At 64.3% G+C, this 115,343-nt stretch carries 96 protein-coding genes and 1 tRNA gene (1 of these 97 running past the window's edge); 52 read left to right on the top strand and 45 right to left on the bottom strand.

The window, feature by feature from the left end; translation table 11 throughout:
* The 5 genes from FHP91_RS18715 to FHP91_RS18695 all read left to right on the top strand — a co-directional run.
* Positions 1–114 carry the 3' end of a two-component system sensor histidine kinase NtrB gene (locus FHP91_RS18715; protein WP_144311020.1) on the top strand. 1,440 nt of this gene lie to the left of the window's left edge, so only the last 114 of its 1,554 coding nucleotides appear in the window; its start codon lies beyond the left edge, outside the window; its stop codon occupies positions 112–114.
* Positions 111–1,490 carry a sigma-54-dependent transcriptional regulator gene (locus FHP91_RS18710; RefSeq protein ID WP_144311019.1) on the top strand — a complete coding sequence of 460 codons (1,380 nt, stop codon included), beginning with the start codon at positions 111–113 and terminating at the stop codon, positions 1,488–1,490. Before FHP91_RS18715 ends, FHP91_RS18710 begins: the two co-directional genes overlap by 4 nt.
* Positions 1,491–1,492: 2 nt before the next feature.
* Positions 1,493–2,035 (top strand): 1,6-anhydro-N-acetylmuramyl-L-alanine amidase AmpD, encoded by a 543-nt coding sequence (gene ampD / locus FHP91_RS18705; protein ID WP_144311018.1) that lies wholly within the window; start codon positions 1,493–1,495, stop codon positions 2,033–2,035.
* A 104-nt stretch (positions 2,036–2,139) separates the two neighbouring features.
* On the top strand, positions 2,140–2,643 hold the full coding sequence (gene lysM / locus FHP91_RS18700) for a peptidoglycan-binding protein LysM (protein WP_144311017.1): 504 nt from the start codon (positions 2,140–2,142) through the stop codon (positions 2,641–2,643).
* A gap of 408 nt (positions 2,644–3,051) precedes the next feature.
* Entirely contained in the window at positions 3,052–3,783 is a 732-nt protein-coding gene (locus FHP91_RS18695) for a transglycosylase SLT domain-containing protein (RefSeq protein ID WP_144311016.1), read from the top strand.
* Between the two features lie 44 nt (positions 3,784–3,827).
* Here FHP91_RS18695 and FHP91_RS18690 read toward each other — a convergent pair whose 3' ends face one another.
* Together FHP91_RS18690 and FHP91_RS18685 are read right to left on the bottom strand one after the other, a co-directional pair.
* Positions 3,828–4,997, bottom strand: coding sequence for a pyridoxal phosphate-dependent aminotransferase (locus FHP91_RS18690; protein ID WP_144311015.1), 1,170 nt, complete (start codon positions 4,995–4,997; stop codon positions 3,828–3,830).
* Between the two features lie 125 nt (positions 4,998–5,122).
* Positions 5,123–6,964, bottom strand: a complete 1,842-nt coding sequence (locus FHP91_RS18685) for a phosphoenolpyruvate carboxykinase (GTP) (protein WP_144311014.1) — start codon at positions 6,962–6,964, stop codon at positions 5,123–5,125.
* 394 nt (positions 6,965–7,358) lie between these two features.
* Here FHP91_RS18685 and FHP91_RS18680 point away from each other — a divergent pair, with 394 nt between their 5' ends.
* The 6 genes from FHP91_RS18680 to pbpG all read left to right on the top strand — a co-directional run bounded on the left by FHP91_RS18680 (position 7,359) and on the right by pbpG (position 13,926).
* Entirely contained in the window at positions 7,359–9,635 is a 2,277-nt protein-coding gene (locus FHP91_RS18680) for an NADP-dependent malic enzyme (protein ID WP_144311013.1), read from the top strand.
* Positions 9,636–9,793: 158 nt separating this feature from the next.
* Positions 9,794–10,399, top strand: coding sequence for a MarC family protein (locus FHP91_RS18675; protein WP_144311012.1), 606 nt, complete (start codon positions 9,794–9,796; stop codon positions 10,397–10,399).
* Positions 10,400–10,472: 73 nt separating this feature from the next.
* Positions 10,473–10,946, top strand: coding sequence for a phosphate-starvation-inducible PsiE family protein (locus FHP91_RS18670; RefSeq protein WP_144311011.1), 474 nt, complete (start codon positions 10,473–10,475; stop codon positions 10,944–10,946).
* A gap of 353 nt (positions 10,947–11,299) precedes the next feature.
* A complete protein-coding gene (locus tag FHP91_RS18665; RefSeq protein ID WP_144311010.1) occupies positions 11,300–11,695 on the top strand; it encodes a TerB family tellurite resistance protein in 396 nt (131 codons plus the stop codon).
* 91 nt (positions 11,696–11,786) lie between these two features.
* Entirely contained in the window at positions 11,787–12,917 is a 1,131-nt protein-coding gene (locus tag FHP91_RS18660; protein WP_144311009.1) for a patatin-like phospholipase family protein, read from the top strand.
* Between the two features lie 94 nt (positions 12,918–13,011).
* Entirely contained in the window at positions 13,012–13,926 is a 915-nt protein-coding gene (gene pbpG / locus FHP91_RS18655; protein ID WP_144311008.1) for a D-alanyl-D-alanine endopeptidase, read from the top strand.
* Positions 13,927–13,939: 13 nt separating this feature from the next.
* Here pbpG and FHP91_RS18650 read toward each other — a convergent pair whose 3' ends face one another.
* Positions 13,940–14,734: an IclR family transcriptional regulator gene (locus FHP91_RS18650; protein WP_144311007.1), complete on the bottom strand. Its 795-nt coding sequence runs from the start codon at positions 14,732–14,734 to the stop codon at positions 13,940–13,942.
* Positions 14,735–14,838: 104 nt separating this feature from the next.
* On the opposite strand from FHP91_RS18650, the gene FHP91_RS18645 reads away from it, so the two are divergent.
* From FHP91_RS18645 to FHP91_RS18590, 12 genes are all read left to right on the top strand, one after another.
* The gene (locus FHP91_RS18645) at positions 14,839–15,789 is read left to right on the top strand and encodes a D-2-hydroxyacid dehydrogenase (RefSeq protein ID WP_144311006.1); all 951 of its coding nucleotides are present in this window, start codon (positions 14,839–14,841) and stop codon (positions 15,787–15,789) included.
* 195 nt (positions 15,790–15,984) lie between these two features.
* Positions 15,985–16,482 carry a Na+/H+ antiporter subunit E gene (locus tag FHP91_RS18640; RefSeq protein WP_144311005.1) on the top strand — a complete coding sequence of 166 codons (498 nt, stop codon included), beginning with the start codon at positions 15,985–15,987 and terminating at the stop codon, positions 16,480–16,482.
* The gene (locus FHP91_RS18635) at positions 16,479–16,769 is read left to right on the top strand and encodes a monovalent cation/H+ antiporter complex subunit F (RefSeq protein WP_222105252.1); all 291 of its coding nucleotides are present in this window, start codon (positions 16,479–16,481) and stop codon (positions 16,767–16,769) included. Before FHP91_RS18640 ends, FHP91_RS18635 begins: the two co-directional genes overlap by 4 nt.
* 23 nt (positions 16,770–16,792) lie before the next feature.
* Positions 16,793–17,098: a monovalent cation/H(+) antiporter subunit G gene (gene mnhG, locus FHP91_RS18630; protein ID WP_144311004.1), complete on the top strand. Its 306-nt coding sequence runs from the start codon at positions 16,793–16,795 to the stop codon at positions 17,096–17,098.
* Positions 17,056–17,649, top strand: a complete 594-nt coding sequence (locus FHP91_RS18625) for a DUF4040 domain-containing protein (RefSeq protein WP_222105251.1) — start codon at positions 17,056–17,058, stop codon at positions 17,647–17,649. The genes mnhG and FHP91_RS18625 overlap by 43 nt, the downstream gene beginning before the upstream one ends.
* Entirely contained in the window at positions 17,646–18,083 is a 438-nt protein-coding gene (locus FHP91_RS18620; RefSeq protein WP_144311003.1) for a Na(+)/H(+) antiporter subunit B, read from the top strand. The genes FHP91_RS18625 and FHP91_RS18620 overlap by 4 nt, the downstream gene beginning before the upstream one ends.
* A complete protein-coding gene (locus tag FHP91_RS18615) occupies positions 18,080–18,466 on the top strand; it encodes a cation:proton antiporter subunit C (RefSeq protein WP_144311002.1) in 387 nt (128 codons plus the stop codon). Before FHP91_RS18620 ends, FHP91_RS18615 begins: the two co-directional genes overlap by 4 nt.
* A 3-nt stretch (positions 18,467–18,469) precedes the next feature.
* Positions 18,470–19,960, top strand: coding sequence for a monovalent cation/H+ antiporter subunit D family protein (locus FHP91_RS18610; protein ID WP_222105250.1), 1,491 nt, complete (start codon positions 18,470–18,472; stop codon positions 19,958–19,960).
* Entirely contained in the window at positions 19,957–21,441 is a 1,485-nt protein-coding gene (locus FHP91_RS18605) for a monovalent cation/H+ antiporter subunit D family protein (protein WP_144311001.1), read from the top strand. The genes FHP91_RS18610 and FHP91_RS18605 overlap by 4 nt, the downstream gene beginning before the upstream one ends.
* Entirely contained in the window at positions 21,441–21,674 is a 234-nt protein-coding gene (locus FHP91_RS18600) for a hypothetical protein (protein WP_144179233.1), read from the top strand. Before FHP91_RS18605 ends, FHP91_RS18600 begins: the two co-directional genes overlap by 1 nt.
* Entirely contained in the window at positions 21,664–23,349 is a 1,686-nt protein-coding gene (locus tag FHP91_RS18595; protein WP_144311000.1) for a Na(+)/H(+) antiporter subunit D, read from the top strand. Before FHP91_RS18600 ends, FHP91_RS18595 begins: the two co-directional genes overlap by 11 nt.
* 37 nt (positions 23,350–23,386) lie before the next feature.
* The gene (locus tag FHP91_RS18590) at positions 23,387–24,421 is read left to right on the top strand and encodes a pseudouridine synthase (RefSeq protein WP_246116372.1); all 1,035 of its coding nucleotides are present in this window, start codon (positions 23,387–23,389) and stop codon (positions 24,419–24,421) included.
* A 159-nt stretch (positions 24,422–24,580) separates the two neighbouring features.
* On the opposite strand, the gene FHP91_RS18585 is transcribed toward FHP91_RS18590, so the two are convergent.
* From FHP91_RS18585 to FHP91_RS18555, 7 genes are all read right to left on the bottom strand, one after another.
* Positions 24,581–25,780, bottom strand: coding sequence for an ABC transporter permease (locus FHP91_RS18585; RefSeq protein ID WP_144310999.1), 1,200 nt, complete (start codon positions 25,778–25,780; stop codon positions 24,581–24,583).
* Positions 25,781–25,816: 36 nt separating this feature from the next.
* On the bottom strand, positions 25,817–26,416 hold the full coding sequence (locus tag FHP91_RS18580) for a hypothetical protein (protein ID WP_144310998.1): 600 nt from the start codon (positions 26,414–26,416) through the stop codon (positions 25,817–25,819).
* Between the two features lie 5 nt (positions 26,417–26,421).
* Complete coding sequence (locus tag FHP91_RS18575; RefSeq protein ID WP_144311095.1) at positions 26,422–27,630, bottom strand: ABC transporter permease; 1,209 nt, start codon at positions 27,628–27,630, stop codon at positions 26,422–26,424.
* On the bottom strand, positions 27,630–28,319 hold the full coding sequence (locus FHP91_RS18570) for an ABC transporter ATP-binding protein (RefSeq protein ID WP_144310997.1): 690 nt from the start codon (positions 28,317–28,319) through the stop codon (positions 27,630–27,632). Before FHP91_RS18570 ends, FHP91_RS18575 begins: the two co-directional genes overlap by 1 nt.
* A gap of 6 nt (positions 28,320–28,325) precedes the next feature.
* The gene (locus tag FHP91_RS18565) at positions 28,326–29,477 is read right to left on the bottom strand and encodes an efflux RND transporter periplasmic adaptor subunit (protein WP_144310996.1); all 1,152 of its coding nucleotides are present in this window, start codon (positions 29,475–29,477) and stop codon (positions 28,326–28,328) included.
* 98 nt (positions 29,478–29,575) lie between these two features.
* A complete protein-coding gene (locus FHP91_RS18560) occupies positions 29,576–30,313 on the bottom strand; it encodes a hypothetical protein (RefSeq protein ID WP_144310995.1) in 738 nt (245 codons plus the stop codon).
* Between the two features lie 35 nt (positions 30,314–30,348).
* On the bottom strand, positions 30,349–32,076 hold the full coding sequence (locus FHP91_RS18555) for a glutamine--tRNA ligase/YqeY domain fusion protein (RefSeq protein ID WP_144310994.1): 1,728 nt from the start codon (positions 32,074–32,076) through the stop codon (positions 30,349–30,351).
* 209 nt (positions 32,077–32,285) lie between these two features.
* Between FHP91_RS18555 and FHP91_RS18550 the strand changes: the two genes are divergently transcribed.
* The 5 genes from FHP91_RS18550 to FHP91_RS18530 all read left to right on the top strand — a co-directional run bounded on the left by FHP91_RS18550 (position 32,286) and on the right by FHP91_RS18530 (position 41,819).
* Positions 32,286–34,277 (top strand): TonB-dependent receptor plug domain-containing protein, encoded by a 1,992-nt coding sequence (locus tag FHP91_RS18550; RefSeq protein ID WP_144310993.1) that lies wholly within the window; start codon positions 32,286–32,288, stop codon positions 34,275–34,277.
* 172 nt (positions 34,278–34,449) lie between these two features.
* Positions 34,450–36,360 carry a TonB-dependent receptor plug domain-containing protein gene (locus tag FHP91_RS18545; RefSeq protein WP_186301632.1) on the top strand — a complete coding sequence of 637 codons (1,911 nt, stop codon included), beginning with the start codon at positions 34,450–34,452 and terminating at the stop codon, positions 36,358–36,360.
* An 11-nt stretch (positions 36,361–36,371) separates the two neighbouring features.
* A complete protein-coding gene (locus tag FHP91_RS18540) occupies positions 36,372–36,908 on the top strand; it encodes a YfiR family protein (protein WP_186301631.1) in 537 nt (178 codons plus the stop codon).
* A gap of 1 nt (position 36,909) precedes the next feature.
* The gene (locus tag FHP91_RS18535; protein ID WP_144310990.1) at positions 36,910–39,681 is read left to right on the top strand and encodes a response regulator; all 2,772 of its coding nucleotides are present in this window, start codon (positions 36,910–36,912) and stop codon (positions 39,679–39,681) included.
* Positions 39,678–41,819: a putative bifunctional diguanylate cyclase/phosphodiesterase gene (locus tag FHP91_RS18530; protein WP_144310989.1), complete on the top strand. Its 2,142-nt coding sequence runs from the start codon at positions 39,678–39,680 to the stop codon at positions 41,817–41,819. The genes FHP91_RS18535 and FHP91_RS18530 overlap by 4 nt, the downstream gene beginning before the upstream one ends.
* A 12-nt stretch (positions 41,820–41,831) precedes the next feature.
* Here FHP91_RS18530 and FHP91_RS18525 read toward each other — a convergent pair whose 3' ends face one another.
* Both FHP91_RS18525 and FHP91_RS18520 read right to left on the bottom strand, forming a co-directional pair.
* Positions 41,832–42,539 carry a DUF3379 family protein gene (locus FHP91_RS18525; RefSeq protein ID WP_144179247.1) on the bottom strand — a complete coding sequence of 236 codons (708 nt, stop codon included), beginning with the start codon at positions 42,537–42,539 and terminating at the stop codon, positions 41,832–41,834.
* Complete coding sequence (locus FHP91_RS18520; RefSeq protein ID WP_144310988.1) at positions 42,536–43,051, bottom strand: sigma-70 family RNA polymerase sigma factor; 516 nt, start codon at positions 43,049–43,051, stop codon at positions 42,536–42,538. Before FHP91_RS18520 ends, FHP91_RS18525 begins: the two co-directional genes overlap by 4 nt.
* A 359-nt stretch (positions 43,052–43,410) precedes the next feature.
* Here FHP91_RS18520 and crcB point away from each other — a divergent pair, with 359 nt between their 5' ends.
* The 6 genes from crcB (at position 43,411) to gloA (ending at position 50,575) form a co-directional block, all read left to right on the top strand.
* A complete protein-coding gene (crcB, locus tag FHP91_RS18515; RefSeq protein ID WP_144310987.1) occupies positions 43,411–43,794 on the top strand; it encodes a fluoride efflux transporter CrcB in 384 nt (127 codons plus the stop codon).
* Between the two features lies 1 nt (position 43,795).
* Complete coding sequence (gene hrpA / locus FHP91_RS18510) at positions 43,796–47,827, top strand: ATP-dependent RNA helicase HrpA (RefSeq protein WP_144310986.1); 4,032 nt, start codon at positions 43,796–43,798, stop codon at positions 47,825–47,827.
* 74 nt (positions 47,828–47,901) lie between these two features.
* A complete protein-coding gene (locus tag FHP91_RS18505; protein ID WP_144310985.1) occupies positions 47,902–48,657 on the top strand; it encodes an EI24 domain-containing protein in 756 nt (251 codons plus the stop codon).
* 9 nt (positions 48,658–48,666) lie between these two features.
* On the top strand, positions 48,667–49,416 hold the full coding sequence (locus tag FHP91_RS18500) for a competence/damage-inducible protein A (RefSeq protein WP_144310984.1): 750 nt from the start codon (positions 48,667–48,669) through the stop codon (positions 49,414–49,416).
* Complete coding sequence (locus tag FHP91_RS18495) at positions 49,413–50,174, top strand: M48 family metallopeptidase (RefSeq protein ID WP_246116371.1); 762 nt, start codon at positions 49,413–49,415, stop codon at positions 50,172–50,174. The genes FHP91_RS18500 and FHP91_RS18495 overlap by 4 nt, the downstream gene beginning before the upstream one ends.
* A 17-nt stretch (positions 50,175–50,191) precedes the next feature.
* Positions 50,192–50,575 carry a lactoylglutathione lyase gene (gene gloA, locus FHP91_RS18490; protein WP_144310982.1) on the top strand — a complete coding sequence of 128 codons (384 nt, stop codon included), beginning with the start codon at positions 50,192–50,194 and terminating at the stop codon, positions 50,573–50,575.
* A gap of 10 nt (positions 50,576–50,585) precedes the next feature.
* On the opposite strand, the gene FHP91_RS18485 is transcribed toward gloA, so the two are convergent.
* The 8 genes from FHP91_RS18485 to rpsU form a co-directional block, all read right to left on the bottom strand.
* Complete coding sequence (locus tag FHP91_RS18485) at positions 50,586–53,636, bottom strand: response regulator (RefSeq protein ID WP_144310981.1); 3,051 nt, start codon at positions 53,634–53,636, stop codon at positions 50,586–50,588.
* A 15-nt stretch (positions 53,637–53,651) separates the two neighbouring features.
* Positions 53,652–54,701 carry an HD domain-containing phosphohydrolase gene (locus FHP91_RS18480; protein WP_144310980.1) on the bottom strand — a complete coding sequence of 350 codons (1,050 nt, stop codon included), beginning with the start codon at positions 54,699–54,701 and terminating at the stop codon, positions 53,652–53,654.
* A gap of 73 nt (positions 54,702–54,774) precedes the next feature.
* Entirely contained in the window at positions 54,775–57,171 is a 2,397-nt protein-coding gene (locus tag FHP91_RS18475) for a putative bifunctional diguanylate cyclase/phosphodiesterase (protein ID WP_144310979.1), read from the bottom strand.
* A gap of 159 nt (positions 57,172–57,330) precedes the next feature.
* Positions 57,331–57,407, bottom strand: a tRNA-Ile gene (locus FHP91_RS18470).
* A 35-nt stretch (positions 57,408–57,442) separates the two neighbouring features.
* A complete protein-coding gene (gene rpoD, locus FHP91_RS18465; protein ID WP_144310978.1) occupies positions 57,443–59,452 on the bottom strand; it encodes an RNA polymerase sigma factor RpoD in 2,010 nt (669 codons plus the stop codon).
* A gap of 47 nt (positions 59,453–59,499) precedes the next feature.
* A complete protein-coding gene (dnaG, locus tag FHP91_RS18460; RefSeq protein ID WP_144310977.1) occupies positions 59,500–61,317 on the bottom strand; it encodes a DNA primase in 1,818 nt (605 codons plus the stop codon).
* Positions 61,318–61,330: 13 nt separating this feature from the next.
* A complete protein-coding gene (locus tag FHP91_RS18455) occupies positions 61,331–61,777 on the bottom strand; it encodes a GatB/YqeY domain-containing protein (protein ID WP_144310976.1) in 447 nt (148 codons plus the stop codon).
* 87 nt (positions 61,778–61,864) lie between these two features.
* Complete coding sequence (gene rpsU, locus FHP91_RS18450; RefSeq protein WP_144179261.1) at positions 61,865–62,077, bottom strand: 30S ribosomal protein S21; 213 nt, start codon at positions 62,075–62,077, stop codon at positions 61,865–61,867.
* A 140-nt stretch (positions 62,078–62,217) separates the two neighbouring features.
* On the opposite strand from rpsU, the gene tsaD reads away from it, so the two are divergent.
* Complete coding sequence (gene tsaD, locus FHP91_RS18445; protein ID WP_144310975.1) at positions 62,218–63,231, top strand: tRNA (adenosine(37)-N6)-threonylcarbamoyltransferase complex transferase subunit TsaD; 1,014 nt, start codon at positions 62,218–62,220, stop codon at positions 63,229–63,231.
* Position 63,232: 1 nt separating this feature from the next.
* Here the strand turns inward: tsaD and plsY are convergent, their stop codons facing one another.
* Positions 63,233–63,847 (bottom strand): glycerol-3-phosphate 1-O-acyltransferase PlsY, encoded by a 615-nt coding sequence (gene plsY, locus FHP91_RS18440; protein ID WP_144310974.1) that lies wholly within the window; start codon positions 63,845–63,847, stop codon positions 63,233–63,235.
* A gap of 56 nt (positions 63,848–63,903) precedes the next feature.
* Between plsY and FHP91_RS18435 the strand changes: the two genes are divergently transcribed.
* Complete coding sequence (locus tag FHP91_RS18435; RefSeq protein ID WP_144179264.1) at positions 63,904–64,275, top strand: dihydroneopterin aldolase; 372 nt, start codon at positions 63,904–63,906, stop codon at positions 64,273–64,275.
* Between the two features lie 65 nt (positions 64,276–64,340).
* Here the strand turns inward: FHP91_RS18435 and FHP91_RS18430 are convergent, their stop codons facing one another.
* The 10 genes from FHP91_RS18430 to FHP91_RS18385 all read right to left on the bottom strand — a co-directional run bounded on the left by FHP91_RS18430 (position 64,341) and on the right by FHP91_RS18385 (position 73,722).
* Positions 64,341–64,709, bottom strand: a complete 369-nt coding sequence (locus FHP91_RS18430) for an H-NS histone family protein (protein ID WP_246116370.1) — start codon at positions 64,707–64,709, stop codon at positions 64,341–64,343.
* 218 nt (positions 64,710–64,927) lie between these two features.
* Positions 64,928–65,425 (bottom strand): aminoacyl-tRNA deacylase, encoded by a 498-nt coding sequence (locus tag FHP91_RS18425; RefSeq protein WP_144310973.1) that lies wholly within the window; start codon positions 65,423–65,425, stop codon positions 64,928–64,930.
* Between the two features lie 14 nt (positions 65,426–65,439).
* The gene (gene xerD, locus FHP91_RS18420; protein ID WP_144310972.1) at positions 65,440–66,372 is read right to left on the bottom strand and encodes a site-specific tyrosine recombinase XerD; all 933 of its coding nucleotides are present in this window, start codon (positions 66,370–66,372) and stop codon (positions 65,440–65,442) included.
* Positions 66,342–66,824, bottom strand: a complete 483-nt coding sequence (locus FHP91_RS18415) for a methylated-DNA--[protein]-cysteine S-methyltransferase (protein ID WP_144310971.1) — start codon at positions 66,822–66,824, stop codon at positions 66,342–66,344. Before FHP91_RS18415 ends, xerD begins: the two co-directional genes overlap by 31 nt.
* A gap of 155 nt (positions 66,825–66,979) precedes the next feature.
* Complete coding sequence (locus tag FHP91_RS18410; RefSeq protein WP_144310970.1) at positions 66,980–67,549, bottom strand: chalcone isomerase family protein; 570 nt, start codon at positions 67,547–67,549, stop codon at positions 66,980–66,982.
* A gap of 117 nt (positions 67,550–67,666) precedes the next feature.
* Entirely contained in the window at positions 67,667–68,944 is a 1,278-nt protein-coding gene (locus FHP91_RS18405; protein ID WP_144311093.1) for a glutamate-5-semialdehyde dehydrogenase, read from the bottom strand.
* An 82-nt stretch (positions 68,945–69,026) separates the two neighbouring features.
* On the bottom strand, positions 69,027–70,046 hold the full coding sequence (gene holA / locus FHP91_RS18400; protein WP_144310969.1) for a DNA polymerase III subunit delta: 1,020 nt from the start codon (positions 70,044–70,046) through the stop codon (positions 69,027–69,029).
* Positions 70,043–70,564 (bottom strand): LPS-assembly lipoprotein LptE, encoded by a 522-nt coding sequence (locus FHP91_RS18395; RefSeq protein ID WP_186301630.1) that lies wholly within the window; start codon positions 70,562–70,564, stop codon positions 70,043–70,045. Before FHP91_RS18395 ends, holA begins: the two co-directional genes overlap by 4 nt.
* Before the next feature lie 64 nt (positions 70,565–70,628).
* Complete coding sequence (gene leuS / locus FHP91_RS18390; RefSeq protein WP_144310967.1) at positions 70,629–73,247, bottom strand: leucine--tRNA ligase; 2,619 nt, start codon at positions 73,245–73,247, stop codon at positions 70,629–70,631.
* A gap of 151 nt (positions 73,248–73,398) precedes the next feature.
* Entirely contained in the window at positions 73,399–73,722 is a 324-nt protein-coding gene (locus FHP91_RS18385; protein WP_144310966.1) for a hypothetical protein, read from the bottom strand.
* Between the two features lie 283 nt (positions 73,723–74,005).
* Between FHP91_RS18385 and FHP91_RS18380 the strand changes: the two genes are divergently transcribed.
* Positions 74,006–76,213, top strand: coding sequence for a UvrD-helicase domain-containing protein (locus FHP91_RS18380; RefSeq protein WP_144310965.1), 2,208 nt, complete (start codon positions 74,006–74,008; stop codon positions 76,211–76,213).
* Positions 76,214–76,219: 6 nt separating this feature from the next.
* Here the strand turns inward: FHP91_RS18380 and FHP91_RS18375 are convergent, their stop codons facing one another.
* Entirely contained in the window at positions 76,220–77,023 is an 804-nt protein-coding gene (locus FHP91_RS18375; RefSeq protein ID WP_144310964.1) for a response regulator transcription factor, read from the bottom strand.
* A 179-nt stretch (positions 77,024–77,202) separates the two neighbouring features.
* Between FHP91_RS18375 and FHP91_RS18370 the strand changes: the two genes are divergently transcribed.
* Complete coding sequence (locus FHP91_RS18370) at positions 77,203–77,664, top strand: c-type cytochrome (protein WP_186301639.1); 462 nt, start codon at positions 77,203–77,205, stop codon at positions 77,662–77,664.
* A gap of 59 nt (positions 77,665–77,723) precedes the next feature.
* On the opposite strand, the gene FHP91_RS18365 is transcribed toward FHP91_RS18370, so the two are convergent.
* Entirely contained in the window at positions 77,724–78,425 is a 702-nt protein-coding gene (locus tag FHP91_RS18365; RefSeq protein ID WP_144310963.1) for a cytochrome b/b6 domain-containing protein, read from the bottom strand.
* A 66-nt stretch (positions 78,426–78,491) separates the two neighbouring features.
* Positions 78,492–79,271 (bottom strand): ParA family protein, encoded by a 780-nt coding sequence (locus FHP91_RS18360; protein ID WP_144310962.1) that lies wholly within the window; start codon positions 79,269–79,271, stop codon positions 78,492–78,494.
* Between the two features lie 306 nt (positions 79,272–79,577).
* Here FHP91_RS18360 and FHP91_RS18355 point away from each other — a divergent pair, with 306 nt between their 5' ends.
* The 7 genes from FHP91_RS18355 to FHP91_RS18325 all read left to right on the top strand — a co-directional run bounded on the left by FHP91_RS18355 (position 79,578) and on the right by FHP91_RS18325 (position 87,269).
* Positions 79,578–81,866: an NADP-dependent malic enzyme gene (locus FHP91_RS18355; protein ID WP_144310961.1), complete on the top strand. Its 2,289-nt coding sequence runs from the start codon at positions 79,578–79,580 to the stop codon at positions 81,864–81,866.
* Between the two features lie 152 nt (positions 81,867–82,018).
* Positions 82,019–83,194: a phospholipase A gene (locus FHP91_RS18350; protein WP_246116369.1), complete on the top strand. Its 1,176-nt coding sequence runs from the start codon at positions 82,019–82,021 to the stop codon at positions 83,192–83,194.
* Between the two features lie 16 nt (positions 83,195–83,210).
* Positions 83,211–84,188, top strand: coding sequence for a quinone oxidoreductase family protein (locus tag FHP91_RS18345; RefSeq protein ID WP_144310960.1), 978 nt, complete (start codon positions 83,211–83,213; stop codon positions 84,186–84,188).
* Positions 84,188–84,544: a hypothetical protein gene (locus FHP91_RS18340; protein WP_144310959.1), complete on the top strand. Its 357-nt coding sequence runs from the start codon at positions 84,188–84,190 to the stop codon at positions 84,542–84,544. Before FHP91_RS18345 ends, FHP91_RS18340 begins: the two co-directional genes overlap by 1 nt.
* 30 nt (positions 84,545–84,574) lie before the next feature.
* Complete coding sequence (locus tag FHP91_RS18335; protein WP_144310958.1) at positions 84,575–85,066, top strand: acyl-CoA thioesterase; 492 nt, start codon at positions 84,575–84,577, stop codon at positions 85,064–85,066.
* Between the two features lie 89 nt (positions 85,067–85,155).
* Positions 85,156–86,274 (top strand): rhomboid family intramembrane serine protease, encoded by a 1,119-nt coding sequence (locus FHP91_RS18330; protein WP_144310957.1) that lies wholly within the window; start codon positions 85,156–85,158, stop codon positions 86,272–86,274.
* A gap of 44 nt (positions 86,275–86,318) precedes the next feature.
* On the top strand, positions 86,319–87,269 hold the full coding sequence (locus tag FHP91_RS18325; RefSeq protein WP_144310956.1) for an AEC family transporter: 951 nt from the start codon (positions 86,319–86,321) through the stop codon (positions 87,267–87,269).
* 12 nt (positions 87,270–87,281) lie between these two features.
* Here FHP91_RS18325 and FHP91_RS18320 read toward each other — a convergent pair whose 3' ends face one another.
* Entirely contained in the window at positions 87,282–89,708 is a 2,427-nt protein-coding gene (locus tag FHP91_RS18320) for a two-component system response regulator (RefSeq protein ID WP_144310955.1), read from the bottom strand.
* Positions 89,705–91,501, bottom strand: a complete 1,797-nt coding sequence (locus tag FHP91_RS18315; protein WP_281281809.1) for a PAS domain-containing sensor histidine kinase — start codon at positions 91,499–91,501, stop codon at positions 89,705–89,707. Before FHP91_RS18315 ends, FHP91_RS18320 begins: the two co-directional genes overlap by 4 nt.
* A gap of 310 nt (positions 91,502–91,811) precedes the next feature.
* Here FHP91_RS18315 and dnaE point away from each other — a divergent pair, with 310 nt between their 5' ends.
* Positions 91,812–95,294 carry a DNA polymerase III subunit alpha gene (gene dnaE, locus FHP91_RS18310; RefSeq protein WP_144310953.1) on the top strand — a complete coding sequence of 1,161 codons (3,483 nt, stop codon included), beginning with the start codon at positions 91,812–91,814 and terminating at the stop codon, positions 95,292–95,294.
* Here dnaE and FHP91_RS18305 read toward each other — a convergent pair.
* On the bottom strand, positions 95,291–97,681 hold the full coding sequence (locus tag FHP91_RS18305) for a putative bifunctional diguanylate cyclase/phosphodiesterase (protein ID WP_186301628.1): 2,391 nt from the start codon (positions 97,679–97,681) through the stop codon (positions 95,291–95,293). The genes dnaE and FHP91_RS18305 overlap by 4 nt on opposite strands.
* A 133-nt stretch (positions 97,682–97,814) precedes the next feature.
* Entirely contained in the window at positions 97,815–98,414 is a 600-nt protein-coding gene (locus tag FHP91_RS18300; RefSeq protein WP_144179288.1) for a peroxiredoxin, read from the bottom strand.
* 219 nt (positions 98,415–98,633) lie between these two features.
* Between FHP91_RS18300 and FHP91_RS18295 the strand changes: the two genes are divergently transcribed.
* Complete coding sequence (locus tag FHP91_RS18295) at positions 98,634–99,722, top strand: efflux RND transporter periplasmic adaptor subunit (protein ID WP_186301627.1); 1,089 nt, start codon at positions 98,634–98,636, stop codon at positions 99,720–99,722.
* A complete protein-coding gene (locus tag FHP91_RS18290) occupies positions 99,722–102,865 on the top strand; it encodes an efflux RND transporter permease subunit (protein WP_144310950.1) in 3,144 nt (1,047 codons plus the stop codon). The genes FHP91_RS18295 and FHP91_RS18290 overlap by 1 nt, the downstream gene beginning before the upstream one ends.
* Here the strand turns inward: FHP91_RS18290 and FHP91_RS18285 are convergent.
* From FHP91_RS18285 to FHP91_RS18265, 5 genes are all read right to left on the bottom strand, one after another.
* Positions 102,819–104,522, bottom strand: coding sequence for a SulP family inorganic anion transporter (locus tag FHP91_RS18285; RefSeq protein WP_144310949.1), 1,704 nt, complete (start codon positions 104,520–104,522; stop codon positions 102,819–102,821). The genes FHP91_RS18290 and FHP91_RS18285 overlap by 47 nt on opposite strands.
* A gap of 20 nt (positions 104,523–104,542) precedes the next feature.
* Positions 104,543–104,833: an acylphosphatase gene (locus FHP91_RS18280; protein WP_144310948.1), complete on the bottom strand. Its 291-nt coding sequence runs from the start codon at positions 104,831–104,833 to the stop codon at positions 104,543–104,545.
* Positions 104,830–105,087 carry a hypothetical protein gene (locus FHP91_RS18275; RefSeq protein WP_144310947.1) on the bottom strand — a complete coding sequence of 86 codons (258 nt, stop codon included), beginning with the start codon at positions 105,085–105,087 and terminating at the stop codon, positions 104,830–104,832. The genes FHP91_RS18280 and FHP91_RS18275 overlap by 4 nt, the downstream gene beginning before the upstream one ends.
* Positions 105,088–105,090: 3 nt before the next feature.
* The gene (gene metG / locus FHP91_RS18270; protein ID WP_144310946.1) at positions 105,091–107,214 is read right to left on the bottom strand and encodes a methionine--tRNA ligase; all 2,124 of its coding nucleotides are present in this window, start codon (positions 107,212–107,214) and stop codon (positions 105,091–105,093) included.
* Between the two features lie 107 nt (positions 107,215–107,321).
* Complete coding sequence (locus tag FHP91_RS18265; protein ID WP_144310945.1) at positions 107,322–107,891, bottom strand: OmpA family protein; 570 nt, start codon at positions 107,889–107,891, stop codon at positions 107,322–107,324.
* A gap of 144 nt (positions 107,892–108,035) precedes the next feature.
* Between FHP91_RS18265 and apbC the strand changes: the two genes are divergently transcribed.
* The 3 genes from apbC (at position 108,036) to FHP91_RS18250 (ending at position 112,163) form a co-directional block, all read left to right on the top strand.
* Entirely contained in the window at positions 108,036–109,127 is a 1,092-nt protein-coding gene (apbC, locus tag FHP91_RS18260) for an iron-sulfur cluster carrier protein ApbC (RefSeq protein ID WP_144310944.1), read from the top strand.
* Positions 109,128–109,225: 98 nt separating this feature from the next.
* Positions 109,226–109,792, top strand: coding sequence for a dCTP deaminase (gene dcd, locus FHP91_RS18255; RefSeq protein WP_144310943.1), 567 nt, complete (start codon positions 109,226–109,228; stop codon positions 109,790–109,792).
* Between the two features lie 118 nt (positions 109,793–109,910).
* Positions 109,911–112,163 carry an arginine/lysine/ornithine decarboxylase gene (locus FHP91_RS18250; protein WP_144310942.1) on the top strand — a complete coding sequence of 751 codons (2,253 nt, stop codon included), beginning with the start codon at positions 109,911–109,913 and terminating at the stop codon, positions 112,161–112,163.
* 45 nt (positions 112,164–112,208) lie between these two features.
* Here FHP91_RS18250 and FHP91_RS18245 read toward each other — a convergent pair whose 3' ends face one another.
* Together FHP91_RS18245 and FHP91_RS18240 are read right to left on the bottom strand one after the other, a co-directional pair.
* Complete coding sequence (locus FHP91_RS18245; RefSeq protein WP_144310941.1) at positions 112,209–112,706, bottom strand: dihydrofolate reductase; 498 nt, start codon at positions 112,704–112,706, stop codon at positions 112,209–112,211.
* Complete coding sequence (locus FHP91_RS18240; protein ID WP_144311090.1) at positions 112,703–113,497, bottom strand: thymidylate synthase; 795 nt, start codon at positions 113,495–113,497, stop codon at positions 112,703–112,705. Before FHP91_RS18240 ends, FHP91_RS18245 begins: the two co-directional genes overlap by 4 nt.
* A 173-nt stretch (positions 113,498–113,670) precedes the next feature.
* On the opposite strand from FHP91_RS18240, the gene FHP91_RS18235 reads away from it, so the two are divergent.
* Positions 113,671–115,134, top strand: a complete 1,464-nt coding sequence (locus FHP91_RS18235; RefSeq protein ID WP_144310940.1) for a hypothetical protein — start codon at positions 113,671–113,673, stop codon at positions 115,132–115,134.
* Positions 115,135–115,343: the final 209 nt, after the last annotated feature.

Below are 115,343 nucleotides of genomic sequence, written 5' to 3'. Positions count from 1 at the left end.
GGCCTGGGGCTGTATATCGCGCGCGAACTGGCGGATGCCAACCGGGCCACGCTGTCCCTGCGCGATAGCGCGGCCGGCGCGCACTTCTGCCTCACCGGAATGAGCCAGCCATGAGCAAGACTGAACGACGCAACCGCCCACCCGGCCCCGATGTACTGGTGGTCGACGATGAGGAAGACATCCGCGAACTGTTGGAGATGACGCTCATCCGCATGGGCCTGGGTTCCCACTCGGCCGGCTCGGTGGCCGAGGCGCGCGAGCTGCTTGCCAAGAACAAATACCGCCTGTGCCTGACCGACATGCGCCTGCCCGACGGTGAGGGGCTGGAGCTGGTGCGCTACATCAACGAGCACTGTGCCGACCTGCCGGTGGCCGTCATCACCGCCTATGGCAGCATGGAAAACGCGGTCATCGCGCTCAAGGCCGGCGCCTTCGACTACCTGGCCAAACCGGTGTCGCTCGAGCAGTTGCGCGCGCTGATCAAGTCAGTGTTCCGCCTGCCCGACGCGGCCAACGAAGAAACCCGCAAGGACGCCAGCGCCTTTCTGATCGGCGAGTCGCAGGCCATGGAGCAGGCGCGTCAGCTGATTGAAAAGCTCGCCCGCAGCCAGGCGCCGGTGTATGTGTCGGGCGAATCCGGCAGCGGCAAGGAGCGCGCGGCGCGCGCCATTCATGGCCTGGGGCCGCGGGTGGCGGGGGCGTTTGTGGGGGTCAACTGCGGCGCGATCCCCGAAAACCTGATGGAGAGCGAGTTCTTCGGCTATCGCAAAGGCGCGTTTACCGGCGCCGACAGTGACCGCGATGGCTTCTTCCAGGCGGCCAATGGCGGCACCTTGTTTCTGGATGAGGTCGCCGATCTGCCGCTGTCGATGCAGGTCAAGCTGCTGCGCGTGATCCAGGAGAAGCGCGTTCGCCGGATTGGTGACACCATCGAGCAACCGGTGGATGTGCGCATCGTCAGCGCCACGCACCAGAACCTGCGCGTACTGGTCGAAGAAAACCGTTTCCGGCAGGATTTGTTTTACCGGCTGAATGTCATCGAACTCAAGATGCCGGCGCTGCGCGAGCGGCGCGAAGACATCGGCTCGCTGGCCGAGGCCTTGCTTGCCCGTCTGGCCGAAGAGGCCGGCATGCCCTTGCCGCGCTTGTCGACGCAAGCCGTCGAGGCGCTGCGGGCCTATAGCTTCCCCGGCAATGTGCGGGAGTTGGAAAACATCCTGGAGCGGGCGTTGGCGCTGTCATCCGGCGACATCATTCATGTTGAGGATCTGGCGCTGGAGCCGCTGATCGGCAACGAGCCCACGGCCGGCAACGGCCATGGCGACGCCATGCGCACCGGCTTGCAGGATTACCTCGACACCGCCGAACGCCAGGCCATTGTCGAAGCGCTGGCCGAAACCGAGGGCAATCGCACCGCCGCGGCGCGCTTGCTGAAAGTGACCTTCCGCTCTTTGCGCTATCGCATGGAGCGGCTGGGCATGAAGGATTGAGCATGCGACGGCTCGACGCCGCGGGCTGGCTCGATGGCGCGCGCTGGATCGCCTCACCCAATTTTGATCATCGCCCGGCCGGCCAGACGGCGCGGTTGCTGGTGGTGCATGCGATCAGCCTGCCGCCGGAACAGTTCGGCGGCGACGGCGTGGTCGCGCTGTTTGGCAACCGGCTGGACCCGGCGGCGCATCCCTACTTTGCGGATATTGCGCATCTGCGGGTGTCTGCGCACTTTTTCATTCGCCGTGACGGTGAGCTGATTCAGTGCGTGCCGACGCATGCGCGGGCCTGGCATGCGGGCGTCAGCGTCTGGCGCGACTGCGAACGCTGCAACGACTTTTCGATCGGCGTCGAACTCGAAGGCTCGGATACCCAGCCGTTCAGTGAGGCGCAGTACGCGCAACTCAACGCGCTGATCGACGACCTTGCCCGCCAGCACCCGATTGAAGACGTGCTTGGCCACAGCGACATCGCGCCAGGTCGCAAGACCGATCCGGGCCCGTGTTTCGACTGGTCGCGCGTGGTCATTCCGCTGCTGCGCTGAGTGTTACGTTTGTTGTCCCGGCGTGCACGGGTCATGTGGGTGCCGTATAAAGTGGCCTGAGCCGGGCAATGGCCGGAATCGATTGACCAACTGCAGGAGGTGTTATGGGACTGTTCAACTTCATCAAGGAAGCGGGCGAGAAGCTGTTTGGCACGGGTGAGGCGAAGGCCGCCCAAGAGGCTGCCGCCAAGGATCCGTCCGCCGACAAAGTGGCTGCGGCCAATGCCAAAGCGGCCGAGGCGATCGCCAACTATGTGCGTACGCTGAATCTGCCCATCGAAGGGCTGACGGTGGCCTTCGACGGCGCGGCCGGCGTGGTGTCGGTCGGTGGGACGACGCCCGACCAGGCCACGCGCGAGAAAGTGCTGCTCGCTGCCGGCAACGTGGCCGGTGTGGGCGAGGTGCAGGACACCATCGTGGTGACCAACCCGGAGCCGGAGGCCAAGTTCCACACCGTGGCGCGTGGCGACACCTTGTCGGCGATTGCCAAGACCTACTACGGCAGCGCCAACAAATACATGGTCATTTTTGAGGCCAACAAACCGATGCTGTCGCATCCGGACAAGATTTATCCGGGTCAGATGCTGCGGATTCCGGCGCAAGGCTGAGCGACAAAAAACCCTGCTATGTGCATGGTGAAAAGACGGAGCCTCGGCTCCGTTTTTTTTCGCCGCCCGAAGCCGCGCCGCTGCTGGCGCGCCGCCATATTTGTGGTATTTTTGCCACCGTTTTTAGCAGTTCAAAATTGACAAAATCCATATGAATCAATAGAGTGCGATTCGTGCTGCGTTGCAGCATATGCGTGGCGATCGCTCCCCGACCTGGTGGGATCGTCAAATCGAGTGAGTGCGTGATCTTACCGGTCACGCGGGACACCACTGGCGACCCGACTCTCCGAGGATTCGTTGCTCCGGCCGGCTGACAAGCCATCCGGACGGCCTGAATCCACGCTGTGCCGACGTTATTCTCATGACGACGGCACGGGTGAGCAGAGGCGGGCCTCTTGGAGGACCACCATGAAGAACGCAACGGTCATGAAGCGCGCCATTTTTCATAGCGGTGCATTTCTGAAGCATTTTGCCCACGGCAGTCTGATCGCCCTGGGTCTCCTGTCGGCAGCGGCTCTGGTGGCCTCTGTCATCGAACCTCAGTCAGCCGCCCGCGGCTTGCCGATCGTCAGTCTGGCGCAAGCCCATGCTGAAGCCGTGATGCCCCCGCGCCCCATGGTCGAGCTTGCTGATGAACCCGAAGCCCTGTTGCAGGCGCCGCCAGTCGTGGCCACGGCCGATGCCGAGTTGTCCCCCGAGCTGGAGCGCGTGCGTAGCTACGTGGCACGTCGTTACCGGGTGTCGCAAACGGCCTTGCTGCGCCCCTTGGTCCGTGCCGAGCAGTCGGCCGAAGAGCTGGGCCTGGATCCGCTGCTGATCGTGGCGGTGATGGCGATCGAGTCGAGCTTCAACCCGATGGCCGAAAGCACCGTGGGGGCGCAAGGCCTGATGCAGGTGATTCCGCGTTTCCATCAGGACAAGATCGGCCCGGACGCGACGCCCGAGTCTTTGTTTGACCCCGTGACCAATGTGCGGGTCGGGGCACTGGTGATCCAGGAAGGGCTGCGCCGCTACGGCTCGCTGCAGTCCGCCTTGCAGTACTACGGTGGCGCGCTGCGCGACGAGAACGCGCGATACGCCAAGAAGGTGTTGTCGATGCAGGCACGCCTTGCTGAGGTGGCGGCGAAGTCCGACGCCTGAGTATCAAGGCTTCAAGAAAAGGACGGCTGTTGCGCCGTCCTTTTTTACGCCAGTACGCGGCGGATCCGCTCGGCGGCTTCGGCCAGTCGGGACTGGCTGGTGGTGTAGGCGAAGCGCAGATGCTGGCGTGGGCGGTTGTCGCCAAAGTCGATGCCCGGCGTGGCGGCCACGCCGGCCTCTTCGATCAGCCGGCGGGCGAGGGTTTCGCTATCGTCGGTGAGCGCGCTGACATCGCTGTAGATATAGAAGGCCCCCTGCGGCTCGGACGCGACCTTGAAGCCGAGATCGCGCAGTGCCGGCAGCAGGGTGTTGCGCCGTTCGGCGAAGGCCTGGCGGCGTGATTCGAGGATGTCGAGACAGGCCGGGCTGAACGCGGCCAGCGCGGCTTGCTGGGCGATGGTTGAGGCGGAGATGAAGAAGTGCTGGGCGAGGCGTTCGATCTCGCGCGCATAGCCCTCGGGCGCGACCAGCCAGCCGAGTCGCCAGCCGGTCATCCCGAAATACTTGCTGAAGCTGTTGACCACGAACACGTCGTCCATGGTCTTTAGCGCGGTACTCGAATCCACACCGTAGGTGAGCCCCTGATAGATTTCGTCGACGATCAGCTGGCCGCCCCGCGCTCGCACGGACTGGCGCAGGGCGCCGATCTCGGGCTGGGTGAGCAGGGTGCCGGTCGGGTTGGCGGGCGAGGCAACAATCAGCCCGCGGGTGTTGGGCTGCCAGGCGGTTTCGACCGCGGCGACCGTGGGTTGGTAAGCGCTGTCGGCATTGACCGGCACCGCGCGGGCGACGCCCTCGAAAGCGCGCACCAGATGGCGGTTAGACGGATAGGTGGGGTCGGGCAGCAGCCAGCTGTCGCCCGGGTTGGTTGTCGCGGCCAGGGCGAGCATGAGCGCGCCCGAGGCGCCGGGGGTGACGACGATGCGCTCTGGGGCGACATCGGCACCGAAACGGTCCTGGTAGAAACGTGCGATCGCTTCGCGCAGCGGGGCGATGCCCAGCGCCGGCGTGTAATGCACATCGCCACGCGCCAGAAAGCGGGTGGCGGCTTCGACCACCGGCGGCGGGCTGGGGAAGTCCGGCTCGCCGATCTCCATGTGGATGATGTCGCGGCCCTGAGCTTCGAGTTCGCGGGCGCGGCGCAGCAGCTCCATCACATGGAAGGGGCGGATGTCGGTCATGCGGTCGGCGAGGGACAGAGTCGGGGCGGTCATGGAGGAGTTCCGGGGCGGGGTTTTGCCATCATAGGGCGCGCGGGGCGGCGTGAAAATGCAACAAGCGCCGACCGGCGGCGCTTGTTGGCAGTGCAGGCCGCCGGCGGGCGGCCGGGTGTCGCGGTTCAGACCGACAGGGCCAGTTCGAACAGTTCGCGCTTGAGCAGCATCTGGCGCGGCAGACGGTCCTGCAGCTTGTCGAACCACTCCTTGTGCGAGGCCAGTTCTTTCTTCCAGGCCTCGGCGTCGATGGTGGTCAGGGCTTCGAACTCGGCCTTGGTGACGTCGGCGTCAGTCCAGTCCATGTCTTCGAAGCGCGGCATCCAGCCCAGCGCGGTTTCCTTGGCGGCGATGTTGCCCTTGCAGCGATCGACGATCCACTTGAGCACACGCATGTTCTCGCCGAAGCCCGGCCACATGAACTCGCCCCTTTCGTTCATGCGGAACCAGTTGACGCAGAAGATCTTCGGCGTGTTCTCGACCACGTGGCCCATCTTCAGCCAGTGATTGAAGTAGTCGCCCATGTGGTAGCCGCAGAAGGGCAGCATGGCGAACGGATCGCGTCGCACCACGCCCTGCGCGCCAAAGGCGGCCGCGGTGGTTTCGGAGCCCAGGGTGGCAGCCATGTAGACGCCGAAGTTCCAGTTGAAGGCCTGGTACACCAGTGGCACGGTGGTAGCGCGACGACCGCCGAAGATGAAGGCCGAGATCGGCACGCCGGCGGGGTCTTCCCAGTTGTCGTCGATCGACGGGCACTGGTTGGCAGGAGCCGTGAAGCGCGAGTTCGGGTGGGCGGCCTTGCGACCGGTTTCCTTCGCCATCGCGGGCGTCCAGTCCTTGCCCTGCCAGTCGATCAGGTGGGCGGGGGCTTCCTTGCTCATGCCTTCCCACCACACGTCGCCGTCGTCGGTCAGCGCGACGTTGGTGAAGATGATGTTTTCCTTCAGCGTCGCCATGGCGTTGAAGTTGGTTTTCTCGGAGGTGCCGGGGGCCACGCCGAAGAAGCCGGCTTCCGGGTTGATGGCGTAGAACTTGCCATCCTTGCCCGGCTTGATCCAGGCAATGTCGTCGCCGACGGTGGTGATCTTCCAGCCGTCGAAGGACTTGGGCGGGATCAGCATGGCGAAGTTGGTCTTGCCGCAGGCCGACGGGAAGGCGGCAGCCACGTAGGTCTTTTCGCCTTCGGGTGATTCGACGCCGAGGATCAGCATGTGCTCGGCCAGCCAGCCTTCGTCACGTGCCATGGTTGAGGCGATGCGCAGAGCGAAGCACTTCTTGCCCAGCAGGGCGTTGCCGCCGTAGCCCGAGCCGTAGGACCAGATCTCGCGGGTCTCGGGGAAGTGCACGATGTATTTGGTGTCGGGGTTGCACGGCCAGCGGGCGTCTTTTTCGCCATGCGCCAGCGGGGCGCCGACCGAGTGCACGCAGGGCACGAACTCGCCGTCGGTGCCGAGCACGTCATACACGGCCTTGCCCATGCGCGTCATGGTGCGCATGTTGGTGACCACGTAGGGGCTGTCGGTGATCTCGATGCCGATATGGGCGATCGGCGAGCCCAGCGGGCCCATCGAGAAGGGCACTACGTACATGGTGCGGCCGCGCATGGCGCCCTTGAACAGGCCGTTCAGCGTGCCGCGCATGACGGCCGGATCTTCCCAGTTGTTGGTCGGGCCGGCGTCGCCCTTGTCGGCGGAGCAGATGAAGGTGCGGTCTTCGACCCGGGCCACGTCGGACGGGTCGGAGAAGGCGAGGTAGGAGTTTTTGCGCTTTTCCGGATTGAGCTTGATCAGCATGCCGGAGTCGACCATTTCAGCGCAGAGGCGGTCGTATTCTTCCTGCGTTCCGTCGCTCCACTCAACCCGGTCGGGTTCGGTCAGGGCGGCAATTTCAGCGACCCATTGTTTGAGCTTTTCTTGGCGGACGTAGTCCGGAGCGGCAGACAGAGCGGCCTCGGCGAATTGGTTCATGGCGCGGAATTCTCCAGGATTGCAGGTTGTAAACCGTAACGCCCGCCACCGGCATACAGCCGTGGCGAGCGGTCCTCTCGGAGTGCATCTGAACGAGCGTCGCGGCCGTTGGGCAATACAACGCGAGCGTCAGGTGCTACCCCTGAAGTGCGCGCTACAAGCGGTGGTGCGCACATGTGGAAACCACGAAGCGACAAGGCCGCTTCCGAAAGCCTATGATTATGCCACGTCAGCCCCCGACGAGAAAATCCTGGTGCGGGAAAAGTGCACATCAAGAAAGGATTTTGTTGATTTGGGGGTGGTAGCGACATGGAAATGAAAGCTTATTCCAATAATAGGGTGAAACCCTAGGGGCGGTGCCTACTGCCCCAATGACCAGGAGATGAGGATGCCCATGGACGATTCGATTCGCGAGGCCGCGCTGGACTACCACCGCTACCCGCGCCCGGGAAAGATTTCGGTCACGCCGACCAAGGCGCTGACCAACCAGCAGGATTTGTCGCTGGCCTATTCGCCGGGCGTGGCGGCGGCATGTGAGGCGATTGTCGAGTCGCCCGCCGAAGCGGCCAACCTGACTTCGCGCAGCAACCTGATCGGTGTGGTCACCAACGGCACGGCGGTGCTCGGTCTGGGCAATATTGGCCCGCTGGCGGCCAAGCCGGTGATGGAAGGCAAGGGCGTGCTGTTCAAAAAATTTGCCGATATCGATGTGTTCGATCTGGAAATCAACGAGCCCGACGCCGACAAGCTGATCGACATGATCGCCGCGCTGGAGCCGACCTTTGGCGGCATCAACCTCGAAGACATCAAGGCGCCGGAGTGCTTCTATATCGAGAAGAAGCTGCGCGAGCGGATGAACATTCCGGTCTTCCACGATGACCAGCACGGCACGGCGATTGTGGTGGGCGCGGCAGTGCTCAACGGTCTGCACCTGCAAGGCAAGGATCTGAAGACCGTCAAACTGGTGACTTCCGGCGCCGGTGCCGCGGCGCTGGCCTGCCTGGAACTGCTGGTGATGCTCGGCGTGCCGGTTGAAAACATCTGGGTGACCGACATCGAAGGCGTGGTCTACGAAGGCCGCACGACGCTGATGGACCCGATCAAGGCGCGCTACGCCAAGCCGACGGACGCCCGCACGCTGGGCGAGATCATCGAAGGGGCTGACGTATTCCTCGGCTTGTCGGCGGGCGGTGTGCTCAAACAGGACATGGTCAGGAAGATGGCGCCCAACCCGCTGGTGCTGGCCCTGGCCAACCCGCGGCCGGAGATCCTGCCCGAGGATGTCAAAGCGGTGCGCGATGACGCGATCATCGCCACCGGCCGGTCGGATTACCCGAACCAGGTCAACAACGTGCTGTGCTTTCCCTTCATCTTCCGCGGCGCGCTGGATGTCGGTGCGACGACGATTACCGATGAAATGAAGATGGCCGCCGTCAAGGCGATTGCCGAGCTGGCACGCGCCGAACAAAGCGACATCGTGGCCGCGGCGTATGGCGAGAAAGTGGCCGGCTTCGGTCGTGAGTACATCATTCCGCGCCCCTTCGACCCGCGCCTGATCGTGCTGATCGCGCCGGCGGTGGCTCGCGCGGCCATGGAGTCCGGCGTGGCGACGCGGCCGATCACCGACTGGGACGCCTACACCACGATGCTCAATGGCTTCGTGTGGCGTTCGGGCCTGATCATGAAGCCCGTGTTTGCCGCCGCCAAGCGCAACCCCAAGCGGATCATCTTCAGCGAAGGCGAATCCGAGCGCGTGCTGCGTGCGGTGCAGATCGTGGTCGACGAGGGCCTGGCGCGGCCGATCCTCATTGGCCGCCCGGCCGTCGTGGCCAACCATATCGAGCGTTTCGGCCTGCGCCTGCAGGCCGGCACGGATTTCGATCTGGTCAACCCGGACTCCGACCCGCGCTACGACAGCTTGTGGAAGCACTACCACGGGCTGATGGAGCGCAGCGGCGTGTCGGTGGAGTACGCCAAGCGCGAAGTGCGCCGTCGCTCGACCCTGATCGGCGCCTTGCTGCTCAAGTTCGGCGATGCCGATGGCCTGATCTGCGGCACCTACGGGATGCACCAGCTGCACCTCAAGTTCATTGACGATGTGCTCGGCCGCAAGCCCGGGGTCAGCAAGTGCTACACGCTGAACCTGATCAACCTGCCGGGGCGCACGGTGTTCATGGCCGACACCTATGTCACTTACGATCCGACGCCGGCGCAGCTGGTCGAGATGACCGTGATGGCGGCCGAGGAGATGCGCCGCTTCGGCGTCGAACCCAAGGTGGCGCTGCTGTCGCATTCGAGCTTCGGCTCGGACGACTCGCCGACCTCAGCCAAGATGCGCGAGGCGCTGCGCCTGCTGCACGAACAGCATCCCGACCTCGAGGTGGAGGGCGAAATGCACGGCGACGCGGCGCTCGACGCCACCACGCGCATGCAGGTCTTCCCGAATGCGCGCATGAAGGAAGACGCCAACCTGCTGATCTTCCCGACGCTGGACGCGGCCAACATCGCGTTCAATCTGCTCAAGACGGCCTCGGGCGAAGGCATGACGGTCGGACCGATCCTGCTGGGGGCGGCCAAGCCGGCGCATATCCTCACCCCGACGGCGACGGTGCGACGCATCGTCAACATGACCGCATTGACCGTTGTCGAGGCGATGGCCGAGCAGGCCTGATCGCCCTAACTGCCTGCTGGGCGAGGCTGCGGCGACGAGTGTGGTCTCGCATGACGAAGCCGTTTGGCGCATCCCTGGGTGTTTTTTGCCCGCGGGGCGCCAGGCGGTGCCGGCGCAGCACCCTGACGCAAGTTTGGTTTCTTCGATAAGGTTCAGTGATGCAGACGGTGCTTCAGGAGTTTGTCCTGTTCTGGGCCGTAGTCGACCCGATCGGTACCTTGCCGGTTTTTCTCTCGGCCACCGCCGGACTCGACGCCGCTAAGCGGCGTCGCGTGGCTGTGCGAGCGGTGATCGTTTCAGCCGCGCTGCTCACGTTCTTTGCCGTGAGCGGCGAGGCGCTCCTGGACGCAATGGGCATCCCGCTTGCCACCTTCGAAGTGGCCGGCGGGCTCGTCCTGTTCGCCTTCGCCATGTCGATGATATTTTTCGAAGGCAAGCCGCAGCGCGAAATCGAGCAAATTGGCAGCGAAAGGGATGTTGCAATCTGTCCGCTTGCCTTTCCTTCGATTGCGTCGCCCGGGGCGATTCTCGCGGTGGTCATGGCGATGGATCATCATCGAGGAGATTTGGCGCAGCAGTTTCTGTCCGGGGGGCTACTGGCGCTCGTGCTCGCTGCGACACTGGGCCTGCTTCTTGTCGCCGGCCCGATAGGCCGGCTGATCGGCCAGGCCGGTGCGGAGCTTGTCAGCCGAACGATGGGCTTGCTGTTGGCAGCGATGGCGGTCAATCATGTATTCAGGGGCGTTCAGACCTACTTTGGCTAAGCCCTGTGACTCCGTTTCGGGAGCGCAGATGCTGCACAGGCCTGAGTCGGTTCCATATTGAGAGGGAGTACGCATGACGTCTGAAGAGACCACCACTGAAATGCATGCCGAGTTGCCCGAAAAAGATAGCGACCTCGTGCTGCATTATTGTCATGCGACCATCCGCTTCGCGGTTCGCGTGCTGGCCGTCATGATGACTGGCGTTGTGCTGTTCGGCATTGGCGATGTCGTGTACGTGATTTATCAGCGGCTGATGACGCCGCCGTTATACCTGCTCAATATCAGCGATATCTTCGAGACTTTTGCTGCCTTTTTGGCGGTGCTTGTTGCCATCGAGATATTCGTCAACATCCGGCTTTATCTCAAGAGTTCGGCGTTGCCGGTCAAACTCGTGCTCGCCACGGCGCTGATGGCGGTAGCCCGAAAAGCGATTGTTCTCGATTTCGGCAAGCACGATGCCGCTGAGGTGCTGTCCCTTGCGGCCATCGTGCTTGCGCTGGGCTTTGCCTATGGGGCAGTTCACGTCTTCCATTCAAGATACAAATAAGCGTGTGAGTCTTCGCCGCGTGGCCTTGGGCTGCGTTTCAGTATGCCTTCTTCGCTGGATGGGCCAGCGTCGTGCGGCCGCGGTGGTTCGCGTTGGGTGCATCGGATACCGGCACGATCTGGAATGACCGAGTTTCTAGCGCGCCTATAGGTCTTTGGGTCTTTGATCAAAAAAATTGATGTTTTAAATCACTTTATTTGACTTTTTTTGATCTTTGCCTTGCTTCTATAGTGGAGCCGTCCAACAAGGGCTTGCGACCACCAGCAAAGTGGTTCGGCCTGGGCGAACGGCCTGCGGTTGCGATTTTCGCCCGACCTGGCCAATTCGAAGCACCCATTGACCGGAGAACTGTGATGAGAAGCTACCCAGACAATAGTCCCCAGGCCGCTGCACGTATCCTCTCTCTGGCTATTTTGATCGACGGTGGATTCGATCGTGATGAGAGCCGGCAATTGAGTGAGTCGGGCCTGCTCGCCACGCTTGGCCTTGATGAGGCCGCGTTTGATGCTGTGCTTGAGGATTTTTGCTATGACCTCCAGCAATCGAGCACATTGTGGAGCGTCAGCGAGGCGACGACGCGCTCGGCGCTTATTGATTCGCTGCTCTCCGAAATCGTCTCGCCGAGCATGAGGCTGCAACTACTGGATGGCATGCTTCGCATCGTCGGCGCAGATGGACACGTTTCTCGGTCTGAGGCAGAACTGCTTCGGCGCGCCTCTGCGCGCTGGATTCGCGGCCTTGAGCATTGATGCCTCTGCGCATGCGTGGCGCTACTGAGCGTTTATTGTCCTAAAGCACAATGTCCCCCGGCCGTTGTTCAAAACAACGGACGGGGGGCACATGTATACGGATAAGGCCGCGCTGGTGTTGACCGGAGGTGGCGCACGTGCGGCCTATCAGGTCGGCGTGCTCAATGCGATTCGGGAGCTGTGGGGGCGGCGCCCGGGCAATCCCTTTCCGATTCTGTGTGGCACCTCGGCCGGCGGCATCAACGTCGCCTCGCTGGCCGTGTATTCCGACAACTTTCCGATGGCCGTGCGCAAGATGTCCTACATCTGGCGCAATTTCCATGTGGATCAGGTGTATCGCACCGATTTCCCCGCCTTGGCCGGCACCGGTGCGCGTTGGGGCTCGGCCTTGCTTACCGGCTGGTTGTTCCGCCAGACGCCGCGCTCGCTGCTCGACAACGCCCCGCTGGCGCGGCTGCTGGAGAGCGTGCTCGACTTTTCGGCGATCGGCCGGGCGATTCGCGATGGCCACCTGCATGCGGTCAGTGTGAGCGCCTCGGGCTACACCTCGGGCGAGAGCCTCGCCTTTTTTCAGGCGGCCGACGGGGTGTTGCCCTGGCGGCGTGCGCAGCGGCTGGGGGTGCGCACCGAGCTGTCGGTGCCGCATTTGATGGCTTCAAGCGCGATCCCGTTTGTCTTTCCCGCCGTTCGCATCCATCGCGAGTATTTTGGCGACGGCTCAATGCGCCAGCTCGCGCCGATCAGTCCGGCGGTGCACCTGGGCGCCGACCGCATCCTGGTGATTGGCTCGGGCCGGCTGGAGGAAGAGGGGCGTCAGCAAGGCCACACCTATCCGTCGTTGGCGCAGATTGCCGGTCACGCCATGTCGAGCATTTTTCTGGATAGTCTGGCGGTCGATCTGGAGCGGCTCGAACGCATCAACAGCACGCTTGGCGCCTTCACCGCCGAGCAGCGCCAAGCCGCGGGCCTCACGCTGCGACCGATTGAAACCCTGGTGATCGCACCCTCGCGGCGGATCGACGCGATTGCTGGCCAGCACCGGCATAGCCTGCCCCCGCTCTTGCGCACGGTGCTGCGCGGGGTCGGGGCAATGCGCCCGAGTGGCTCGACGCTCTTGTCCTACCTCTTGTTTGAGCCCGCCTTTACGCGCGATCTGATCGCTCTGGGCTACGAGGACACAATGGCGCGTCGTCAGGCGGTGGTTGATTTCCTGCGGTTGTGAATCCAGGTGGCAGATGGCGAGATTTTTCTTTAGAAAACCCGCCTGAGTGGCGGATTTTTATGGATAATTTGCGAAACAACTTGCGGTGGACTTAATGAAGCCTGGACGACTCTTCGTCGCGTGCTGTTGTGCCGCCAGCCTGATCTGCGTGGCGAGCGCTGCGCCGCCCGAGCGGGTGAGCGTGGCAAAAAAAGTCGCGACACCCTTGCTGGCCGAGGCCGCGCGCGCCGATAGCCCCGAGCTGCGCTCCGAGAGCTTTCTGATCGTCGATCAGCGCAGCGGTGAGGCCTTGCTGGCGCGGAACGCGGATCGTGTTGCCCCGGTGGCATCCATCACCAAGCTGATGACCGCGATGGTCGTGCTCGATGCCCGCCAGCCGTTGTCCGAGATGCTGACCGTGACGGAAGATGACCGCGACCGTCTGCGCAAGAGTCGCTCACGCTTGCCGATTGGTAGCCGCGTCAGCCGTGAAGATCTGCTGCGCCTGGCCTTGATGTCATCTGAAAACCGGGCGGCAGCAGCGCTGGCCCGATATTTCCCGGGCGGGGACAAGGCCTTTGCCAGGGCCATGAACGACAAAGCGCGCAAGCTGGGCATGACCCGCAGCCGATTTGTCGAAGGCACCGGCCTGAGCGCGGGCAATGTATCGACCGCCAGGGATCTGTCGCTGATGCTCAAGGCGGCCTCGGGCTATCCGCTGATTCGCCAGTTCTCTACCGATAGCCATCACACGGTGGCGCTGGCGCGGGGTGCGCGCGAATTCCGCAACACCAATCCGCTGGTGAAGGATCCGAACTGGGAAATCAGTCTGTCCAAAACGGGTTACATCGAAGAGGCGGGGCGTTGCCTGGTCATGCAGACCTGGATGCGCGGCCGTCCGGTGCTCGTGGTGCTGCTCGATTCCTTTGGCTCGCGCACGCGCACGGCCGATGCCCGGCGCCTGCAAAAGTGGTTGGCGCAGCGGCCGTGGGATGCGCTGGTGATGGCGCGCAAGGGCGCAGCGGGCTGAGCGCCCGCCAGGCTCAGGCGGCGTCGCGCGGGCGGTAGCCCAGGGCGCGAGAAATCTGTCGGGCGGTTTCCAGGATCAGCGGGGCCCAATCGGGGTTGAAGCGTTCGGCCGGTGTCGACAAAGACAAGCCCGCGACCAACTCACCCGAATCGTCACGAATGCCCGCCGCAATGCACCGTACGCCGGCCTCGACTTCTTCCATGTCGTAGGCCACTTCATGGCGGCGGACCTTGTCCAGTTCTTTTTCCAGCGCCGCAGGATCACGGATCGACGTGGCGGTGGAGCCCGGCAGGCCGGTGCGTTTGGCGTAGTCGCGGATTTTTGGCAGACCGTCGTCGGCAAGAAACAGCTTGCCCGTGGCGGTGGTGTGCAGGGGGGCGCGTGCGCCGACGATGTGTACCACGCGTACGGACGAGCGGCCGCTTGAGGTGCGCTCGACATACACGATCTGATCGCCGTCACGGATGCCGAGATTGACGCTCTCGCCGGTGCGCTGGTGCAACTCGAGCATGGAGATGATCGCGGTTTCGCGCAGCGAAATGCGCGATTTGACCAAGGAGCCGAGTTCGAGCAGCCGGATGCCGAGGCGGTAGATGCCGTTCTCGGTGCGCTCGACGAAGCCGCTGGTGGTCATGGCGGCCAGGATGCGGTGCGCCGTAGATGGGTGCAGTCCGGTCTGCGCGGCCAGGAGTTTGAGCGAGACGGGATCGGGGTGCTTGGCCAGCACATCGAGCAGCGACATCATGCGTTCGATGACCTGGATCGAGGTTTTGGATTCTGGAGCGTTGGGGTCTTTCGGTATCTTCATTGCGGCTTTCCCTAGTAGGCGAATGGTACTTGACTCCCGTAGATTTCGCCTAGTGAAATACCGTATCGTGGCATAGCAAGGGCATTCACTGGAGGTAGGGCGGTATGGAACCGAGGATCGTTTTTCTGGAGAGGGATTCGGTCAAGGCGGCGTTTTCGCGGCCCACGGTGGCGCACACCTGGGTGGACTATCCGGATACCCGGCCGGCGGATGTGATCGAGCGCCTGCGCGATGCGCAGATTGCGGTCATCAACAAGCTGCGTATCGATGCGGCGGTGCTTGCGCAGTTGCCGGCACTGCGCATGATTGCGTTGGCGGCCACCGGCTCGGACAACGTTGATCTGGCGGCGTGTCGCGCGCGCGGCGTTGTGGTCAGCAATGTACGAGGGTATGCCGACACCACGGTGCCGGAGCACGTGATCACCCTGATGCTCGCCTTGTCGCGCAATCTCATGGCCTATCATCAGGATGTGCGCGCCGGTCGCTGGCCGCAGTCGCGCCATTTCTGCTTTCTGGATCATCCGATTCGCGATCTGCGCGGTGCGACGCTTGGTCTGGTCGGGCAGGGCAGTCTGGGCGGCGGTGTGGCGCGCCTGGCCGAGGCCTTCGGCATGCAGGTGCTGTGGTCGGAACGACCTGGCGCCGACCGCGTGCGTGCGGGGCGTGTGGAATTTGGCGAGGTGCTGAAGCGGTCCGACGTGTTGTCGCTGCATTGCCCGCTGGATGCGAGTACCCGCGGCATGATCGATCTGGCGGCCTTGCAGGCGATGAAGACGAGCGCCTTCCTGATCAACACGGCGCGCGGCGCGCTGGTCGATGAGGCAGCCTTGGCCGATGCCCTGCGCCAGGGCCTGATCGCCGGCGCCGCGATTGATGTGCTGTCTGCCGAGCCGCCCCCGTCAGACCACCCCTTGCTGGCGCCCGACATCCCCAACCTTATCGTGACGCCACATGTGGCGTGGGCGTCGGGCGAGGCGATGGCGACGATGGCGGCGCAGGTGGTACAAAATATTGACGCGTTTCTGTGCGGTGCGCCGAGAAACTGTCTTCCTTGAACCATCAAAAAACTGCATCCAATCGGGCTGTGGAAGACGAAAAATAATCAAAATCGAGACAATTCGATCCATATATGTATAAACTCGTCTGCCTCAAGTCGAATGACATTCGACGTTGGACGTGGCTTTCTGACACACTAGCCGCTCAAAGCGACCACGGCGCCGTTCCCGCCGCGGTGTTTTTCTCGCGTTTCGATGGGCCATAGGCATATGCACAGGTTTCATTCGATCAGCGTTGTCATCTCTTTGTTTGTTTTCTGGCTGGTGCTGTCCGGCTATTTCACGCCGTTTCTTGTGACGGTGGGCTTGGTGTCGTCCGTGCTGGTCGTGTTGTTTGCGCACCGCATGTCGGTGATCGATCGCGAAGGGCATCCGCTCGAGTTGCGCGCCGGCGTGTGGTCGTACTGGCCGTGGCTGGTCGTCGAGATCGTGAAATCGGCGTGGACAGTCTCCAAGCTCATCGTGCATCCGCGCCTGCCGATCAGCCCGACCATGATGCGCGTCAAGATGAGCCAGACGAGCGCGGTCGGGCAGGTGATGTACGCCAATTCCATCACTTTGACGCCCGGCACGATTTCTGTTGCGATTGAGGGCGATGAAATCCTGGTGCACGCCCTGACTCAGGCCGGTGCCGAGGACCTCGCGGGAGGCGAAATGGATCGACGGGTCAGTGCGTGTGAGGCGCGCGCATGATGTACGCGGTGGTGGTCGGCGCTTTGTTGGTGTCGTTGTGCTTGCTGCTGGTGCGGGCCTTGCTCGGACCGACCGTTTTTGATCGGGCGCTGGCGGGGAATGCCGTCGGGACGGTGGCGATGTTGCTGCTCGCGATCTTCCAGTTTGTGTCCGGCCGCCCGGAGTTCGTCGATCTGGCGCTGGTGTACGGGCTGCTGAATATCGTCGGTACCATCGCGGTCCAGAAGTTTTTCCGCTACGGCGATCTGGGCGAGCCCGGCGTGGCGGACGAGGAGCACCGGCTGTGAGCGCGGCAATCGATATCCTCAGCATGATCCTGATGGGCGCAGGCGGCGTGTTCTGCGTGATCGGCGCGTTTGGCGTGCTGCGCATGCCGGGCTTCTACACGCGCATGCATGCGGCCAGCGTGATCGACACGCTCGGCGCTAGCCTGATCATTGTCGGCTTGTTGTTGCAGTCGGGCTTCACGCTGGCGAGCGGCAAGCTGCTGATTCTGTGGCTGCTGATTTTCTTCTGCTCGCCGACCGCGTCGCACTCGCTGGCGAATGCAGCGCATCGGCGCGGGGTCACCCCGTGGCAACCGGATCAAGGAGCGAAATCATCCTCGAAGAACTGACTGCCGTCGTGTTGCTGACACTCATGGGCGCTGCCGCCATCGGCATGGCGCGCCAGCGCAATCTATACGGCGTGGTGCTGCTTAGCGGCATCTATAGTTTTTTGATGGCTACCGTCATGGTGGTGCTCGATGCCGTCGACGTAGCCATGACCGAGGCCGCCGTCGGTGCGGGGATTTCGACCGTGCTGTTGTTCGGCGCCATCCATCTCACCGGCGGCACCGAGTCGAAGCCTATTCATCGGCCGTGGCTGCCCTTGCTGGTGGTGGTCGCCACCGGCGCGATGCTGGTGTACGGCACGCTGGGGCTGCCGGCGTTCTCCGATCCTGGCGCGCCCATCCACCAACACGTTGCGCCGCGCTACCTGACCGAAGGCCCCGTGAAAACCGGTGTGCCCAACGTGGTGACGGCCGTGCTGGCAAGCTATCGGGGCTTTGACACGCTCGGCGAGACCTTTGTGGTGTTCACCGCCGGCATTGGCGTGATCGCCCTGTTGGGGCGCCGCCGGCCGAGGCGGCCGCTCGACAAGTCGCGTGAGGAGAGCAAGGAATGAGACTGGACATCATTCTTCGTGTGCTGGCCAAGCTGCTGATCCCCTTTGCGCTCGTGTTTGGCCTGTATGTGCAGTTTCACGGCGACTACGGCCCCGGTGGCGGATTCCAGGCGGGCGTGATTGTGGCCGCTGCGGTGATCTTTTACGCCCTGATCTACGGCCTGCCGGCGGCGCGACGCGTCGTCCCCACCGAGATGGTTCAGAGCTTGATGGCGATTGGCGTACTGCTGTACTCCGGCGTGGGCATCGCGTCCATTTTGCTGGGCGGCAACTATCTTGACTACTTCGTGCTCGGCGCCGATCCGGTGTCCGGACAGCATCGTGGCATTTTCTGGGTCGAGATGGGGGTGCTGATTACCGTGGCGTCGGTGATGCTCAAGATCTTCTATGTGTTTGCCGGGCGTCGTCGCGATGCCGAGGAGGCTGAAGAATGACCTTGGCCAGTCATTTCAGCTATTGGGTCACGGTCCTGCTGTTGATGGTCGGGCTGTTCATCGTCATGGCGCGCGAGAACCTGATCAAAAAGCTGATTGGCCTCGGCATTTTCCAGACGGCGGTGTACTTGCTCTACATCGCACCGGGCAAGCTGATCGGTGGCGTGGCGCCGATCGTTGGCGGGCAGTTCGCGGTGTATTCCAACCCGCTGCCGCATGTGCTGATTCTCACCGCGATTGTGGTCGGTGTGGCAACGCTGGCCCTCGGGCTGGCGCTGGTCGTGCGGATCAAGGAGGCCTACGGCTCAATTGATGAGGATGAAATTCTCCTGATGGATGCGCGGGACGACACCTCGCCCGAACCCGAAGCTAAGGACGGCTGACCCGTGCTGACACAGCATTTTCCCGCCTTGTTGGTGGTGGTGCCGCTGATGGCCGCGCCGCTCATCGTGTTTGCTCGACGATCGCTGGCAAGCTGGCTGATCGCCTTGCTGGCGACGGCGATCACCTTTGGCATCGCAGCCAGCCTGCTGGCCCAGACGCTGTCCGAAGGCACCCTCGTCTACGCCATGGGCAGTTGGGAGGCGCCGCTGGGCATCGAATACCGCATCGACGCGGCCGGCGCCTTTGTGGCGGTGATCGTGGCCGCGATGGGGCTGATCGTGATGCCCTACAGCCGTGTCGGCATCGCCGCCGAAGTGCGCAGCGAAGAGCACTATCTCTACTACGCGCTGATGATGCTGTGTCTGGCGGGCCTGCTCGGCATTCTGGTCACCGGCGACGCCTTCAACGTGTTTGTGTTTCTCGAGGTGTCCTCGCTGGCCACCTATGTGCTGATCGCCATGGGGCGAGACCGGCGGGCCTTGGTCGCGGCGTATCAATACCTGTTGATGGGCACCATCGGCGCGACCCTGTATGTGGTCGGTGTCGGTTTGCTCTATCTCGAAACCGGCACATTGAACCTTGCCGACATGGCGACGCGTCTTGTCGATGTTGGCGATTCGCGCGGCGTGCTGGCGGCGCTGGCCTTCATCACCGTCGGTATTTCGCTGAAGATCGCGCTGTTCCCCCTGCATCTGTGGCTGCCCAACGCCTATGCCTACGCGCCGTCGCCGGTGTCCGCCTTTCTGGCGGCGACAGCCACCAAGGTGTCGATCTATGTGCTGATGCGCTATTTCTTCACCATTTTCGGCGCGACCGAGGTGTTCGATGCGCGCGCCACTGGCGCGATCCTGCTCGGGCTGTCGCTGGCGGCCATGTTCATCCCGGCCGTGGTGGCGATTTTCCAGCACGACATGAAGCGGCTGCTGGCGTATTCCAGCGTGTCGCAGATCGGCTACATCACGCTCGGCATCAGCCTGGACTCGGTTGAGGGCCTGATGGCCTCGGCCATGCACCTGTTCAACCACGCGTTGACCAAGGGCGGACTGTTTCTGGTGCTCGGCGGGGTGGTGCTGCGCTGTGGTGGCGCCGGGTTTGACCGGCTCGCGGGGCTGGGTCACACCATGCCGGTGGCGGCCTTTGCCATGGTGGTCGGCGGCCTGAGCCTGATCGGCGTGCCGGGCACGGCCGGCTTCATCAGCAAGTGGTACCTCGTTAGCGCCGCGATGCATGAGGGGCAGTGGTGGCTGGTGGGCGCGGTGCTGGCCAGCTCGCTGCTGGCGGTGATTTACGTCTGGCGCTTTGTTGAGGTGGCGTACTTCCGCGCACCGCCGGCCGACCATCCGGCGCCGGGCGAGGCGCCGCTGTCGATGCAATTGCCGGCGCTGGCGATGATCGCTGCTTGCGTGTATTTCGGTATCGACGCCACCTGGTCCAGCGAGGTTTCCATGCGCGTGGCCGAGGTGCTCATGTACAACCCGGGTGTCGGCCAATGACTGAAGACATCCAACTGATCAGTCTGCTGCTCACGCCGCTGGTCGGCATGTTGCTGCTGGCGCTGGCCGGCCGCTGGCCGAACGTGCGCGAAGCGATCACCCTGATCACCGCCGTCGTGCTGTTCTCCGAGTCGATTCAGCTGGCGGTCGACGTGTTGGGCGGCGCGCGCCCCGGGCTGACGCTCATCGAGATGCTGCCGGGGCTGACCCTGCGCCTGGCGGTCGAGCCGCTGGGGGCGGTGTTCTCGGTGATCTCATCGGGCCTGTGGATCATCAGCACCCTGTATTCGATCGGCTACATGCGCGGCAACAAGGAGAAGAAGCAAACCCGCTTCTTCGTGTGTTTTGCCGGCGCCATCTTTGCTGCCCAAGGCATCGCGCTGGCCGGCAACATGCTCACCTTGTTCATGTTCTACGAGGCCATGACGCTGATCACCTATCCGCTGGTGACGCACCATGGCACCGATCACGCACGAAATTCGGCCCGTACTTACCTTGGCGTGTTGCTGGGCACCTCGATCGCGTTCCTGCTCTCCGGCCTGCTGGCCACCTGGGTGATTGCGGGCACGCTCGATTTCCGTCAGGGCGGCATCCTCGCCGGCCACCTCGGTGCGACCGGCACGGCGCTGTTGCTGGTGCTCTACATGTTCGGTATCGGTAAGGCGGCGTTGATGCCTTTCCATCGCTGGCTGCCGGCGGCGATGGTGGCGCCCACGCCGGTGTCGGCCCTGCTGCATGCGGTGGCGGTGGTCAAGGCGGGTGTGTTCACCATCGTCAAGGTGATCGTGTATATCTTCGGCACCGACAACCTGATGTCGCTTGGCAGCGCCGACTGGGTGCCCGTCATCGCCGGTTTCAGCATCCTCTCGGCGTCCATCGTGGCGCTGCGCGCGGACAACCTCAAGCGGCGGTTGGCCTACTCGACGGTCAGTCAGCTGTCGTATGTCACTCTGGCCGCGACCTTGCTGGCCCCGATTTCCATTGTCGGTGCCGTGCTGCATATCGCCGCCCATGCGCTGGGCAAGATCACCCTGTTCTTCGCGGCCGGCTCGATCTACACCGCCGCGCACAAAACCGAGGTCAGCCAGCTCGACGGCATTGGTCGACGCATGCCCTGGACCATGGTGGCCTTCTCGATTGGCGCGCTGTCGATGATCGGTCTGCCGCCGGCGGCCGGTTTCGTGTCGAAGTGGTACATCCTGTCCGCGGCGATTAGCCTGGAACACTGGCTGGCGGTGGGGGTGCTGGCGCTCAGCACCTTGCTCAACGCCGGCTATTTTCTGCCGATTGTGTGGCGTGCCTTCTTCCGTGAGCCGCCCAGTGACGATGATGATCACCACGACGAGCATCATGCGGCGCATGGCGAGGCGCCGCTGCTGATGGTGTTTGCGCAAACCGCAACGGCGTCGATGACGATCGGCCTGTTCTTCTATCACGAGCCGGTGTTGCGACTGGCGCGCGCCGTGGCGGGGGCCTTCTGATGCGACAGAACGCGTTGTTTTCTCCGGGCAAACGTCTGTGGCACACGCTGCTGGCGGCCTTGCTGCTGATGCTGGTCGCCGGCCTGTTTGTTGAGTCGCACCCGCATTTCGGCATTGATGCCGTGCCGGGCTTCAATGCCTGGTTCCCGATGCTCGCTTGCGCGGTGCTGGTGGTGTTGGCGCGTGGCCTGGGTCGCATTTTCGGACCGCGGGAGGATGAAGATGGACGCTGAACTCCTCCACCATCCTGCGATCTGGCTGATTCTCGGCGGCATTGTGATGGGCTTCCTGCGCGGTGCGCCGCGGGTGCTGCTGTCGCTGAGCTTGCCGCTCGTCGCTGCGTGGCTGTTGTGGCAGATCCCCGAGGGCATCTACGGCGGCGTGCCCTTTCTCGACTATCTGCTCGATGTGCTGCAGGTCGATCGCCTGGGCCGGCTGTTTGCCCTGGTGTTCATGCTGGCCTTGTTTGTCGGCAGTGTGTATGCAATGGGCCAGCGTAGCCGGCTCGAAGTGCCGGCCGCCTTTGTGTACGGTGGCGCGGCGGTGGGCGCGGTGCTGGCGGGCGACTGGATCACCCTGTTCCTGTTCTGGGAGCTGATGGCGATCGGCTCAACGCTGGTGATCTGGGCCGGCGGCCGTGAAGCCTATCCGGCGGCGATGCGCTACCTGATGGTGCACCTGTTCGGCGGCGTGGTGTTCATGGCCGGCATCACCGCGCATCTGGTGGGCGGCGGCAGCCTGAGCATCGAGCCGCTGGCGCTCGAGGGCGTCGCGCACTGGCTGATTCTCGCCGGTGTCCTGATCAACGCGGGCGCCTTCCCGTTCTGGTCGTGGATTCCTGACGCCTATCCGCGCGCCTCGTGGAGCGGCATGGTGTTCCTCTCGGCCTTCACCACCAAGACGGCGGTGTATGTGCTGATGCGCAGCTTCCCCGGCGCCGAGGTGTTGATCCCGATTGGTCTGCTGATGGCGGGCTACGGCCTGATCTACGCGCTCATCGAAAACACCGCTCGGCGCGTGCTGGCCTACGCCATCGTTAATCAGGTCGGCTTCATGATCGCGGGCATCGGCATTGGCACGGAGATGGCGCTCAACGGCGTGGCGGCGCATGCCTTTGCGCACATTGTGTACAAGGCGCTGCTGCTGATGGCGATCGGCGCGGTGATTGTGCAGACCGGCAAGCGCGACTGCACCGATCTGGGCGGTCTGGCGCGGCAGATGCCGGTCACCACCGGTTTCGCCATCTTCGGCGCGCTGGCCATGTCGGCGCCACTCACGGCCGGCTTCATCACCAAATCGCTGGTGCTGCAGGCAGCGGCCGACGCGCACCTGACTTGGGTGTGGCTGGCGATGATGGTGATCGCCGCGGGCGTGTTCCTGGCCGCAGGCTTGAAAGTGGTGGTCTTCGTCTTCTTTGGTGAATCCCGCGATCTCGACGCCGAAGAAGCGCCGCCCAGCCAGCGCTGGGGCATGCGCCTGCTCGCGCTGACCAGCCTCGCGGTGGGTTGCTACCCGCCGCTGCTTTACGACCTGCTGCCGTACCCGATCGACTACCAGCCCTACACCGGCTCGCATGTGGTCTTCCAGCTTCAGCTGCTGCTGGCCACCACGGTGGTGTTCTTTCTGCTGCGCGGGCACCTGGTCAAGATGCTCGGCTCGCTGATCGACATCGACTGGTTCTACCGCACGCTCGGCCCGCGCTGGGTCAAAGTGATGGTCTACGGCGTCAGTATCGAGATTCGCGAGGTGGTGCTGGTACTCATGCGCGGCATTGCCAATCTGCTCGGTAGCTTGCGCCGGCACTACGGCACGCGCGGCGTGCTGGCGCGCACCTGGCCGTCCGGCAGCATGGTGATGTGGGTCGCTTTGCTACTGATGATGTATCTGGCACTGTTCTATCTGTCCTGAGGCGGTAAACTGCGGCATTGTCTTTTGCCGTGCAGCCATGAAACCGACCCGCCAAGCGCCCGCCACCCCATCGTCCGACACCCCTCGTCGCCTGCAACGCGCGCCCGCCGCACCGCAACCGGCGTCGGAAACCGCCGCGCCGCAAGGCGTGCGCCTGTCCAAAATCATGGTCGAACGCGGCATGTGCAATCGCCGCGACGCCGACGCCCTGATCGCCCGCGGTGACGTGTTTGTCGACGGCAAGCGAATCACCGAACTCGGCACCCGGATTTCGCCCGATGCGGTCATCACTCTGGCCGAGGGCGTGACGCTGCGACCCATGCCGACCCCGCCGGTGCCCGAAAAGCCGACCGCCGACGGCGTACGCCTGTCCAAAGTCATGGCTCAGCGCGGCATGTGCTCGCGCCGCGAGGCCGACGCGCTGATCGAGCGCGGCTGGGTGTTTGTCGATGGCCAGCGCGTCAATGAACTGGGCACGCGCATCTCGCCCGACGCCACGGTGACGCTCGACAAGCGCGGCGAAGCCAAGCAGGCCGAGCGGGTCACCATCGTGCTGCACAAGCCGATGAGCTTTGTCTCGGCGCAGCCCGAAGACGGCCATCAGGCCGCGGTCACGCTGGTCACCCCCGACCGCCTGTTCGGTGGCGGTACCTTCTCGCGCGACCACCTCAAGGGCCTGGCCCCCGCCGGCCGACTCGACATCGATTCCACCGGCCTGCTCATCCTCACCCAGGACGGGCGCATCGCCCGCCAGCTCATCGGCGACGATTCCACGGTCGAAAAAGAGTATCTCGTGCGCGTCTCGGGCGCGTTGTCCGACGATGGCCTGGCCCTGCTCAACCACGGACTGAGCCTGGACGGCAAAGTCCTGCGCCCGGCCACGGTGCGCTGGCAGAACGAAGACCAGCTCAGCTTCATTCTCAAGGAAGGGCGCAAGCGCCAGATCCGCCGCATGTGCGAGCTGGTCGGCCTGAAAGTCGTCGGCCTCAAGCGGGTGCGTATCGGCAAGGTCGTGCTTGCCGATCTGCCGGTGGGGCAGTGGCGGTATCTGCGTCCGAACGAAGGGTTTTAAGGCCGGCAAACGTAGCCCCGGATGCTGCGCAGCGGAATCCGGGGCCGGTGGTGAAACAGGCACGGCTTGCGCCACGATCCGATGTCTCTTGGATTCCAGAGTTTGTGCGTGTTCAGGCGATGAATCCCGGATTCCGCTGCGCTGCATCCGGGCGATGCATCAATCTGCCCGTAGCGCCTCCACCGGGTCCAGCGTGGTTGCCTTGCGCGCCGGCAGCACGCCGGCGGCGAGGCCGATGAGCACGGCCGAGACCTCGGCCAGCACGGCGAATTCCCACGGCGTGTGCACCGGCAGCGCCGGTACCAGCAGGCCCACCAGCTGCGCCAGGGCGACGCCGGCGACCAGGCCGATCAATCCACCCACCGCCGCCAGCGCCACGGCCTCGCCGAGAAACAGCGCGAGGATGGTGCGCCGACGCGCGCCGAGGGCCACCAGCAGGCCGATCTCGCCGGTGCGCTCGGTCACCGCGATGGTCATGATGGTGACGATGCCGACCCCGCCCACCAGCAGCGAGATGCCGCCCAGCGCGCCGACCGCGGCGGTGAGGATGTCGAGAATATTGGACAGGCTGTCGAGCATGTCGGCCTGGGTGGTCAGCGCAAAGTCTTCGCGGCCGTGGCGGGCGATGAGCAAGCGGGTCACGCTCGCGCTGACCTGCTCGGATGACACGCCCTCCTGATACGACACGTTGATCTCCATCAGCCCCTCGCGGTTGTACAGCGCCAGCGCGCGGCCGGTGGGGATGTAGGCGGTGTCGTCGAGGTCGGTGCCGAGGAACTGGCCCTTCGCTTCCATTACGCCGATCACCCGAAAGCGTTCGCCGCCGATGCGGATGCGTTGGCCGAGCGCGTTCTGCGAGCCGAACAACTCCTGCTTGAGCGTGGCGCCGAGTACCGCCAGCGCGCGGGGCTGGCTGGCGTTATCGTCCGGCAGGAACTGACCGCTGCGCACGCTCATGGTGAAGGCCTGCACCATGGCCGGGCCGACGCCGTATACCGAGCTGCGGCGCACCCGGCCATTGCCTTCGATCTCCGAATTGCCCCACACCACCGGGGTGACCGCGGTGACGCCCGGCACGCGCTCCAGCGCCTGGGCGTCGGCCAGGGTGAGCGGGCGCGAGGTGCTGGGCAGACCCGGCGGGCCGCCGCGGGCGCCTTTCTTGCCGGGGGCGATCTCGATCACATTGGTGCCGAACTGGGTGAACTCGGCCAGCACGAACTGGTGGATGCCCTCACCGATGGAGGTCAGCAGGATCACCGCGGCGATACCGACCGCGATGCCGAGCAGGGTCAGAAAGCTGCGCAGGCGCTGGGCAACCAGGGCCCGAACCGACAGCGAGAGAAAGTCGCGCCAGTTCATCCCGTCGGATCACGCTCTTGCCGACGCGGCTGCAGGCTACTTTGCGCTTTCAACACGGAGTCGCACCTCGTCGCCAAAACTCAACTTCACGCGAGCATGTGAATGTCCGCCGCTGCGCTCTGAAAGAGACTTGAGCGAGTTCGAGCGGAGCGATACGCGGGCTTGCGCAGGACGGGTCCAGTCCCACGTGACGGAAAAGCTATAGCTATGATCGCCGGCCTTTGTTGTTGCTTTGAGAGACTCACCCGTGGGCATCGTTATCTCGAAATCAAATCCTTCTCGTAAGCGCGGCATTTGCGCAAGATTGTCCACAGCCTGCTCGAAAGGAACCCAAGGGGTGTCGGAACACAGCCCTTCTGGATACAGTTCCTCCAGCGTTCTTCCGGGATTTGAACACGCTTCCGCTTCGAGAAATCTAACGGTCAATTCGTCTTCGGCCAGTAGTTCTGGGAGTGGAAGCCAGGACAGAGAAACATTCTCTGGCCCTTCGTTATAGAGGCCTCCACTGACGTCGCAGTGCCCAATTTCATGGGATACACAGTTGCCGAAGACGGAAACCTGCATGATATTCAGGCCGTGCGCAGCAACTGTCACCAAGTGCTCGTCGTTTAACAGGACGGTGAGGCTGGGATACATTGGGTTTACCTCTTGGACAGGGCGTCGACCGCATCCAGCGTGGCGGCGTGGCGGGCCGGCATGACGCCGAACAGCACACCGGTGACGATGGCGGTGCCGAGGCCGGCGAACACCGCCCAGTCCGGCGGGTAGGCCGGCAGCACCGGGAACATCAGCCGCAGCCCCCAGGCGCCGAGATGGCCGAGCAGCAGGCCCGCCAGCGCGCCGGCGATGGACAGCAGCGCGGCCTCGGTGAGAAACACCAGACGGATGATGCTGCCGGTGGCGCCCAGCGCCTTGAGCAGGCCGATTTCGCTGGTGCGCTGGGTGATGGCGACGAGCATCACGTTCATCACCAGAATGCCGGCCACCGCCAGGCTGATGGCGGCGATCCCGGCGACGGCCAGGGTGAGCGCACCGAGGATGCGGTCGAAGGTGCCGAGCACGGCGTCCTGGGTGATCAGCGTTACATCCTCCTCGCCGTCATGGCGGGCTTTGAGGATGTCGAGGATCTGGGTCTTGGCGGCGGGCACGGCGTCGCGGTCGCGCGCTTCGGCGAAGATGCGGAACAGGCTGGAGGCATTGAACAGCGCTTGTGCCGCGGCGACGGGAATGATCACCAGCTCGTCGGCATTCATGCCCAGCCCCGAGCCCGAGGCGGCGAGTACGCCGATCACGCGGTAGCGCCTGTCGCCGACGCGGATCATCTGGCCCAGCGCGGGCTCGGCGCCGAATAGCTCCTGGTGCAAGGTGGCGCCGATGACGGCCACGGCCGAGCCGCGGCGCCAGTCTTCCTCGGGCAGGAAGCGGCCCTGGCCGAGGCGATAGTTGCGGATGTCGGCAAAGGCGGTGGTGGTGCCGATCACCATCACCTCGCGCAGTTTGCCGGCGTAGGCGATCTCGGAGTTGCCCAGCACCAGCGGCGCCACACGGGTGACCCGACCGGCACGCAGCAGTGCGGCGGCGTCGTCGACGGTGAGGTCGCGCGGGGTGTTGGTGACGAAGCTGCCGGCACCGACGCCGCCGGTTTCGGTGCGGCCCGGCAGAACGATGATCAGGCTGCTGCCCAGCGCCGAGAACTCGCGCACCACATAGCGGCGGGCGCCGTCGCCCAGCGCGGTAAGCAACACCACGGCGGCCACGCCGATGGCCATGGCCAGCATCATCAGCCCGGTGCGCATGGGGTAGGCGGTGGCAGCCCGGGTGGCAAAGCCGAGGATGTCGCGGCTGCGCATCATGGCGCGGGGCGTTTCGAGTCCGAATCGATGCGGCCGTCTTCCATGCGGATCTGCCGCTGCGCGCGCTCGCCCATGTGCGGGTCGTGGGTGACGACGATCAGCGTCACGCCGCGACCGTTGAGGGCTTCGAGCAATTGGGTGACTTCTTCGCCGGTGGCGCGGTCGAGGTTGCCGGTGGGCTCGTCGGCCAGCAGCATGGCCGGCTGCATGATGGTGGCGCGGGCGATGGCGACGCGCTGGCGCTGGCCGCCGGAGAGCTGGTCGGGGCGGTGGTCGCCGCGTTTGGCGAGGCCGAAGTCGTCCAGCGCCTGGGCGACGCGGGCCTTGCGATCGTGTGGCGAGATGCCGGCCAGTAGCAGGGGCAGGGCGATGTTCTCCTCGGCGGTGAGGCGTGGCACGAGGTGAAAGCTCTGGAAGACGAAGCCGATGCGTTCGCGGCGCACGCGCGCCTGCTCGTCGGCGCTGAGCGTGGTGACGTCGCGCCCTTCGAGGCGGTAGTGACCGTCGTTGGGCCGGTCGAGCAGGCCGAGCAGGTTGAGCAGGGTGGACTTGCCCGAGCCGGACGGGCCCATCACCGACACATATTCGCCCGCGTCGATGCGCAATTGCACATCCTGCAGGGCATGCACTTCGCTGTCGCCGAGCTGGAAGATGCGCTGGATGTTGTCCAGTTCGATCTGTGCCATGGCGGCTTACTTGGGCGCGTCGGTGTCGGGCGTGACCAGGGCGCCGGTGACGATGCCGTCGCGTTCGAGCGAGGTGACGATGCGGTCGCCCTCGCTCAGGCCGTCGGTGATTTCGGTCTGCGCCCAGTTGGCAATGCCGGTCTTGACCGGCTGGGCAGACAGCGTGCCGGTGGCCGCGTCGTAGCGCAGCACATCGCCGCTGCTGCGCAGCGCCGCGGTGGGGATGCGCAGCACGTCCGGGCGCGACTCGAGAATCACCTCGGCGTCAGCGCTGTAGCCGACGAGCAGGCCGCGGGCTTCTTCGGGGTGGTCGAAATCGACCTCGACATCGACCGTGCGGGCCTGCTTCTCGACGGCGAACACATAGGGTGCGACGCGGCGCACATGGCCGGCAAACACCCGGCCGGGCAGGGCGTCGAGGGTGATGCGCACGGTCTGACCGGCGTGAATCTTGGGCGCGTCGACCTCGTCCATCGGCGCCTTCACATAGAGGCAGCTTTCGTCGATCAGGTCGATGGCCGGTGGCGTGGCGACGCCGGGCGGCGAGGGCGTGGCGTATTCGCCCAACTCGCCGACGATCTTGGCGATGGTGCCGGCAAAGGGGGCGGTGAGCACGGTGCGTTCGGTGTTGGCGCGGGCCGCGTCGAGCTGGGCGCGCGCGGCGGCAATGTCGGACTGGCTGGTACGGCAGGCGGCCTCGCGGGCGGTGGCGTCGGTGCGCGCCTTTTCTTCGGCCGAGCCGGAGACGAAGCCGCGCTTATGCAGGGCACTCTGGCGGGCGGCCTCGCTGCGGGCATTGGCGGCCATGGTGCAGATTTCAGTGACTCGGCGCTGGGCGGTTTCGAGCTGGCGCTGTGCGACAACGACCTGAGCGGCTTGATCGTCATTCCACAGGCGCATCAGCACCTGGCCGGCGACGACCTTGTCGCCTTCCTTGACGCCGAGGTATTCAATGCGCCCGCCGGCGATGGTAGAGAGCTTGGCGCGCTGGCAGGCTTCGATTTCACCGGCGCGGGTGTTGGAGACGGTGGCTTCGACGAGGCCGCGGTCGACCGTGGCCAGCGCCACCGGGATCGGCGTGGGCCGCTTGAACCACCACACGGCGGCAGCGCCAGCGGCGATGAGGCACAGAAGGACAAGCAGGGTGCGTGCGCGCATGGGGCGAGGCTGTGTATTCAAAAGGGCTAATGATCCGCCCGATCGGTGACCGGTGCAACCGCGCGAGGTGTCGCGCCGGGCCAGCATCGCCGTGATGCTTAGCGATACTGCGGGTACTTTTCCCGGTACAGGCGCTCGAGTTCGCGTTTTTCTTCGGCCAGTCGGCGCTCGGCCAGCATGGCGTTGCGTTGGGCTTCGGCGGCGCGGTTGGCGCGCTCCTGTTCGACTTTGCGTTGCGCTTCGCGCTCGCGTTGTTGTTCTTCGCGGGTCTTGGTGCGCTGGTAGTCCGAGGCTTCGCGGTCCAACCGGCTGCGCAGGGCGGCCAGTTCGCGGGCTTCTTGCTGAGCCTGCCGCTCCTGCGCGCGGCGCTCTTGCGTGGTGGCGTAGCGCTCCTGCGTGGCCGATTGCCGGCGCTCGTTCTGTTCGAGCTGGTAACGCGACAGTTCGACTTGTTGCTCGGCCATCGCGCTTTGGTGTTCGAGCACCATCTGAGTCAGTGCGCGCTGGTGCCAGATGGCGGCGGCGACGTAGCCCACCACAAGGGCGGCGGCGATCATCAGCGCGCGGCTCCAGGCCGGGGGGCTGGCTGCGGACGTCTTTGCCGGGGGCGGCGGGCTGGCGGGCGCCACATAGTGATCGGCGATGCGCTCGTCGTAGGCGGCGCGCAGCGCGGGGTCGTTCAACGTGGCGAAGGCGTCATTGAGCAGGCGCAGGGCCGGGGCGTCGCCCTTGGCTTCGAGCCGGCGCGACAGCAGCACGTGAGCGGCCTTGATCATGGCCGGCTCGGCCGTCGCGCTGACCTGAAGGATGTCGTAGAGGGTGCGGGCTGTCGTCATCGGTTCCGAGGTGCAGATAAAAAAGGGAGCGTGCCTCAGGGTTTCGACTTCTGCCACGAATCCTTGAGCGTGACCGTGCGATTGAACACAGGTGCGCCAGCTTGGCTGTCGAAGCGGTCGGCCACGAAGTAGCCGTGGCGCTCAAACTGGAAGCGCGACTCGGCCGTGACTTGCGCCAGCGACGGTTCGAGCTGAGCGGTGATGCGGCGCTTGGCGTCCGGGTTGATGTCGGTGAGGAAGTCGCGCTCGAAATCGGGGGCATCGCCCTCGCGGCGCTGGCCGGGCTGTGGGTAGGCGAAGAGGCGGTCGTAGAGGCGCACTTCGGCTTCGCAGGCGTGGGGCACACTGACCCAGTGCAGGTTGCCCTTGACCTTGTAGGTGTCGGCGCCGGGCGTGCCCGACTTGGAATCGGGGAAGTATTCGCAGGTGACGGCGGTGATATTGCCCGCGGCGTCCTTCTCGCAGCCGGTGCATTCGACCACATAGCCGTAGCGCAGGCGCACCTTGTTGCCGGGGAAGAGGCGGCGGAAGCCCTTGCTCGGGGTTTCCATGAAGTCTTCGCGCTCGATCCACAGTTCGCGCGAGAGCGGCATCTCGCGCTGGCCCAGTTCCGGCTTGAGCGGGTGGTTGGGCGCAAAGCATTGCTCGCTCTGGCTTTCGGGGTAGTTGGTGATGATCAGCTTGAGCGGGTCGAGTACGGCAACGCGGCGCTCGGCCGTGTCGTTGAGGTCTTCACGCATGCACTCTTCGAGCACGCTCATGTCGATCCAGCCGTCGGACTTGGACACCCCTGCGCGCTCGGCAAACAGGCGGAATCCGGCCGCAGTGAAGCCGCGGCGGCGGGCGCCGACCAGGGTCGGCATGCGCGGGTCATCCCAGCCGTCGACATGGCCTTCGTCCACCAGCTGCACCAGCTTGCGCTTGGACAGCACGACGTAGGTGAGGTTGAGGCGGGCGAACTCGATCTGGCGTGGCAGCGGGCGGGTGAAGAAGCCGCCCTCGGCGAGCTGCTCGAGCAGCCAGTCGTAGAAGGGGCGCTGATCTTCGAATTCAAGCGTGCACAGCGAGTGGGTGATGTTCTCGATCGCGTCCTCGATGGGGTGGGCGAAGGTGTACATCGGGTACACGCACCAGGTGTCACCGGTGCGGTGGTGGTGGGCATGGCGAATGCGGTAGATGGCCGGGTCGCGCAGGTTGATGTTGGGCGAGGCCATGTCGATCTTGGCGCGCAGGATGTGCGTGCCGTCGGGGAACTCGCCGGCTTTCATGCGGGCGAAGAGGTCGAGGTTTTCGTCGATGCTGCGCGTGCGGAAGGGGCTGTCCTTGCCGGCCTCGGTCAGCGTGCCGCGGTAGGCGCGCATGTCGTCGGCCGAGAGTGAATCCACATAGGCTTTGCCAGCGCGGATCAGGTGCTCGGCACAGGCGGCCATGGTGTCAAAATAGTCCGACGCGAAATACAGATGCTCGCCCCAGTCGTAGCCGAGCCATTGCACCGACTCGATGATGGCGTCGACGTACTCCTGCTCTTCCTTGACCGGATTGGTGTCGTCGAAGCGCATATGACATGCCCCGCCGAAACTTTCTGCAATGCCGAAGTTAAGACAAATGGATTTTGCATGACCATAATGCAGATACCCATTGGGCTCTGGCGGAAAACGGGTTTCGACACGCCCGCCCCATTTGCCGGCCTGGCGATCGACCTCGATCAGGTTGCTGATGAAATGGGCGTTGCGCGCGATGTCGGAATTGTCGGGGAGGGACATGGTTGAACGGCAGTGAAAACAGTAGCCTGCCATTGTAGCCGATGCGGGCGTGCGCAATGGCATGCGACGTTGTGCCATGACGTATGTTGTGTGGCGCTAAAGGGCGGCTGTCATATGCCGTTGACGCATCGAGTGTGCCACTGTCGGCGGCAACGTCGGTGAGGCAGACCTTTCAATAAAAACGAAGAACGCAAACGCTGGAACCCCATATGACATTGCGCCCCTACGTGCTGACCGTGATCCTGGCCTGCCAGGCGACGGCCTTTGCGCAAACCGATCCGATGGATTTCTCGCTCGGCGAACTGGTGGCACAGGAAGTCATTTCGGTGGCGCGCAAGCGCCAGGATATTGGGGACGTCGCGGCTGCCGTACATGTGGTTTCTTCCGAGGATATCGCCCGCATGGGCGTCACGACGCTGCCGGATGCCTTGCGCCTGGTGCCCGGCGTGCAGGTGGCGGCTATCGGCAATAATCGCTGGGCAGTGGGGGTTCGGGGCTTCAACGGGCGATTTACCAACAGTCTGCTGGTGATGGTTGATGGCCGCACGGTGTATTCACCTCTGTTCTCAGGGACCTTCTGGGAGGCGCTCGACATTCCCTTGGCCGAGGTCGACCGGATCGAGGTGATTCGCGGCCCGGGCGCGTCGATCTGGGGCGCCAACGCGGTCAATGGCATCGTCAATGTCATCACCAAATGGGCGCGCGCCACGCAAGGTGACGCGGCGCGAATCACGACAGGTTCGGAGGATCGAGCACTGGTGTACGTACGCCATGGCGGCACGTTGGAAGACGGGCACTACCGTGTCAGCTATCAAGGCCGCTCGCGTGATGATTCGCGCCAGATCAACGGGGGCCAGGGGGAAGACAGCTGGCAGACCCAGCGACTGGGATTGCGACTGGAGAAGTTTCTCGGCGATACCGGCGAATTGAGCGTGGTCGGCGAGGTCTACCGCAACAACAGCCGTGATCTGTGGAATGTGCCGGATATCACCTCGCCGACCTTGTTGCGAGCCACCCGGTTTGTTCAGCGCGACGAGGGTGCCGGATTGACGGTGCGCTTGAACCGGCCGCTGGACAACGGGCGCGAATGGGCGCTGCAAGGCAGCTTTCAGTACGTGGATGCGCAGGTTGGCAATTTTCTGAGCGAGTTGCGCCGCTCCGTGGATCTGGATGGTCAGTACCGTTTCTCGGCGGGGGCGCATGATCTGATTGTCGGTGCCGGCATGCGTTATCACGACCAGGAGGTCGTCGGGCGTGGCTTCTTTCAAGTGGACGAACCCGAGCAGCAGTTCGGTCTGGTCAGCGCCTTTGTGCACGACGAGATCACGCTGATTCCCGATGCGCTCACCCTGACGGCCGGGCTCAAGTTCGAGCATCACAGCTGGACGGGGAACGAATGGCAGCCCAACCTGCGCCTGGCCTGGCAGGTGGCGCCAAGTCATCTGGTGTGGGGCGCGGTGTCGGAGGCGTCTCGGACACCGGCGCGGGTGGAATACGACATGCAGTACGCATCGCAGGTCATCTCGGCCTCGCCGCCGACCCGCATCGTCTTCCGGAGCGCGGACACATTGGCCGCCGAGCGTGTTCGTTCTTACGAGTTGGGCTATCGCGGGCAGCCGACCGAAACCACGCATGTCGATGTCACCGCCTTCGTGATGCGCTATCGCAATCTGAGGAACGTGTCCAACGCCGGGGTGTATGCCTCCGGGGGCTGGTTTATCGTCGATGCGCCGCTCAGTTTCGATGGTCATGGCACGGTCACCGGCGTCGAAGCGGCGATCGATTGGCAGCCTTCGACGCGGTGGCGCATGCGTGTGAGTTACTCCCATCTTGATACCCAGACCGAGTCGGCCGGCAACTCGCTGACCGATGCGGCGGCCGAGTTCTACATGCAGCGCGTGCCGTCGGATCAGTTCAGCGCTCACGTGACCTGGAAGCCGTACGCCGGACATGCGATGGATATGGTGGTGCGACATGTGGGCGCGCTGGTCAATCGTGATCCGGGTGCGACCGCCATCAAGTCTTATACCGAGCTGGATCTTCAGTACGGTTGGCGCGTGTCGCCCAAGCTCACGCTTGCGGTGACCGGGCGAAATCTGCTGAATGCCCGACATGCTGAATTCGGGCGCTTGTACATGCCGTCCCCAACACACGAAATTGAGCGAAGCGTGCACTTTACCGCGCAGTGGGCGCTCGATTAACCGTGTCAGGGTGTTTCTGCGTGACGCAAATCAACGTCGCTGAGCGGGTCTTCAGGCCACCATTCGGCCAGCAAATTCTAGGTTAAGGGTCATGCAGCTCAATTCACGAAAAATCGTGTCCGCCTTGATTGTTGTGTGCTTGTCAGGGGGGGCTGCGGCCGATGATGGCTTGATGGATCTCAGCCTTGAGGAACTGGCTGATATCCAGGTGCTGTCGGTCTCGCGCAAGGCTCAGCGATTGGGCGATACGGCCGCTGCCGTGACGGTGCTGGCCCGTGATGACATTCGCCGAAGTGGGGCGCGTAGCGTGCCTGAAGCCCTGCGTCTTGTGCCCGGGGTGCAGGTCGCCCAGTTTGGCGCAGGTCGCTGGGCGGTCAGTGTGCGCGGCTTCAATAGTCGCTTCGCCTCCAAACTGCTGGTTCAGGTCGATGGCCGCAGCGTGTATTCGCCGATGTTCTCCGGGGTGTTCTGGAATGGCCTGAATCTGATGATGGAGGACATTGAGCGTATCGAAGTGGTGCGCGGCCCTGGCGCGTCCTTATGGGGCGCAAATGCGGTGAATGGGGTCATCAACATCGTGACGCGCAATGCGGCTTCGACGACCGGCAGCATGGTGCGGGCCAGTGTCGATGATCGCGGCAATCCGGAGGTGGCGGTGCGTCAGGGGCTGACGTTGACTGGTGGCGCCGCGCTTCGGGTGTACGCCCACAGCGAGAATCGTGCGCCCTTCGAAACCCGGGGCGGCGCCAGTTCTCAGGACGAGCAGACCGGTTGGCGAACCGGTTTTCGGCTCGACAGCGATGTGGGTGAGCCGGATCACTGGATGATTAGCGGTGAAGCCTACCGGCAGCGCAGCCCCGAAATTCTGACCCTGGGGGGGGCTGGGACCTATTACACCCCCTTCGATTTTGAAGGCGCCCACATCCTGGCCCAGCGGGACTGGATGACGGCGGCGGGGCAGACCTCGTTGCGCGCGTATGTCGATTATGCTGATGTGGTACAGGGGGGGCTTGGCGACGCGACGGTGCACACGGCCGACCTGGATTTCCAGCATCGCTTGCCGGTGACGGGAGCACATGAGTGGATCTGGGGCCTCGGTCTCCGGCACCAGTCCATTTCCGTCAAGAGTCGGGTGCCGGTCATTGAGTTTGACAAGGATGAAGTTGAGCAACAAACCTTCAGCGCCTTCGTCCAGGATGAGATCGTGTTGTTGCCCCGGCTGCTGCGGCTCACGCTGGGCGCGCGCTTTGAAGCGCGCAATATGGGCACGCCCGAGTTTCAGCCGACGGTGCGTTTGTTGTGGTCGCCGTCGGATCGGGACACGGTCTGGACGCACTGGTCGCGCGCGGCGAGGACGCCGTCCTACGGTGAGCGTTATGCCGGGTTGGTGGCGGGCGCTCAGGCGTTTGGGCCCTTTCCCGTGGTGACGCTGATCTCCCTGCCCGAGGAGGACCTGCGATCCGAATCCGTGAATGCGTTTGAACTGGGCTATCGTCGCCAGCTCGATCGCGGCAGTGTCGAGGCCGTGTTGTTCCGGCAGCGCTATTCGCATCTGGTCGGGAACAGTTTCGGCGGGCTTCGGATGCCCGGCCTGTTCCCGCCGACACCGGATGTCTTGCTGACCCGTCACAATCGGGCCTCGGCGGTGACGGAGGGGGCGGAGTTCGGGGGTGAGATGGCCGTCAACCAGGACTTGCGCCTTGGCCTGGCCTATACCCTGATGCGCCAAAACTACGATACGACGGGCGACGCCATTCTCGACGGCGGAAATGCGACCATCGCCAATCGCAACGCCAATCACTGGCTGAGCCTGCAGGCGCGCATTGATCTGTCCAGCCGTCAGGAACTCGATCTGCAGGTGCGCCATGTCGGTGCGCTCAAGGGGCAGCCGGCGCCGGGCGTGGATGCCTACACAGTGATGGATGCACGGTATGGCTATCGCTTCAGCCGGCGCGCCGAACTCACCCTGAGCGTCACCAACCTGTTCGACAAACGTTACACCGCTTACAGCTCAGACTATTTTCCCTCCGCGTATGCCTATGACCGGCGTCGGCTCTTGCTGACCGGGCGCTGGACATTCTGAGCGGGACGACTGTGCGCTGGCGAGCCCTTCTCCCCTTCCTGCTGGCTTTGCTGGCCGCGTCGCCGCTGCGTGCGGCGCCGCCGACCGAGTATCAGCTCAAGGCGGTTTTCCTGCTGAACTTCGCGCGGTACGCGACCTGGCCCGATGAGGCGCTGGCCGATAGCGATGCGATTGATATTTGCGTGCTCGGGCGTGATCCGTTTGGGGAGCACTTGAGCGGGCTCGAAGCGCGTCAGGCGCAGGGACGGGCGGTCAAGGTGCACTATCCGGCGGCGGCGCTGGAGGCCAAGGGCTGCGAAGTGGTTTTTGTGGCGGCATCGGAACAGCGACGGCTGAACGCGATTTTACGAGAACTCGAAGACTGGCCGGTGCTGACGGTCAGTGATATCGACGGGTTCATCGAAGCCGGCGGCAATATTGGCCTGGTGACGGTGGATGACCGCATCCGCTTCGACATCAACCGCTCGACCGTGGCGACTCAGCACCTCCGCCTGAGCGCGCAGCTGCTCAAGCTTGCGCGTCGGCTGATCGGGCGGGAGGGCGACTGACATGGCCTTGAAGCCCCATCGCTCGCTGGGCCGCAAACTGCGCAGCATCGTGCTGGTCAGCATCATTGTGGCCTTGGTTGTGGCGTTTCTGGCCATCGGTCTGAGCGAGTTGCGCCAGGAGGTTCAGCGCATTCAAGACCAGGCCGCCATCTACGCGGAATTGGTGGTCGAGAACGGCGCGGCCCCCTTGCGGTTTGAAGACGTCGGCAGTGCCGAGCGCCTGCTCGGCTCGCTGCGCCATGTTGAACAGATTCGTGCCGCGCTGTTGCGCCGCGCCAATGGCGAAGTGTTTGCAACCTATCCGATCGACCTTGAAGACATCGCCCCCAATTTTTATCCGCTTCGGACCCTGCGGGTGGATGAGGCCGGCATCTGGGAGTTTCCGCGCTACTTCCGCGCCTGGCCGGTGCGTCACGACGGTGAATACCTGGGCGACCTGGTGCTGGAAATCTCGCTGGCTGGCATGCTGGCGGACATGGTCGAGTGGTTTGTGCTGGCGCTGGTCGGGCTGGGCCTGGGCGGCCTGGTCGCGACCCTGCTGGTGCGTCGGGCGGAGCAGTCCATTGTGCAGCCGGTGGTGCAGCTGGCCAGCGTGGTGCGCGATGTCCGCAACTCGGGGCGTTACGATGTGCGTGCGCCCGCCGGCCCGCGCGACGAGGTTGGGGAGCTGGTCGACGGTTTCAACAGCATGCTGACCGAAATCGAGGCACGCGATTCGGCCCTGGCCGCGCACCGCGATCGTCTCGAACAAGACGTGGCCCTGCGCACCGGCGAACTGTCGATGGCCAAGGAAGAGGCCGATGTTGCGCGTGAAGAGGCCGAGGCCGCGAACCGCGCAAAGAGCCTGTTCCTGGCCAACATGAGCCATGAAATCCGTACGCCGATGAATGGCGTGCTGGGCATGGTCGAGTTGCTGCGCGGCACCGAGATGAACAGCCGGCAGGTGCGTCTGATCGACACCTTGCATGCCTCCGCCGAGTCGCTGCTGTATCTCATCAACGATGTGTTGGACGTCTCCAAGATCGAGGCGGGCAAGCTCGAGCTCGAGCAGATCGAATTTTCGCCGCGCCAGGCGGTTGAAGACGTCGCCTTGCTGTTTGCCGAACGGGCCCAGCGAAAGGACGTTGAGCTGATGGTGGTGGTGTCGGCCAATGTGCCAGAGCGCGTCTGCGCCGATGGTCACCGCTTCCGCCAGGTGCTCAACAACCTGGTGTCCAACGCCGTCAAATTTACCGACAAGGGGTATATCCGGATCGATCTGGACGCCCGCGTTGCGGCGGACGGACAGCTTCGGCTCGATGGCAGCGTCACCGACACCGGCATTGGCATTCCCGCAGATCTTCAGCCGCGCCTGTTTCAGGCCTTTTCGCAGGCCGACAGCTCCATGGCCCGGCGCTTTGGTGGTACGGGGTTGGGCCTGACGATTTCGCGGCAGCTGGTTGAGTTGATGGGCGGGCGGCTGGAGTTCGAAAGCATCCCCGAGGAACGGACGCGGTTTTTCTTTGCGGTCGATGCCCGCTTGTGTGACCCCGCGCCGATGTTCAAGCCCGCCGGGCGGGTGGCGATTGTGGCCGGCAGTGCGCCGTTGCGCGACGCCCTCATGGTGCAGACCGAAGCGCTCGGCTACGAGGCCGACGGCTACGCCGACCCGGAGGCATTGGCCCGTGCCGGCGCCGCGCCCTACACCGCGGTGCTGGTGGATCGCCATGGCACCAACAGCGACGGGTTTGCGCGCATTGCGCAGATGGCTCGAACCGGCCAGCGGATCGTCGCCCTGATTCGCCTGCGTTCGGCCAGTGATGAAGAAGACGCTCGAGCGGCCGGCGCTGAAGCCTGCGTGCCCAAGCCCGTCTTGGCCAGCGATCTGCTCGCCGTGCTGCGTGGCGATGTGTCGCGTCAAGTGCGGCAGCAAGTCAGCAGTGCGCCGACCCTACGCTCGCGCGCTCGGGTGCTGCTGGCCGAGGACCACCCCGTCAATGCCGAGATCGTCTGTGCCCTGCTGGGCGAGTGCGGTTGTCGGGTGACGGTGGCGAACAACGGCCGCGAAGCGGTGGCCATGTATCGCAAGGGCGCGTTCGACCTCGTGTTGATGGATATTCAGATGCCCGAAATGGACGGCATCGAAGCCACGCGCGAGATCCGTCGCGCCGAGCGCTCGGGCACCGGCAGCGAACGTGTGCCGATTCTGGCGCTCACCGCCAATGCCCAGCGCGATGATCGCGCCGCCGCCTTGTCGGCCGGCATGGACGATTACCTCACCAAGCCGGTCTCCGGCGAGCGACTGCGCGAGGCGCTGATGCGCTGGGCGCCGACGGTCCCCATGGACGCGCCGGCGGTGCTGGGCGCGCCGGCGGCCGAGCCTGTCGACAGCGCGGTCGTGGGTGAGCTGCCGGCGCTCGACATGGCCGTCCTGCTTGGGGTGCCCGGCGTGCGCGGTGATCGCGCGGCGCCCATGCTCAAGCGCCTGGCCAAGCTGTTTGTCCGCGAGACGGGTCAGCAGGTGCAGGCGCTCGCGGAGGCGTTTGCACAGCAGGATCGATCCGCTGCCCAGCGGGTGGCGCACAAAATGAAATCGGCCGCCGCAGCGGTGGGCGCGTCGCGTCTGGCAGGGCTGGCGCGGTCGCTGGACACCGCCCTCAAGGCCGGCGAGGATATGAGCGAATTGCCCGAGGTGGCCGAGTTGCAGCCCGCTTTCGTGGCCTACCAGAAGGCCCTGGTGGATGAAGGCGTCGAACTGGATGGGGCGACGGCTGGAAAGGATCTGAGTTCATGACCGAGATTGAACGGAGCGCGCGCCTGCTGGTGGTCGATGATGACGACGTAACGCGCATGCTCGCGTGCGCCGCGCTCGAAGAGGCCGGCTTCCAGGTGGCCGAAGCGGCCGATGGCGAGGCGGGGTTGACCCGTTTCGGCGAGTTCCACCCCGACCTGATTCTGCTCGACGTGCTGATGCCGGGCATTGATGGCTTCGAAACCTGCCGGCGTCTGCGCCAGCAAGGCGTGCGTGTGCCCGTCATCATGCTCACCGGCCTGGAAGACACCGCGTCGATCGAGCTGGCCTACGACAGCGGCGCCACCGACTTCATCCCCAAACCGATCAACTGGACGCTGCTCCGTCACCGGGTGCGCTATGCCTTGCGCGCCGCCGACGCGGTCGATAGCCTGCTGCGCAGCGAACGCAACCTGAGCGCGGCGCAGGAGATCGCGCGCATCGGCAGTTGGGAGTGGGATCTGAGCACCGACCGCTTCCATCGCTCCGACAACTACTGCGCATTGTTTGGCGAAGATGCCACATCGTTTGGCAAGGGCCTGTCGGCCCTGATCGAGCGGGTGCATCCGGGCGATCGCGAACGGGTCTGCAAATCGCTCGACAGCGTCTGCGATGGCCAGCGGTACGCGCTGGAATATCGCATCTTGCGCGCCGATGGTCAGGTGTGCACTGCCCATGAAATGGCGGTGCCGCTCAGCGACGCCAACGGTCGGGTGGTGCAGGTGCAGGGCACGCTGCAGGATATTTCCGATCGTGTCGCGGCCGAGCAGCGCATCCGGCAACTGGCCTATTTTGACGACCTCACCGGTCTGCCCAATCGGGTGCACTTTCGCGAAGCCCTGCAATCGGCGCTACTGCGCGAACAAGCCCGGGGCGGGCATTGCGCCGTGGTGCTGATCAATGTCGACCGGTTCAAGCGGATCAACGAAACCCTGGGCCAGGATGCGGCCGACCGGGTGTTGCAGGTGCTGGCCTTGCGCCTGGGCGCCGGCCACGCCGGCACGACCGAGGATGGTGTGGCGCCCGATCGGTTGGACGCGCCGCGCATGGCGCGCATCAATGCCGATAATTTTGCCCTGTTTGTCGAGGGCGCCTCGGGCCGTGCGGCGGTCGAGGCCGAGGTGCAGTCTTTGCTGTCACGGGCTGGCTCGGCCGTGCACATGGACGGCCAGACCTTGAATGTGTCCTTCAGTGCCGGTCTGGCCTTCTATCCCAAGCATGGCGACACCGCCGATACCTTGCTCAAGTCGGCCGAGATGGCACTCGGCGCCCTGCGTCGCTTGGGCGAGCACGACGCCATCCAGTGTTACACCGAGCAGATGAAAGTCGACGCGATGTCGCGCTTGAGCATGGAAAGTGCCTTGCGCGAAGCGATCGACAAGGATCAGTTCGTGCTGGTGTATCAACCCAAGGTCGACGCCGACCGGGGGCGCATCGTCGGTGGCGAGGCCCTGGTGCGCTGGCATCACCCGACCGAAGGCGTGATCGGCCCGGTCGCTTTCATTCCGCTGCTCGAAGAGATGGGCCTGATCGGTCATCTTGGTCAGTGGGTGCTTAACCAGGCCTGCGATGACCTCAGTCGCTGGCGGGCCGCCGGCGTGCCGGTGGTGCCCATCGCGGTGAACCTCTCGGCGATCCAGTTTGGCCGGCAGGATCTGCTCGACAGCATCCGCGACACCCTCGACGCCCACGAAGTGGGGGCCGACATGATCGAACTCGAAGTGACCGAGTCCGCGCTGATGCGCGACACCCATGCGACGGCCGAAGTGCTGCACGGGCTGCACGGGCTGGGGCTGTCGCTGGCGGTGGACGATTTCGGGACGGGGTATTCGTCGCTTGCTTACCTCAAGCGCTTCGCCGTCGACACGCTCAAGATCGATCGCTCCTTCGTGCAGGACTGCGACGGCGGCAACCACGACCCGGCCATCGTGCGGGCGATCATCGCCATGGCGCGCAGTCTGGGCATGGGGCTGGTGGCCGAAGGTGTCGAGACCGAGGCGCAGGCGCGTGTGCTGCAGGCGCATGGCTGCCCGGTAATGCAGGGCTATTTGTTTGCCCGGCCGATGTCGGAGGTCGATTTTCGCACCGCGCTGCGCGACGGCCTGCCGGGCGCCGACCGCTTCCGGCGTGCCGCCGAGTGAGCGGCGGCGACCTCAGGTCCGCCAGCTCACCCGTTCCGACAGCATCCCGCTGATCGCGTCCAGCGCCTGGGGCGACTCGGTGATGATCGCGTAATAGCCCTGGCCACCCGGCAGCGCGCGGGCCACATAGCCTTTCATCTGCAATGTGCCGGTCGGCGCATTCACGCCCTTGCCCGGGATGAGCAGCAAGGTGGCCGGGCCGTGTTCGGTGTCGAGCACGATATGCCAGCCCGTGCCTTCCGGCACCGGGCACAGCTTCATGTAGCGCACTTTGCCGACAGACCGGTGCATCTGGCCGCCGAAATTGGCCAGCACGAAGCGGAACTGGCTCGGGTCGGCGAGGCGGTGATCGGTCAGCGATTCGGGTTCGTGCAGCACATGCTCGATGGCCAGACGCGCGTAATCGACCTCCGCGCGCGGCTGCCATTGCTGGAAGCCGATGCCGAGGCTGAGCACCACCGTGGCGGCCAGCGCCATCAAGCTCCAGGGGCGGCGCTTGCCGTGATGCACATTCAGCAGCACACGGTCGGCCAGACCGTCCGGCACCGGCACGGCGAGCACCTGTTCGATCTGCGCATCGCTGGCGTCGAGACGGCGAGCAAATGCGCGGCACATCGGGCAGTCATGCATGTGCAGACGGGCCGCTGGCGACAGGCGACGCGGGTCCGCCAGCTTCTCGCGGCGAAAATCCAGGCAGGTGTAGGAGAGAGTGTCGCTCATTGGGTGCCTCGCTTGCGCGGCCGGTCGGATTCGCCCATTAGCCCGCGCAGGGCCTGGCGGGCACGGGTCAGTCGCACCATGATTGCGCCTTCGGTGGTCTCGAGTTGTTCGGCGATCTCGGCGCAACTGAAGCCGCCGAGGGTCTGCAGTAGAAAGGGTTCGCGCAGACTCAGCGGCAGATTGCCGATCACCTGCTCCAGTTCGAACATCTCCAGCGGATCGTGGTCCGCCGCAATGGCCAGATCTTCCGGCGCATCGTCGACATAGTCAAAGCGTTTGCGCTCATATAGCCGGGCGTGTTCGCGCCGCACGATGGTCAGCAGCCAGGGCTTGGGCGTGGCCTTGTCGCGCAGCTGATCCCAGCGCTGCCAGGCGCGGACAAAGGCCTCCTGCACCACGTCTTCGGCCACAAAGCGATCGCCGCACAGCCAGTAGGCAAAGCGGTACAGATCGCTACTGTAGGCGCGCACCACCTGATCAAAGGCGCGGCGTTTTCCCAGGGAAAGCAACATCAATCGACTCCTCCTGAGAGACCAGACCCGCGAGCCGGGCAAAAGCTTACAGACCCGGTGAGTCAATCTGCGCGGTCGACGCGGTAGAATGCGCCCATCTGAATCGACCCGTGTGTTTGCCATGATCCTAGTAACCACAGTTGACCGCTTGTGCCTGCCAGCAAGGAGCTGACTGTGCGGAATAAGTCGGCTTCGATGCCGCTCACCCGGCTGGTGGGTGCGCTACACACCCGATTGCACGCCTGGCGAGCGCTCTGGCTGCGTTGCTCCTCCTTACAGCGTGCAGGCTGCGCGTCGTCGCGCCTTGCCAGCGCACTCACCAGACGCACACTCGGGCGCGTCCAACTGCGGTTTCTAGGATGAATCCAGCCGGATTCCTTGCCGTCGGGGTCGGGGCGGCCCTGGGCGCCTGGATTCGCTGGTGGCTCGGGGTGCGACTCAACCCGCTGTTCCTCCAATTGCCGCTCGGCACCTTGGTGGCCAACCTGCTGGGCGGCTATCTGATCGGCGTGGCGGTGGCGTATTTTGCCCATCACACGGCGCTGCCGCCGGAAGCGCGCTGGTTTCTGGTGACCGGCTTTCTCGGCGCGCTCACGACCTTCTCGACCTTCTCGGCCGAGGTGGTGATGATGATCAGCGCCGCGCAATATGGCTGGGCGCTGGCCACAGCCGGGCTGCACCTGATCGGTTCCCTGCTCATGACCGGCCTGGGGATTGTCACTTTCCAGTGGCTGCGCGCCTGAGATGAGTGAGTTGCCGAATCGGGGCGAGGGCGCCCCGGCCGATCCCTTTGCCTTGCTCGATCGCTGCCTGCTGGCGGACCGTCATCGCCTGCTGCGCGACCTGCGCAGGCTCAAGCCGCGCCCAAAAACGCTGGACGCCTTGCCCGAGGCGCTTCGCACCCGGCTCGACCGCTCCGCCGCACGCTTTGCCGAGCGCGCCGCCAGCCTGCCGGTGCCGAGTTTTCCGGAGGCGCTGCCGGTCAGCGCGCGGCGTGAGGCGATTGCCGAGGCCATCCAGACGCATCAGGTGATCATCGTCGGTGGCGAAACCGGCTCTGGCAAAACCACCCAGCTGCCCAAGATCTGTCTCGCGCTGGGCCGTGGTGTCGGCGGGCTGATCGGCCACACCCAGCCACGCCGGATCGCCGCGCGTGCCACCGCCGAGCGCATCGCTGAAGAGCTGGGCAGCCCGCTCGGTCAGGCCGTCGGCTACAAGATCCGCTTCACCGATCGCCTCGGCCCGACCAGCCATATCAAGCTGATGACCGACGGCATCCTGCTGGCCGAGACGCAGGGTGACCCGTTCCTGAACGCCTACGACACGCTGATCATCGACGAGGCGCACGAGCGCAGCCTGAACATCGATTTTCTGCTCGGCTACCTGCGCAATCTGCTGCCCAAGCGGCCGGATCTGAAAGTCATCGTGACCTCGGCGACGCTCGACGCCGAGCGCTTTGCCCGGCACTTTGCCGACGCCAAGGGGCGGCCCGCGCCGGTGATCGAAGTCTCCGGTCGGCTGTTCCCGATCGAGATGCGCTACCGACCGCCGGAGGACGAGGACAAGTCTGCCCGTCGCGGCGCTGACGCTTGGGACGGTCTGGTCGATGTGGTTGACGAGGCCCAGCGCGAAGGCCCCGGCGATGTGCTGGTGTTTCTGCCTGGCGAGCGCGAGATCCGCGAAGCCACCGAGGCGCTGCGCAAGGCACATCACGCCGCCGGCACCGAGATTCTGCCGCTGTTTGCCCGCCTCTCGGCGCAGGAGCAGTCGCGCGTGTTCGGCCGCTCGAGCGGGCGCCGCGTGGTGCTGGCCACCAACGTGGCCGAGACCTCGCTGACCGTGCCGGGCATCCGCTATGTGGTCGACGTGGGTCTGGCGCGGGTCAAGCGCTACTCGGCGCGCAACAAGGTCGAGCAGCTGCAGATCGAGAAGATCGCCCAGAGCGCCGCGCGTCAGCGCGCCGGGCGTTGCGGCCGGGTGTCGGACGGCATCTGCTTCCGGCTTTACGACGAAGACGATTTCAATCAGCGCCCCGATCACACCGATCCGGAGATCCTGCGCGCCTCGCTGGCCGCCGTCATCCTGCGCATGAAGGCGCTTGGCCTGGGCGCGGTGGAAGACTTCCCCTTCCTCGACGCGCCGCCGCCCAAGATGATCGCCGACGGCTATCAACTGCTGAACGAGCTGGGCGCGGTCGACGAGCAGCAGCGCCTCACCGAACTGGGCCGCGAGCTGTCGCGCCTGCCCATCGACCCCAAGATCGGCCGCATGATCCTCGCCGCGCGCGACCACGGCTGCCTGCGCGAGGTGCTGGTGATTGCCGCCGCGCTGTCGGTGCAAGACCCGCGCGACCGCCCGCAGGCCCAGGCCGGCACGGCCGACCAGCGTCATGCGCTGTTCCGCGGCGGCGAGCAGGACGAAAAGTCCGAGTTCCTGTGGTACTGGAATCTGTGGAAAGCCTATGAAGAGGTGATCCGTCACCAGTCGAGCAACAAGCAGCGGCAGTGGTGCAAGGAGCACTTTCTGTCGCCGCTGCGCATGCGCGAATGGCGCGACATCCACGGCCAGTTGCATAGCCTGTGCGCCGAGCATGGCTGGAAAGAAGGCACGGTGCCGGCGCATTACGACGCCGTGCACAAGGCGCTGCTCACCGGTCTGCTCGGCCATCTGGGCTGCAAGGTGGAAGAAGAGCAGGGCGCGCGCGGCCCGCAGGCCGGGGGCTACCATGGCGCGCGCGGCATCAAGTTCTGGCCGCATCCGGGCTCCAGCCTGTCGCGCAAGGCCGGCAAGTGGATCGTCTGTGCCGAGCTGATCGACACCAGTCGCCTGTTCGGGCGCTGCATCGCGCGCATCGAGCCGGAGTGGCTGGAGGAAGTCGGCGCGCACCTGATCAAGCGCCATGTTTATGAGCCGCACTGGTCCAAGTCGGCCGGCAGCGTGCGCGCCTGGGAGCGCGGCACCCTGCATGGCGTGGTGTTGTACGGGCGCCGGTCGGTGGGTTACCGCGACACCGACCCGGCCCTGTGCCGCGAATTGTTCATCCGCGAAGGGCTGGTGCAGGGGAATATCGACGAGGCGGCGGCGCGCCACATGCCCTTCCTCAAGCACAACCTGCGTCTCATCAAGGAGATCGAGCGGCTTGAGCACAAGTCGCGCCGGCCCGATGTGCTGGTCGACGATGCGCTGATCGAAGCCTTTTACGATGCCCATCTGCCCGAGGACGTGGTCGACCTCGCGAGCTTCGAGCGCTGGCGCAAAACGGCCGAAAAGGCCACGCCGAAGCTGCTGCACCTCGACCGCGACCAGCTCATGCGCCATGAGGCCGAGGGCATCACCACCGACCGCTTTCCGCCGCAGTTGAGCGTGTTCGGTCAGCGGCTCAAGCTGGAGTATGTGCACGCCCCCGGCGAGGCCGACGACGGCGTGACGCTGACCGTGCCGGTGGCCATGCTCAACCAGGTGCCGGCCACGCGCTGCGAGTGGCTGGTGCCGGGCCTGCTGGAGGAGAAGGTGCACGCGCTGTTGCGTACCGTGCCGCAGAAGCATCGCCACCGCCTGCAACCCATGGCGCAGAGCGTGAGTGACTTTCTGGCAGCGGTCGAGGCCGGCGAGTGGGGTGCTGACACACCGCTGCTCAAGGCCTTGCAGCTGTTCGTCGAGATGCGGGTCAGCCTCAAGCTGCCGATGGAGTCATTTCGCCCGGAAAACCTCAATCCGCACTGCTTCATGAACTTCCGTGTGCTCGATCCGCACGGCCGGGTGCTGGCTCAGTCGCGCAATCTGGCCGAGCTGCGCGGGCGATTCCATGGGCAGATCGCGGCGGCCTTTGAGGCGGCGCGGGTCAAGCCGGCCGACTTGCCGGCCGTGGCCGAAGAGATCGCCGCGCCGGGCAAGGCGGCGCCCGACAGCGTGCCGGCCGGTGCGCTCAACGGGCTAACCGAGTGGTCTTTCGGTCCGCTGCCGGAGTTGCTCGAATTGAAGGTCGCTGGCCGTGAGGTGGTCGGCTTTCCGGCACTGCACGACGACGGCGACAGCGTGTCGCTGCGCCCCTACGACACGCCGGAGGAGGCCGCGCGAGTGCATCGCGAGGGGCTGGTGCGGCTGTTTTGCCTGACGCTGAAAGACCAGGTCAAGGCAATCCGCCGCCTGCCGGGGCTGCGCGACGTGGCATTGCGCTTCATCAGCTTTGGCACCGAGGGCGAATTGCAGGATCAGCTGGTGGCGGCCACGGTGGCGCGCACCTGCCTGCTCGAACCGCTGCCGACCGATGGCGACAGCTTTGCCGCCCGCGCGCAGGCCGCCAAGCCGCGCATGACATTGATCGCGCAGGAGTTGTTGCGTCTGGTCGATCAGGTGCTGGTCGAGCGGGCCACGCTCGAAAAGCGGCTGGGCGGGCTCAAGACCTATCCCGAAGTGGTCGAGGATATTCGCCAGCAGCTGGCGGCGCTGGTCAGCAAGCGCTTTGTGGTCGAGGTGCCCTACGAGCGGCTGACGCACTTCCCGCGTTACCTCAAGGCGGCCGTGGTGCGCATCGACAAGCTGCGCAACGCGGCCGAGCGCGACGCCGCGTTGATGCGCGACTGGGCCTTGCTCGCCCGGCCGGTGGAGCGCGCGCGGATTGATAGTTTGCGCGCCGGACAGGCCGACCCCTTCCTGGAGGAGTTCCGCTGGCTGCTCGAAGAGTTGCGCGTGGGATTGTTCGCGCAGGAACTCAAGACGCCGATGCCGGTCTCGGTGAAGCGGCTCTCAAAGATATGGGACGCCCGACCCCGTTAAGCGTCGGGCGGCGGGCGTCATCGTTTTGATGACGGCGCTACAATGATTTCCGTGTTTTCAAACGACAGGCAGGCATGAAGGACATTTTTCTGGCATACGCCCGGGCGGTGAAGAGTCTCACCGAACGCGGCGTGCTGTGGCATCTGGTGTGGCCCACGCTGTTGGCGATGGTGGTGTGGCTGATTCTCGGTATCGTGCTGTGGGACCCGATGGTCGCCGGCGTGATGAGCTGGATCGGCCAGTGGGACTGGGTGTCGGCGCGGCTCGACAGCTCCGAGGTCGGTGCGGCGGCGGTGCTGGTGCTGGTCAAGATCGCACTGGCGGTGCTGTTCCTGCCGGTGATCTACGTGACCGCGGCCTTGCTGGTGGCGGTGGTGGCCTTGCCCATCATGCTCGAAAAGGTCGCCAAGATCCGCTATGGCGATCTCGAAATGCGCCGCGGCGGCTCCAATACCGGTAGCGCCATCAACGCGGTGGCGGCGGTGGCGGTGTTCATTGTCGGCATCGTGCTGACCCTGCCATTCTGGCTGATTCCCGGTGTTGGCCTGGTCGCCTCGATCCTGCTCACCGCCTGGCTCAACCAGCGCGCCTTTGGCTACGATGCGCTGATGTTGCATGGCGACCGCGAAGAAATGCCACGCCTGCGCCAGGAGCACCGCGCCGCGCTGCTCGGCCTGGGCACCGGTTGCGCCCTGCTGGCCTACATTCCGATTGTTAACCTGTTTGCGCCGGCTTTCTGCGGCCTGGCCTATGTCCACTACCTGCTCGAAGCCTTGCGCCGCGACCGGGTCGGGCGTGGCTGGGTGATCGCGGATCAGGCCGGCCGTTAAGGAATTTTCATGGGCTTTGGCGCGATCATCATCGGCGACGAAATTCTCTCAGGCCGTCGGCAAGACAAGCATCTGGCCAAGCTCATCGAGTTGCTCGGCGAGCGTGGTCTGAAGCTGTCGTGGGTGCGCTATGTGACCGACTCGCGGCCGTTTCTGGTCAAGACGCTGCAAGAGACAATGGCCACCGGTGACGTGGTGTTCAGCTTCGGCGGCATCGGCGCAACGCCGGACGACCACACCCGCCAGGCCGCGGCCGAAGCGGTGGGGCAGCCGCTGGCGCTGCATCCCGAGGCCGAAGCCATCCTGCGTGGCAAGTTTGGCGATGAAACCACCGCGCATCGTTTGCAGATGGGCGTCTACCCGGTGGGTGCGGCGATCATCCCCAACCCCTATAACCAGGTCCCCGGCTTCAGCATTGCCAAGCACTATTTCGTGCCCGGCTTCCCGGTGATGGCCTGGCCGATGGTGGCCTGGGTGCTCGATACCTGCTACGCCGAGCTGTTCCACGCGGAAGACTATGTCGAGCAGGCGGTGACGGTGTGGGAGGCGTACGAGAGTCAGTTGGTGGCCTTGATGGAGCGCATCACCGCCGACTACCCGGATGTGACCGTGTTCAGCCTGCCGGCCTTTGCCGAGGCCGATCGGCGGCGCAGTATCGAGCTGGGCGTCAAAGGAACGGCCGAGCGCGTGGCGGCCGCCATGGCCGAGATCCTCGCTGAACTGGCCGCGCGCGGCTTCAGCTGGGACGACAAGGCGTGAGCGCTGCCTTGCGCAGCCAGCACCAGATCCATCTGCTTGGCCGACCGGTCGGTTATCACCTGCGCCGCTCGGCGCGCCGCACGCTCGGGCTGACCATCGACGGGCGCGGTCTGTCGGTGGCGGCACCGCTGCGTGCCCCGCATTCGGCGGTGGAGGCTTTTTTGAAGGCCCATGATCGCTGGGTGCTCGACAAACTCACCGCGCTGGCAGCACGGCCTCAAGCGGCCAAACTCGCGGTTGTCGATGATTTGTCGTTTCCCCTGATGGGCACGCCATGCCGTTTGACGCTGTCGCGGGGCCGGGCCGAGGTGCGCTGGATAGCTGCAGATGCTGATGACAATGCGTGCTTGATGCTGCGCTGTACCACTCGGCAGTCGCCGGCCGAGTGCTTGAAGCGGGCACTGCAGGCGCGGGCGCTGAGCTACTTTGAAGGCCGGGTGGCGGAGTTTGCCTTGCGCATCGGCGTGCCGGTGCCGCCGGTCGGGTTGACCCAAGCGCGTACGCGCTGGGGCAGTTGTTCGGCGCGCGGGATCCGTCTGCACTGGCGGCTGATTCATTTGAGCCCGGACCTGATTGATTATGTGGTGGCGCACGAGGTGGCGCACCGGGTTCACATGAATCACTCGCCGCGTTTCTGGGCACTGGTGGCGCAGGTGATTCCCGATGTGGGCGGCGCACGTTTGCGGCTCCGGCAGCTCGGACGCGCCCTGCCCGAATTTATCGATGCGGCCGAGCCGGCCGCATCTTCTATCGACTGAACAATAAGGACATAGCCATGCGTTTACTCCACACCATGCTTCGCGTCGGCGACCTGGACCGCTCGATTGCGTTCTACACGGACATTCTGGGCATGAAGCTGCTGCGCCGGCAGGACTACCCGGAAGGCCGCTTCACGCTGGCCTTTGTGGGCTATCAACCCGAGTCGGAAGGCGCGGTGCTGGAGCTGACCCACAACTGGGACACCGCGAGCTATGAGCTCGGCAATGGCTACGGCCATATCGCGCTCGGCGTGCCGGATGCCTACGCGGCCTGTGAGGCGATTCGCGCGGCCGGTGGCAAGGTGGTGCGCGAGGCGGGGCCGATGAAGCATGGCACCACGGTCATTGCCTTTGTGGATGACCCGGACGGCTACAAGATTGAGCTGATCCAGCGCGATTGATTGCGCGCGCTCAGGCCGCTACGGTGCGCAAGGCCTCGGCAAAGCGGTCCAACTCGGCGTTGAACTGTGTGATGGCGTGATCGAGTCGCTCGGTTTCGCCGTTTCGGCAGACGCTTTCCAGCGCGCTGGCCGCCGCCATGGCGCTATCGGCCGAGAAGTTGGCGACCGCGCCTTTCAAGCCATGGACGGCCGAGTGAATGGCCTGGAGATCCCCGCCGCTACACGCGATTTTCAGCGATTCGCGTAGCGCGATCTCGTCGTCGAGATAGAGCGCGGCCAGTTGCATCATCAGCTCGCGGTCGCCGCCCAGATTGGCCAGCAGGGTGTCCTGATCGAAGGCGGTGAGCGGACGGCTGGCGACGGCGGCGGCGGCCTCGCGATGGACGACGCGCTGATCGCCACTGACAATCGCGGCCAGCGCCGCCGCCAGCGAGGTTGGCTGAACCGGTTTGGCCACATAGTCGTCCATGCCCGCCGCCAGACAACGCTCGCGGTCGCCGGGCATGGCGTGCGCGGTCATGGCGATGATTGGTGTGTGGCGGCCCGTCACGGCTTCGCGCTCGCGCAGCTTGGCGGTGGCTTCGAATCCGCCCATCTCGGGCATCTGAACATCCATCAGGACCACGTCGAAGTGGGTGCTTTCGCAGGCCGCAAGGGCTTCGAGGCCGTTGTTCACTACATGGGTCGCGTGACCCAGCTTTTCGAGCAGGCGCAGGGCGAGCATCTGATTGACCTTGTTGTCCTCGGCGAGCAGCACATTCAGCCGACGGCGTTGCTCGCGCAGGCTGTGCCGGGTAATCAGCGGCTGGATGCCGTCGGTGCCGATGGCCAGCAAGATGGCGTCGAGCAGGTCGGAGGGCTCGATCGGCCGGCTCAGGTAGGCCTGGATGCCGAGCGAGCGGCAGCGGGCGGCGTCGCCGCGCTGGCCCGCGTTGGCGGTCATGAGCCGGATGGGCGGGTGCGCAAGGGCGTGCGTGTTGAGCCGCTCAAAGAAGCGGAAGGCGCTCATGTCGCCCAGGTCGGTGTCGGCAACGATGGCGTGGTAGCGCACCTCGGGCCCCTCGCCACTGAAGCCGGCGAGCGCTTCGGCACCGCTGGCGCAGGTGTCGCACAACATGTTCCAGCTTTCGATCATGCCGGTGAGGTGGCTGCGGCTGGCTTCGTTGCCGGCGATCACCAGGATGCGCAGGCTGCCCAGGTCGGTTTCAGCCGGGCGTGTGATCGGTGCCGCGGGCGCGCTGGCGCGCCCGAAGCGAGCGGTGAAGTGGAAGGTGCTGCCTTTGCCGGGCTCGCTGTCGACCCACAGCTTTCCCTGCATGCTGTCGATCAGCTGCGAGCAGATGGTCAGCCCCAGGCCCGTGCCACCAAAACGCCGCGTGGACGAGGTGTCGGCCTGGGAGAAGGCATCGAAGATCAGCTGTTGCTTGTCTTTGGCGATGCCGATGCCACTGTCTTCGACAGAAAACTTCAGTTCCGTGCTGTCGGCGGTGCTTTCGGTCAGTCCGACGTGGATCGTGATGTGTCCGGTCTCGGTGAACTTGAGGGCGTTGCCGATCAGGTTGATGAGAACCTGCCGCAGGCGGTGGGGGTCGCCGACGAGGTGGTCGGGGACGGTGGGGGCGACATGGTAGGTAAAGCTCAGGTGCTTGCGCTCGGCGGCGTCCTTGAGGGTGCGGTGGCTGAGGGCGATACAGTCGCGCAGGCCAAAGCCGATGCGTTCGAAATCGAGCCGGCCGACGGCGATCTTGGAGTAGTCGAGCAGGTCGTTGACGATGCTGAGCAGTGAGTCGGCGGCGTCGCGCGACAGGGTGAGGTATTCGCGCTGCTCGTCATCGAGACGGGTTTCGAGGGCCAGATCGGTCATGCCGATGATGGCGTTCATCGGGGTGCGGATCTCGTGGCTCATGTTGGCCAGGAAATCGCTCTTGGCCTGGTTGGCGGTTTCGGCCAGCGACTTGGCTTCGAGCAGGGCTTGTTCCGACTGCTTGCGCCCGCTGATATCGCGCAAATAGGCTGTAAAGGCCGGTGCGCCATTCAGGTCGATGGGTACGATCGCCATGTCGGCCGGGAAGGTGTCGCCGTCCTTGCGCATCGCCAGTACTTCAATCTGACGCGACAGCACCGGGCCGTCCCCGGTGGCCAGGTAATGGGCCATGCCACGGTTGTGAGCTTCGCGCAGATGGGGGGGGATGATCAGTTCGGCGATGGGGTGGCCGAGGGTGTCCTCGCGGCGGTAGCCAAAGCAGTTCTCGGCGGCGGGGTTGAAGTCGATGACGCAGCCGGCGGCATCGATGGTGATGATGCTGTCGAGGGCCGCGTCGGTGATGGCGCGCATCCGGGCGTGGCTGGCGGCGAGCCTGTCTTGCGCCTGGCGGACACGCTCGGCGGCGTGCAGGAGAGCCTCGCTGAGTGCCTGGGTCTCGTCCAAGGCGCCGGCGCGCGGGGGCGGGATGAGCGTGCCGGCGGGCAGGGCCGAGGCCAGCGCTTCGGCATGGGCGAGATCGGCCAGCGGGCGGCGCAGAATCCCGATGACGGCCAGTGCGGCGACGACGAGGATCAGCGCGAGCAGGAGCGCGGTGGTGGCCGTGAAAAACGGTGGCCGTGGCGGTGCATCGAGGCTTAGATGCACCCAGCCGGTGGGGGCGATTGGGCCAATGGGGGCGCGCAGGTCGCGCGACCGGCTGACATGCACCGCTCCAACCTGGGTTTGTCCGTCGGGGGCCAGGGTGCCACGCGGTGTGCGGCTGACGGCGGCGAGGACCTGGTCTTGCCGGTCGGTGACGACCAGGCGCTGAATGTGTGGGAAGCTGTCGAAGGCCTCCAGGGTCCGATTGAGGGCGCCGGTGTCATTGGCCGCAACGCCCGCGGCGGTCAGGGTCGCAATGTGTGCGGTCAGCGCTTGCGCCTGAACCCGTTCTCGGGCGTCGGTTGCATTGCGCTCGCGGGTATGGTCGAGCGCCGTTGTGAGCAATACGGCGACGCAGGTCAGGACGCTGGTCAGTAAGACCAAGCGGTGTTTGAGCGAACTTAGACGGAAGAGGCGACGTGTGTTTGCGAGCATCAACGGTGGCTGGCGTTAGAGTGCGGTCGGCGCTTCATCTTGAAAGCGCTGGCGGATGTCGAGGACTTCCGACCAGCGTTCGAGCATGGCGTCGACGCAGATGGGGTCGAAGTGCTGGCCACGCCCCTCGCGTAGAAAAGCGGTAGCGTCGTCGAGCGACCAGGCGGGTTTGTAGGGGCGAGCCGAAGTGAGTGCGTCGAACACGTCGGCGACGGCAACGATGCGCCCTTCCAGCGGGATCGCGTCGCCGGCAGTGCCGAAGGGGTAGCCTGAGCCGTCGAACTTTTCATGGTGAGTCAGGGCAATGATGGCGGCAGCCTGGATGACCGGCGAGGTCGATCCTTTGAGGATGTCGTGCCCAATCGTCGGGTGGCGCTTCATTTGCTCGAACTCGTCAACAGTCAGGCGCCCGGGTTTCATCAGGATGTGATCGGGAATCCCCAGTTTGCCGACGTCGTGCATCGGAGCCGCCTGCAGAAGCAACGCGGAATAGGCGTCATCTTTGCCCAGCTGTCGGGCGATGAGCGCCGAGTAGTGGGCCATGCGCTGGATATGGGCGCCGGTTTCGGGGTCGCGGAATTCGGCGGCACGGGCCAGACGGGTGACGGTCTCTTGCTCGCGTTCGTGGATCTGCGCGGTGGCCTCGGCAATCTCGGCTTCCAGCGAGCGGGCACGGGCGCGGGTGGCAAGGTGGGCACGACGCAGGGCCAGCATGTTGTGCACGCGGGGCTGGAACTCGTTGCGATCGACCGGCTTGTTGAGGAAGTCGGTGGCGCCGGACTGGAGCGCGTCATAGCGGGTCTGGCGCTCGTGGTCGGCGGTGACCATCAGAATCGGCACGTCGTCGCGGTTCGGAGTGGCGCGGAGGCGGCGAATGAATTCAACCCCGTCCAGACCCGGCATCATGTAGTCGACCACAACAAGATCCGGTTCGTTGGCCTGACACCAGGCGAGGCCTTCTTGCGGGTCGATGAAGGGCAGCGGCTCGCAATCAGGGAGCTTGCCGACCAGGGCCTGCATCAAAGTGAGGTTCAGCGGGGTGTCGTCGACGATGACAATTTTCATGGTATTGAGCGTTCGGCACGGGGGCGTCAAAGTCTTATCGGCACAAGGGCGGAGCAAGTTGAGCGCATTGCGGCTATTGCGGGCGCTTGATCTTCTTTTCCTGCGCGCCGCGAGAGGCTGCGACCAGTGCCGGCACCGTGATGTTGCCGGTCAGAAAGGCGGCCAGCGCCGCCGGGGCCATGGGTTCGGCCAAGGCAAAGCCCTGGACCGTATCGCAGCCTTCGGCACGCAACACGGTCAGCTGGGCACCGCCTTCGACCCCCTCGGCGCAGGTGTCCATATCCAGCGCTTTCGCGATGGCGATGATGGCGCGGACGATGGCGGCCGTTTCCGGGTGGGTGGTGATGGCCTGGACAAAGGCCCGGTCGATCTTGATGCGGTCCAGTGGCAGGGAGCGCAGATAGGCGAGGGAGGAGTAGCCGGTGCCAAAGTCGTCGAGGGCAATCCGGATGCCGGCGGCGCGCAGTGCCCGCAGATGGCCTTCGGTGTCGGTGGTGTCACGCAGGAAAATGGATTCGGTCAGTTCCAGCTCCAGGCGTGTGGCGGGCAGGCCGTGCTCGCCGAGCAAGCTCAGGATGGTGTCGCACAGGGCCGGATTGATGAACTGGGCGAGGGACAGGTTGACGGAGAGTCGCACGCTGTCGGGCCATCCGGCCGCGTCGCGGATGGCGGCATTGAGCACCCACTCGCCAATGCTTTCGATCTGGCCGGAGTCTTCGGCGACGGAGATGCACTCTTGCGTGTCGATCAGCCCGAGGCGCGGGTGGCGCCAGCGCAGCAAGGCCTCGCAGCCGCAGATGCGGCCCGTGGCCAGCGAAAAGATCGGCTGATAGGCAAGATGGAATTCGCCACGCTGCAAGGCGCCGCGCAGTTCGTGCTCGAGAAACAGCCGGCGCCGGGCGCGGGTGTCCATCTCGTAGTCGAAAAACCGGAAGCGCCCCTTGCCGTCGAACTTGGCCGCATATAGCGCGATATCAGCATTCTTGAGGAGCTGATCGCCGCTTTGACCATCCTTGGGGGCCATGGCGATGCCGACGCTGGTGCCAATCTTGACCCGGATGCCATCGACTTCGAAGGGGTCAGCGAGCGACGCAATGATGCGCGAGGCCAGTTCTTCGGCGTCCTCCGGCGTGTTGAGCCCCCAGCGGATGATGGCGAATTCGTCTCCTCCCAGGCGCGCGACGATATCAGTGCGGCGGGTTCGACCGAGCAGCCGCTGGGCGACAACGCGCAGCAAGCCGTCACCAAAGCTGTGCCCATAGGAGTCGTTGATGGCCTTGAAGTTGTCGAGGTCGAGGCACAACAGCAGCGCGCCGGCGTTGCTGTCGGCGGCCTGTTCTTCGATGCGGCTGAGTGACTCGTGGAAGTGGTTCCGGTTGGATAGCCCGGTGAGCCCGTCGAAATGCGCCATGCGCTGGACTTCGCGCTGGGCGGCGAGGGCCTGCGTGACATCGGTGCCGACGCCCCGCCAGCCGGTCGATATCTGTTGAGCGTCTGTCAGCGGTTTGGCCGTGAGCGACCACCAGCGGGTCTCGCCGTCGAGCACGATGGGGACCAGTGCCTCGCGGAAAGGGCGGCCCGAGTCGAAGCGGCGGCACAGGTCGGTGTAGGCCTGACGTTCATCCTGGGGGACGCGATCGAGTGACTGGGCAATCAACGCCAGCAGGTCTTGACCCATCAAGGCGTCGACACTTCGTCCGAACACCGTGGCCATGCGATGAGACACATGGGTGAGACGGCCGTCGGCGTCGGTTTCCCACAGCCAGTCGCTGGCGTTCTCTTCGAAGTCGTTCAGCAGCAGGCCAATGAGCTGTCGCTGGTGTTCGCCCTCGGCTTCGGCCATGAGGCGTGCGCCGAAGGTGCGGGCGCTGGAGATCACGGTGCCCATGACGATCAGCGTGTAGACCAGCAGCAACATGCCCATCTCGTAGGCTTGCGGCAAGTCCATGCGGATCAGGCCGAAGACGGTCGCCGTGCCAAGAATGGCGACATAGGTCAGCGCGGCCTGGGGGATGGTTGCCAGCGCGAAGCCGCCGGCGCAGATCATCCCGGTGACCACGGCGGTGAGCAGGACGCGGGCGTCCGGGTTGGCCTCCGGCATCATCAGCAGGGGGACGGTGCCCCAGAGAATGGCCAACAAGGCCGCATGTTTGGCCGAGCGGGTGAGTGCTCGCGGGGAGGCGGTCGTTGGTGTGCGATGGCGTCGCCACCGCAGCCAGGCGTCAATGCCCGTGCCTGCGGCGTACAGTACAAACAAGGTCCAGCCCACGAGCAGCAGCGGGTTGAGGTCATTGCGAAATGTCCAGCCAACGATCAGGGCGTTGAGGACATTGGCCAGCATGGTGAGTGGCGTGAGACGCAGAACCGCCTGAATCTGACGCGCGCGAAACTGCGCCGCCAGCGGCGCATCGGCTTGATACGGCGCCATCGCGGAGGCGATTGGCTCAACAAGACGCTTTAGTCTTCCCATGACGCGAGGGTGATCCTTCGCTTCGCTGTCGGGGTGCTTTCGAATTGGCGGGATATGACACCCGTGCGGCGCCCAGTGCGCTGCGACCGCGTGAGCTTACGCCATTGCAATTGAGTACGGGAAGGGAAAGGGCGATGATCGGCAGCAGACTGCGATCAATGGTGGGCCCTGCGGGACTTGAACCCGCAACCAACGGATTATGAGTCCGCTGCTCTAACCAATTGAGCTAAAGGCCCGATGCACGGACCCGGAGGTCCGTGCAGCGAAGGGCTCAGGAGTCGCTGTCGAGGAAGCTGCGCAGCCGCTCGGAGCGCGACGGGTGACGCAGCTTGCGCAATGCCTTGGCTTCGATCTGGCGGATGCGCTCGCGGGTGACATCGAACTGCTTGCCGACTTCCTCAAGGGTGTGGTCGGTATTCATTTCGATGCCGAAACGCATGCGCAGCACCTTGGCTTCGCGCGGCGTGAGCGAGTCGAGGACGTCGCCCGTGGCATGCCGCAGGTTGGAGTAGAGCGCCGCTTCGTTCGGGGCGAGGGTCGAGGTGTCCTCGATGAAATCGCCCAGATGCGAGTCGTCGTCGTCGCCAATCGGCGTTTCCATGGAAATCGGCTCCTTGGAGATTTTCATGATCTTGCGGATCTTCTCCTCGGGCATCTCCATTTTCTTGGCCAGGGTCGCGGGATCGGGCTCGAGGCCGGTTTCCTGCAGGATCTGACGGCTGATCCGGTTCATCTTGTTGATGGTCTCGATCATGTGCACCGGAATACGGATGGTGCGCGCCTGGTCGGCGATCGAGCGGGTGATGGCCTGCCGGATCCACCAGGTGGCGTAGGTCGAGAACTTGTAGCCGCGGCGATATTCGAACTTGTCCACGGCTTTCATCAGGCCGATGTTGCCTTCCTGGATCAGGTCGAGGAACTGCAGGCCGCGGTTGGTGTACTTCTTGGCGATGGAGATCACCAGACGCAGGTTGGCCTCGGTCATCTCGCGCTTGGCGCGGCGGGCCTTGGCTTCGCCGGTGGACATGCGCTTGTTGATGTCCTTGAGTTCTTTGAGCGAGATGCCCAGCTTGACTTCCATGTCGATCAGCTTCTGCTGCTCTTCCATGACCGCCGGGTGCACGCGCATCAAGCCTTCGGTGTAGTTCTTGCCCGCCGAAATCTGATCCTTGAGCCAGTCAAGATTGGTTTCGTTGGTCGGGAAATGCTTGATGAAGTGCGGGCGCGGCATGCCGGCGCGATCGACGCACAGGCGCAGCACTTCGCGCTCGTGACCACGCACTTGCTCGACCATGTGGCGAACCGAGTCGCACAGGCTTTCGATCATGCGGGCGTTGAAGCGCAGATGCAGCAACTGGTGCGAGATCTGCTGTTGCAGCGCCGGGTAGGCTGGGTCCTGCGAGCCTTTGCCTGCGAGCAGAACCACCTGCTTTTCGTACAGTTCGCGCAGCGTGGCGAAGTGCTTGAGACCCTCTTCCTTGAGGATCTTCAGCGTGGCGGCGGCGGTGTCTTCGGCGTCAGTCGTGCTGTCGTCGTCGTCATCGCTGTCGTCATCGCTGTCGTCGTCGCTGTCGCTGTCGTCGTCGTTGTCGTCATCGGCGTCGTCGGCGCTCGGCGGGGTCAGGTCTTCGTCTTCGCCATCGTCGGGGTTGATCAGCCCGTCGATGATTTCTTCGATGCGCATTTCTTCGCGCTCGACCTTGCCGGCCATCTCAACCATGCGTTCGATGGTCGTCGGGCAAGCGGAGATTGCCTGAACCATGTGCTTGAGACCGTCTTCGATCCGCTTGGCGATCTCGATTTCACCCTCGCGGGTAAGCAGCTCGACCGTGCCCATTTCGCGCATGTACATGCGCACCGGGTCGGTCGTGCGACCGAATTCGGTGTCGACGGAAGACAGTGCCTGTTCGGCTTCTTCTTCGGCGTCGTCGTCGCCAGACGAGGCGACGCCATCGGACATCAGCAGATCTTCGGCAGAGGGGGCCTCGTCAAAGACGCGGATGCCCATGTTGCTGAAGGTGGCAATGATTGATTCGATCTGCTCGGCATCGACGAGGTCGTCCGGCAGGTGATCGTTGATCTCGGCATAGGTCAGGTATCCCCGTTCCTTGCCCAGCGTGATCAGCGATTTGAGCTGGGTGCGACGCACTTCTGCATCAAGCGGGGTCGCCGGCGCGGTGGCTGCGAGTACCTCACTGATAGCGTTTTTCTTGGCGCGCGGCTTGGCGGTGCGACCGCGTGCCGTGCTCTTGCGTGGCGTCTTGGGGTGTTCCTGGGCCATGATGCTCCTCGGAAACTTCGGAGAAGTCGGAAAAACAGAAAAGTATATTACGAATCTGAGACTTTGGGTTGCCGCGTTGGGTTCCGCTTCTTTTGTTGTAGCAGCTGAACGTAACGTTTTCGCTCGTCGGGTGTGAGTTCCCCCGCGCGTGCCGCCAGGCGGTTGAACTCGTCGGCGAGCGCCTTGGTGTGCAAGGCGTGGACGGTGTCGTGAAAGACGTTCTCGACCACCGTTTCGTCAATGACCTCGTCCGCCTGCTCGGCGCACATGCGCGTCAGCGTGGCGGCGTGGCTGGTGTTGCGAAAGTGTTCGAGTAGTGTGCCCAGGGCGCTCTGGTTGCCCAGATCGCCGACACTGACCGCGTCTACGATGGCGATCAGGGCGCGCCCCTCGTCGCTGCTGGCCGGGATGAGGTCGACCGGCAGGCGGGCCGCCCAGGCGGGATGGTTCAGCACGATCCGTAGCAGGTTGGCTTCGAGCGGCCGCGGCTGGTGGCGGGGGCCGCGCGCGGCGGGTGGGCCGGCGTCGTCCCGCCGCCCCTTGCCTTTGCGCCAGGGCTCACCATCGCGGCGCATCGCCGGCGCGGGCGGCGCTTTCAGCCCCCAGGCTTCCATCAGTTCGCGTTCATCCAGGGCGCAACGCTTGGCGATGGCCTTCAAGACTTGCAGCTTGAGGACGCCGGCGCCAATGCGCAGGACCAGCGGCTTGGCTTCGTGCGCGTAGCGGGCGCGGCCCTCGGCGCTGCTCAGATCGGCCTCGCTGGCCAGTTCGCTGAGCAGGAATTCGGTGAGCGGTGTGGCGTCGGCCACTTGCGTGGAGAATGCCTCGGCGCCGAATTCGCGCACATAGGTGTCGGGGTCGTGCGGGTCGGGCAGGAACAGAAACGCGACCTGTTTGACGTCGTTCAAGGTTTCCAGCGCCGCTTCCAGTCCGCGCCATGCGGCCTTGCGCCCGGCGGCGTCGCCGTCGAAGCAGAACACGACGCGGTCGGCGTGGCGAAACAGCTTCTGGATGTGAGTGGCAGTTGTCGAGGTGCCGAGTGTTGCGACCGCGTTGGGCACGCCGTGCTGGGCCAGTGCGACCACATCCATGTAGCCTTCGACGACGATCACCGTGTTGCTGGCGCGTATCGACTGGCGTGCCTGAAACAGGCCGTACAACTCGCGGCCTTTCTCGAACAGCGGCGTCTCGGGGGAGTTGAGGTACTTTGGCTCGCCCTGGTCGAGAATGCGCCCGCCAAAGGCGATGACATTGCCACGACTGTCCTGGATCGGAAACATGATGCGATCGCGGAAGCGGTCGTAGCGCCGGCCCTGATCGTTTTCGATCACCAGGCCGGCTTCAAGCAGCGCTTTGTCGGCGTAGTTGGGAACAATCTTCTGCAGCGACTGCCAGCCGTCCGGCGCATAGCCGATGCCAAAGCGGGCGGCGATCTGGCCGGTGAGGCCGCGGCGCTTGAGGTAGTCGATGGCGTGATCGGCGCCTTTGAGCTGCTCGCGATAGAAGCGCGCCGCCGATCCCATCAGCTCGGTCAGCGATTGCTCTTTTTGCTGATCGCCTCGCCGTGGGCTGCGCTCTTCGGGCACTTCCACACCAATCTGGCGGGCCAGCTCCTGGATGGCTTCGACATAGCCGAGGCCGCTGTACTCCATGAGAAAGCCGATCGCGCTACCATGCGCGCCGCAGCCAAAGCAGTGATAGAACTGCTTGCTCGGACTGACCGAAAACGAAGCGCTTTTTTCACCATGGAAAGGGCAGCAGGCGAAGTAGTTCGCGCCCTGCTTCTTTAGCGACACATGGCGGTCGATCACCTCGACGATGTCGACGCGCGTCAGTAGATCCTGGATGAAACTCTGGGGGATCAAGGCGTGAACCGCCTCAGCTGGCGAGCGCGGATTTGACGCGCGCGGATACCTGCGCCATGTCGGCGCGTCCGGCCAGTGCTGGCTTGAGCTGCGCCATGACCTTGCCCATGTCGGCCGCCGAGGCGGCGCCCGTGCTGGCAATGGCAGCGGCCACCGCGGCGTCGATCTCTGCGTCCGACAGGCCGGCCGGCATATAGGCTTCGAGCACGGAGATTTCGAAACGCTCCTTGGCTTCGAGGTCGGCCCGGCCGCCCGCAGCGTACTGGGTGGCCGAGTCGCGTCGCTGTTTGAGCTGCTTTTCGATCACGGCGGCGACACCGGCGTCGTCCAGTGTCGTCTGGCCGTCGACTTCCTTTTGCTGGATGGCGGCGAGCAGCAGCCGGATGGCGGACAGTCGCGCCGCATCGCGGGCGCGCATGGCCGTCTTCATGTCATCCTGGAGGCGGGCTTTGAGCGACATCGGAATCCCCTGAGCTGAAACGCAAAAAACCACGCCTGGTGAAGCAAGGCTGCTTCACCAGGCGTGGCGGTGCCGTGCCGAGACGGATCAGTACATCTTCGGCGGCAGTGTCTGGCTACGCAGGCGCTTGTGGTTACGCTTCACGGCAGCGGCCAGCTTGCGCTTGCGCTCAGCTGTGGGCTTTTCGTAAAACTCGCGCGAACGCAACTCGGTGAGCGTCCCTGCTTTTTCAATGGTGCGCTTGAAGCGACGGATGGCAACTTCAAACGGCTCGTTTTCTTTGACGCGGATCCCCGGCATTGCGTGATTCCTTGGATAGCAAAAGTACAGAAACCGCGCAGTATATCGACTCGACCCGGTCATGCCAAGTCCACCCTTCAGCGATTGCATTCCGAAAAGGCCGGAACCCGCTAAAATGCCGCGATGAACAAGGGGACGGCATGATTGTACTGGGGCTCGAAAGTTCGTGCGATGAGACTGGCGTTGCGCTCTACGACACGGAGCGGGGCTTGATCGCACAGCAATTGCATTCGCAGATCGACCTGCACGCGGCTTACGGTGGCGTGGTGCCCGAGCTCGCCTCGCGCGACCACGTACGACGCATGCCGGCGCTGATCCGACAGACGGTCGCCGAGGCGGGTGTGCCGATGTCGGCGATTGACGCCGTGGCCTACACCGCCGGTCCGGGCCTGGCCGGGGCGTTACTGATTGCCGCCGGCACCGGGCAGGCGCTGGCCGCCGCGCTGGGCATTCCGGCGCTACCGATCCATCACCTTGAGGGCCATCTGTTGTCACCGCTGTTGGCCGACGAACCGCCGAGCTTTCCGTTTGTGGCGTTGCTGGTGTCGGGGGGGCATACGCAGCTGATGCGGGTCGATGGCGTGGGGCGCTATGCCTTGCTGGGCGAGTCGGTGGACGACGCGGCCGGTGAGGCTTTCGACAAAACCGCGAAATTGATGGGGCTGGATTACCCCGGTGGTCCGGTGCTGGCGCGGCTGGCGGATCAGGGCACGGCGGGCCGGGTCAAGCTGCCGCGACCGATGCTGCATTCGGGCGATCTCAATTTCAGCTTCAGCGGTCTTAAAACGGCGGTCATGACCCAGTTGCGTAATGGCAGCCACGCGCCGGCCGACATGGCGGCCGAGTTTCAGGCGGCGGTGGTCGACGTGCTGGTCGCCAAATCACTGGCCGCGCTCAAGCAGACCGGGCTGTCGCGCCTGGTGGTGGCCGGCGGGGTCGGGGCCAATCAATCCTTGCGCGAGCGCCTGAACGAGGCGGTGACACGTCGGCGGCAGCGGGTGTATTACCCGGAGCCGGCGCTGTGTACCGACAACGGCGCGATGATCGCCTTTGCCGGGGCGCTGCGTCTGGCCGAGGGGCAGCGCGGGAGCGAGACGCATGTGGTGTCCGTGCGGCCGCGCTGGCCGCTGGATAGCCTCGCTGCGCCGGGCTGATTCAGCTCGGGCCGTCGGACTTTTTTTTGCCGATCCGGGATTCGGTGCCTGCCAGCAGGCGCTTGATGTTGTCGGCGTGGCGCCACAGCAGCATGGCCGCCATCACCAGGCAGGCGGCGGTCATGGCGGGCGAATTTAGCAAAACATGCGCAAATGCCGGCGCCGCAATGGCCGCGACCAATGCGGCGAGTGACGAGTAGCGCGTGGTGATGGCGATGATCAGCCATGTGAGGGCGCTGGCGAGCGCCAGCCAGCCACTGAAGGCGCCGAGCACGCCGACGGCCGTCGCAACGCCCTTGCCGCCCTTGAAGCCCAGAAACACTGGAAAGATGTGCCCGATGAATGCGGCTATGCCGGCCAGTGCCACGGCCGATGGCGCGTCGCTGCCAAACTGGCGCATCACCCACACCGCAATCAGCCCCTTGGCGGCATCGCCAACCAGCGTTAACGCGGCGGCGGCCTTGTTGCCCGATCGCAGCACGTTGGTGGCGCCCGGGTTGCCGGAGCCATAGTTGCGCGGGTCATTGAGGCCAAAGGCCTTGCTCACCACGACGGCGAAGGGCACCGAACCGATCAGGTAGGCAGTTAGTGTCAGGAGGGCGGTGGTAAGCGTCATGGCAGGTGTCGTTGCGGTTCGGGCTAGAATGGCCACAATTCTAGACGAGAGCCGAAATGGATTTCATCTTCATTGAGGAGTTGCGGGTTGAAGCCCGCGTGGGGATCTACCCGCGAGAGCGTGTGGCATCACAAACGGTTGAACTGAATCTGACCTTCGGCGTGCCCGATGCGGCGGCTGAACGGGACGACATTGCCGATACGATCGATTATGCGCAGGTAATCGAGCGCATTCGCGAAGAGCTGTCCGCCCGGCATTTCAATCTGATTGAAACCTTGGGCGAATTTGTGGTGGCCTTGTTGTTCAATGAGTTCAACGCGCCCTGGGTGAAATTGCGCATTGCCAAGATCGGGGTCATGAAAGGCGTGCGCCGTGTGGGTGTATTTATTCAACGTGGCAAGGACGGTCGTGTGCTTGAATCGGATTGAGTGCGCCGTGTTGAAACAAAAAGCCGCCCGGATGGGCGGCTTTTTAATGATGCCGGCGGCGTGCTTTATTTGATCAGCAGTTCGTCGAGCGACTTGCCAGCGCTCAGCCAGGCCTCGATCCAGCGCGGCTTGCGACCCCGGCCGGTCCAGCCGGTTTTCGGGTCATCCGGGTTGGCGTACTTCATCGGCACGCGCTTGCCCTTGGCCGGGGAGGCTGCCTTGCGGCGGGTTTTGGCGGCGGCCTTTGCAGGGCTCTTGACGGGCGCTTCACTCAGCACGTCATCGAGCGAGACGCCGTGATCAGCGGCGATTTTCTTGAATTGCTTCAGGACATCCCGGCGCGCGGATTCGTCGCGGCGACGGATTTCGGTTTCGAGCTTTCCTTGCAGGCGGCGTAACTCCGGGACCGTCATTTCACTCAGGTTGATGTCCATTCCAATTCCTCATTGTTTATTGTGATGTGCTCTGGCGTGGGTGAACGTGGTTTTTTGAAACCGACACGTTCCGGCCAATTTTGCCACTCTTGATTTACTAAAATCAACGCCTTGGTGGAATTAATTATTGGTTTGCTCACAACATCACAAATTAAACGGCGAATAGCGAATCAGCGGTTTGATGTTGAACGGAGGCGTCCCGAAATTTCGCCGCCGCATCAATGCTCGGCACCGGGGCCTTTGGCGACGCTGACGGGCGTGGGGGCGAGCGCCCGGACGAGGTCGTGCGGGTGTAACGCGACGAGAAACCCCCTTTTCCCGCCGTTGATATAAATCAGCGGTAAATCAAGAATGCTTCGCTCGATGAATATCGGTAGCGGCTTTCGCGTGCCGAAAGGCGAGGTACCGCCGACCTGATAGCCCGTGTGCTTTTGTGCCACCTCGGGTTTGCAGGGGTGAATCTGACGGTTGTTGCTGGCCACCGCGAGTTGTTTGGTCGCGACATCGCGGTCGCCGTGCATGAGTACCAGCAGTGGCTTGGCGCCTTCGTTTTCCATAACCAGGGTTTTAATCACCGCGTGTTCCGGCAGATTCAGGAAACGGGCCGCAAACGACGCGCCGCCGTGGTCTTCGTAGGGATAGAGGTAGCTCGCGAAGGCGATGTGCGCAGCCTTGAGAGCGCGGGTTGCGGGTGTGTCAGGTGTTGTATTGGACATGATGATTTTGTAATTCAGCCCCGTGGATGGTGAATGGCGTGTAGTTGTTTGAGGCGCGCTCGGGCGATATGCGTATATATCTGTGTGGTCGAAATGTCGGCGTGCCCCAGCAGGAGTTGGACCACACGCAAATCCGCGCCGTGATTCAATAAATGCGTGGCAAACGCATGACGCAGGGTGTGCGGCGAGATACGGTTACTGGCAATACCTGCGCGCATGGCGTATTGCTTGATAAGACGCCAGAACATTTGGCGGCTCATGGCGGCGCCTTGAACCGTGACAAACAAGGCGTCGGCGTGTCGGCCTGCCAGAATCTCCACGCGCGCCTGTCTCAGATACTGTCGCAGCCAATCGCTGGCGGTGGCACCGATAGGGACCAGGCGTTCTTTGTCGCCCTTGCCGAGCACGCGCAGTGCGCCATCATTGAGGCTGACTTCAAAGCCGCGCAAGCCGATCAACTCCGACACCCGCAGCCCTGTGGCGTAGAGCAATTCGAGCATGGCTTTGTCGCGCAGGCCAAGGGCGGTGTCGACGTCCGGCGTATCGAGGAGGGCGTCTACCTCGGCCTCGGACAGGCTCTTGGGAAAGCGGGGGGCCGCCATGGGGGGATCGAGCCGCTGGGTCGGGTCGCTGCGGATGCGACCCGCTTGCATCAGCGCGTGAAAGTAGCGGCGCCACGTCGATAGCAGGCGGCGCTGGCTGGTCGCCTTGGCGCGCTGGCTGAACTCGGCCAGATAGGCATGCAGATGGGTGGCTTCGGCCTCAAACGGGGCGATGCCGTGACTGAGCTGCAGCCAGCGGGCGAACAGGGTCAGATCGCGCCGGTAGGCGGCGAGCGTGTTGCGAGAGAGCCCATCGGACAGCCACAGGCCGTCGCAGAATGCGTCGAGGTCTGCGAGGGTATCGGGCGGTAGGTTCAGCGGCGCTGTTCGTGCTGGATCAGCCATTGTTTGGTGTCAATCAGAAAGCCGTTGCGGGCGTGGGCGAAGCCGCCCAACGCGTGCTGCGCCACGACGCGGTGGCAGGGGACGACGACAGGAAACGGGTTGGCGCCGCAGGCCTGGCCAACGGCGCGGGCGGCGCTGCCCAGGCGGGCGGCGAGCTGGCCGTAGGCGCGAAGCTCGCCGGGGGCGATGGCCGCAATCTCGGCCCAGACGCGTCGCTGAAAGGCGGTGCCGGCCGGGTTCAGGGGCAGGTCAAAGCGGTGTTGGGGGGAGGCGAGGTAAGCGCGCAGCTGTTGCTCGGTTTCTCTTGTCAGGGGGTGCGTTCCGGGCAACGCGGGCGTGCCGGGGGGCAGAAAGCAGATTTCGCTGAGCGCGTCATCGTCCGCGCGAATGCCAAGCGCGCCGAAAGGCGTGGGCAAAACGCTGTCGAATGGGGTGTCGATGGCGGTGGTCATGGCCCCATTGTGGGGGTCTGCCGCGCGCACTTCAAGCGATCTGGGTGGGTGCGGCGCAGCCCGGAGGGCCCGGCGCACCCGATGGTTCTAGCCCGGCGCCGTCTGACGCGCATGGCGCGCCAGACGTGGTGGCGCAAGACACCGGTCCGAGGTAGCTATTCCCCGATCAATGCGCTTTTCAAGTCGTCTTGCGCGGGGGATTCGCCGATCCATACCCGCAGCAGCGCGTTGGAGAAGTCGATGTTGCCAATCGCCTCCCCGTGCGGCTTGCCGTTGACGACGAGACGCGTGCCGCCCTCAGGGGTGAAGTCGATCTGGATGCGGGTGCCTTCCTTGGCCGATCGGAGCGATAGCAGATTGGCGCGGAAGGCGTCGTTGTCGGCTTTCAGTGCGCTTTGTTCGGCTTCGCTCAGGTTTTTCTGCAAGCCTTCAGAGAGCGCGTCGGCGAACTGCTCAGCGCTCAGATCGCGAAGGGTGGTGATGTCGATCCGGCGGGGGCCGGTGTTTGCCAGCACCGCTGCCGTGCCTTTGGTTTTGGTGGGCAGGTACAAGCCCATCGCGTAGACCTTGAAGAAGAGCTTGGTCCGCAGTCCGGCGCCATTGAGTTGCAGGGTCTGGTCAGCCACTTGCGTCTGGTCTTCGAATGTCACGCCGGCGACGTCGACGGCGGCGTGGGTGGAGGTAAAAGCGAGGGTGGCGCACAGGGCGGCCAGCAGATTTTTCATGGTGTCTCCGGTCTTGTCATAGAAAAAGCGTCCGGAGCCCCTGCGCACCGGACGCTTTATCCTATCAAAGCCGTCGCACGATCGTGCGAAAAACCTGTTGCGTGGTGTGACGGCGCCTTAGCCGCGCACCTCGCCATTGCCAAAGACAATCCATTTCTGGCTGGTCAGGCCGTCGAGGCCGACCGGGCCGCGGGCGTGAATCTTGTCGGTGGAGATGCCGATCTCCGCGCCCAGCCCGTACTCGAAGCCGTCGGCGAAGCGGGTCGAGGCGTTGATCATCACCGAGGCCGAGTCGACCTCGCGCAAGAAGCGCATCGCGGCAGTGTAGTTCTCGCTGACGATGCTCTCGGTGTGGCCCGAGCTGTAGCGATTGACGTGCGCGATGGCCGCGTCGAGATCGGCGACGACCTTGATGGCGATGATCGGCGCCAGGTATTCCTCCGACCAGTCGGATTCTTCCGCGGGGCGCAGTTTGGCGCCAGCGATGTTCGCCGCTTCGAGAATCGCCAGACTCTCGGTGCAACCGCGCAATTCGACGCCGTGAGCGCTGAGTTTGCGGGCGAGACGCGGCAGAAGGTCGGCGGCGACGGCGCGATCGACCAGCAGCGATTCGGCGGTGTTGCAGGTGCCGTAGCGCTGGGTTTTCGAGTTCTCGACGATGGCCTCGGCCTTGTCCGCGTCCGCGGCGCTGTGGACGTAGACATGGCAGTTGCCGTCGAGGTGCTTGATGACCGGCACCCGCGCTTCGCGCGAGATGCGCTCTATCAGCCCCTTGCCGCCGCGCGGCACGATGACGTCCACGAATTCGGGCAGGGTGATCAGGTGGCCCACGGCGGCGCGATCGGTGGTGTCGACGACTTGTACTGCGGCGGCCGGCAAACCGGCCTCCAGCAGGCCTTCGCGTACGCAGGTGGCGATCGCCTGATTGCAGTGCAGGGCTTCCTTGCCGCCGCGCAAAATGGCCGCGTTGCCGGACTTGAGGCATAGCGCCGCGGCGTCGGCGGTGACGTTGGGGCGAGCCTCGTAAATGATGCCGATGACGCCAAGCGGCACGCGCATCTTACCCACCTGAATGCCGCTGGGGCGACGTTTGACGTCGGTGATCTCGCCGACCGGATCGGGCAGGGCGGCAATTTGCTCCAGACCTTCGGCCATGTTTTCGACGCCGGCCTCGGAAAGGGTCAGGCGGTCGATCATGGCCGGCTCGAGACCATCAGCCCGCGCTTGCGCCAGATCGGCAGCGTTGGCGGTGAGCAGCGCGGGTTTGTGTTCGCGTAGACGGCGGGCAATGGCCAGCAGGGCGGTGTTTTTGGTCTCGGTGGAGGCGGCGGCGAGCTGGCGGGAGGCGTCACGCGCCTGCCGTCCGAGGGTCCGCATATAGGCTTCGATGTCCATGGTGCTTGGGCCGTTCATTTTGATGGGGCAAGAAAGAGGGCTAGGTTACCCCATCGTTGCGCACTGCGGCAAAAACGGCGGTTCAGCGCGCCGGGCAGAGCCTCAGGCACAGCAGCAGGAATTCATCCCAGACCTCGCCGGGGGCGATGCCCTTGATGATCCGGTCGATGCGGGCGGCGTGGGCCAGCGCGGCGCGGACCTTGCCCGGTGCGAGGCGCTGGAGGGCGTGTTGCAAGGCCTTGCGCCGGCGATCATCGAAGACGCGCTCGACCTTGAACGCCGCCGCCAGTGGCTGGCCGTCGGCCTGGGCGGCTTGCAGGCGCGCCAGGGTGCGCACTTCGTTGGAGAGCATCCACAGTAGCAGCGGCGCGGCCGTACCTTCGCCGGCCAGGCCTTCGAGCAGGCGGGTGCAGCGGCCGGCGTCGCCTTCGAGCACGGCGCTGCGCAGGGTGTCGATGTCGTAGCGGGCGACGTCGAGGACCGCTTCGCGCACGGCATCAAGGCTGAGTTCGCCAGGGGGGTGAAGCAGGGCGAGCTTGGTGATTTCCTGGTGGGCGGCGAGCAGGTTGCCCTCGACATGATCAGCGATGAAATCGAGCGCCTCGGCCGACGCGCTTTGCTGCTGCGCCGACAGGCGGCGGGCGATCCAGCGCGGCAGTTGCTCGCGTGGCGGGGCGTTGCATTCGACGGCCACGCCTTTCTGGCCGAGGGCGGTGAACCAGGCGGTCTTGCGTGCCGCCCAGTCGAGTTCGGGCAGGCTGATGAGGGTGATGACGTCGCTGGCGGTTGGCTCGGCGGTGTCGGCCAGGCGCTTGAGCGCGTCGCCACCGTCCTTGCCGGGCTTGCCGTTGGGGATGCGCAGGTCGATGACTTTGCGGCTACCGAATAGCGAGAGGTTGCCGGTGGCCTCGAACAGCGTCTCCCAGCCAAAACCGGGGCCGCTGATGAGGATCTCGCGCTCGTCAAAGCCCTGGCGCCTGGCTGCGGCGCGCAGGGCGTCGCCGGCTTCGGAGACGGTCAGCGGCTCGTTGCCGTGCAGGATGTAGAGGGCGGCGAGGGGTTTTTCCAGATGGGCGTCGAGCCGGTCTGGATGCAAATTCATTGGGCGGCGGGGCCGTCGAGTTTGATGGCGGCGAGGCGACGAACCAGCTGTTGGGCAATGTCGTCTTCCATGTCGCGATAGAGCATGGCCTCTTCCTGGTCCTTGGCGAGCAACTGGGTGTCGTCGTAGGTGATGTCGCGGCGCACGGCAATGCGCTCGGCCGGGCGCAGGGTGGTGCCGTCAGCGCGCTCGACCGCGTAGTTGAGTGTGGTGAGCAGGCGATACTCCCGCGCTTTGCCGGCCCGGTTCAGGCTGAGAATGTCGCGCTCGCGCTTGATGTTGAAGAGGCGAATGCTGACTTCGGCCTCGTTCAGGCGCTCGGTCAGGACGACGCCATTGATTTCGAGCTGGCGGGCGATGCGGTTCATGAAGCGCTCGTTGCGGCTGGCGTTGAGATACGCCCGCTTGAACGGCATGTCGAGCTGGCCGCGCAGGTGGAAGCCGCAGCCGGCGAGCCCGAATGTGGCGAGGCCGGCGAGGAGCAGGCGTCGGCGGGTCGTCTCGTTGCCAGAATTCATGATGCGAAGCTTCCTTGCAAAGACAGATGCGTTTAAGGGGCGGGCAGGGTGTGCCCGTCCGCACTTAGCAAACGATATTGACCAGTCGGCCGGGGACGACCACGATTTTACGGGCCGGCTTGCCATCCATCATTTTGACGGCGGTGGTGTCGGCCAAGGCGATCTGCTCGATGGCATCGCGCGCCGCGTCGGCGGCGACCTTGATGCTGCCACGCAGTTTGCCGTTGATTTGCAGCATCAGCTCGATTTCGTCCTGAACCAACGCGTCTTCGTCGACCTCGGGCCACGCGGCGTTGAGGATGTCGTCGCCGAAACCGCAGTCGCGCCACAGCGTGTGGGCGATGTGCGGGGTGATCGGGTTGAGCAGGCGCAGCAGGATCGACAGGCCTTCTTCGGTGAGTTCAGCGTGCGCGGCCGCGTTGTCGGTGGGCGCTTTTTCGAGCGCGTTGAGCATTTTCATGCTCGCCGAGGCGACGGTGTTGAACTGATGCTTGCCAAAGTCGTAATTGGCCTGCTTGAGGCAGCTGTGGATCTCGCGGCGCACATCGGCCAGCGCCTCGGGCAGCTTGCCCTTGCCCAGCGTGCGCTCGGCCGGCAGGGCGGCGCGCATCTCGGTGGCGTAGCGATGGCCGAAGTTCCAGACCCGGCGCAGGAAGCGGAAGGCGCCTTCGACGCCCGAGTCGGACCACTCCAGGGTTTGCTCGGGCGGGGCGGCAAACATCATGAAGAAACGCGCGGTGTCGGCGCCGTATTGCTCGATCAGCGATTGCGGGTCGACGCCGTTGTTTTTCGACTTCGACATGGTGGTGAGTTCATGCTCAAGCACCGTGCCGTCGGCGCTTAGCGTGGCGCCGGTGATCTGGCCCTTGGCGTCGCGGCCGATTTCGATGTCTTTTTCCCAGAAATAGTTTTTGCCGCCGCCTTCGGGTTTATGGAAGAAGGCGTTGTTCAGCACCATGCCCTGGGTGAGCAGATTCGTGAAGGGTTCGCGGTAGTTCACCAGGCCGATGTCGCGCATCGCCTTGGTCCAGAAGCGCGAGTAGAGCAGGTGCAAGATGGCGTGCTCGATACCGCCGATGTACTGGTCGACCGGCATCCAGTAGTTGGTTTCGCCGTCGACCATGCCGGCGTCGCCCTGAGCGGTGGCGTAGCGCGCGTAGTACCAGGACGAATCGACGAAGGTGTCCATGGTGTCGGTTTCGCGACGGGCGGGCTTGGCGCACTTGGGGCAGTCGCAGGCGAGGAAGTCTTCGCGCTTGGCCAGCGGGTTGCCCGAGCCGTCCGGCACGCAGTCTTCGGGCAGCACGACGGGCAACTGTTCGTCGGGTACCGGCACGGCGCCGCAGCTGTCGCAGTGGATGATCGGGATCGGGCAGCCCCAGTAACGCTGGCGTGAAACGCCCCAGTCGCGCAGACGGAATTGCACCCGCTTGGCGCCCAGGCCTTTGGCTTCCAGATCGGCGGCGATGGCGCCGACGGCTTCGATCGAGCGCAGGCCGTTGTATTTGCCGGAATTGACCAGTTTGCCGGGTTCGGCGTAGGCGTCTTGCCAAGGGGCGGCCACATCGCTGTAGGTGTCGTGGGTCGAGGCGACAACCATGGTGATCGGCAGTTTGTACTTGGTGGCAAAGGCGAAGTCGCGCTCGTCGTGCGCGGGCACGGCCATCACGGCGCCTTCGCCGTAGCCCATCAGCACATAGTTGGCGACCCACACCGACAGGTATTCGCCGGAAATCGGATGGACGACCCGCAGGCCGGTGTCCATGCCCTTCTTCTCCATGGTGGCCATGTCGGCCTCGGCCTGGCTGCCATGCTGGCATTCAGCAATGAAGGCGGTCAGTTCGGCGTTGCCCTGTGCGGCCTGTTGGGCGAGCGGGTGCTCGGCGGCCACTGCCACGTAGGTGGCGCCCATCAGGGTGTCGGCGCGGGTGGTGAACACCTTGAGGACGCCGGCCTTGCCGGTGGTGCTCAGATCGTAGGGAAAGTGGACGTCCACGCCTTCGGAGCGACCGATCCAGTTCTTCTGCATCACGCGCACGCGCTCTGGCCAGCCATCGAGCGTGTCGAGGTCGGCCAGCAGCTCTTCGGCGTAGTCGGTGATCTTGAGGTAGTAGCCGGGGATCTCGCGCTTCTCGACCAGCGCGCCGGTGCGCCAGCCGCGGCCGTCGATGACTTGCTCGTTGGCCAGCACGGTCTGGTCGACCGGGTCCCAGTTCACGACCTGCGTCTTGCGCTCGGCAATGCCTTTTTCGAGCATGCGCAGGAAGAACCACTGGTTCCACTTGTAGTAGTCAGGCTGGCAGGTAGCCAGCTCACGACGCCAATCGATCGCGAAGCCCAGCGACTTGAGCTGCTGCTTCATGTAGGCGATGTTGTCGTAAGTCCATTTCGCCGGCGGCACGTTGTTCTTGATGGCCGCGTTCTCGGCCGGCAGGCCGAACGCGTCCCAGCCCATGGGCTGCAGCACGTTGTAGCCGCGCATGCGGTGGTAGCGCGAGAGCATGTCGCCCAGGCTGTAGTTGCGCACATGGCCCATGTGCAGTTTGCCGGAGGGGTAGGGGAACATCGACAGGCAGTAGTACTTCGGGCGCGTCGGATCTTCGCTGACCTCAAAGCTGCGGGCGCTGTCCCAATACTGTTGGGCGGCGGTCTCAATGGCGGCGGGCGTGTACTTGTCCTGCATAGGGCGGCTATCGGTCGGCGGGATTCAAAGCGGGGAAGTATACCGTGAAGCCCGTGTGCTCAGCGGGGGCGGTAAACGAAAAAACGGCACCTGGTCGATGAGACCAGGTGCCGAACTCCATCAAAGAGAGGGAGGGAGACCGTTGATGCGTTCAGGCGGCGCGACGCGGCACGCCGACACAGCGCTGCCAGTGGGCAGCGGCATTGGAGAAATCTTCCATCATTGTCAGCGGCAGGCGCATGACGCGGGCCTGGGCGCGGAAGATGCCGCCCATGCTTGGCGTGCATAGGCTGGCTTCTTCGGCTTCGAGCAGCGCAATGAAGGTGTCCATGGCGGCGCCATAGTATTCGGCGTTGCCGACCCATCCGGTGTCGGTCGTGGCCTGACGAACCGCCTTGCGCCAAAGCGCTTCAGCGCGCTCGATGGAAACACCGGCGCGGCGGGCATACCAGGGGAGCAGTTTCGGTGCGTTCATAATATGTACTCCTGACGCGCGACAGCGCGCCTTCAGCTAACGGCCGTCTTTTGAACGGCCTTGTCTCTGCAACTTGGTGCAAAGCAAAACAAACAACTGTTCGAATCTTAGCAAAGTCGCCCGTGCTTTGGAATTGAGTTGAGTTAATTTATGTTGCAATGCACAAATAAACCTTACTCGGTTAGTCGGGTTTTTGCAAATAGGTGATTTCCCTAGCAAAAAACCTTCCGACCGGCGGTAGCCGGAGGGGTGGGTTAAAATGCGCGGTCACCCCGGAGACCGCATGACCGATCTGCTCGCAACGCTCAACGAAGAACAGGCTCGCGCCGTCACCCTGCCGGCGCAGCACGCGCTTATCCTGGCGGGAGCCGGCTCGGGCAAGACCCGCGTTTTGACCACGCGTATCGCCTGGTTGATCCAGACCGGTCAGGCCACCCCGCAGGGCATTCTGGGCGTGACCTTTACCAACAAGGCCGCCAGGGAGATGCACGCGCGACTGGCGGCGATGCTGCCGGTCAACCCGAAGGCGATGTGGATCGGCACCTTTCATGGTTTGTGCAACCGTTTGTTACGCGCGCACCATCGTGACGCCGGGCTGCCCCAGTTGTTCCAGATTCTCGATTCGGGCGACCAGCTCTCCGCGATCAAGCGCTTGCTCAAAACGTTGAATGTGGATGACGAAAAATTTCCACCGCGTGAGCTTCAGCACTTCATCAATGCGCAAAAAGAGCAGGGCGTACGCGCCAGCGCCGTCGATGCCTTCGACGATTTCACCCGTCGCCGGGTCGAACTGTACGCGGAGTATGAGGCGCAGTGCCAGCGCGAGGCAGTTGTGGATTTCCCTGAATTGCTGCTGCGCACCTATGAGTTGCTCAGCCGCAACGAGCCCCTGCGGCAGCACTACCAGCGGCGCTTCCGGCACATCCTGACGGATGAGTTTCAGGATACCAACAAGCTGCAATATCAGTGGCTTAAGCTGCTCGCCGGCGGCGAGAACAGCGAATCGCCAGCCTGTCTGTTCTGCGTTGGCGACGACGATCAGTCGATCTACCGTTTCCGCGGTGCGGAAGTGGGCAACATGCTCGCCTTCGAGCGCGAATTCAAGGTGCCCAACGTGATCCGTCTGGAGCAGAACTATCGTTCCTGCGGCAATATTCTCGATGCCGCCAACGCGATCATCGCCAACAACACCCAGCGCCTGGGCAAGGAGTTATGGACCGACCGCGGCGAGGGCGAGCCGATCCGGGTGTATGAGGCGTTCACCGATGGCGACGAGGCACGCTTTGTGGTGGATGAGATCCAGTCGCTAGTGCGCGATGGCATGTCACGCTCGGACATTGCCTTGTTGTATCGCGCCAACGCGCTGTCGCGGGTGCTGGAGCATCAGTTGTTTTCGGCGGGCGTGTCCTACCGGGTGTATGGCGGCTTGCGCTTTTTCGAGCGCCAGGAGGTCAAGCACGCGTTGGCCTATCTGCGCTTGATCGCCAACCCGGACGACGACACGGCTTTTGCGCGAGTGGTGAATTTTCCGACGCGCGGCATTGGCGCCCGGTCGCTGGAGGCGTTGCAGGACGCGGCGCGGACCTACAACAGCAGCCTGTACGCCACGGTGTCGCATCTGTCGGGTAAGCCGCGGGCGGCGATCGGCGCTTTTGTGCAGCTGATCGAATCCTTACGCAGTGCGACGGTAAACCTGCCGCTGCCCGAGGCGGTCGACCATGTGCTCGATCAGTCTGGTCTGCGCGCGCATTACGAGAGCCAGAAAGAAAAGGATGGCCGCGAGCGGCTGGAGAACCTCGACGAAATCATTAGCGCGGCCACCAATTTTGTGGCGGAAAACGAGGTGCCGGAGCCGGCCGTCGAGCATCCGCTGCTGGCCGACTTCCTTGCCCATGCCTCGCTGGAGGCTGGCGATCACCAGGCCGACGCCAGTGAAGATGCCGTTCAGTTGATGACGGTGCATGCGGCCAAGGGGCTGGAGTTTGACGTGGTGTTTGTGTGCGGGCTGGAGGAGGGTTTGTTCCCCCATGAAAACAGCCTGATGGAGACCGACGGACTGGAGGAGGAGCGGCGCCTGATGTATGTCGCGGTGACGCGGGCGCGCCAGCGCCTGTATGTGTCGCTGGCGCAAAGCCGCATGCTGCATGGCCAAACGCGCTACAACATGCGCTCGCGCTTCCTGGAGGAGATTCCCGACACGCTGACCAAATGGCTGACGCCAAAGTCGGGTGGCGGTCAGGCGCCAGCGCGGCCCAGCCATTTTTCGCCCTCGCCGGCCAGTGCGCCACGCCGGCCCGCCAGTGCGGCGCATGCGCCGGGGCGCGATCTGGGCGGTTTGCGGATCGGCCAGAACGTGCGCCATGCACGTTTTGGCGCGGGCATCATCGTGGCTGCCGAAGGCAGCGGGTCGGATGCGCGGGTACAGATCAATTTTGGTGCGCAGGGGATGAAGTGGCTGCTGATGTCGGTGGCCAAGCTCGATCCCGCGTAAGCGCGTTCAATCGCTTGACAGCGCTCGCAGGAGCAGTCGGCGGACGGTGCCGGGGTCAAAGGGTTTGTCGCAAATGCCCGAGACGCCGGCATTTTCAATGGCCGCCAGACGGCTGACGTCCTGCTCGCTGGTCACCATGAGGATGGGCACCGAGGTCTGCCAGCTATGATGGCGGATGTGTTCGACCAGCGCCTTGCCGTCCATTTCGGGCATGTTGTAGTCGGTCACCACCAGATCGACCATGGTGTCACCCAGAATGCTGGCGGCCTCGGCGCCGTTGTCGGCTTCGATAAAGTGGTGCAGGCCAAGCTGTTCGAGTACCCGGCGGATACTCCGGCGGGCGTGCGGACTGTCGTCCACCAGTAGCACTTTGAGTTCCTCCAGATCCATGTCCCAGTCGGTGATTGGCTCGACGGTACGCATGTCGAGGGTGGCGTTGATTGCCTGCGCGAGCTGGTCGGTCGTGAAGGGCTTTGGCACGATCGCGCAGACACCAGACTGGCGCACCGGGTCGAGTGCCTGGGGCCGGGTTTCGCTGGACACCAGAATGAATGCGACATCTTCTGTGGCCGGGTCGGTGCGCATGCTGTGAACGAGATCGGTGCCCAGCATGTCGGGCAGGTACAGTGCGCTGATCACGATGTCCGGGCGGTGCTGCGACATGCCGATGAGCGCTTGTGTGCCATGTTCCGCGTGGCGTGGCGAGTGGACGCCCAGAGTTTCGCAAGCCTGGGTAATGATCTTGCGCTGCATTGACGAGGGTTCGACGATCAGGAGTTCGAGGGCGGTGGCGTTGATCGTTGTAGTCATGGGGCTTCTCCGGGGAACACCTATTCGTTAATCCTTAGCGGCCTGTGCGCGACATTCTTCAGTTTCATGCACCGAGCCGGGGAATAGCGGATAAGGCTTTGCTGTTTACGCCGGTGAGCAGCGCATGCAGCCTGCTTTTAACCCCTTGAATGCCTGGAGAGTCAAACGTGAAAAAACACATGATGCGTATCGTGGTGGCTGCAATGAGCTTTGGTGTGGCGGCAGGCGTGTCCGCGCAGATGAAACCCGAAGACATGATCAAGACCCGTCAGTCGGGCTACACCTTCATGGCCTGGAACATGGGCAAGATCAAGGCGCAGGTGGTCGACGGCAGCGTGCCCTTCAACAAGGATCAGGTGCTGGCGGCGGCCAATGTGGTGGCGGCGGTCGCCAATTCGGGCATGGGGGCGTTGTATGCGGCGGGGACCGACAAGGGCACGGGCTGGAAGGAGACGCGCCTCAAGCCGGAGTTCTTCCAGGAGCAGGACGAAGTCCGCAAGATCGCCATGAACTTCATCCAGCAAGCCAATACGCTGCAGCAGGTGGCGGCCACCGGGGATCAGGCGGCAATCAAGACCCAGTTTGGCGAAATGGGCAAGGCCTGCAAGGCTTGTCACGACAAGTATCGCCGCGAAGAGTAGGCTTCGCCGCGCAGTGCAACGGCCACCTGCGGGTGGCCGTTATCGTTTATCGGTGCGATTTACCACGCAGGTGTATTCACTGCAGTCGGTGGCGGTGGCGGTGGCGGCGGCAGCAATGCGCCGCTGGCAATCCACACCGCCGATGCGCCGATGCTCAGCGAGACAATGAAGGCGAGCGGCCCGGCATGTCGCGGGGTGGGCGGCGCGGGTTGGGTGACGGGCTTTCTGCCGGTAATCATCGGCCGGATCAGCGGCTCTTTTTTGATGAGGCGGTAGTACAGCAGCGCGGCCAGGTGCAGCGCGATGAGCGCGAAAATCGCCCATTCGCCGCGGCGGTGCCAGCCGGTGAGTGCGTCAGATAAATCCTTGCTGACGGCGGCGTAGAGTGGCCCGGTGAAGGCGATGTCGTCATTGGCCACCAGTCCGGTCAGCGCTTGCGCGAACAGCACGAGCAGCATGGCCAGCACTGACAACGCGCCGAGTGGGTTGTGGCCAATTCCCTGCCACTGCCCGCGCAGGTAGGCGGCAATGGTGGCCGGGCCGCGGACAAACTGAGTGAAGCGCGCGGTGTGGCTGCCGACAAAGCCCCAGGCCAGCCGAAAGCCGAGCAGGCCGACAATCGCCAGCCCGAAGCGGCCGTGCCAGATCATGGCGTTGCCGCCGATCTTGACGCTGATGACGGCGCCGCTCAAGCAGCCCACCAGCAGCCAGTGGAACAGGCGGGTGGGCAGATCCCAGATCAGGACGGTGTGTTTGGACATGGGTTTCCCCGAAAACGATGCTGACGAGGTCAACACCGCATTCGGCGATCGTATTCCCGAGCGTGCTCAGGTGCCGTATTGGCGGGCCAGCGTGTCGTGCAGGGCGACGAACTCTTTCGACAGCTTGTGCTTCGGGTCGAGGTGGATCATCGGTTTGGCCTGCTCGTGCGATTCCTTGATCTTGACCGAGGCCGACAGGTAGGGCGCGATGATGGGCAGGCCTTCGTCGATCAGCTCCTGCACCACTTTGCGCGGCAGGCTGGCGCGCGGCTGGAACTGGTTGACCACGATGCCTTCGATGGCCAGATCGGGGTTGTGGTCGGCGCGGATTTCATCCACGTTGGCCAGCAGCGAATACAGCGCGCGACGCGAGAAGTCGTCGCAATCGAAGGGGATCAGGCAGGCGTCGGCGGCAATCATCGCCGAGCGGGTGAAGAAGTTGAGCGCCGGCGGCGTGTCGATGTAGATCACGTCGTAGTCTTCTGCCAGTTCGTCGAGCGCCTCACGCAGCTTGAAGATCTTGTAGCGCGATTCGAGTTTGCCCTGCAGTTCTTCGAGGTCCGGATGCGAGGGCATCACGTGCAGGCGCTCGAAGGGGCTGGCGGCCACGAAGTCGTCCAGCGGCTTGGGGTTGAGCTTGAAGTTCAGGGTCTGGTCGAAGAAGTCGGCCAGCGAGTTTTCGAGTTCGTCGGTCGCATCGCCGAGCAGGTAACGCGTCGAGTTGCCTTGTGGGTCGAGGTCGACCACCAGGGTGCGCTGCCCGTTGTGGGCGCTGATCGCCGCCAGGTTGCAGGTAATGGTGGACTTGCCGACGCCCCCCTTCTGGTTGAAGACAACTCGTCGCATGCTGGCCGATCTCCCACGGTTCCGGATGAATGAACGTTGGCGGCATTTTGCCAGTTAATGCTGCATTGCGGTGAGTGCCGGCCGTGCGATGTCCTTCCGTCCGAGGCAATTTCTGCGGATAATGCACCGGTCCGCCCGGAATGCGACGCCGACCTCTCCCCGGCTAGCGTCGTATCGCTCCACGGCCAGCACAACAATGCTGAGCAAAGAAAACAAACCATACTGTGGATGTTCGCAATTGGCGGGTGGGGCTCCGACGCGTACGCTGTCGGAGTTGATCGTTGCATATCTATCGAGGGAGACACAATGGATCAGGATTTCATCGCCGCTGCGCTGGAGTATCACCGTTCACCGACGCGCGGAAAAATTTCGGTGGTACCCACCAAGGGCTTGACCAATCAGCGCGATCTGGCGCTGGCCTACTCGCCCGGCGTCGCCGCGGCGTGCGAGGCGATTGTCGCCGACCCGGCGCAGGCCAGCGAGCTCACCTCGCGCGGCAACCTGGTGGGGGTGATCACCAACGGCACCGCCGTGCTTGGCCTGGGCAATATCGGCCCGCTGGCCTCCAAGCCGGTCATGGAAGGCAAGGGCTGCCTGTTCAAGAAGTTTGCCAACATCGATGTGTTCGACATCGAGCTCGACCAGAACGACCCGGACAAACTCATCGAGGCGATTGCGGCGCTCGAGCCGACGCTGGGCGGCGTCAACCTGGAAGATATCAAGGCGCCCGAGTGCTTCTACATCGAGCAAGAGCTGCGCAAGCGCATGAAGATCCCGGTCTTTCATGACGATCAGCACGGCACCGCCATTATTTCTGCCGCGGGGGTCATCAACGGCCTGAAAGTGGTCGGCAAGGACATTGGCCAGGTAAAACTGGTGTGTTCGGGCGCCGGCGCCGCCGCCATCGCCTGCCTAGACTTGATGGTCTGCCTCGGCCTCAAGCGCGAAAATGTCTACGTGTGCGATTCGCGTGGCGTGATTCGTGTCGGCCGCGATGCCAACATGGAGGCCAACAAGGCCCGCTACGCGCAGCAGACCGAGCTCACCACGCTGGGTGAAGTCATCGAAGGCGCTGACATTTTCCTCGGTCTGTCGACCGCGGGCGTGCTCAAGGCCGAGATGGTCGCGCGCATGGCGAATCAGCCGCTGATCTTCGCGCTGTCGAATCCGACGCCCGAAATCATGCCCGAAGAAGCCAAGGCCGTCCGTCCGGATGCGATCATCGCCACCGGCCGTTCGGACTACCCCAACCAGGTCAACAACGTCCTGTGCTTCCCCTTCATCTTCCGTGGTGCGCTCGACGTGGGCGCCACCACCATCACCGAAGAGATGAAGCTGGCCTGCGTCAAAGCCATTGCCGAACTGGCCGAAGCCGAGCAGAGCCATGCCGTGGCGGCGGCTTACGCCGGTGTCGATCTCAGCTTCGGCCCCGAATACATCATTCCCAAGCCCTTCGACCCGCGCCTGATCGTCAAGATCGCGCCAGCGGTGGCGCGTGCGGCGATGGAGTCCGGCGTGGCGACGCGCCCGATTGAGGACTTTGCGGCCTACGTCGAGAGCCTGTCCGACTTCGTCTACACCTCCGGCATCATCATGAAGCCGGTGTTCTCGCAGGCGAAAAAGATCGAGCCGCAGCACAAGCGGGTGATCTACGCCGAAGGCGAAGATCTGCGCGTGCTGCACGCCGTGCGTGCGGTGGTCGAAGAAGGTCTGGCCCGTCCGATCCTGATCGGTCGTCCAGCCGTGATCGCCCGACGCATTACCCGCGCCGGCCTCGACCTGGTCGAGAACCGCGACTTCGACATCGTCAACACCGAAGACGACCCGCGTTACCGCGAGCTGTGGCAGGAATACCATCAGCTGATGGCCCGCGATGGCGTGACCGAAGAAATCGCCCGTGCCAAGCTGCGCCGCGACACCACCCTGATTGGCGCGATGCTGCTGCGCCGGGGCGATGCGGATGCGCTGGTGTGCGGCACCTTCGGTACCTACGAGTATCACCTCCGTCAGGTTGAGGACGTGATCGGCTTGGCGCCGGACGCCAAGCGCTTTGCCACCATGAGCATTTTGCTGCTGCCCAAGCGGGTGCTGGCGATCACCGACACCTATGTGAACGAGAGCCCGGACGCTGAAGAGATTGCCGACATCGCAGCGATGGCGGCGGATGAGATGAAGCGCTTCGGCATCAAGCCAAAAGTCGCGCTGTTGTCGCATTCCAACTTCGGCAGCGCGCGCACCAAGTCGGCACTGAAGATGCGCACCGCGCGCGACCTGCTGGTTGCCAATCGGCCGGATATCGAGTGCGACGGCGAGATGCATGCCGACGCCGCGCTCAATCAGGACATCCGCAACAGCGCCAATCCCGAGTCCAGCCTGATCGGTGAAGCCAACCTGCTGGTGATGCCGAACATCGATGCGGCCAACATCAGCTTCAATTTGTGCAAGCTGGCCAACAGCGACGGCGTCACGGTGGGGCCGATCCTGCTCGGCGCCGACAAGTCGGTGCACATCCTGACCTCGTCGGCCACGGTGCGTCGTCTGGTCAACATCACGGCCCTGGCCGTGGTCGATGCCGCGGAGCACCGCGCACGCTGATCGCGTGATCGATGCAATACGAAACGGGGTGCCTTCGGGTGCCCCGTTTTTTATGATCCGCGGCGGTCAGTGTTGGCCAGCGACACCGACAGCGCGCCTTTGAAATCGCAGAGGGCTAGAATGAGCCTTCGATTTCAATCCGTGCCCCGATCATGACGTGTCGTCTTGCTTCCATTTTAGGTGCCGCCGCACTGCTGCTGGGGGCGTTGCCCGCCAACGCCGAGCGGCTGCTGTCGGCCGAGCGGACGCATGCCAGCGTCGGCCAGGCCTTTGTGTTGACGGTGGTGGAAACGGGCGCGCAAGCGAGCCTGCCCGAGCAACTGGATGCGACGCTGACGCTCGGCGGTCGCAAGCTCACCGTGCAGCTCACGGCCCAGGCGGCGGCGGTTGGCGCGACCCGGCGCTACGGTTTCGAGTGGCCGGTCGAGGTGCTGGGCCTGTCGGTGCTCAGCTTGAACGACGACAGCCGCGCGCAGTTAATGGTGCTGGCCGAGCGTCCGGGCTGGAGCGCCGGGCAAGATCCGCTCGCCCGGCAGCAAGCTTTGCCGGGGGGCGAGGGCGTAGCCGCCCCCGTCCCCGCCGCACAGGTCGCGGCGGATGTCATTCCGGCCAAGCCGGCGCTGTCCTTTTACGACCCGATGTATTTCATCTTTGGCGCCAACAGCGGCGCATCGGCGCGCTTCCAACTGAGCTTCAAGTACCGTTTGTTTGATGACGAAGGCGCGGTGGTCGGCATGCTGCCGTTTTTTGAAGGCCTGCATTTCGGCTATACCCAGACCTCGCTGTGGGATCTGGATTCCGACTCGGCGCCGTTCCGCGACACCAGTTATCGGCCGGCGCTGTTCTATGAGTGGGACGTCCCCGTCGCCGCGGGCAGTCGTCACCAGAGTTGGCTGCGCGCCGGCATCGAGCACGAGTCCAACGGGCGCGACGGCGAGAAGTCGCGCAGCATCAACATCGCCTTCGTGCAGGCCGACTGGCAGTATCGCCTCGGTGAAGGCAAGAGCCACATCGGTGTTACGCCGAAGCTGTGGGGCTATCTTGAGAAATCCGACAACCCGGACATCCATCGCTATCGCGGCTACGGCGAGTTGGGGCTGCGCTTTGGTCGCGACGACGGCTGGCTGGCCAAACTGATGCTGCGTCGGGGCAAGGGCGGGGTGGGTACCTCGCAGGTGGATGTGTCCTACCCCTTGCGGCAAAGTATTTTTTCGTCGGTTGGCGCTTTCCTTCATCTGCAATACTTTGATGGTGAGGGCGAGACCTTGCTGGACTACCAGCGTGCCGGCCAACCACAATTGCGGATTGGCGTTTCGATCGTCCGTTGAGCGCAGGAGAACCTGTATGAACCATGCTATTCGCTTCCACGAAACCGGCGGCCCCGAGGTCTTGCGTTGGGAGGCGGTCGATGTGCCGCCCCCGGCCGCAGGCGAAGTCACCCTGCGTCAGCACGCCGTGGGCCTCAACTTCATCGATACCTATCACCGCAGCGGGCTGTATCCGGTGCCGCTGCCCTCGGGCATCGGACTCGAGGGCGCGGGGGAGGTCACCGCGGTGGGCGAGGGCGTCACCGAGTTGCGCGTCGGCGATCGTGTGGCCTACGCCGGCGGCCCGATCGGTGCCTACGCCCAGCAACGCAACATGCCGGCCGACCGGCTGGTGAAGTTGCCCGAGGCCATCAGTTTCGATCAGGGCGCGGCCATGATGTTGCAGGGGATGACCGCCCAGTATTTGCTGCGGCAGACCTACCGGGTGCAGCCGGGCGACACCATCCTCATTCATGCCGCCGCGGGTGGCGTTGGGCTGATCGCCTGCCAGTGGGCCAAGGCGCTGGGCGCGACGGTGATCGGCACCGTGGGCTCGGATGAAAAAGCGGCGCTGGCCAAGGCGCATGGCTGCGATCACACGATTCTCTACAATCGCGAAAAATTCGCCGACCGGTTGCGCGAGATCACCGGCGGCAAGGGCGTACCGGTGGTGTACGACTCGATCGGCAAGGACACCTTCATGGATTCGCTCAGCTGCTTGCGGCCGCGGGGCATGATGGTCACCTACGGCAACGCCACCGGGCCGGTCGCCCCCTTCGACCTCAGCCTGCTGGCCAAGATGGGTTCGCTGTTCGTGACCCGGCCGACGCTGTTTGGCTACGCCGCCGAGCGGGCCGATCTGGTGGCCATGGCCAACGAGTTGTTCGACGTTGTGAGCAGCGGCAAGGTGAAGATCGAGGTTCGCCAACGCTATGCGCTGGCCGATGCGGCCGAGGCGCACCGCGACCTGGAAGCGCGCAAGACCACCGGGTCGACCGTGCTGGATCCGGCGTGATGCGGCGTGGGCGTCGTTGGGCGCTCATGGTGCTGATGGCGCTCGCCATGGGCGCGCAGGCGGCCGACCCGATGCCAAGCCCGGCCGGCACGGCACATCTCAAAGCCGAGCGGGTGCGCATCGAGCGTGCCTTCGTCGATGAAGTTGCCGGTATTGCCGGCGCGACGCCGGCGCAGGTGCGGCGGGGCATGCCCAAGGGCCCGCGCATCACCGATACCGGTCGTAGGGTCACTGAAAGCCTTGAGCATCAAACTGGTCGGGCGCTGAGCGATGAGCAGCGCGCCGCTATTCACGCCGCCGATGCGCGGCGTGAAGCGGCGCTGGCTCGCGCCCGTGCCGACGCGGCTCAGCGCTGACCGGGCGCCGCGACAAAAAGGAAAGCACACATGGATTTACCCGCACACCAACTGACCATGACGGTGTTGATGACCCCCGAGATGGCGAATTTCTCGGGCAAGGTGCACGGCGGCGCCGTGCTCCGCCTGCTCGATCAGGTGGCTTATGCCTGTGCCAGCCGCTACGCCGCGCGTTATGTAGTGACGCTGTCGGTCGACCAGGTGATGTTCCGCGAGCCGATCATTGTCGGCGAGCTGGTCACTTTTCTGGCCAGCGTGAACTACACCGGCAAGTCGTCGATGGAAGTGGGCATCAAGGTCATGGCCGAGAACATCCGCACTCAGGATGTGCGCCACGCCAATAGCTGCTTCTTCACCATGGTGGCGGTGGACGACGATGGCAAGCCCGCGCCCGTGCCGCCGTTGCGGCCGTTCAGCCCCAAGGAAAAGCGGCGCTTCGAGGCCGCCGAGGCCCGCAAGGCCTTGCGCCACGAGCTGGAAAAGCGCTTTGCCGAAACCCACGGTCACGAGGAAAAGCGCTGACACGTCGCGCACGCCCTTCGATGCCGGCGTGGTGCTGAACGCTGGCGGCGTCGCGATGCCATCTCATTCGTCTGGTGTATAAGGAGCGCATGCCCGCATCCCGTATCCCGACGCCCGAGGAGTTTGCCGACGCCTTGTTTGCGCGCGTGCCCGTCATCTGGGCGACGGTCGGGCTGATCGCCGCGAATCTGTTGATCTTCGTCGGGCTGGCCCTGAATGCCGGTGCGCTGTGGCATATTCCCGGCGCCTTGCTGGCCGACTGGGGTGGCAACTATGCGGTGCAAACCCATGGCGGGCAGCCATGGCGGCTGATCAGCGGCACCTTCCTGCATGGCGGCCTGTTGCATGTGTCGCTCAACATGATTGCGCTCTATCAGGGCGGGCAATTGGCCGAGCGGGTGTTTTGCTCGCGGCCCTTTCTGTGGATCTATCTGGCCTGCGGCATCGTGGCCAGCGTGGCCAGCGTGTGGTGGCGGCCGAGCGGCTTGAGCATTGGCGCCTCGGGCGCGGTGTTTGGCGTGTTTGGCGCCTTGCTCGGCTATGTGCTGGTTTCCCGGCATGCCATCCCCGCACAGACCGCACGGCGCTTGCGGCGCGGTTTGCTGATTTTCATTGCCTACTCGCTGGCGGCGGGGCTGCTGATTCCGGGTATCGACAACGCGGCGCATCTGGGTGGCTTGCTGACCGGCATCGTGCTCGGTGCCGCGCTGGCGCCCGTGAGCCGGGCGGCGCCGGGCGGACGAGGTCGCGCCGGACTCGGCGCTGTTGCAGTGGTGGTCGCGGCGCTGGCCTTGTGGGTCACGGTGACGCCGCCGCATCGCCCGGCGCCGGCGGTGGGGTCCTTGCCGGTGGCCTTGCAGCAGCAATTGTCGGAGACGGAGTACCGCCTGGTGACGCGTCACCATCTGGTGCTCGATGCCTTGCGCAGCGGCCAGATGTCGACTGAGGAAGGTTTGCGGGTGATCGAGACCGAGCTGATGCCCGGCTGGGCCGAACTGGCCGATGCGCTGGATGCGGCGCCGGCCAACGCCTGGCAGGCGCCGGTGTTTGCGCGCTATGCGCGTCTTCGGCGGGAGGCGCTGCAGGCGCTGACGATGGGGATGGAAACCGGCGATCCGCGCTGGCTGGAGCTGTCGAACGCGCTACAGGCGTCTGCCGATACGCAGATCAGTCAGGCCTTGCGGGGCGCGGCGCCGCCACAGGACTGAGCCTTTTTTCCCGGCCCGGCCGGCTGGGTTTTGATGAGATGGTGATGAACGAGTTGCTCGACGCGCTGGCGTTTTCCTTTTCGGTGACCGGACCGATCTTTGTCGTGCTGGCCCTGGGCGTTGGCCTGATGCGGGTGGGGCTGTTGAACGACAATTTTGTCGATACCGGCGCGAAGCTGGTGTTCAACGTTGCCTTGCCAGCGCTGTTGTTCATCAGCATCAGCAAAACCCGCTTTGAGGCGGCGGCCAATTTCGGCCTGATCGGGCTCGGGTTGGTGGGGACCTTGGCAATTTTTGTTGCGCTGGAGTGGGGCGCGCGGCGTTGGGTGGCGACGCCGACTGACCGCGGGGTGTTCGTGCAGGGCTGTTTTCGCTCGAACATGGGCATCATTGGCCTGGCATTGTGCGTCAATGCTTATGGCGAGGCAGGCCTGGTCGCCGCGTCGCTCTACCTCGGTTTGGTGACTATCTTGTTCAACGTGTTGGCGGTGATGACGCTCAGCCGTTCGCTGAACACCCATCGAAGTGCCGGGCAGCTGATCAAGGGAATTGTCCGAAATCCGCTGATCATCGGCATCGTGGCGGCCTTGCCGGTGTCGTGGGCGGGCATCGAGTTGCCGGCGTTGGTGCTGCAGTCTGGGCAGTATTTTGCCAACCTGTCCTTGCCGCTGGCATTGTTGTGCACCGGTGCGGCCCTGGACTTTGGCCAGTTGCGCCGTGATGTGCGTACCACTTTGGTGGTGGGCGGCATCAAGCTGGTGGCGGTGCCGCTGGTGTTTGTGGTGTGCGGCCTGATCGCCGGCTTCCGTGGGGTGGATCTGGGCGTGTTGATGCTGATGTCCGGTGCCCCAACGGCTGCCGCGAGTTATGTGATGGTGCGCGCCATGGGCGGCAACGCGGTGCTGGCGGCCAACATCATTGCCGTGACCACCCTGGGTTCAATCCTGACCACCAGTGTGGGCGTGCTGGTGTTGCGGGCTGCGGGGCTGATGTAGGTGGCGCGCTTGCTATGACAGCCGCCCGCGCGACGGGGAGGCGATCAGCAGGTCGACATCGTGCACATCGAGTGGCTTCGAATACAGGTAGCCCTGAGCGTCGGCACAGCCACGCGCGCGCAGAAATTGCTGCTGAGCCGGGGTTTCGACACCTTCGGCAAGCAATGCCAGTCCGAGGCTGCCGGCCATGGCGATGATGGCTTCTGTGACGGCCACGTCGTTGGCGTCGTCTGGCAGATCCTGAACAAAGGAACGATCGATCTTGATGCGGTCGATCGGCAGGTGCTTGAGCAGTGATAGTGACGAGAAGCCGGTGCCGAAATCGTCGATCGAGATCATGACGCCGAGCGCCTTGAGCCGGCCAAGCAGTTCGCGACTGCGATCGACCGACTGCAGTGTGCTTTCGGTGATCTCCAGTTCCAGCTGCGCGGCCGGAAAACCGGTGGCCGCGAGCGTATCGCGGACGATGGTATCGAAATCGCCCGCGCGCATCTGCCGGGCGGAGACGTTGACGGCCAGTCGCAGGTCGGTAAAGCCAGCCGCGATCCAGGTGTTGGCCTGCGCGCAGGCGGTGTGCAGTACCCAGCTGCCGATGTAGTCAATCAGGCCGGACTCCTCGGCGACCGGGATGAAGCGGTCCGGTTCGATGCGTCCATGGGTCGGTTCATCCCAGCGGATCAGTGCCTCGAAACCTAGCAGCTGGCCGTCTTCGAGGCGCACGACGGGCTGATAGTTCAGCACAAACTGCTCGTCGGCAATGGCGCGAAGCAGGCCTTGCTCGATGTAAAGTCGCTCCATGGCACGATCGGCCATTTCGGAAGAATAGAAGGCGAAGCGGTTTCGGCCGTGCTCTTTGGCGCCGTACATGGCGCTGTCGGCCGCCTTGATCATGTCGTTGAAATCGGTGGCATTGTCCGGATAGACGGCAATGCCGATGCTGGCCGAGACACTGAGACGCTCGTGTTCGAGTTCGACGACCGAGCGGATTTCGCACAGCAGTTTTTCGGCCAGGCTGGCGCAGTCTTCGAGCCGGGCGACTTCCGGCACGACCACCAGAAACTCATCGCCGCCGAGCCGGATGGCGGTGTCGGTCCGTCGCAACACGCGAAGGATGCGTCGCGCGACTTCGCTCAGTAGTTGGTCGCCGGTCGCGTGGCCCATGGTGTCGTTGATCAGTTTGAATCCGTCGAGGTCGATGAACAGCACTGCCATGCGACTGCCATTCTGGTTGGCGCGTTCGATTTCCTTCTCGATGGTGTCTTCGAGCATGTTGCGGTTGCCCAGGCCGGTCAGCGTGTCGTGAAAAGCCAGGTGGTTGATTTGCGCTTCGGCACGGCGCAAGGCGCCGGTGTCGGAGATGGCCAGCACATAGTTGCCGACCTGCCCCTGCGCGTCGCGCACGACGCACAGGTGTTGCCATGAGGGCAGCAGGGTGCCGTCTTTGCGCACACAGGCGACTTCGCCGCTCCAGAAGTCTGAGTCGCTCCCGTTCAGTTTGGCGGCAAAACTGTCGTCGTGGCGTCGGGCGTAGAGGAAGTCGTCCGGCTCACGTGTCAGGACGTCGCTTTCGGAGTAGCCGGTCATTTCGGTGAAGGCCGGGTTGACCGAAACGACACGGCGTTGGGCGTCGAGAATGGCGATCCCCTCGCCGGTGCTGGTAAACACCACGGCGGCCCGTCGCAGATGATCCTCCTGGTTGCGCTGGGCGGTGACGTCCCGGATGACGCCGATGGCGCGGCCCAGATCTCCGTCAGGGCCGGTAAAGGCGCGGGCATGGAAATCGAGCCAGCCGTTGCGACCGGTGTCTGGCGCTTGTCGTAGTTTGACGGTGGTGCGGATGGCCTCGCCCCGAGTCAGGGCGTCGGCGATGGCGGAACGATAGGCAGGTTCGATACGCGTCAGAAACCCGCTGTCAGCATCGTCGAGGGACGCAGGCATGTGACCGAGAATCGCTTCGAACTGCCCCTCGCCGATGAACTCCCTGGCGGCGGCGTCCCATTCCCATACGCCCAGGCCGGCAACGTCGACGGCCAGGCGCAGGCGTTCTTCGCCCTTTTCGACGTCGAGCTCGGCCTGACGGCGGGCCAGGGCCATGCGCACGGTCGCTTGCAGGGCACGCGTCTCCACCGGCTTGACCAGATACCCGTAGGGGCTGCTTTTTTCGGCCTGGTCGAGCATCGACTGGCCCGCGAAGGCGGTCAGGAACAGGACCGGAATATTGTGTTCCTGAAACACTCGCGCCGCCTCGGTACCGTCCATCTTGCCATCGAGATGGATGTCCATGAGGACCAGATCCGGTTTCAGTGACGGCCCATCGGAGACCGCTTGCTCGCCGCTGGAGACAATCTTGATCACGGTATGCCCGAAGGATTCGAGTGTCTGGCAAAGATCGAGTGCGACGATGCGCTCGTCTTCAACAATCATGATTCGGCCGTTCATTTTGCCTCCTGAGGGGTGGTGCTGATTTTTAGCTCGAATCGGGTGCCGTGCTCTCTAAACACCTGCCATTGCCCGCCGGCCTGGTCACTGAGCAGCGGAATGAGTTGCATGCCGAGCGAGCGGCCTGTCCCTGGCGAGACCTCTGACGGCAGGCCGACGCCATCATCGGCCACGGTGATGGCGCAGTGATCGTCGTCGATCGGCGCGAGTGTGACGTTGATGTGACCGCTGCGCCCGTCCGGAAAGGCGTGCTTGATGGCGTTGGTGACCAACTCGTTGACCAGCAGCCCGCAGGGCACGGCGCGCTGCAGGTTGAGATGCACCGGCTCGGCGGCATTGACGTGCAAGCTGAAACGGGCTGGCCCGCTGCGATAGCTCTCTTGCAGCAGCCCGCACAGGCGCTGCAGATAGGTGGCCAGGTCGACCTGCGAGAAGTCGTTGCGCTCATAGAGCAGCTGGTGAATCAGTGCCATTGCCTTGACCCGGCCCTGGCTCTCCGACAGTGCCTGACCGACCGAGGGGGCGGCGTTGCGCGCCTGCAGGTTGAGCAGGCTGGAGATGACCTGCAGGTTGTTCTTCACCCGGTGATGGATCTCGTGCAGCAACACGGTCTTTTCTTCGAGCGAGCGCTCGATCAGTTGCCGGTCGGCCTTGCGCCGGGTAACGTCCTGGATGGTGGCCAACACCATCGTTCCGGTCTCGGTGGGAATCGGGTTGAGCCCGATCTCAACCGGGAATTCGCTACCGTCCTTGCGTCGGGCGTAGAGCTCGCGTCGTCCTGCCATGTCACGTGCGGTCGGATCTGCCAGATAGCCCTGGAACAGCGCGCCATGCGCGCCGCGGTGTCGCTGCGGCATCAGCATCTCGATGATGTTGCCGAGCATCTCGCCGCGGGTGTAGCCGAAGATGTTCTCCATGCCGGTATTGACCAGCACCATGTGACCGTTGGCATCGACCATCGCCAGGCCGTCGGGTGCCGACTCCACCACCTGCCGGAAGCGCTGCTCCGAGCGCTGCAGCGCCGCTTCGCCGGCCTTGCGGTCGCTCACATCGATGGCGCTGTAGATCAGATGGGTGACGGTGCCGCTGTCGTCGTGCACCGGCGAGAGGATCAGGTCGATGGTGAGCACGCTGTTGCCGGCCATGCGTTTTTCAATATCGAAACGCGGCGTGGCGCCCGCAGCGGCACTGCGCACCGCCCGGGCAATGCGGTGGGCGGTCTCCGGTTCAAGGTTCCACCAGTAACAGTCCCAGAACTTACGACCGCGCACGTCGTCGAGCGTGATACCGGCGGCTTCAAGAGAGGCGCGATTTGCCTCAAGCACGGTGCCGTCCGGGGCCAACACGCCGACGAAGGTGAAGATATGGTCAAGAATACTGTGGGCTTGAGGCGCACTGGCGGGGGCGGGGGCAGGGGCGGGGTCGATCAGCAAGAGCATGTTGCCATCGGCCAGCGGCTGACACCGGCAGCGCAGTAGGTTGCTCGTCGCGGCCGCCGTGCCGGCCATCAGATCTGCGCTCTGAGGCAGGCCTTGCGCTTGTACGCGCTGCAGCAGGGCCATCAGCCCGGCCGAATCCACCGGCGACAGCGCGTCGCAGGGCTGGCCTTGCCATTGTGCATCCGGCTCCGGGAGCAGGCGGGAAAAGGCCGCGTTGGCGTCAGCGTATTGCCCGCGTGCGCTGATCACAGCAGCCGGCATCGGCAACGCCGAAAGCGGCACTGTCGGTGCGCGCTCTATGCCTGAGTCAATCCCGGCAGGCCCGCCCGGTCGGGCTGGCTCGCGTGGGTCCATCAGCATGCTTCTCTCCTGGGGCCCGTCTGTCGTTGCCGATGACCTCATACGGCGGCGGGTCCTGCGGATTCCTTATTGTTTCTTTGCGCCGTCGGGATCGAGCCCGGCAGTCGGTCTGGCGCTTCACTCAGAAGCGCTTCCAGACGGTGTCACTATAGCCGGTTGAGCCAAGCTGGGTAAAATTTGGCCCGCTCTCGATCCGACGAACGGCTGTGTGGTGCGATCGGCTGTTGTTGGGGGCGGATTCCGGATGTCGGACTGTGGTGTACCGGCAACGCCCAGGGGCGTTTGCGCGGTAGAATTCTGCCCCATGAGCACGCCCACCGAACCCCGCTTCATCCATCTTCGTCTGCACACCGAATACTCGATTTCCGACGGGATCGTGCAGGTCGGCCAAGCCATTTCCCGCGCTGCTGCCGACGGTATGCCGGCGCTGGGCATTTCCGATCTGGCCAACTTGTTCGGCATGGTCAAGTTCTACAAGGGCGCGCGCGGCAAGGGGGTCAAGCCGATCATTGGCGTGGACGCCTGGATCACCAATGATACCGACCGCGACAAACCCGGCCGGGTGCTGCTGATCTGCCGCAACCGCAAGGGCTACGGCCAGTTGTGCGAGCTGCTGACCGAGGCTTATCGCACCAATAAATACCGCGGCCGTGCCGAGATGCGCGCCGAGTGGTTCGATAATGGCGCGGCCAGCGACCTGATCTGCCTGTCCGGCGCCATGCTCGGTGACGTCGGTCAGGCGCTGCTCAACGGCAACGCCGCGGCGGCCGAGCAATGCGCACGAGCCTGGGCGGCGCGCTTTCCGGGCGGCTATTACATCGAGGTGCAGCGGGCCGGGCATCCGGGGTCTGAAACCTATCTGCGTGCGGCGGTGAAGCTGGCGGGCGAACTGGGTTTGCCGGTGGTGGCGACGCACCCGGTGCAGTTTCTCAGTCGCGATGACTTCAAGGCACACGAAGCGCGGGTATGTATCTCGCAGGGCTATGTGCTGGCCGACAAACGCCGGCCCAAGGACTTCACCGAAGAGCAGTACCTCAAGAGCCAGGACGAGATGGCCGAGCTCTTTGCCGACCTGCCCGAGGCACTGGCCAACAGCATCGAGATCGCCAAGCGCTGCTCGCTCACCGTGCAGCTGGGCAAGAACTTTCTGCCGCAATTTCCCACGCCCGAGGGGATGACGCTGGACGACTTTCTCGTCGCCGAGGCCAAGGCCGGGCTGGAAGTGCGGCTCAAGGAGCTGTATCCGAACGAGGTCGAGCGCGAGGCCCAGCGTGAGCGCTACTTCGACCGGCTCAAGTTCGAGACCGACACCATCGTGCAGATGGGCTTTCCGGGCTACTTCCTGATTGTGGCGGACTTCATCAACTGGGCCAAACACAATGGTGTGCCGGTTGGTCCGGGGCGGGGGTCGGGTGCCGGTTCGCTGGTGGCCTACAGCCTGCGCATTACTGATCTGGACCCGCTCGAATACGCGCTGCTGTTCGAACGCTTCCTGAACCCCGAGCGGGTCTCGATGCCTGACTTCGACATCGACTTCTGTCAGGACAACCGCTACAAGGTGATCGAGTACGTGCGCGACACTTACGGTGCCGATGCGGTGAGCCAGATCGCCACTTTTGGCACCATGGCCTCGAAAGCGGTGGTGCGCGACGTTGGCCGCGTGCTCGATTTACCCTATGGCTTGTGCGATCGACTCTCCAAGTTGATCCCGGTGGTGCAGAACAAGCCGCTGTCGCTCAATGATGCGCGCGACCAGGAACCGCAGATCAACGACTTGATGGCCGACCCCGGCGACGGCGAGTCGATCCAGGAGTTGTGGAGCCTGGCCGAACCGCTCGAAGGTTTGTCGCGCAACGTCGGCATGCACGCCGGTGGCGTGTTGATCGCGCCAGGCAAGCTCACCGACTTCTGCCCGCTCTATATCGCCGACGGCGACGACGCCACGCCGGTGTCGCAGTTCGACAAGGATGACGTTGAGGCGGTGGGGCTGGTGAAGTTCGACTTTCTCGGCCTGCGCAACCTGACCATTCTTGAGCTGGCGGTCGATTATGTCGAACGTCTGTCGGGCGAGCGGCCAGACCTGGCCGGCCTGAGCTTTGACGACCCCGCCGCCTACCAGATTCTGAAAGACGCCAACACCACGGCGATCTTCCAGGTCGAATCGGACGGCATGAAGAAGCTGCTCAAAAAGCTCGGCCCCGACCGCTTTGAAGACATCATCGCCGTGCTTGCGCTCTATCGGCCGGGGCCGCTCGGCTCGGGCATGGTGGACGACTTCATCCTGCGCAAGAAGGGTCAGCAGTCGATCGACTTCTTCGACGACGCACTCAAGGCCTGCCTGGAGCCGACCTACGGCGTGATCGTGTATCAAGAGCAGGTGATGCAGATCTCGCAGATCATCGGCGGCTACACGCTCGGTGGCGCTGACATGCTGCGCCGCGCGATGGGCAAGAAGAAGGCCTCGGAGATGGCGCACCACCGCGAGATCATGCGCGAGGGGGCCAAGAAGCAAGGCTTCGCCGAAGAACTGGCGATGCAGCTGTTCGATCTGATGGAGAAGTTCGCCGAGTACGGCTTCAACAAGTCGCACACCGCGGCCTATGCGGTGGTCACCTACCACACCGCCTGGCTCAAGGCGCACCACTGCGCCGCCTTCATGGCCGCCACGCTGTCGTCGGATCTCGATCAGACCGATACGATCAAGATTTTCTACGAAGACGCGATCTCGCCGGTTAACAAACTGGTCATGCTGCCGCCGGACGTGAATGAATCGGACTACCGTTTCGTACCGGTCGACCGCAAAACCATTCGCTACGGCCTGGGTGCGATCAAGGGCGCGGGTGAGCCGGCGGTGCGGGCCATCATCAAGGCGCGCGAGGGCAAACCCTTCACGGATCTGTTTGATTTCTGCGAGCGGGTGGATCGGCGTTCGGTGAACCGCCGCGCGGTCGAGGCGCTGATCCGCGCCGGCGCCTTTGATGCCCTTGATGCTGATCGCGCCAAGCTCATCGCCACGGTGCCGGTGGCCATGGAGGCGGCCGAGCAGATCGCAGCCAATGCCATGCAGGGCGGCCTGTTCGATGCCCTGCCCGACGCTGGCGGGCCGATGGCCGACTACGCCAAGGTGCGGCCGTGGACCGAGCGGGAGCGGCTCAAGGAAGAAAAGACCGCCATCGGCTTCTTCCTGTCCGGCCACCCCTTCAACAGCTTCAAGGCCGAGGTGCGCCGCTTTGTGCGTCGTCCATTGTCGCAGGTCGAGCCCAGTCGCGATCTGGTGACCATGGCCGGTGTGGTGATGGATGTGCGCATGAAGATGACCGCGCGCGGCAAAATGGCCTTCGTGGTGCTCGACGATGGTACGGCGGTGCGTGAGATTTCGGTGTTCAACGAGTTGTACGAATCGCGCCGCGCCAAGATCGTGGTCGACGAAATCCTGATCGTCGACGGCAAGGTCAGCAATGACGACTTTACCGGCGGCTTCCGCATCATCGCCGATAGCCTGATGACCCTGGCCGAGGCGCGCGGCCGCTTTGCGCAGCGCCTGGAGATCAGCCTCAACGGCGAGGTGGCTGAGGCCGGCAGTGCCAGTGCTGCGGCGCAGCGCCTGGAAAACCTGCTCGCGCCGTATCGCGACGAGTCCTGCCCGGTGCTGGTGCGTTATCGCAATGCCGACGCCCAGGGCGATCTGCCGCTCGGCGCCGGCTGGCGGGTGCGTCTGGAAGACTCGCTGCTCGACAGCCTGCGCGAATGGTTGCCGGCCGAGGCGGTCGAGGTGCGCTACCGCTAACGGCGCAGCGTGCTGGGCGCGGTGAGCAAGGCCAGCGTGGTCTCGGCGTTCATTGGCGCCCCCATCAGTTGGCCCTGTGCGAGGTGGCAGCCGGCGGCCAGCACGCCACGGCGCTGGGCATCCGTTTCAACGCCTTCGGCCAGCACCTCGATGCGCATGCTCTGACCCAGCTCGATCAGTGCACGTACAATGGCCGCGTCGTCTCCAGTGTGTTCCATGGCCTGGATAAAACGCCGGTCGATTTTCAGACGATCGATCTGATAGCGGCGCAAATGGGCCAGCGAGCTGTAGCCGATGCCGAAGTCGTTGATCACCAGGCGCACGCCCATGGCCTTGAGCGAGTTCAGGATCGCGGTGACTTCCGGCCCGCCCTGCAGCAGCGGCGATTCGCTCAGTTCCAGCTCCAGCCGCGCGGCCGGCACCTGTGTGCGGGCGAGCACGGCGCGCACCGCCTCGACCAGGCCTTCGCGGCGAAAGTGCAGCGAGGACAGATTCACCGCGACGCCGACCTCGGTCGCGCCATGCGCTTGCCAGATCGAGAGCTCGTGGCAGGCGTGTTCGAGCACCCAGTAATCCAGGTCGACTATCAGCCCACAGCCTTCGGCGACGGGGATGAAGCTGTCGGGCAGAATGTCACCCAGCACCGGGCTGTGCCAGCGACACAAGGCTTCCATGGCCACCACGCGGCCATCGTCAATGCGCGTTAGGGGCTGGAACAGCAGACTGAGTTCGCCGTTGGCAATGGCGCCGCGCAGGTGGTGCTCCATGTTCAGTCGCTGCTCTGCCCGCGTGTTCATCGCCTCGGTGAAATACCGGAAGGCGTTTCGACCACTGGCCTTGGCGTGATAGAGCGCGGTGTCGGCGTGTTGACGCAGGTCTTTGGCCGAGCGGGCGTCGTTCGGGCACAGCGCGATGCCGATACTGAAAGAGCTCAGCACTTGGTGGCCTTCGAGGTCGAAGGGCGAGGCCAGCGAGGCGAGTATCTTGCGCGCCACCTGGCCCGCCTGCTCCGCATCGACGAGGTCGGTCAGCACCACCATGAATTCGTCGCCCGACAGGCGACCGACGCTGTCCGATTCGCGCACGCAGCCGGTCAATCGGGTCGCTACCTGTTGCAGCAGCAGGTCGCCAACGCCATGGCCAAAGGTGTCGTTGACCGTTTTGAAGCGGTCGAGGTCGAGAAATAGCAGGGCGACGATCGCTCGGTGGCGCTGGCTGCGGTGTAGCGCCTGATTCAGCCGGTCAGTCATCAGGCTGCGATTGGGCAGGCCGGTGAGCGCGTCATGCTGTGCCAGATGCGACATGCGCGTGGCTTCGGTCTTGGCCGCGGTGATGTCGGAGAACACCGCCACATAGTGGGAGATGTGACCCGAGGCATCGTCGACCGCGCTGATCGACAGGCGCTCGGCAAACAGGTGGCCGCGCTTGTGGCGGTTCCAGATTTCGCCCGACCAGCGACCGCTGCGGTGAATGCTGTCCCACATGGCGGTGTAGAAGGCCGCGTCATGTTGGCCAGAGCGTAGCAGCGCCGGGCTGTGGCCGATCACCTCGTCCAGGCGATAACCGGTGAGTCGGGTGAAGGCCGGGTTCACCCGCAGGATCATGCCCTCGGTGGTGGTGATCATGATCGCGTCGGGGCTGTGCTCGATCGCCTTGTCGGCTAGGCGCAGGCGGGCATCGGTCTGACGCTGGTGGGTTACGTCGGCGACCGTGGTGACCACGCCCATGCCGGCGCCGGTGAGGTCGATCGGCCGCGCATGCAGCTTGAGCCATAGGCGCGCGCCGTTGGGTTGGGTGACGTTGAACTCGGCTTCATGGCGTTGGCCGTCAGCGAGGCATTGCTGGGGCGGTAAATTGTGGGCCGGACAAACCTGGCCACTTGCCCGCAGGAACCTCACCGGCGGGCGATCAAGATGAAAGCCGGCCATTTGCACCGGATCGAGACCAAAGATGCGCGCCGCGGCTGCGTTGCTCGCCAGCGTTTCGCCGCTGGCGGCACTGATGATGACCCCCTCGTCGAGGGCGGCCATGACGGTGTGCAGTGCCGCGAGCTCACCCGTGGCGTCTGACACGGCATTGGCGTCGGCGCGCGCGGGTGGCTGCGCCCGGATGTCCAGCACGGTGTCGGCCAATGAGGCAGCTGCGGCATGGTGTTGGTGGGCATCGTCGAGCATTTGACGATTCGTTCGCCGGCGCTGGGCGACGGAGCACAGCGCCAGGGTTGCCAGGACGCCCACTGTCACCGCGCCGGTCAGCAACAGCGGCGGTGCGTCAAGCGCAACACTGGTGTGCGCCAAGAGCTCGCTCGGCGCGACAACACCGGTCAGTCCGGCGATGGCGCGAAGCCGTGTTGCCGAAGCGTGTGTGTGGCGGATGTGGACCAGCATGGCAGTGCTCCTGTGTGCCCTCCCAGTTCCATCATCTGCCTGTCGAACAATCGTTTGATTGCGCCATCTCAAAAACGCGGGCGCAAAAAAACGCGGCCCGCAGGCCGCGTTGGGTGCTGCTGATGCGTTTCGCTTACAGCGCGCCGGCGTGCTCATTCAGGTAGGCGGCGACGCCGTCGGTGCTGGCCTTCATGCCGGCTTTGCCTTTGTTCCAGCCGGCCGGGCAGACTTCGCCGTGCTCTTCGGTGAATTGCAGCGCATCGACCACGCGCAGCATTTCGTCGATGTCGCGACCCAGCGGCAGGTTGTTCACCACCTGGTGCTGCACCACGCCGTCGCGGTCGATCAGGAAGGAGCCGCGCAGGGCCACGCCGCCTTCAGCTTCCACGTCAAAGGCACGGCAGATTTCGTGCTTGATATCGGCGACCAGGGTGTAGCCGACGGGGCCGATGCCGCCCTTGGCGACCGGGGTGTTCTTCCATGCCAGGTGCGAGAACTGGCTGTCGATGGACACGCCCAGCACTTCGACGTTGCGCTTCTTGAACTCGTCGAGGCGGTGATCGAAGGCGATCAGCTCGGACGGGCAGACGAAGGTGAAGTCCAGCGGGTAAAAGAACACCACGGCGTATTTGCCTTTGGTGACTTCGGAGAAGGTGATGTCCTTGATCTCGTTGTTGCCGAGCACTGCGGTTGCGGTGAAATCAGGGGCTTTCTTGCCGACCAGAACTGCCATGTTGGTTTCTCTCTTTGTGAGTGTGGGTCAATGGGATGGGCGATTATCCCGAGCGCGGGCGGGGCGCGTCAAATGACGGGCGTATCGGCGTGCGCGGCGGGGGCGCGGGCGTGGGTTGGGTGAACGGTACAATCCATCGGCGATAGTGCGCGACATCGGGCCGGCGCAGCCTGACTGACCCGGCGATGGCTGATGACGAGGCAAGGATCGGAGGACGCGATGAGAGGCTTGGGGATGTGCGGCGGGCGGGCGCTGGCGTGGTGCCTGGCCTTGGGCGTGGCGGTGGCCGCGCCGCCGGCCGTGGCCGCCGGCCCCACCGTGGTCGTTGCCGAGAGCCGGCGCCAGGCCGTGGTCGAGGAACTGCGGGTGTCGGGTACGGTGACCGCCCCGCGTGCGGCGCGGCTGTCGCCGGCGGTGGCCGGCAAGGTGGCCTCGCTGCGGGTCGATGTTGGTTCGCGGGTGGTCAAGGACCAGGTCCTGGTCGAGCTCGATGCCGAACTGGCACGCATCGAGCTCGAGGTGGCGCAGGCGGGGGTGTTGCAGGCGAGCGAGGCGCTGGCGGACGCGCGCCGGCGCGCGGCCGATGGGCGGCGCCTGGCCAGTTCGCGCAGCATTGCCGCGTCGGCGTATGAGGCGCTGCAATCCGAGGTGCGCGCCGATACCGCGCTGCTGCGCCAGCGCGAGGCCGAGCGACGCGGGGCGCAGGCGCGCCTCGAGCGGCATCTGTTGCGGGCACCTTTCGACGGGGTGATCAGCGCCAAGCTGACCGAACTCGGCGAGTGGATCGCGCCCGGCGACGAGGCGCTGGCGCTGGTCGCCGAGCGCGGGCTGTGGATCGACCTGCAGGTGCCGCAGGCCTACTTTCCACGTCTTGACCCCGAGGTGCCGGTGCGCGTGCGCCTGGATGCGCTGCCGGGCGAGGCCCTCGCGGCGCGTATCGAGCGCATCGTGCCGGTCAGTGACGCGACCGCGCGCAGTTTTCTGCTGCGGGTCGGCGTCGCGGGCGATGCGCTGCCGATGACCTCCGGCATGTCGGCCAGCGCCGTCTTGCGCCTGGACGCCGGACGCGAGCGCGTGGTCGTGGCGCGCGACGCCTTGCTGCGCCATGCCGACGGCCGTGTGACGGTGTGGGTGGTGGAGACCGACGGCGGGGCCTCGCAGGTGGTCGAGCGCGCCGTCCAGCCCGGGCTGGGTTTTGATGGCATGGTCGAGATCGTCGACGGCCTTGAGGCCGGCGTGCGCGTGGTGGTGGAGGGCAATGAGTCGCTGCGCCAGGGGCAGGCGGTGACCGTGGCCGGGGCGCGCTGATGTTCGAGCGCATCGTCAGCCGCGGTACGTTGATGGCGGTCATGGTGCTGATCGTGACGGTGATCGGCATCGTTGCGGCGCTGCGCATTCCGGTGCAGATGATCCCCGACCTCGATGTGCGCACGGTCACCGTGCGCACCAGCTGGCCTGGCGCGACGCCGCAGGACGTGGAGAAGGAGATCCTGGTCGAGCAGGAGGAAACCCTGCGCACCGTGCCAAGCCTGCAGCGAATGGTGGCCACCGCGTCCTTCGGCCGGGCGGACGTGCAGCTCGAGTTTCCGTACGGGGTTGATATGAACGAGACCCTGATCCGCATCACCAACGCGCTCAGCCAGGTGCCGTCCTACCCCAACAACGTCGATCAGCCGCGGATTTTCGCCACCTCGTTCTCGGCCAACTCCTTCATGTTTTTCCGCATCACGCCGCTGCCGGGCAACCCGCGTCAGCTGAACATGGTGATGATGCAGGACTTCATCGAGGATGACGTCCGACCACGCCTCGAGCGCATTCTCGGCGTGTCGCAGATCAGCGTTTATGGCGGCGCCCAGCGCCAGATCCAGATTCTGGTCGATCACGCCCGGCTGGCCGAGCATGGCCTGTCGGTGCTCGATGTGCGCGCGGCGGTGACCGCGCGCAACCGCGACGCCTCGGGGGGCGAAATCGAGTCGGGCAAGCGCCGCTATTTGCTGCGCACCATCGGGCGCTTCGAAACACTCGACGATCTGCGCACGCTGATCGTCGCTCGCCGCGGCGATACGCTCATCCGGCTCGGCGAGCTGGCCGAGATCCGCCAGGGGCATTTCGAGATCACCAGCCGCATGCTGCTCAACGGCGAGTCGGTGATTGGCCTGTCGGTGCGGCGCGAGGCCGGCGCCAACGTCATCGACATCAAGCGCGCCATGGTCGCCGAAATCGCGGCGGTGAATCGCGAGGTGCTCGCGCCGGCTGGCATGACGCTGCACCTGATCGCCGATGATGTCGGCTATGTCGAGGCCTCGCTGGCCAATGTGTGGCAGAACCTGTTGATTGGCGCGTTGCTGGCGAGCGCCGTGATGTACCTCTTCCTGCGCTCGGTCAAGGCCACGCTGGTGGGGGTGATGGGGATTCCGGTGTGCACCATCGCGGCCTTCCTCGGCCTGCTGCTGGCGGGGCGCACGGTCAACGTGATCTCGCTGGCCGGCGTGGCCTTCGCCATCGGCATGACGCTGGACAACAGCATCGTGGTGCTTGAGAGCATCGAGCTGGCCCGGCAGCGCGGCATGGACCGCGTTCGCTCGGCGGTCGAGGGGGTGCGCCAGGTGTGGCCCGCGGTGCTGGCCTCGACGCTCACCACGGTGCTGGTCTTCGTGCCGATCCTGTTCATCGAGCAGGAAGCCGGACAGCTGTATTCGGACATTGCGATCGGGGTGTCGGCCTCGATTCTGGCTTCGATGGTGGTGGCGATCACGGTGCTGCCCACGGCCTGCGCGCGCCTGTCCTTCGGTGCGCTCGAGGAGAATGCCGCGCCACGCGGCATGACGGCCCGGGTGCTGGCGGGTGTTGGCCGCCTGGTGGTGAGCCGTTCGTGCCGGCTGGCGGCGATTGTCGGTACGGTCGCGGCGAGTCTTGCCATCCTGGTGTGGCTGACGCCGCCGGCCGAGTATCTGCCCGAGGGCGAGGAGCCCAAGGCCTTTGCCCGCATGAACGCGCCGCCGGGCTACAACCTGGCGTCAATGGAACGCATCGCCGCGCAGGTCGATGCGCATTTCAAGCCCTTCCTCAGCGAATCGCCGGCGCGTTTCGAGGCCGGTCAGTCGGTAGTGCCGGCGATCCGCTATTTCAATATGCGGGTCGAGGCCAGCGGCTTGTTCGTGGTTGCCGAGGCTCAGGACCCGGCCCACATCCGGGCGTTGATGGATGCGCTGAGTGCGCATTTCGGCCAGTACCCCGGCATGCGGGCCTTCGTCTCGCGCGGCTCGATCATCACCAGCAACGACGGCGGCACGCGCAGCGTCAACCTCGACATCGCCGGCCCGGATCTGGCCACCATCTACGGGGTGGCCCTCGACGCCTACCGCCGCGCGCAGGCGGTCTTCGATTCGCCGCGCATCAATGCCCAGCCGTCCACCCTCTCGCTGTCCCAGCCGCTGGTCGAGCTGCGCCCCGACTGGCGGCGCGCGGCCGAGCTCGGCCTGTCGGCCGGCGATATCGGCTTTTCGGTCGCCGCGCTCACCGACGGGGCCTTTGTCGACGAATTTCTGCTCAATGACGAAAAGGTCGATATCTACCTGTACGGCCAGGCCGGTCAGGCGGCCACCCTTGATAGCCTCGCGCAGCTGCCGATCTACACGCCCGCCGGCGTGGTGGTGCCGCTGGCCACGGTGGCGCGCATCGTCGAGCGCGTGGACACCAGCACCATCCGCCGCGTCGATGGCCGGCGCATGGTCACCTTGAACATCATTCCGCCCGAGGCGGTGGCGCTCGAGGAGGGGGTGCGCAGGGTGCGCGACGAGGTGGTCGGGCATTTGCGTGACGCCGGCCAGATCCCCGCCAGCGTCAGCCTTGACCTGTCCGGCGCGGGCGACCAGCTCGACGCCACGCGCGCGGCGCTATCCGGCAACTACCTGGTGGCCGTCGTCGTCATTTACCTGCTGCTGGTTGCCATTTTTACCCACTGGGGCTATCCGCTGCTGATCATGACCACCATTCCGCTGGGGGTGGCCGGCGGCGTGCTCGGCCTGTGGCTGATGAACGCGGTAGGCGCGCTGTTGCCGTGGGTTGGCCTGCCGCCGCTGAGCCAGCCCTTCGACATGATCGCCATGCTCGGCTTCCTGATTCTGATGGGCACCGTGGTCAATAACCCGATCCTGATCGTCCATCAGGCGATGGTGAACGTGCGCGAGGCGGGCATGGGGGCGGTCGAGGCGGTGCGTGACGCGGTGGCCACGCGGCTGCGGCCGATCGCCATGTCCACGCTGACCACGGTCTTTGGGCTCGCGCCGCTGGTCTTCATCCCCGGGGCAGGCACCGAGCTCTACCGCGGCGTCGGCGCGATCGTGCTGTTCGGAGTGCTGGGCACCGCGGTGGTGGCGCTGACCTTCCTGCCGGCGCTGACGGTCATGGTGCTGGGCTGGCGTCAGGGGGCGGCGGGGCCGACGCGCTGAGCCCGCCGGACGGCGCGGCGCTGGCCAGACAGGCGTTGGCGCGGGCCAGCGCCATGTCGAGTGAGCTCACGATGTTGGCGTCGCCGACCTGCGCGGCGAACCCGGAGCGCGCGATCAGCGAGGCGGGTTGCGTGTTGAGCTCGCACAGGACCAGCACGGCGCCCTGCTTGGCGAGGGTGCGGTGCAGGTTCTGCAAGATCTCCAGGCCCGTGGTGTCGATGTTGATGACCTTGTCGAGACTGAGAATGATCACCGCCGGTCGGGTGTCGGCAGCCGCCAGCAGGGCTTCGAGCTTGTTGGCGGCGCCGAAGAACAGGCTGCCGAAGATCCGGAACACCTGAATACGGGCGCGATCGGCATCGCTGGCGCCCTCGGCCAGCGGGACCGGTTCGATGCGGGTGAGGTCGGACACGCGGTGGATGAAGAACAGGCTGGCCATCACCAGGCCGAGCTCAACCGCCAGGGTCAGGTCGAAGACCACGGTGATGAAGAAGGTCGATAGCAGCACCGTGCGATAGGCCGCCGAGTATCGCCCGAGCGTCTTGAATGCATGCCACTCACCCATGTGGAATGACACCATCACCACGATCGCCGACAAGGTGGCGAGCGGAATGTGATGGGCCAGCGGCGCCAGCGCCAGCACCACGGCGAGCAGCACCACCGAGTGGATGATGCCGGCGACCGGCGTGCGCCCGCCGCTGCGCACGTTGGTGGCCGTGCGGGCAATCGCGCCGGTGGCGGCAAAGCCGCCGAACAGCGGTGCGATGAGGTTGGCGACGCCTTGGGCCAGCAGCTCCTGATTGGGGTCGTGACGGTCGTCGATCTGGCCGTCGGCGACCCGTGCCGAGAGCAGCGATTCGATGGCGCCGAGCATGGCGATGGTCAGCGCCGGGGCGATCAGCTTGCCCAGATTGGTCAGGTCGAGCTCGGGAAAGGCCAGCGCCGGCACGGCCTGCGGGATGCCGCCAAAGCGTGAGCCGATGGTGTCGACCGGCAGGTTGAACAGGGCGGTGACGGCGGTGCCGATCACCAGCACGCCGAGCGGGCCGGGCAGGCGGCGCATCCAGCGGATGCGCTGGGCCAGGCGGTTCCAGCCAATGAGCAGGGCCAGCGAGGCAGTGGCGAGGGTGACGGTGGGCAGATGGGTGGTGCCAAGCGCGCCGGCGAGCGTGCTGATTTTGCCGAAAAACTCGCCCGGCAGCTGGTCGATCTTGAGGCCGAGGAAGTCTTTGATCTGCGAGAGAAAGATGACCACCGCGATGCCGTTGGTGAAGCCGATAACCACCGAAATCGGGATGAAGCGGATCATGTTGCCGAGGCGGAAGGCGCCCATGGCGATGAGCATCAAACCGGCCAGCATGGTGGCGATGAGCAGGTTGGCGACACCATAGTCGACAACGATGGCGTAGATGATCGGGATGAAGGCGCCGGTGGGGCCGCCGATCTGTACCCGCGAGCCGCCGAGCAGCGAGATCAGGAGGCCGGCGACGATGGCCGTCCAGATGCCGGCGGTGGGCGACATGCCCGAGGCGATGGCGAAGGCCATGGCCAGCGGCAGGGCCAGCACGCCGACGGTAATGCCGGCGCCCGCGTCCCCCACTAACTGCGCGCGGTCATAGCCGGGCAGTGTGTCGAGCAAACGGGGGCGAAAGCGCATCGGATCTCTCAGTGGGGGATTCAGGCGTCGGGCGCGACGATGAAGTCGGTGGGGAGCGGATCGGGCAGGTCCACCTCGGTCACGGTGACCCGGGCGACCTTGGCTTTGGGCGGTCCCTGATGACACCAGGCGACAAACGATTCGAGCATGTATTCCGTGCCAATGACCAGCGCCTCGACCGAGCCGTCGGCGGTATTGCGCACCCAGCCGCGCACACCGAAGCGGGCGGCAGCTTCGGCCGCCGAGGCGCGATACCACACGCCCTGGACTGTGCCGGTGATGACCAGGCGCTGGGCGAGGGGTGCGCTCATGATTTGTTGGCGGCCGCTTTCTTGGCCAGCTGGATGCGGCGCAGTTCGATCACGCCCCAGAAATCGAGCACCAGGCCGACCGCCACCATGGCGATGGCCTGCGTGGTGGAGCTGGGGATGCCGTCAAGCAGCGCCATGTCGGCGATCAGATAGAGCGCGCCGAGCACTGCGATGATCGAGCCGACGATGTGCAGCCCGATCCACTTGGCCATGCTGCCGCCGCTGGTTTCGATTTTTCCGTTGGTTTCGCTCATGGATTACTTCACTCGCATGCCGGGCGTGGCGCCCGTGTCGGGGGAGAGGATGAACAGACCCGGCGTGGTGCCGGTGTCGTCGGAGGCGGCCAGCACCATGCCCTCGCTCATGCCGAACTTCATCTTGCGCGGGGCGAGGTTGGCCACCATCACGGTGAGCCGGCCGACCAGCGTGGCCGGGTCGTAGGCCGACTTGATGCCGGCAAACACCTGGCGCGGCTTGGACTCGCCGATGTCGAGTTGCAGGCGCAGGAGTTTGTCGGCGCCTTCGACATGCTCGGCCGAGATGATTTTGGCGATGCGCAGGTCGACCTTGGTGAAGTCGTCGATGCCGATGTGCGCGTCGGCGGTGGTCGCCGCCTGGGCGTCTTTTTGCTGGGCTTCGGCGTGGCGCTGACGACTGCTCGCCTCGGGCGCCGGCGTGGGGGCCAGTGAGGCCTTGTTGGCCTCGATGAGGGCGTCGATCTGCTTGCGTTCGACACGCGTGAGCATGTGGCCGTAGGGCGCGATGCCATGGCCGGCGGGCAGGGTGTCGGTCAGCTGTGACCAGCGCAGCGGCGGAATGTCGAGGAAGGCTTCGACCTGTTCGGCGACGGTCGGCAGGATCGGCTTGAGCAGACCGGCGAGCACACGGAACTGGTTGAGCGCGGTGCTGCACACCCCATGCAGGCGCTCGGTGTTGGCCGGGTCTTTGACCAGCTCCCAGGGCTTGTGGTCATTCACATATTGGTTGGCGAGGTCTGCCAGACGCATGATCTCGCGCAGCGCGCGGCTGTAGTCGCGTGCCTCGAAGGCGCGGGCAACTTCGCCGGCCTCGATGCTGGCGCGATAGGCGGCCATGGCGTCCAGATCCGGCGCGGCCAGTTTGCCGTCGAAGCGCTTGGTGATGAAGCCCGCGCAGCGGCTGGCGATGTTGATGAATTTGCCGACCAGATCGGAATTGACCTTGGCGATCATGTCGTCGAGGTTGAGGTCGACGTCTTCCATGGTGCCGTTGGACTTGGCGGCAAAGTAGTAGCGCAGCCAGGCCGGGTTGAGCTTTTGCTCGGTGTAGGAGCGCGCGGTGATGAAGGTGCCGCGGCTCTTGCTCATCTTGGCCCCATCGACCGTCAGGAAACCGTTGACGGCCAGTTGCGTGGGCGTGCGGTAGCCCGCGTAGTGCAGCATGGCCGGCCAGAACAGGGCGTGGAAGTAGAGGATGTCCTTGCCGATGAAGTGCACCAGCTCGGTATGACTGTTGGCCGCGGCGGCGCCGTCGATGAAGCGCGCGACATCGATACGGCCGGTTTTATCGGCGAGGTTTTTGAAGCTGGCGAAGTAGCCGATCGGCGCGTCCAGCCACACATAGAAGTATTTGCCCGGTGCGCCGGGGATCTCGAAGCCGAAGTAGGGCGCATCACGCGAGATGTCCCAGTCCGACAGCTTGTTTTCGCCCGGCTCGCCAAGCCACTCCTTCATCTTGTTGCTGGCTTCGGATTGCAGGCGGCGCGTGCCGTTGGCGTCGGCGCCCTGGGTCCAGTCACGCAGGAAGTCGACCGCGCGTGGATCGGAGAGCTTGAAGAAATAGTGTTCGGAGCTGCGCATCTCGGGCTTGGCGCCCGACACGGCCGAGACCGGGTTCTTGAGATCGGTGGGCGCATAGGCGGCGCCGCACACTTCGCAGTTGTCGCCGTACTGGTCGAGCGCGCCGCACTTGGGGCATTCGCCCTTGATGAAGCGGTCGGGCAGGAACATGGCCTTGACCGGGTCGTAGAACTGCTCGATCGAGCGCGTTTCGATCAGGCCGGCGGCTTGCAGTTTGCCGTAGATGTCTTCGGCGAACTGGCGGTTCTCGGCGCTGTGCGTGGAATGATAGTTGTCGAAGGCAACATCAAAATCGGTGAAGTCGCGCAGGTGCTCGCCGTGCACCCGGTTGATCAGCGCCTCGGGCGTCACGTCTTCTTTTTCAGCGCGCAGCATGACCGGCGTGCCGTGGGTGTCGTCGGCGCAGACGTAGTGCACGGTGTGCCCCTGCATGCGCTGGTAGCGCACCCAGATGTCGGCCTGAATGTAGCCGACCAGATGGCCGAGGTGAATATCGCCGTTGGCGTAGGGCAGGGCGTTGGTGACGAGGATCTGGCGCGACATGGTTTCCTGCGGCGGCGGTCAAAGACCGCAAGTTTATCAAAGGCGAGCGGCTTCGCGGCGGCTTGAGGGTCGTTCGCTGCGCGATGGCCGGAGAATGGGCGGCGGACTCAGGGGAAGGGCGTGAGGAAAAGCTCGACCCGACGGTTGCGAGCGCGCCCTTCCGGCGTGGCGTTGTCGGCGACCGGCTCGGCTTCGCCCCGGCCTTCGGCGTTGAGCCGCACCGGGTCGATCTTGCCGTCGTCGATCAGCACGGCGCGCACCGCTTTGGCGCGGGCGCGGGAGAGCTGCATGTTGTAGCCCTCGCGGCCGTTGCTGTCGGTGTGGCCGACGATGCGCACAATCAGGCTGGGGTGCTGGCGCACAATTGCGCTGATCCGGCCGAGCAGGCCGACAAAGCTGGCGGTGGGCGTGGCGCTGTCGCTGCCGAAGGCGGCGTCATCTTCCAGCGTGAGTTTCAGGGCATTGTCGGGCGTGGTCTGCACCCGTGCCTTGCCAGCCTGGGTGTCGGCGGCCACCGAGTCGATCACCGGCTGCCAGTCAAAGGCGCGTCGCGGCAGGTGTTCGGCGCGCGTGTCGATGGGCTCAGGGCCGCTGTCTGTGGGCGCTTGCGTGGCGCAGCCGGTGAGCAGTGCGGTGGTGAGTGTCAGGGCGAAAAGCGGGGGGCGGATCAGTCGCATGGGTCTGGCAGAAAAAAGGATGGGCGGCGCCGGCTCGGGGCCGAAGGATAACCCTGTTCGCGTCAGGGGAGGCGAATGCTGTCGGCTTCGGTATGATGCGCCTGTTGGGCAGAAAGGATTGCCCGTGCCATGTGTGGAGTCAGAATGGAAATCGATCGGGATCAGATTCAGGCAGCCCTCAAGAACGTGGTCGACCCCAATACGGGGAAGGACTTCGTGAGCAGCCGCAGTATTCGCGATGTGGCCGTTGATGGCAGCAAAGTGACCGTGGCGGTTGAACTGGGTTATCCGGCGCGCAGCCAAGAAGACGCGCTGCGTGCGCTGGTGACCGAGGCCGTTGGCCAGGTGGCCGGCGTGACTGCGGTGGACGTCACGCTCACCACCAAGGTCGTCGCGCATGCGGTGCAGCATGGCGTGAAGTTGCTGGCAGGCGTAAAGAACATCATTGCCGTGGCCTCGGGCAAGGGCGGTGTGGGCAAGAGCACCACCGCGGTCAATCTGGCGCTCGCGCTGGCTGCCGAGGGCGCCCGCGTGGGTATTCTGGATGCGGATATCTATGGCCCGTCGCAGCCGCAGATGCTGGGCCTGCAGGGCGCGCAGCCGGCCTCGCCGGATGGCAAGACACTGACGCCGATCGAGGCGTTTGGCGTGCAGGCGATGTCGATCGGCTTCCTGGTGGATGTCGAAACACCGATGGTGTGGCGGGGGCCGATGGCCACCCAGGCGCTCAAGCAGTTGCTGACCGAAACCAACTGGGCCGACCTGGACTACCTGATCGTCGACATGCCTCCGGGTACCGGCGACATCCAGCTCACCCTGTCGCAAAGCGTGCCGCTGACCGGCGCTGTGGTGGTGACCACGCCGCAGGACATCGCGCTGCTGGACGCACGCAAGGGCGTGAAGATGTTCGAAAAAGTGGGCGTGCCGATTCTGGGCGTGGTCGAGAACATGAGTCTGCACATCTGTTCGAACTGTGGCCACGAGTCGCATATCTTCGGTACGGGCGGCGGTCAGAAAATGTGTGACGACTACAACATCGCCTTCCTCGGTGGCTTGCCGCTGGACATGCAGATCCGCACCGAAGTCGATGCCGGTCGTCCGACCGTCGTGGCGGAGCCGGATGGGCGCATCGCCGGGCTGTACCGTGAAATTGCCCGCAAAGTGGCCGGTAGCGTGGCGATCCGTGCCAAGAACATGACCCACAAGTTTCCGAATATTGTGGTGCAGAACACCTGATCCGACGATCAGTCTTGATTCGCCCCGCGGCAAAGCTAGAATAGGCCGCTTTATGATTAGCGACGCGCCTGTGGGGCGGGTCTGACCGGAGTGTGAGGATGTCCATCAAGTCGGACAAATGGATTCGCCGCATGGCGCAAGAGCACCAGATGCTCGAGCCGTTCGCCCCTGAACTGGTGCGCGAAAATGATAGCGGCAAGATCGTGTCGTATGGCACCTCGAGCTATGGCTATGATGTGCGCTGCGCCAACGAATTCAAGATCTTCACCAATATCAACTCGACCATCGTTGATCCGAAGAACTTTGATTCGGGCAATTTTGTCGATTTCGTGGGTGATGTGTGCATCATCCCGCCGAACTCGTTTGCCCTGGCGCGCACGGTCGAGTACTTCCGCATTCCGCGCAATGTGCTGACGGTGTGCCTGGGCAAGAGCACCTATGCGCGCTGCGGCATCATCGTCAACGTGACCCCGCTCGAGCCAGAATGGGAAGGTCATGTGACGCTGGAGTTCTCCAACACCACGCCGCTGCCGGCCAAGATCTACGCCAACGAGGGCATCGCTCAGATGCTGTTCTTCGAGTCGGACGAGGTCTGCGAGACGTCCTACAAGGATCGGGGCGGCAAGTATTTCGGCCAGAAAGGCGTGACCCTGCCGAAGATCTGAACCTTCCGAGGCCGGCGCTGCGTCATCGTGCCGGCCATGCGACAAACCGTCACCGCAGCGCGGTACGATGTGCCCGCGGCCTTTGCATTGCGGGCTTTCTCCATTTCAGGGGGCGAGGATGCGTTTCCAGTTTCCGATCATCATCATTGACGAAGACTTCCGCTCGGAAAACACCAGCGGTTTTGGCGTTCGCGCGCTGGCCAAAGCCATCGAGGGCGAGGGCATTGAAGTGCTCGGCGTCACCGGTTACGGGGATCTGGCGTCTTTCGCGCAGCAGCAAAGCCGCGCTTCGACGTTCATCGTGTCGATTGATGACGAGGAATTCAACTCCGAAGAGGAGGCGGACCGGGTCATCGAAAATCTGCGGCAATTCGTTGCGGAGATCCGCTTTCGCAACGCCGACATTCCGATCTTCTTGTACGGCGAAACGCGCACCTCGCGACACATCCCGAATGATGTGCTGCGAGAGATGCACGGCTTCATCCACATGTTTGAAGACACGCCCGAGTTCATTGCGCGTTACGTGGTGCGCGAGGCGCGCAGCTATCTCGATAGCCTGGCGCCGCCGTTCTTCCGCGCGCTGACGCACTATGCGGCAGACGGGTCGTATTCGTGGCACTGTCCGGGGCACTCGGGCGGCGTCGCCTTCCTGAAGAGCCCGGTCGGGCAGATGTTCCACCAGTTCTTTGGTGAGAACATGTTGCGCGCCGACGTGTGCAACGCGGTCGATGAACTCGGCCAATTGCTCGACCACACCGGCCCGGTGGCCGCGTCCGAGCGCAACGCTGCGCGTATTTTCCATTGCGACCACCTGTACTTCGTGACCAATGGCACCTCGACCTCCAACAAGATGGTGTGGCACTCCACCGTGGCGCCGGGCGATGTGGTGGTGGTGGATCGCAATTGCCACAAGTCGATCCTGCACTCCATCATCATGACCGGCGCGGTGCCGGTGTTTCTGACGCCGACGCGCAACCACTACGGCATCATCGGGCCGATTCCGCTCGAAGAATTCAAGATCGAGAATATTCGCAAAAAAATTGCAGCCAACCCGTTTGTGAGTAAGACCGCGGCGAAGAATCCGCGCATCCTGACCATCACCCAATCGACCTACGACGGCGTGCTGTACAACGTCGAGGCGATCAAGGAGATGCTCGACGGCGAGATCGACACCCTGCATTTTGATGAGGCCTGGCTGCCGCACGCTGCGTTTCATGACTTCTACGGCGACTACCACGCCATCGGTGAAGACCGCGGTCGTTGCAAGGAGTCGATGATCTTCTCGACACAGTCGACCCACAAGATGCTGGCCGGCCTGTCGCAGGCTTCGCAGATTCTGGTGCAAGACTCCGAGGAGCGGCAGCTCGACCGCGATATCTTCAATGAAGCGTATCTGATGCATACCTCAACTTCGCCTCAGTATTCGATCATCGCCTCGTGCGATGTGGCGGCGGCGATGATGGAGCCGCCGGGGGGGCCGGCGCTGGTGGAAGAGTCCCTCGCCGAGGCGCTTGATTTCCGTCGCGCCATGCGCAAGGTGGACGACGAATTCGGTGATGATGACTGGTGGTTCAAGGTCTGGGGGCCGGAATATCTGTCGGATGATGGCATTCCCGAGCGCGAAGACTGGATGCTCAAGGCCGGCGAGCGTTGGCACGGTTTCGGCGATCTGGCGCCGGGCTTCAATATGCTCGACCCGATCAAGGCGACGCTGATTACCCCGGGCCTGGACGTGGACGGCGATTTTGCCGAGTGGGGCATCCCGGCCGGCGTGCTCACCAAATACCTGGCCGAGCACGGCATCGTGGTCGAGAAGACCGGGCTGTACTCCTTCTTCATCATGTTCACCATCGGCATCACCAAGGGCCGCTGGAATACGCTGGTGACTGAGCTACAGCAGTTCAAAGACGATTTCGACCGCAATCGCCCGCTGTGGCGCGTCATGCCTGAGTTCATCGCCAAGCATCCGCGCTACGAGCGCGTGGGGCTGAAGGATCTGTGCATGCAGATCCACGCTTTCTATCAGAAGCACGATGTGGCCAGGCTGACCACCGAAATGTATTTGTCAGACATGGTGCCAGCCATGCGGCCGACCGATGCCTTTGCCAAGACTGCCCATCGTGAAGTGGATCGTGTGCCTATTGATGATCTCGAAGGGCGCGTGACCAGCGTGCTACTGACGCCCTACCCGCCGGGTATACCCCTGCTGATTCCGGGCGAGCGGTTTAACGCAACGATCGTGCGCTATCTGAAATTTGCGCGCGATTTCAACGGGAGCTTCCCGGGCTTCGAGACGGATATCCACGGCTTGGTCAAGGCCGACGTCAATGGGCAGACCGGCTACTGTGTGGATTGTGTGATTCAGGACTGACGCCGCCGCGTCCCGGGCGATTCCGCCAGGGGCGTGCTTGGGCGCTTACTCGATGCGCCGGTAGTCGACGAAGTCGGCGGCGTGGTCGTTGTCGGCATCTCGGGCTTGGTGGCGACGGCCTATTTCTGCGAAGGCCGAGCGATCGAAGCTTGGGAAAAAGGCGTCCCCCTCAATGCTTGCGTCCACTTCGGTCAGCAAGAGGCGGTCAGCCAGTGGCAGCGCCAGTGCATAGATCTGGGCGCCGCCAATCACGAAGAGTCGTTCACGATCGGCGCAGGCGGCGATGGCGGCCGCCACGCTATCGACGACCCGGGCTCCCGGCGCCGAATAGTCGCGATCGCGGCTGATCACAATATTGGTGCGGCCAGGCAGTGGCCGGCCGAGCGACTCCCACGTTTTACGCCCCATCACGATGGGGTGTCCCAGGGTTGTCGCCTTGAAGTGCGCAAGATCCGCCTTCAGTCGCCAGGGGAGCGCGTTGTCTTTGCCGATGGCGCCGTTGGTGGCTACGGCGGCGATCAGGACGATTTCGGGGGCGCTCATACTGCCACCGGCGCGGAGATATGCGGATGCGGATCGTAGCCTTCGAGTGAAAAATCTTCGAACCGGAAGGCGAACAAATCAGTGACGTTCGGGTTGATTTTCAGGGTCGGTAACGTCCGCAGTTCGCGGGACAGTTGAAGCCGAGTCTGCTCGAGGTGGTTCTTGTAGAGGTGGCAATCGCCGCCGGTCCACACAAAATCGCCCGGCTTGAAGCCGCACACCTGCGCGACCATCAGCGTCAGTAATGCGTAGGAAGCAATATTGAAAGGCACGCCGAGGAAAATGTCGGCGCTGCGCTGGTACAACTGGCAGGACAGGCGCCCGTCGGCCACATAAAACTGGAACAGGGCGTGGCAGGGCGGTAACGCCATACGGTCCACGTCGGACGGATTCCACGCCGATACCAGATGGCGGCGGGAGTCGGGCGACTGCTTCAGCCCCTCGACAAGCTGGCGAATCTGGTCGATTTCGCCGCCATCGCGCGCAGGCCAGTGGCGCCACTGATGGCCGTATACAGGGCCGAGATCGCCGTTTTCGTCCGCCCACTCGTTCCAGATCGAGACGCCATTGGCTTTGAGGTAGGCGATGTTGGTGTCGCCGGCCAGAAACCACAGCAATTCATGAATGATCGAGCGGACATGGAGCTTCTTGGTCGTCAAAAGCGGGAAGCCCTGGGCCAGGTCAAAGCGCATCTGGTGTCCAAAAACCGACAGGGTGCCCGTGCCTGTTCGGTCGGATTTGTCATGGCCGTGGTCCAGCACATGCTGCATGAGGTCGAGGTACTGTTGCATTTGAGCAATCCACAGATTCTTCAGAAGGTCGCCGATTGTACCGTGCTCCGGTCCTTCGAGCCGAGGCCGGCCCGCCACTCCAAGGCAGGGGAAAAACAGCGCCGACCGCCGAGTTTTGTGTGAAATAATGCTTGAAACGACAAAGAGATGCGGACTGTTTCCATGAGTGCCACATGTTCCTGAATGCATCGAACCTTTCGCCAGAATCAACTCGGCGCTTAGAAGAGGTCAGATGGCGGCTGGATTCGCTCCCTGCGAACGAGCCGGGCTTGGCGCTCGACGAGATCGCGGCGGGTATCGAGCTGATGCTTGACGGCCCCGAATGGCCGCTTGATCAACTGGCGTCCGCGTTGCGCGATTTTGATGAATCGGCGCAGGCGATCATCCGGCAGGCCGCGCAGGGGTTTGTTCAGGCGAGCGTGCTGGGTACTGCGCGCGGCGCGGTGCTGCATGCGGCGTCGACTCGTGCATTCCGGGCGATCGCTCTCGCAGGCAAGTCTTTTTTGCAGCGGCAGCGATATTCCGAGGAGATCCCCACAAATGTCGCGGCCGAGATGGCAACACGATTGATGCGCGCCGAGGCAAGTCGTCTGAAGTGGGAGCATTTGCTCTACGGCCCGTTTGATCGGGCTTTGTGGCAGCAGATGGGGTCGGTGTTTCTCGAAGCAGAAGAAGACGGCCGCCTGATGCTGCCGGTCCATTTGCGTCGCGACCGAGATACGGAAACCTCGACCTATCGTGAGTATTTGCGTGCCGTCGCGTTGCAGTGCTCCGGGCTCGAGCAAATGCCGGTCGAGCTCGTTGATGTTGCTGACCGATTGATCCAGCACCTGCTGCCCGCGCTTCATCTCGGCGCGGGGCCGGTCGAGGGCGCACGCTTCATTGTGTCGCCGATGCTCGGCGGCGAGCCGCGACGCCTCATCAAGGCGGTCTCGGAGGGCGATCCGGCATGGTATTTCTCACCGCTTCTGGCCGAGCGGGTGTTCGCTGAGCTGGAGTTGATGCTTGGAAAAGGTGTCGTTCCAGGTGGTCTGGGCGCTGGCCCTGGCGCTAAAGATCATATTGCCGCGTGTATTCGCCATTTTCGACGGACTTGGTATGACACCCCCTCCGCACGCCGACATCGGCGGCACCTCATGGGGGGGAGGCTCGCCGCGGTCAGAGGTTTTGGTACATTCAGTCAGGTCATTTCGGGCGGAGAAGCTGCGGCCTTGATGTCCTGGGACTTGCGAGACGTCAGCGTCGGCGGCCTGGGGGCTGTAGCGCCGGTTTCTGAATACGGCATGCCCCGCATCGGCGAGCTCATTGCCATGCGCTCTGACGACGCCGTGGCGTGGCGGCTCGGGTTGGTGCGCCGGATTCAGCGGGACGATATTACCCGGGCCTTTGTTGGGGTAGAAACGTTTGCCTTGGATCCTCGTCCGGTCAAGGCGGACGATGGCCGTTCCCCGCTCGACGTCCTGTTGTGTGATCCGCTGCGACGCGGCTTTCACTTAAGAGTCGCAGCACCTGAAGGTGTGCTGCGTCCAGGGGCCCCGTTGTTCGTGGCCGAAGGTGGCGTCATTCAAAAGCTCAAGCCCCTCACCGGCGTATGGCGAGGGCACGAGTTTGAAGTCCGCACCTACGTCGCAGTCTAGTCTCTCAGCCCCCATTACCTTCGTTGCTCCATGCGCCTGATCGTGGTTGGCAAGAATGACTTGTCGCACAGGTTGGCAAGCGTCGTTTTTCGCGCGTGGAAATAAAGTAACGTTTGGGTGTTGACAGGTTTTTTGTGGTGTCTATAATTCGCACCTCGCTTGAACGCAAACGCGTTTTGAGCGGCCCCCGAAGGAGTCGGAAACGAGCT

Source organism: Denitromonas halophila, assembly GCF_007625155.1.
In the GTDB taxonomy this organism is placed as follows: Bacteria; Pseudomonadota; Gammaproteobacteria; order Burkholderiales; family Rhodocyclaceae; genus Nitrogeniibacter; species Nitrogeniibacter halophilus.
Note: the sequence above shows the minus strand (reverse complement) of the source record. Positions and strands in the feature narration are given on the sequence as shown.

Excerpts from the sequence above, each read along its gene's own strand:
- FHP91_RS18355 (WP_144310961.1), top strand. The coding sequence starts at position 79,578 with ATGGATCAGGATTTCATCGCCGCTGCGCTGGAGTATCACCGTTCACCG.
- FHP91_RS18710 (WP_144311019.1), top strand. The coding sequence starts at position 111 with ATGAGCAAGACTGAACGACGCAACCGCCCACCCGGCCCCGATGTACTG.
- FHP91_RS18410 (WP_144310970.1), bottom strand. The coding sequence starts at position 67,549 with ATGAAAAATCTGCTGGCCGCCCTGTGCGCCACCCTCGCTTTTACCTCC.
- gloA (WP_144310982.1), top strand. The coding sequence starts at position 50,192 with ATGCGTTTACTCCACACCATGCTTCGCGTCGGCGACCTGGACCGCTCG.
- FHP91_RS18645 (WP_144311006.1), top strand. The coding sequence starts at position 14,839 with ATGGAACCGAGGATCGTTTTTCTGGAGAGGGATTCGGTCAAGGCGGCG.
- FHP91_RS18580 (WP_144310998.1), bottom strand. The coding sequence starts at position 26,416 with ATGTATCCCAGCCTCACCGTCCTGTTAAACGACGAGCACTTGGTGACA.
- mnhG (WP_144311004.1), top strand. The coding sequence starts at position 16,793 with ATGATCCTGATGGGCGCAGGCGGCGTGTTCTGCGTGATCGGCGCGTTT.
- FHP91_RS18485 (WP_144310981.1), bottom strand. The coding sequence starts at position 53,636 with ATGCTCGCAAACACACGTCGCCTCTTCCGTCTAAGTTCGCTCAAACAC.
- FHP91_RS18430 (WP_246116370.1), bottom strand. The coding sequence starts at position 64,709 with ATGGACATCAACCTGAGTGAAATGACGGTCCCGGAGTTACGCCGCCTG.
- FHP91_RS18685 (WP_144311014.1), bottom strand. The coding sequence starts at position 6,964 with ATGAACCAATTCGCCGAGGCCGCTCTGTCTGCCGCTCCGGACTACGTC.
- rpsU (WP_144179261.1), bottom strand. The coding sequence starts at position 62,077 with ATGCCGGGGATCCGCGTCAAAGAAAACGAGCCGTTTGAAGTTGCCATC.
- FHP91_RS18340 (WP_144310959.1), top strand. The coding sequence starts at position 84,188 with ATGCGGCGTGGGCGTCGTTGGGCGCTCATGGTGCTGATGGCGCTCGCC.
- FHP91_RS18320 (WP_144310955.1), bottom strand. The coding sequence starts at position 89,708 with ATGAACGGCCGAATCATGATTGTTGAAGACGAGCGCATCGTCGCACTC.
- FHP91_RS18525 (WP_144179247.1), bottom strand. The coding sequence starts at position 42,539 with ATGAGCGACACTCTCTCCTACACCTGCCTGGATTTTCGCCGCGAGAAG.
- FHP91_RS18670 (WP_144311011.1), top strand. The coding sequence starts at position 10,473 with ATGACGTCTGAAGAGACCACCACTGAAATGCATGCCGAGTTGCCCGAA.
- FHP91_RS18405 (WP_144311093.1), bottom strand. The coding sequence starts at position 68,944 with ATGGACATCGAAGCCTATATGCGGACCCTCGGACGGCAGGCGCGTGAC.
- FHP91_RS18640 (WP_144311005.1), top strand. The coding sequence starts at position 15,985 with ATGGGCCATAGGCATATGCACAGGTTTCATTCGATCAGCGTTGTCATC.
- FHP91_RS18620 (WP_144311003.1), top strand. The coding sequence starts at position 17,646 with ATGAGACTGGACATCATTCTTCGTGTGCTGGCCAAGCTGCTGATCCCC.
- FHP91_RS18555 (WP_144310994.1), bottom strand. The coding sequence starts at position 32,076 with ATGTCCCTCCCCGACAATTCCGACATCGCGCGCAACGCCCATTTCATC.
- metG (WP_144310946.1), bottom strand. The coding sequence starts at position 107,214 with ATGTCGCGCCAGATCCTCGTCACCAACGCCCTGCCCTACGCCAACGGC.
- leuS (WP_144310967.1), bottom strand. The coding sequence starts at position 73,247 with ATGCAGGACAAGTACACGCCCGCCGCCATTGAGACCGCCGCCCAACAG.
- FHP91_RS18360 (WP_144310962.1), bottom strand. The coding sequence starts at position 79,271 with ATGCGACGAGTTGTCTTCAACCAGAAGGGGGGCGTCGGCAAGTCCACC.
- FHP91_RS18530 (WP_144310989.1), top strand. The coding sequence starts at position 39,678 with ATGACCGAGATTGAACGGAGCGCGCGCCTGCTGGTGGTCGATGATGAC.
- FHP91_RS18615 (WP_144311002.1), top strand. The coding sequence starts at position 18,080 with ATGACCTTGGCCAGTCATTTCAGCTATTGGGTCACGGTCCTGCTGTTG.
- FHP91_RS18290 (WP_144310950.1), top strand. The coding sequence starts at position 99,722 with ATGTTCGAGCGCATCGTCAGCCGCGGTACGTTGATGGCGGTCATGGTG.
- FHP91_RS18695 (WP_144311016.1), top strand. The coding sequence starts at position 3,052 with ATGAAGAACGCAACGGTCATGAAGCGCGCCATTTTTCATAGCGGTGCA.
- FHP91_RS18265 (WP_144310945.1), bottom strand. The coding sequence starts at position 107,891 with ATGCGACTGATCCGCCCCCCGCTTTTCGCCCTGACACTCACCACCGCA.
- FHP91_RS18435 (WP_144179264.1), top strand. The coding sequence starts at position 63,904 with ATGGATTTCATCTTCATTGAGGAGTTGCGGGTTGAAGCCCGCGTGGGG.
- FHP91_RS18325 (WP_144310956.1), top strand. The coding sequence starts at position 86,319 with ATGAACGAGTTGCTCGACGCGCTGGCGTTTTCCTTTTCGGTGACCGGA.
- FHP91_RS18660 (WP_144311009.1), top strand. The coding sequence starts at position 11,787 with ATGTATACGGATAAGGCCGCGCTGGTGTTGACCGGAGGTGGCGCACGT.
- holA (WP_144310969.1), bottom strand. The coding sequence starts at position 70,046 with ATGAATTTGCATCCAGACCGGCTCGACGCCCATCTGGAAAAACCCCTC.
- FHP91_RS18330 (WP_144310957.1), top strand. The coding sequence starts at position 85,156 with ATGCCCGCATCCCGTATCCCGACGCCCGAGGAGTTTGCCGACGCCTTG.
- FHP91_RS18590 (WP_246116372.1), top strand. The coding sequence starts at position 23,387 with ATGAAACCGACCCGCCAAGCGCCCGCCACCCCATCGTCCGACACCCCT.
- FHP91_RS18365 (WP_144310963.1), bottom strand. The coding sequence starts at position 78,425 with ATGTCCAAACACACCGTCCTGATCTGGGATCTGCCCACCCGCCTGTTC.
- rpoD (WP_144310978.1), bottom strand. The coding sequence starts at position 59,452 with ATGGCCCAGGAACACCCCAAGACGCCACGCAAGAGCACGGCACGCGGT.
- FHP91_RS18285 (WP_144310949.1), bottom strand. The coding sequence starts at position 104,522 with ATGCGCTTTCGCCCCCGTTTGCTCGACACACTGCCCGGCTATGACCGC.
- FHP91_RS18245 (WP_144310941.1), bottom strand. The coding sequence starts at position 112,706 with ATGAGCGCCCCCGAAATCGTCCTGATCGCCGCCGTAGCCACCAACGGC.
- FHP91_RS18560 (WP_144310995.1), bottom strand. The coding sequence starts at position 30,313 with ATGACGACAGCCCGCACCCTCTACGACATCCTTCAGGTCAGCGCGACG.
- FHP91_RS18480 (WP_144310980.1), bottom strand. The coding sequence starts at position 54,701 with ATGAAAATTGTCATCGTCGACGACACCCCGCTGAACCTCACTTTGATG.
- FHP91_RS18350 (WP_246116369.1), top strand. The coding sequence starts at position 82,019 with ATGACGTGTCGTCTTGCTTCCATTTTAGGTGCCGCCGCACTGCTGCTG.
- FHP91_RS18395 (WP_186301630.1), bottom strand. The coding sequence starts at position 70,564 with ATGAATTCTGGCAACGAGACGACCCGCCGACGCCTGCTCCTCGCCGGC.
- FHP91_RS18675 (WP_144311012.1), top strand. The coding sequence starts at position 9,794 with ATGCAGACGGTGCTTCAGGAGTTTGTCCTGTTCTGGGCCGTAGTCGAC.
- FHP91_RS18300 (WP_144179288.1), bottom strand. The coding sequence starts at position 98,414 with ATGGCAGTTCTGGTCGGCAAGAAAGCCCCTGATTTCACCGCAACCGCA.
- tsaD (WP_144310975.1), top strand. The coding sequence starts at position 62,218 with ATGATTGTACTGGGGCTCGAAAGTTCGTGCGATGAGACTGGCGTTGCG.
- FHP91_RS18650 (WP_144311007.1), bottom strand. The coding sequence starts at position 14,734 with ATGAAGATACCGAAAGACCCCAACGCTCCAGAATCCAAAACCTCGATC.
- FHP91_RS18635 (WP_222105252.1), top strand. The coding sequence starts at position 16,479 with ATGATGTACGCGGTGGTGGTCGGCGCTTTGTTGGTGTCGTTGTGCTTG.
- FHP91_RS18335 (WP_144310958.1), top strand. The coding sequence starts at position 84,575 with ATGGATTTACCCGCACACCAACTGACCATGACGGTGTTGATGACCCCC.
- FHP91_RS18235 (WP_144310940.1), top strand. The coding sequence starts at position 113,671 with ATGTTCCTGAATGCATCGAACCTTTCGCCAGAATCAACTCGGCGCTTA.
- FHP91_RS18415 (WP_144310971.1), bottom strand. The coding sequence starts at position 66,824 with ATGACCACCGCCATCGACACCCCATTCGACAGCGTTTTGCCCACGCCT.
- hrpA (WP_144310986.1), top strand. The coding sequence starts at position 43,796 with ATGAGTGAGTTGCCGAATCGGGGCGAGGGCGCCCCGGCCGATCCCTTT.
- FHP91_RS18305 (WP_186301628.1), bottom strand. The coding sequence starts at position 97,681 with ATGCTGGTCCACATCCGCCACACACACGCTTCGGCAACACGGCTTCGC.
- FHP91_RS18535 (WP_144310990.1), top strand. The coding sequence starts at position 36,910 with ATGGCCTTGAAGCCCCATCGCTCGCTGGGCCGCAAACTGCGCAGCATC.
- FHP91_RS18250 (WP_144310942.1), top strand. The coding sequence starts at position 109,911 with ATGCGTTTCCAGTTTCCGATCATCATCATTGACGAAGACTTCCGCTCG.
- FHP91_RS18570 (WP_144310997.1), bottom strand. The coding sequence starts at position 28,319 with ATGGCACAGATCGAACTGGACAACATCCAGCGCATCTTCCAGCTCGGC.
- FHP91_RS18575 (WP_144311095.1), bottom strand. The coding sequence starts at position 27,630 with ATGCGCAGCCGCGACATCCTCGGCTTTGCCACCCGGGCTGCCACCGCC.
- FHP91_RS18690 (WP_144311015.1), bottom strand. The coding sequence starts at position 4,997 with ATGACCGCCCCGACTCTGTCCCTCGCCGACCGCATGACCGACATCCGC.
- FHP91_RS18280 (WP_144310948.1), bottom strand. The coding sequence starts at position 104,833 with ATGAGCGCACCCCTCGCCCAGCGCCTGGTCATCACCGGCACAGTCCAG.
- FHP91_RS18370 (WP_186301639.1), top strand. The coding sequence starts at position 77,203 with ATGATGCGTATCGTGGTGGCTGCAATGAGCTTTGGTGTGGCGGCAGGC.
- FHP91_RS18680 (WP_144311013.1), top strand. The coding sequence starts at position 7,359 with ATGGACGATTCGATTCGCGAGGCCGCGCTGGACTACCACCGCTACCCG.
- FHP91_RS18500 (WP_144310984.1), top strand. The coding sequence starts at position 48,667 with ATGGGCTTTGGCGCGATCATCATCGGCGACGAAATTCTCTCAGGCCGT.
- FHP91_RS18550 (WP_144310993.1), top strand. The coding sequence starts at position 32,286 with ATGACATTGCGCCCCTACGTGCTGACCGTGATCCTGGCCTGCCAGGCG.
- FHP91_RS18600 (WP_144179233.1), top strand. The coding sequence starts at position 21,441 with ATGCGACAGAACGCGTTGTTTTCTCCGGGCAAACGTCTGTGGCACACG.
- ampD (WP_144311018.1), top strand. The coding sequence starts at position 1,493 with ATGCGACGGCTCGACGCCGCGGGCTGGCTCGATGGCGCGCGCTGGATC.
- FHP91_RS18240 (WP_144311090.1), bottom strand. The coding sequence starts at position 113,497 with ATGCAACAGTACCTCGACCTCATGCAGCATGTGCTGGACCACGGCCAT.
- FHP91_RS18595 (WP_144311000.1), top strand. The coding sequence starts at position 21,664 with ATGGACGCTGAACTCCTCCACCATCCTGCGATCTGGCTGATTCTCGGC.
- FHP91_RS18295 (WP_186301627.1), top strand. The coding sequence starts at position 98,634 with ATGAGAGGCTTGGGGATGTGCGGCGGGCGGGCGCTGGCGTGGTGCCTG.
- apbC (WP_144310944.1), top strand. The coding sequence starts at position 108,036 with ATGGAAATCGATCGGGATCAGATTCAGGCAGCCCTCAAGAACGTGGTC.
- dnaE (WP_144310953.1), top strand. The coding sequence starts at position 91,812 with ATGAGCACGCCCACCGAACCCCGCTTCATCCATCTTCGTCTGCACACC.
- FHP91_RS18605 (WP_144311001.1), top strand. The coding sequence starts at position 19,957 with ATGACTGAAGACATCCAACTGATCAGTCTGCTGCTCACGCCGCTGGTC.
- dcd (WP_144310943.1), top strand. The coding sequence starts at position 109,226 with ATGTCCATCAAGTCGGACAAATGGATTCGCCGCATGGCGCAAGAGCAC.
- FHP91_RS18345 (WP_144310960.1), top strand. The coding sequence starts at position 83,211 with ATGAACCATGCTATTCGCTTCCACGAAACCGGCGGCCCCGAGGTCTTG.
- FHP91_RS18665 (WP_144311010.1), top strand. The coding sequence starts at position 11,300 with ATGAGAAGCTACCCAGACAATAGTCCCCAGGCCGCTGCACGTATCCTC.
- xerD (WP_144310972.1), bottom strand. The coding sequence starts at position 66,372 with ATGGCTGATCCAGCACGAACAGCGCCGCTGAACCTACCGCCCGATACC.
- FHP91_RS18520 (WP_144310988.1), bottom strand. The coding sequence starts at position 43,051 with ATGTTGCTTTCCCTGGGAAAACGCCGCGCCTTTGATCAGGTGGTGCGC.
- FHP91_RS18385 (WP_144310966.1), bottom strand. The coding sequence starts at position 73,722 with ATGAACGCACCGAAACTGCTCCCCTGGTATGCCCGCCGCGCCGGTGTT.
- plsY (WP_144310974.1), bottom strand. The coding sequence starts at position 63,847 with ATGACGCTTACCACCGCCCTCCTGACACTAACTGCCTACCTGATCGGT.
- FHP91_RS18375 (WP_144310964.1), bottom strand. The coding sequence starts at position 77,023 with ATGACTACAACGATCAACGCCACCGCCCTCGAACTCCTGATCGTCGAA.
- FHP91_RS18275 (WP_144310947.1), bottom strand. The coding sequence starts at position 105,087 with ATGAGCGAAACCAACGGAAAAATCGAAACCAGCGGCGGCAGCATGGCC.
- FHP91_RS18585 (WP_144310999.1), bottom strand. The coding sequence starts at position 25,780 with ATGAACTGGCGCGACTTTCTCTCGCTGTCGGTTCGGGCCCTGGTTGCC.
- FHP91_RS18455 (WP_144310976.1), bottom strand. The coding sequence starts at position 61,777 with ATGTCGCTCAAAGCCCGCCTCCAGGATGACATGAAGACGGCCATGCGC.
- crcB (WP_144310987.1), top strand. The coding sequence starts at position 43,411 with ATGAATCCAGCCGGATTCCTTGCCGTCGGGGTCGGGGCGGCCCTGGGC.
- FHP91_RS18505 (WP_144310985.1), top strand. The coding sequence starts at position 47,902 with ATGAAGGACATTTTTCTGGCATACGCCCGGGCGGTGAAGAGTCTCACC.
- FHP91_RS18545 (WP_186301632.1), top strand. The coding sequence starts at position 34,450 with ATGGATCTCAGCCTTGAGGAACTGGCTGATATCCAGGTGCTGTCGGTC.
- FHP91_RS18315 (WP_281281809.1), bottom strand. The coding sequence starts at position 91,501 with ATGGACCCACGCGAGCCAGCCCGACCGGGCGGGCCTGCCGGGATTGAC.
- FHP91_RS18565 (WP_144310996.1), bottom strand. The coding sequence starts at position 29,477 with ATGCGCGCACGCACCCTGCTTGTCCTTCTGTGCCTCATCGCCGCTGGC.
- pbpG (WP_144311008.1), top strand. The coding sequence starts at position 13,012 with ATGAAGCCTGGACGACTCTTCGTCGCGTGCTGTTGTGCCGCCAGCCTG.
- lysM (WP_144311017.1), top strand. The coding sequence starts at position 2,140 with ATGGGACTGTTCAACTTCATCAAGGAAGCGGGCGAGAAGCTGTTTGGC.
- FHP91_RS18425 (WP_144310973.1), bottom strand. The coding sequence starts at position 65,425 with ATGTCCAATACAACACCTGACACACCCGCAACCCGCGCTCTCAAGGCT.
- FHP91_RS18380 (WP_144310965.1), top strand. The coding sequence starts at position 74,006 with ATGACCGATCTGCTCGCAACGCTCAACGAAGAACAGGCTCGCGCCGTC.
- FHP91_RS18475 (WP_144310979.1), bottom strand. The coding sequence starts at position 57,171 with ATGGGAAGACTAAAGCGTCTTGTTGAGCCAATCGCCTCCGCGATGGCG.